Annotated in this window: 93 protein-coding genes, 5 pseudogenes and 1 riboswitch (2 of these 99 running past the window's edge); of the genes and pseudogenes, 55 read left to right on the top strand and 43 right to left on the bottom strand. The window is 71.8% G+C overall.

All coding sequences use genetic code 11. The features are described from left to right. From ACFV6X_RS11130 to ACFV6X_RS11115, 4 genes are all read left to right on the top strand, one after another. A protein-coding gene (locus tag ACFV6X_RS11130) for a serine/threonine-protein kinase (protein ID WP_385380834.1) crosses the window boundary here: on the top strand, positions 1-1145 show its 3' portion. The gene continues 601 nt to the left of window position 1, outside the view; only the last 1145 of its 1746 coding nucleotides appear in the window; the start codon falls outside the window, past its left edge; it ends in the stop codon at positions 1143-1145. A gap of 43 nt (positions 1146-1188) precedes the next feature. Beyond that, entirely contained in the window at positions 1189-2934 is a 1746-nt protein-coding gene (locus tag ACFV6X_RS11125) for a serine/threonine-protein kinase (protein ID WP_385380832.1), read from the top strand. A gap of 104 nt (positions 2935-3038) precedes the next feature. After that, positions 3039-4664, top strand: a complete 1626-nt coding sequence (locus tag ACFV6X_RS11120; protein ID WP_385380829.1) for a succinic semialdehyde dehydrogenase — start codon at positions 3039-3041, stop codon at positions 4662-4664. Positions 4665-4704: 40 nt separating this feature from the next. Continuing rightward, positions 4705-6483: a GMC oxidoreductase gene (locus tag ACFV6X_RS11115; protein ID WP_385380826.1), complete on the top strand. Its 1779-nt coding sequence runs from the start codon at positions 4705-4707 to the stop codon at positions 6481-6483. 111 nt (positions 6484-6594) lie between these two features. Here the strand turns inward: ACFV6X_RS11115 and ACFV6X_RS11110 are convergent, their stop codons facing one another. After that, entirely contained in the window at positions 6595-7620 is a 1026-nt protein-coding gene (locus ACFV6X_RS11110; protein ID WP_385380824.1) for an LAETG motif-containing sortase-dependent surface protein, read from the bottom strand. Positions 7621-8260: 640 nt separating this feature from the next. Continuing rightward, positions 8261-8560, bottom strand: a complete 300-nt coding sequence (locus ACFV6X_RS11105) for a chorismate mutase (RefSeq protein ID WP_385380821.1) — start codon at positions 8558-8560, stop codon at positions 8261-8263. A gap of 304 nt (positions 8561-8864) precedes the next feature. On the opposite strand from ACFV6X_RS11105, the gene guaA reads away from it, so the two are divergent. Beyond that, a complete protein-coding gene (gene guaA / locus ACFV6X_RS11100; RefSeq protein WP_385380818.1) occupies positions 8865-10439 on the top strand; it encodes a glutamine-hydrolyzing GMP synthase in 1575 nt (524 codons plus the stop codon). 6 nt (positions 10440-10445) lie between these two features. On the opposite strand, the gene ACFV6X_RS11095 is transcribed toward guaA, so the two are convergent. Then, on the bottom strand, positions 10446-10919 hold the full coding sequence (locus ACFV6X_RS11095; protein ID WP_385380815.1) for a pyridoxamine 5'-phosphate oxidase family protein: 474 nt from the start codon (positions 10917-10919) through the stop codon (positions 10446-10448). Between the two features lie 143 nt (positions 10920-11062). Here ACFV6X_RS11095 and ACFV6X_RS11090 point away from each other — a divergent pair, with 143 nt between their 5' ends. The 3 genes from ACFV6X_RS11090 (at position 11063) to ACFV6X_RS11080 (ending at position 14187) form a co-directional block, all read left to right on the top strand. Then, the gene (locus ACFV6X_RS11090) at positions 11063-11857 is read left to right on the top strand and encodes a class II aldolase/adducin family protein (RefSeq protein WP_365445811.1); all 795 of its coding nucleotides are present in this window, start codon (positions 11063-11065) and stop codon (positions 11855-11857) included. Positions 11858-12170: 313 nt separating this feature from the next. Then, positions 12171-13466: a hypothetical protein gene (locus tag ACFV6X_RS11085; protein ID WP_385380812.1), complete on the top strand. Its 1296-nt coding sequence runs from the start codon at positions 12171-12173 to the stop codon at positions 13464-13466. Between the two features lie 181 nt (positions 13467-13647). Continuing rightward, the gene (locus ACFV6X_RS11080; protein ID WP_385380809.1) at positions 13648-14187 is read left to right on the top strand and encodes a DoxX family protein; all 540 of its coding nucleotides are present in this window, start codon (positions 13648-13650) and stop codon (positions 14185-14187) included. A 149-nt stretch (positions 14188-14336) separates the two neighbouring features. Here the strand turns inward: ACFV6X_RS11080 and ACFV6X_RS11075 are convergent, their stop codons facing one another. Together ACFV6X_RS11075 and ACFV6X_RS11070 are read right to left on the bottom strand one after the other, a co-directional pair. Then, positions 14337-14576: a hypothetical protein gene (locus tag ACFV6X_RS11075; protein ID WP_385380807.1), complete on the bottom strand. Its 240-nt coding sequence runs from the start codon at positions 14574-14576 to the stop codon at positions 14337-14339. Beyond that, positions 14563-15966, bottom strand: coding sequence for a PspC domain-containing protein (locus tag ACFV6X_RS11070; protein ID WP_385380804.1), 1404 nt, complete (start codon positions 15964-15966; stop codon positions 14563-14565). Before ACFV6X_RS11070 ends, ACFV6X_RS11075 begins: the two co-directional genes overlap by 14 nt. Before the next feature lie 557 nt (positions 15967-16523). Between ACFV6X_RS11070 and ACFV6X_RS11065 the strand changes: the two genes are divergently transcribed. Both ACFV6X_RS11065 and ACFV6X_RS11060 read left to right on the top strand, forming a co-directional pair. After that, on the top strand, positions 16524-17822 hold the full coding sequence (locus ACFV6X_RS11065; RefSeq protein ID WP_385380801.1) for a PspC domain-containing protein: 1299 nt from the start codon (positions 16524-16526) through the stop codon (positions 17820-17822). Beyond that, positions 17819-18565 carry a LuxR C-terminal-related transcriptional regulator gene (locus ACFV6X_RS11060; protein ID WP_385380798.1) on the top strand — a complete coding sequence of 249 codons (747 nt, stop codon included), beginning with the start codon at positions 17819-17821 and terminating at the stop codon, positions 18563-18565. Before ACFV6X_RS11065 ends, ACFV6X_RS11060 begins: the two co-directional genes overlap by 4 nt. Before the next feature lie 10 nt (positions 18566-18575). Here ACFV6X_RS11060 and ACFV6X_RS11055 read toward each other — a convergent pair whose 3' ends face one another. Next, positions 18576-19643 carry an NlpC/P60 family protein gene (locus ACFV6X_RS11055; RefSeq protein WP_385380795.1) on the bottom strand — a complete coding sequence of 356 codons (1068 nt, stop codon included), beginning with the start codon at positions 19641-19643 and terminating at the stop codon, positions 18576-18578. A 462-nt stretch (positions 19644-20105) separates the two neighbouring features. On the opposite strand from ACFV6X_RS11055, the gene ACFV6X_RS11050 reads away from it, so the two are divergent. After that, positions 20106-20459 carry a hypothetical protein gene (locus ACFV6X_RS11050; RefSeq protein ID WP_365445847.1) on the top strand — a complete coding sequence of 118 codons (354 nt, stop codon included), beginning with the start codon at positions 20106-20108 and terminating at the stop codon, positions 20457-20459. A gap of 88 nt (positions 20460-20547) precedes the next feature. Here the strand turns inward: ACFV6X_RS11050 and ACFV6X_RS11045 are convergent, their stop codons facing one another. Next, positions 20548-21729 carry an NlpC/P60 family protein gene (locus tag ACFV6X_RS11045; protein WP_385380792.1) on the bottom strand — a complete coding sequence of 394 codons (1182 nt, stop codon included), beginning with the start codon at positions 21727-21729 and terminating at the stop codon, positions 20548-20550. 7 nt (positions 21730-21736) lie between these two features. After that, positions 21737-21891, bottom strand: a riboswitch (cyclic di-AMP (ydaO/yuaA leader). A gap of 366 nt (positions 21892-22257) precedes the next feature. Between ACFV6X_RS11045 and pcrA the strand changes: the two genes are divergently transcribed. Beyond that, positions 22258-24741: a DNA helicase PcrA gene (gene pcrA, locus ACFV6X_RS11040; RefSeq protein WP_385380790.1), complete on the top strand. Its 2484-nt coding sequence runs from the start codon at positions 22258-22260 to the stop codon at positions 24739-24741. Positions 24742-24801: 60 nt separating this feature from the next. Here pcrA and ACFV6X_RS11035 read toward each other — a convergent pair whose 3' ends face one another. After that, the gene (locus ACFV6X_RS11035) at positions 24802-26460 is read right to left on the bottom strand and encodes a M23 family metallopeptidase (protein ID WP_385380787.1); all 1659 of its coding nucleotides are present in this window, start codon (positions 26458-26460) and stop codon (positions 24802-24804) included. Positions 26461-26786: 326 nt separating this feature from the next. Beyond that, positions 26787-27680: an esterase/lipase family protein gene (locus ACFV6X_RS11030; RefSeq protein WP_385380784.1), complete on the bottom strand. Its 894-nt coding sequence runs from the start codon at positions 27678-27680 to the stop codon at positions 26787-26789. A gap of 655 nt (positions 27681-28335) precedes the next feature. Here ACFV6X_RS11030 and ACFV6X_RS11025 point away from each other — a divergent pair. Further along, positions 28336-28752: a cobalamin B12-binding domain-containing protein gene (locus tag ACFV6X_RS11025; RefSeq protein WP_385380781.1), complete on the top strand. Its 417-nt coding sequence runs from the start codon at positions 28336-28338 to the stop codon at positions 28750-28752. Positions 28753-29171: 419 nt separating this feature from the next. Here ACFV6X_RS11025 and ACFV6X_RS11020 read toward each other — a convergent pair. Both ACFV6X_RS11020 and ACFV6X_RS11015 read right to left on the bottom strand, forming a co-directional pair. Continuing rightward, positions 29172-30825, bottom strand: a pseudogene (locus ACFV6X_RS11020) (DUF5691 domain-containing protein). Between the two features lie 148 nt (positions 30826-30973). After that, positions 30974-32329, bottom strand: coding sequence for an SWIM zinc finger family protein (locus ACFV6X_RS11015; protein WP_385380778.1), 1356 nt, complete (start codon positions 32327-32329; stop codon positions 30974-30976). 133 nt (positions 32330-32462) lie between these two features. Here ACFV6X_RS11015 and ACFV6X_RS11010 point away from each other — a divergent pair, with 133 nt between their 5' ends. The 5 genes from ACFV6X_RS11010 to sucD all read left to right on the top strand — a co-directional run bounded on the left by ACFV6X_RS11010 (position 32463) and on the right by sucD (position 42064). Beyond that, positions 32463-33602, top strand: a complete 1140-nt coding sequence (locus tag ACFV6X_RS11010) for an AAA family ATPase (protein ID WP_385380775.1) — start codon at positions 32463-32465, stop codon at positions 33600-33602. A gap of 90 nt (positions 33603-33692) precedes the next feature. Continuing rightward, the gene (locus ACFV6X_RS11005) at positions 33693-36230 is read left to right on the top strand and encodes a DUF5682 family protein (protein WP_385380773.1); all 2538 of its coding nucleotides are present in this window, start codon (positions 33693-33695) and stop codon (positions 36228-36230) included. A gap of 37 nt (positions 36231-36267) precedes the next feature. After that, positions 36268-37449, top strand: coding sequence for a vWA domain-containing protein (locus ACFV6X_RS11000; protein WP_385380770.1), 1182 nt, complete (start codon positions 36268-36270; stop codon positions 37447-37449). Positions 37450-39972: 2523 nt separating this feature from the next. After that, positions 39973-41151, top strand: a complete 1179-nt coding sequence (gene sucC / locus ACFV6X_RS10995) for an ADP-forming succinate--CoA ligase subunit beta (RefSeq protein ID WP_365445880.1) — start codon at positions 39973-39975, stop codon at positions 41149-41151. A gap of 28 nt (positions 41152-41179) precedes the next feature. After that, positions 41180-42064 carry a succinate--CoA ligase subunit alpha gene (sucD, locus tag ACFV6X_RS10990; RefSeq protein ID WP_365445882.1) on the top strand — a complete coding sequence of 295 codons (885 nt, stop codon included), beginning with the start codon at positions 41180-41182 and terminating at the stop codon, positions 42062-42064. A 118-nt stretch (positions 42065-42182) separates the two neighbouring features. On the opposite strand, the gene ACFV6X_RS10985 is transcribed toward sucD, so the two are convergent. Further along, positions 42183-43346, bottom strand: a complete 1164-nt coding sequence (locus ACFV6X_RS10985; protein ID WP_385380767.1) for a helix-turn-helix domain-containing protein — start codon at positions 43344-43346, stop codon at positions 42183-42185. Between the two features lie 113 nt (positions 43347-43459). Here ACFV6X_RS10985 and ACFV6X_RS10980 point away from each other — a divergent pair, with 113 nt between their 5' ends. Continuing rightward, positions 43460-45535, top strand: coding sequence for a DUF6350 family protein (locus ACFV6X_RS10980; RefSeq protein ID WP_385380946.1), 2076 nt, complete (start codon positions 43460-43462; stop codon positions 45533-45535). Here ACFV6X_RS10980 and ACFV6X_RS10975 read toward each other — a convergent pair. Continuing rightward, the gene (locus ACFV6X_RS10975; RefSeq protein WP_385380764.1) at positions 45532-46323 is read right to left on the bottom strand and encodes a hypothetical protein; all 792 of its coding nucleotides are present in this window, start codon (positions 46321-46323) and stop codon (positions 45532-45534) included. The genes ACFV6X_RS10980 and ACFV6X_RS10975 overlap by 4 nt on opposite strands. A 329-nt stretch (positions 46324-46652) precedes the next feature. Here ACFV6X_RS10975 and purN point away from each other — a divergent pair, with 329 nt between their 5' ends. Both purN and purH read left to right on the top strand, forming a co-directional pair. After that, positions 46653-47291 carry a phosphoribosylglycinamide formyltransferase gene (gene purN / locus ACFV6X_RS10970; RefSeq protein WP_385380762.1) on the top strand — a complete coding sequence of 213 codons (639 nt, stop codon included), beginning with the start codon at positions 46653-46655 and terminating at the stop codon, positions 47289-47291. After that, on the top strand, positions 47288-48853 hold the full coding sequence (purH, locus tag ACFV6X_RS10965; RefSeq protein WP_385380759.1) for a bifunctional phosphoribosylaminoimidazolecarboxamide formyltransferase/IMP cyclohydrolase: 1566 nt from the start codon (positions 47288-47290) through the stop codon (positions 48851-48853). Before purN ends, purH begins: the two co-directional genes overlap by 4 nt. A 108-nt stretch (positions 48854-48961) precedes the next feature. Here purH and ACFV6X_RS10960 read toward each other — a convergent pair whose 3' ends face one another. Continuing rightward, positions 48962-49594, bottom strand: a complete 633-nt coding sequence (locus ACFV6X_RS10960; protein WP_385380756.1) for a hypothetical protein — start codon at positions 49592-49594, stop codon at positions 48962-48964. 262 nt (positions 49595-49856) lie between these two features. Between ACFV6X_RS10960 and ACFV6X_RS10955 the strand changes: the two genes are divergently transcribed. The 5 genes from ACFV6X_RS10955 (at position 49857) to ACFV6X_RS10935 (ending at position 54887) form a co-directional block, all read left to right on the top strand. Continuing rightward, complete coding sequence (locus tag ACFV6X_RS10955) at positions 49857-50711, top strand: bifunctional methylenetetrahydrofolate dehydrogenase/methenyltetrahydrofolate cyclohydrolase (RefSeq protein ID WP_385380753.1); 855 nt, start codon at positions 49857-49859, stop codon at positions 50709-50711. Between the two features lie 256 nt (positions 50712-50967). Next, positions 50968-51537 (top strand): DUF3017 domain-containing protein, encoded by a 570-nt coding sequence (locus ACFV6X_RS10950; protein ID WP_385380943.1) that lies wholly within the window; start codon positions 50968-50970, stop codon positions 51535-51537. Between the two features lie 367 nt (positions 51538-51904). Then, a complete protein-coding gene (locus tag ACFV6X_RS10945; protein WP_385380750.1) occupies positions 51905-53044 on the top strand; it encodes a DUF2690 domain-containing protein in 1140 nt (379 codons plus the stop codon). A 375-nt stretch (positions 53045-53419) separates the two neighbouring features. Further along, positions 53420-54409, top strand: coding sequence for a malate dehydrogenase (locus ACFV6X_RS10940; RefSeq protein WP_385380747.1), 990 nt, complete (start codon positions 53420-53422; stop codon positions 54407-54409). A 148-nt stretch (positions 54410-54557) separates the two neighbouring features. Further along, positions 54558-54887, top strand: coding sequence for a hypothetical protein (locus tag ACFV6X_RS10935; RefSeq protein WP_385380744.1), 330 nt, complete (start codon positions 54558-54560; stop codon positions 54885-54887). On the opposite strand, the gene ACFV6X_RS10930 is transcribed toward ACFV6X_RS10935, so the two are convergent. Next, positions 54832-55791 carry a GNAT family N-acetyltransferase gene (locus ACFV6X_RS10930; protein ID WP_385380742.1) on the bottom strand — a complete coding sequence of 320 codons (960 nt, stop codon included), beginning with the start codon at positions 55789-55791 and terminating at the stop codon, positions 54832-54834. The genes ACFV6X_RS10935 and ACFV6X_RS10930 overlap by 56 nt on opposite strands. A gap of 176 nt (positions 55792-55967) precedes the next feature. Between ACFV6X_RS10930 and ACFV6X_RS10925 the strand changes: the two genes are divergently transcribed. From ACFV6X_RS10925 to ACFV6X_RS10905, 5 genes are all read left to right on the top strand, one after another. Next, positions 55968-57503: an aldehyde dehydrogenase family protein gene (locus ACFV6X_RS10925; RefSeq protein ID WP_385380739.1), complete on the top strand. Its 1536-nt coding sequence runs from the start codon at positions 55968-55970 to the stop codon at positions 57501-57503. A gap of 81 nt (positions 57504-57584) precedes the next feature. Next, the gene (locus ACFV6X_RS10920) at positions 57585-59114 is read left to right on the top strand and encodes a GMC family oxidoreductase (protein WP_385380736.1); all 1530 of its coding nucleotides are present in this window, start codon (positions 57585-57587) and stop codon (positions 59112-59114) included. Next, a complete protein-coding gene (locus tag ACFV6X_RS10915; RefSeq protein WP_385380733.1) occupies positions 59114-60220 on the top strand; it encodes a glycine betaine/L-proline ABC transporter ATP-binding protein in 1107 nt (368 codons plus the stop codon). Before ACFV6X_RS10920 ends, ACFV6X_RS10915 begins: the two co-directional genes overlap by 1 nt. Next, positions 60220-62154, top strand: coding sequence for an ABC transporter permease (locus ACFV6X_RS10910; RefSeq protein ID WP_385380730.1), 1935 nt, complete (start codon positions 60220-60222; stop codon positions 62152-62154). Before ACFV6X_RS10915 ends, ACFV6X_RS10910 begins: the two co-directional genes overlap by 1 nt. A 1-nt stretch (position 62155) precedes the next feature. Further along, positions 62156-63109: an ABC transporter substrate-binding protein gene (locus tag ACFV6X_RS10905; protein WP_385380727.1), complete on the top strand. Its 954-nt coding sequence runs from the start codon at positions 62156-62158 to the stop codon at positions 63107-63109. A gap of 3 nt (positions 63110-63112) precedes the next feature. Here the strand turns inward: ACFV6X_RS10905 and ACFV6X_RS10900 are convergent. After that, positions 63113-63326 (bottom strand): annotated as a pseudogene (locus ACFV6X_RS10900) (isocitrate lyase/phosphoenolpyruvate mutase family protein); the annotation flags it as partial. A gap of 10 nt (positions 63327-63336) precedes the next feature. Here ACFV6X_RS10900 and ACFV6X_RS10895 point away from each other — a divergent pair. After that, positions 63337-63609 (top strand): annotated as a pseudogene (locus ACFV6X_RS10895) (hypothetical protein); the annotation flags it as partial. Between the two features lie 74 nt (positions 63610-63683). Here ACFV6X_RS10895 and rocD read toward each other — a convergent pair. Further along, on the bottom strand, positions 63684-64904 hold the full coding sequence (gene rocD, locus ACFV6X_RS10890) for an ornithine--oxo-acid transaminase (protein ID WP_385380724.1): 1221 nt from the start codon (positions 64902-64904) through the stop codon (positions 63684-63686). A gap of 225 nt (positions 64905-65129) precedes the next feature. Here rocD and ACFV6X_RS10885 point away from each other — a divergent pair, with 225 nt between their 5' ends. Then, positions 65130-66578 carry a glycine hydroxymethyltransferase gene (locus tag ACFV6X_RS10885; RefSeq protein ID WP_385380722.1) on the top strand — a complete coding sequence of 483 codons (1449 nt, stop codon included), beginning with the start codon at positions 65130-65132 and terminating at the stop codon, positions 66576-66578. 58 nt (positions 66579-66636) lie between these two features. Here the strand turns inward: ACFV6X_RS10885 and ACFV6X_RS10880 are convergent, their stop codons facing one another. The 4 genes from ACFV6X_RS10880 to ACFV6X_RS10865 all read right to left on the bottom strand — a co-directional run bounded on the left by ACFV6X_RS10880 (position 66637) and on the right by ACFV6X_RS10865 (position 69776). Beyond that, positions 66637-67347: a hypothetical protein gene (locus tag ACFV6X_RS10880; protein WP_385380719.1), complete on the bottom strand. Its 711-nt coding sequence runs from the start codon at positions 67345-67347 to the stop codon at positions 66637-66639. A gap of 38 nt (positions 67348-67385) precedes the next feature. After that, complete coding sequence (locus ACFV6X_RS10875) at positions 67386-68093, bottom strand: hypothetical protein (protein ID WP_385380716.1); 708 nt, start codon at positions 68091-68093, stop codon at positions 67386-67388. Between the two features lie 233 nt (positions 68094-68326). Continuing rightward, a complete protein-coding gene (locus ACFV6X_RS10870) occupies positions 68327-69223 on the bottom strand; it encodes a hypothetical protein (protein ID WP_385380713.1) in 897 nt (298 codons plus the stop codon). Beyond that, positions 69216-69776: an RNA polymerase sigma factor gene (locus ACFV6X_RS10865; protein ID WP_365454422.1), complete on the bottom strand. Its 561-nt coding sequence runs from the start codon at positions 69774-69776 to the stop codon at positions 69216-69218. Before ACFV6X_RS10865 ends, ACFV6X_RS10870 begins: the two co-directional genes overlap by 8 nt. A gap of 164 nt (positions 69777-69940) precedes the next feature. On the opposite strand from ACFV6X_RS10865, the gene trpS reads away from it, so the two are divergent. After that, on the top strand, positions 69941-70954 hold the full coding sequence (gene trpS, locus ACFV6X_RS10860) for a tryptophan--tRNA ligase (protein WP_385380710.1): 1014 nt from the start codon (positions 69941-69943) through the stop codon (positions 70952-70954). Between the two features lie 160 nt (positions 70955-71114). After that, positions 71115-71693: a 2'-5' RNA ligase family protein gene (locus tag ACFV6X_RS10855; RefSeq protein ID WP_385380707.1), complete on the top strand. Its 579-nt coding sequence runs from the start codon at positions 71115-71117 to the stop codon at positions 71691-71693. A gap of 40 nt (positions 71694-71733) precedes the next feature. On the opposite strand, the gene ACFV6X_RS10850 is transcribed toward ACFV6X_RS10855, so the two are convergent. Further along, entirely contained in the window at positions 71734-72489 is a 756-nt protein-coding gene (locus ACFV6X_RS10850) for a decaprenylphospho-beta-D-erythro-pentofuranosid-2-ulose 2-reductase (RefSeq protein WP_385380704.1), read from the bottom strand. 305 nt (positions 72490-72794) lie between these two features. After that, positions 72795-74195, bottom strand: coding sequence for an FAD-binding protein (locus ACFV6X_RS10845; protein ID WP_385380701.1), 1401 nt, complete (start codon positions 74193-74195; stop codon positions 72795-72797). A 245-nt stretch (positions 74196-74440) separates the two neighbouring features. Between ACFV6X_RS10845 and ACFV6X_RS10840 the strand changes: the two genes are divergently transcribed. Continuing rightward, the gene (locus ACFV6X_RS10840) at positions 74441-75370 is read left to right on the top strand and encodes a YihY/virulence factor BrkB family protein (protein WP_385380698.1); all 930 of its coding nucleotides are present in this window, start codon (positions 74441-74443) and stop codon (positions 75368-75370) included. 190 nt (positions 75371-75560) lie between these two features. Here ACFV6X_RS10840 and ACFV6X_RS10835 read toward each other — a convergent pair whose 3' ends face one another. Then, positions 75561-76850, bottom strand: a complete 1290-nt coding sequence (locus ACFV6X_RS10835; protein WP_385380940.1) for a D-alanyl-D-alanine carboxypeptidase family protein — start codon at positions 76848-76850, stop codon at positions 75561-75563. A gap of 103 nt (positions 76851-76953) precedes the next feature. Here ACFV6X_RS10835 and ACFV6X_RS10830 point away from each other — a divergent pair, with 103 nt between their 5' ends. The 3 genes from ACFV6X_RS10830 to ACFV6X_RS10820 all read left to right on the top strand — a co-directional run bounded on the left by ACFV6X_RS10830 (position 76954) and on the right by ACFV6X_RS10820 (position 79450). Next, positions 76954-77193, top strand: a complete 240-nt coding sequence (locus ACFV6X_RS10830) for an SCO4848 family membrane protein (RefSeq protein ID WP_385380695.1) — start codon at positions 76954-76956, stop codon at positions 77191-77193. 37 nt (positions 77194-77230) lie between these two features. After that, the gene (locus ACFV6X_RS10825; RefSeq protein WP_385380692.1) at positions 77231-78541 is read left to right on the top strand and encodes a metallophosphoesterase; all 1311 of its coding nucleotides are present in this window, start codon (positions 77231-77233) and stop codon (positions 78539-78541) included. Between the two features lie 507 nt (positions 78542-79048). Beyond that, entirely contained in the window at positions 79049-79450 is a 402-nt protein-coding gene (locus tag ACFV6X_RS10820) for an ATP-binding protein (protein WP_385380689.1), read from the top strand. A 42-nt stretch (positions 79451-79492) separates the two neighbouring features. Here ACFV6X_RS10820 and ACFV6X_RS10815 read toward each other — a convergent pair whose 3' ends face one another. Both ACFV6X_RS10815 and ACFV6X_RS10810 read right to left on the bottom strand, forming a co-directional pair. Next, a complete protein-coding gene (locus ACFV6X_RS10815; protein ID WP_385380686.1) occupies positions 79493-80959 on the bottom strand; it encodes a sensor histidine kinase in 1467 nt (488 codons plus the stop codon). Then, the gene (locus tag ACFV6X_RS10810; RefSeq protein WP_385380684.1) at positions 80956-81645 is read right to left on the bottom strand and encodes a response regulator transcription factor; all 690 of its coding nucleotides are present in this window, start codon (positions 81643-81645) and stop codon (positions 80956-80958) included. Before ACFV6X_RS10810 ends, ACFV6X_RS10815 begins: the two co-directional genes overlap by 4 nt. Positions 81646-81813: 168 nt before the next feature. Between ACFV6X_RS10810 and ACFV6X_RS10805 the strand changes: the two genes are divergently transcribed. Continuing rightward, positions 81814-84216 (top strand): MMPL family transporter, encoded by a 2403-nt coding sequence (locus tag ACFV6X_RS10805; protein ID WP_385380937.1) that lies wholly within the window; start codon positions 81814-81816, stop codon positions 84214-84216. Here the strand turns inward: ACFV6X_RS10805 and ACFV6X_RS10800 are convergent. The 10 genes from ACFV6X_RS10800 to ACFV6X_RS10755 all read right to left on the bottom strand — a co-directional run bounded on the left by ACFV6X_RS10800 (position 84209) and on the right by ACFV6X_RS10755 (position 91901). Beyond that, on the bottom strand, positions 84209-84826 hold the full coding sequence (locus ACFV6X_RS10800) for a Uma2 family endonuclease (RefSeq protein WP_385380681.1): 618 nt from the start codon (positions 84824-84826) through the stop codon (positions 84209-84211). The genes ACFV6X_RS10805 and ACFV6X_RS10800 overlap by 8 nt on opposite strands. 91 nt (positions 84827-84917) lie before the next feature. After that, entirely contained in the window at positions 84918-85688 is a 771-nt protein-coding gene (locus tag ACFV6X_RS10795) for a TetR/AcrR family transcriptional regulator (protein WP_385380678.1), read from the bottom strand. Between the two features lie 9 nt (positions 85689-85697). Continuing rightward, complete coding sequence (locus ACFV6X_RS10790; RefSeq protein ID WP_385380675.1) at positions 85698-86189, bottom strand: thiol-disulfide oxidoreductase DCC family protein; 492 nt, start codon at positions 86187-86189, stop codon at positions 85698-85700. 491 nt (positions 86190-86680) lie between these two features. Next, positions 86681-87088, bottom strand: coding sequence for a hypothetical protein (locus tag ACFV6X_RS10785; RefSeq protein WP_385380672.1), 408 nt, complete (start codon positions 87086-87088; stop codon positions 86681-86683). A 111-nt stretch (positions 87089-87199) separates the two neighbouring features. Then, on the bottom strand, positions 87200-87610 hold the full coding sequence (locus tag ACFV6X_RS10780) for a VOC family protein (protein ID WP_385380669.1): 411 nt from the start codon (positions 87608-87610) through the stop codon (positions 87200-87202). Between the two features lie 134 nt (positions 87611-87744). Further along, complete coding sequence (locus tag ACFV6X_RS10775) at positions 87745-88506, bottom strand: succinate dehydrogenase iron-sulfur subunit (protein WP_385380666.1); 762 nt, start codon at positions 88504-88506, stop codon at positions 87745-87747. Continuing rightward, positions 88506-90260, bottom strand: coding sequence for a succinate dehydrogenase flavoprotein subunit (gene sdhA / locus ACFV6X_RS10770; RefSeq protein ID WP_385380663.1), 1755 nt, complete (start codon positions 90258-90260; stop codon positions 88506-88508). Before sdhA ends, ACFV6X_RS10775 begins: the two co-directional genes overlap by 1 nt. Positions 90261-90282: 22 nt before the next feature. Then, the gene (locus ACFV6X_RS10765) at positions 90283-90765 is read right to left on the bottom strand and encodes a succinate dehydrogenase hydrophobic membrane anchor subunit (RefSeq protein ID WP_365449420.1); all 483 of its coding nucleotides are present in this window, start codon (positions 90763-90765) and stop codon (positions 90283-90285) included. A gap of 5 nt (positions 90766-90770) precedes the next feature. Further along, positions 90771-91151, bottom strand: coding sequence for a succinate dehydrogenase, cytochrome b556 subunit (sdhC, locus tag ACFV6X_RS10760; protein ID WP_365449418.1), 381 nt, complete (start codon positions 91149-91151; stop codon positions 90771-90773). 177 nt (positions 91152-91328) lie between these two features. Continuing rightward, positions 91329-91901 (bottom strand): 2-oxo-4-hydroxy-4-carboxy-5-ureidoimidazoline decarboxylase, encoded by a 573-nt coding sequence (locus ACFV6X_RS10755; RefSeq protein ID WP_385380934.1) that lies wholly within the window; start codon positions 91899-91901, stop codon positions 91329-91331. A 159-nt stretch (positions 91902-92060) separates the two neighbouring features. Between ACFV6X_RS10755 and ACFV6X_RS10750 the strand changes: the two genes are divergently transcribed. From ACFV6X_RS10750 to ACFV6X_RS10715, 8 genes and pseudogenes are all read left to right on the top strand, one after another. Continuing rightward, positions 92061-93692, top strand: coding sequence for a glycoside hydrolase family 20 protein (locus ACFV6X_RS10750; RefSeq protein WP_385380660.1), 1632 nt, complete (start codon positions 92061-92063; stop codon positions 93690-93692). A gap of 35 nt (positions 93693-93727) precedes the next feature. Then, positions 93728-94306 (top strand): annotated as a pseudogene (locus ACFV6X_RS10745) (hypothetical protein). 76 nt (positions 94307-94382) lie between these two features. After that, entirely contained in the window at positions 94383-94991 is a 609-nt protein-coding gene (locus tag ACFV6X_RS10740) for a hypothetical protein (RefSeq protein ID WP_385380658.1), read from the top strand. A gap of 730 nt (positions 94992-95721) precedes the next feature. Further along, on the top strand, positions 95722-96123 hold the full coding sequence (locus ACFV6X_RS10735) for a hypothetical protein (RefSeq protein WP_385380655.1): 402 nt from the start codon (positions 95722-95724) through the stop codon (positions 96121-96123). Positions 96124-96287: 164 nt separating this feature from the next. After that, positions 96288-96902 carry an RNA polymerase sigma factor gene (locus ACFV6X_RS10730; protein WP_385380652.1) on the top strand — a complete coding sequence of 205 codons (615 nt, stop codon included), beginning with the start codon at positions 96288-96290 and terminating at the stop codon, positions 96900-96902. Next, a complete protein-coding gene (locus ACFV6X_RS10725; protein WP_385380649.1) occupies positions 96902-97105 on the top strand; it encodes a hypothetical protein in 204 nt (67 codons plus the stop codon). Before ACFV6X_RS10730 ends, ACFV6X_RS10725 begins: the two co-directional genes overlap by 1 nt. Positions 97106-97459: 354 nt before the next feature. After that, positions 97460-98128 carry an RNA polymerase sigma factor gene (locus ACFV6X_RS10720; protein ID WP_385380646.1) on the top strand — a complete coding sequence of 223 codons (669 nt, stop codon included), beginning with the start codon at positions 97460-97462 and terminating at the stop codon, positions 98126-98128. After that, positions 98128-99222, top strand: a complete 1095-nt coding sequence (locus tag ACFV6X_RS10715; RefSeq protein WP_385380644.1) for a hypothetical protein — start codon at positions 98128-98130, stop codon at positions 99220-99222. The genes ACFV6X_RS10720 and ACFV6X_RS10715 overlap by 1 nt, the downstream gene beginning before the upstream one ends. A gap of 190 nt (positions 99223-99412) precedes the next feature. Here ACFV6X_RS10715 and ACFV6X_RS10710 read toward each other — a convergent pair whose 3' ends face one another. After that, positions 99413-100303, bottom strand: coding sequence for a L,D-transpeptidase family protein (locus ACFV6X_RS10710; RefSeq protein ID WP_385380641.1), 891 nt, complete (start codon positions 100301-100303; stop codon positions 99413-99415). Positions 100304-100448: 145 nt separating this feature from the next. On the opposite strand from ACFV6X_RS10710, the gene ACFV6X_RS10705 reads away from it, so the two are divergent. Continuing rightward, positions 100449-102029, top strand: coding sequence for a methylmalonyl-CoA mutase (locus ACFV6X_RS10705; RefSeq protein ID WP_385380638.1), 1581 nt, complete (start codon positions 100449-100451; stop codon positions 102027-102029). 39 nt (positions 102030-102068) lie between these two features. Further along, positions 102069-102716: a leucine efflux protein LeuE gene (leuE, locus tag ACFV6X_RS10700; protein ID WP_385380636.1), complete on the top strand. Its 648-nt coding sequence runs from the start codon at positions 102069-102071 to the stop codon at positions 102714-102716. A 49-nt stretch (positions 102717-102765) separates the two neighbouring features. On the opposite strand, the gene ACFV6X_RS10695 is transcribed toward leuE, so the two are convergent. Together ACFV6X_RS10695 and ACFV6X_RS10690 are read right to left on the bottom strand one after the other, a co-directional pair. Further along, the gene (locus ACFV6X_RS10695; RefSeq protein WP_385380633.1) at positions 102766-103713 is read right to left on the bottom strand and encodes a class I SAM-dependent methyltransferase; all 948 of its coding nucleotides are present in this window, start codon (positions 103711-103713) and stop codon (positions 102766-102768) included. Positions 103714-103928: 215 nt separating this feature from the next. After that, positions 103929-104066 carry a hypothetical protein gene (locus ACFV6X_RS10690; RefSeq protein WP_385380630.1) on the bottom strand — a complete coding sequence of 46 codons (138 nt, stop codon included), beginning with the start codon at positions 104064-104066 and terminating at the stop codon, positions 103929-103931. A 156-nt stretch (positions 104067-104222) separates the two neighbouring features. On the opposite strand from ACFV6X_RS10690, the pseudogene ACFV6X_RS10685 reads away from it, so the two are divergent. Beyond that, positions 104223-104907 (top strand): annotated as a pseudogene (locus tag ACFV6X_RS10685) (TetR/AcrR family transcriptional regulator C-terminal domain-containing protein). A 53-nt stretch (positions 104908-104960) separates the two neighbouring features. Here ACFV6X_RS10685 and ACFV6X_RS10680 read toward each other — a convergent pair. Then, entirely contained in the window at positions 104961-106130 is a 1170-nt protein-coding gene (locus ACFV6X_RS10680) for an acyltransferase family protein (RefSeq protein WP_385380627.1), read from the bottom strand. Positions 106131-106509: 379 nt separating this feature from the next. Here ACFV6X_RS10680 and ACFV6X_RS10675 point away from each other — a divergent pair, with 379 nt between their 5' ends. Together ACFV6X_RS10675 and ACFV6X_RS10670 are read left to right on the top strand one after the other, a co-directional pair. Then, positions 106510-107922 (top strand): glycosyltransferase family 29 protein, encoded by a 1413-nt coding sequence (locus ACFV6X_RS10675; RefSeq protein WP_385380624.1) that lies wholly within the window; start codon positions 106510-106512, stop codon positions 107920-107922. Continuing rightward, the gene (locus ACFV6X_RS10670; protein WP_385380621.1) at positions 107919-110255 is read left to right on the top strand and encodes a glycosyltransferase; all 2337 of its coding nucleotides are present in this window, start codon (positions 107919-107921) and stop codon (positions 110253-110255) included. The genes ACFV6X_RS10675 and ACFV6X_RS10670 overlap by 4 nt, the downstream gene beginning before the upstream one ends. A gap of 71 nt (positions 110256-110326) precedes the next feature. On the opposite strand, the gene ACFV6X_RS10665 is transcribed toward ACFV6X_RS10670, so the two are convergent. From ACFV6X_RS10665 to ACFV6X_RS10655, 3 genes are all read right to left on the bottom strand, one after another. Next, positions 110327-111169 (bottom strand): FkbM family methyltransferase, encoded by an 843-nt coding sequence (locus ACFV6X_RS10665; RefSeq protein WP_385380618.1) that lies wholly within the window; start codon positions 111167-111169, stop codon positions 110327-110329. A gap of 186 nt (positions 111170-111355) precedes the next feature. Then, the gene (locus ACFV6X_RS10660; RefSeq protein ID WP_385380615.1) at positions 111356-112687 is read right to left on the bottom strand and encodes an alpha-2,8-polysialyltransferase family protein; all 1332 of its coding nucleotides are present in this window, start codon (positions 112685-112687) and stop codon (positions 111356-111358) included. Continuing rightward, positions 112687-113673 carry a glycosyltransferase family 2 protein gene (locus tag ACFV6X_RS10655; RefSeq protein WP_385380612.1) on the bottom strand — a complete coding sequence of 329 codons (987 nt, stop codon included), beginning with the start codon at positions 113671-113673 and terminating at the stop codon, positions 112687-112689. Before ACFV6X_RS10655 ends, ACFV6X_RS10660 begins: the two co-directional genes overlap by 1 nt. A gap of 198 nt (positions 113674-113871) precedes the next feature. Between ACFV6X_RS10655 and ACFV6X_RS10650 the strand changes: the two genes are divergently transcribed. After that, entirely contained in the window at positions 113872-115239 is a 1368-nt protein-coding gene (locus ACFV6X_RS10650; protein WP_385380609.1) for a DUF6716 putative glycosyltransferase, read from the top strand. 32 nt (positions 115240-115271) lie between these two features. Beyond that, positions 115272-115343: the beginning of a cytidylyltransferase domain-containing protein gene (locus tag ACFV6X_RS10645; RefSeq protein ID WP_385380606.1), read on the top strand. It continues 1209 nt past the right edge of the window; 72 of the gene's 1281 nt are visible here — the first part of the coding sequence; the start codon lies at positions 115272-115274; its stop codon lies off the right edge, out of view.

The following is a 115343-nucleotide window of genomic DNA, read 5'->3' as shown; positions in this document are numbered from 1 at the left end:
TCGGCCTTGAGGTGCTCGGCGCGCTGGAGGCCGCGCACGCCGCCGGCATCCTGCACCGGGACGTCAAGCCGGACAACGTCCTGCTCGGCCGGTACGACCGCGTCGTCCTCACCGACTTCGGCATCGCGCAGATCGAGGGCGAGACGAACCTGACCGACACCGGCGGCTTCGTCGGCTCGCCCGAGTACATCGCGCCGGAGCGGGTGCTGGGCCAGCGCCCCGGTCCGGCCTCGGACCTCTGGTCGCTGGGCGTCGTGCTGTACGCGGCCACGGAGGGCGTGTCGCCGTTCCGCCGCAGCAACACGCCGGCCACCCTCCAGTCCGTCCTCAACGCCACACCCGCACCGCCCGCGTCGGCCTCCGGGCCGCTCGCCGAGGTCATCAACGGCCTGCTCCAGAAGGACCCGGCCCGCCGCCCGAACGCCGCCCAGGTCCGCTCCCTGCTGGAGGCGGCCGCCCATCCGCCGGCGCCGGTGGCCACACAGGTCGTGACGCTGGACGGCGGCGACCGAGGGCGCGGCGGAGGTGTCCGGATCGGCCGCAGGACGCTGCTCGCGCTGGGCGCGGCGGTCGTCGCGGCCGCGGTGGCGGCGTACCTGGTGCTCGCCGACCCGTTCGCGGGCCCGCTGCCCGAGGGTTGGAAGACCCGGGCGGAGAAGGACGTCGCCGCGACCCTCGCTTTCCCCGGTGGCTACGTGCGGACGGTGCCCGAGGACACCGACGACGGCCACTGGGTGACGTACACGGACCCGAGCGGCAGCATCTGGATCGGGCTGAGCCTCGACAAGAAGTCCGAGGACACAGGCGACTCCGTCCAGGCGTCCGCGGGCGACGAGATGTACGAGGACAACCGCGTCTTCGAGGAGAGCGGCAGCTACGACTTCAGCATGCCGGAGAACCCGGCCACCGAGCCGGACGAGGCGATCACGTACCAGGGCAAGGACGCCGCGAAGAACACCATCACCTACACGACGACCGACAGCCAGAGTCCGCGCCCCCGCGAAGTGCAGATCCTCTACTACCAGAACGCCGCCGACGACATGTACAAGCTCACCATCAGCTACCCCGGCAAGGGCGACTTCACGGAACGCGGCCGCGAGGTGGCCCGGGTGACGATCGCGAACCTGGACGTCGACAAGCTCTGAACCCACGTCGACAAACACGTGTCCCGCGGGGTAGGCATGGGGCATGAGTGACGGCGGCGAACACCAGCGCGACGGACGTCTGGTCGGCGGGCGCTACCGGTTGCTGGAACGCATCGGCTCCGGCGGCATGGGCACCGTCTGGCGTGCGCGCGACGAACTGGTGGAGCGTGAAGTCGCCGTCAAGCAGCCACGGTTGCCGGGCGATCCGGAGGACGAGGCCCACCGCCGGGCCGCCCACCGCCTGTACCGCGAGGCCCGCGCCGCCGCCCGCGTCGACCACCGGTCCGCCGTCACCATCCACGACGTGGTGGAGGAGGACGGCATCCCGTGGATCGTCATGGAGTTGATCCAGGGCGAGTCCCTCCACGAGACGCTCCGGCGCGGCCCGATACCGCCCGCCGAGGCCGCCCGCATCGGCCTCGCCGTCCTCGGCGCCCTGCGCGCCGCCCACGCGGTCGGCATCGTGCACCGGGACGTCAAACCCGCCAACGTCCTGCTCGGCAGGGACGGCCGTGTCGTCCTCACCGACTTCGGCATCGCCCATGTCCAGGGCGAGGAATCCCTCACCGTCAGCGGCGAGTTCGTCGGCTCCCTGGAGTTCATCGCCCCGGAACGGATGTCCGGCACCGGCGCGGGCCCGGCCTCCGACCTGTGGTCGCTCGGGGTTCTGCTGTTCGCCGCCGTCGAGGGCTGGTCTCCATTCCGCCGTACGACGCCGGAGTCGACGCTCGCCGCGATCCTCGCCGCGGATCCATCCGAGCCGCAGCAGGCCGGCCCGCTGGGTCCGCTGCTCGTACGGCTCCTGGCGAAGGACCCCGAGCTGCGCCCGGCGCCCGAGGAGGTCGCCGTAAGGCTGGGCGCGGTGGCGGAGGGCCGGCCGGGGGTGCCGGGCGACGCGGTGAGGGTTGCTCAGGGGGCCGCGGAGCCGGAGGGGTTCGCGGACGACGCCGGCACGGGACAGCTGCGGGGGAAGCCTGAGCCCGCGCCGGAGGATGAGGCGGACGTACCCGAAGGCGACGCTGCGCGACTGCCGCAGAGCGGCTCCACGCCTGCCTCGGGCTCCACCCCGGCGCCGGGTGCGGCGCCCGGGACCGCCGGACAGCCCCTCGGGCAGACCCGTCACCCGCTGCGCCGCCCCGCCCCCGCCGTCCTGCTCGGTGTCCTGGTCACCGGCGGCGTCTGGCTCGCCACGTCCTCCTTCCGTCCCGACCCCGACGACTCGGAGGCCGCGGAGCGGACCACCACCCACAGCTCGGCCCCGGCCGCTGCCGCACCCCGCAGCTCCGCCCCGGGCATCGCCGCGACCCGTGGCCCCGCCTGGACCGCGCACCGCGAGAAGGACCTGGCCGCCGTCCTCTCCCTGCCGGGCGACTACGAGGAAGCCGCCCGCGAGGGCGGCGCCGACGATCCGCCGCATCTGGTCGTCTACGACCTCGACAACACCATCCAGGTCCGCCTCACCCGCTGGGACGAGGCACCCGGTTCCCCGATGGCCCTGGCGCGCGCGGCGCACACCACCTGGGACAGCTACGACGGCGACGCCCGCACGCAGTACACCCGCACGACCTTCGACGGCCGGGAAGCCGTCCTCGCCGACACCACCTACAACATGGCCGAGGACCCCTCCCGCGTCATGCAGCTGATGATCCTCGCCGACGGCGGCCGCATGTACGAGTTGCGCGTCGACATGCCCAAGGGCACGCCCGACGAGAAGAAGGGCACGTCGGTCTTCAAGGGCGCTCGCGGCCGACTGGAGATCGAGGCAGGTCAGGGCTCACCAACGCCCTGATCAGGGCGTTTGTTGCCAGTGATCACTGGCGGCATGTGTGTACTCGGTGAATCCCTATTACCGACGGGTACACAAAGCCTTCGCCGCGGCATACCCTGCGGCTCATGACGGACTCGCAGGCCCTGGAGCAGGCCACGCACTCGACCGGCACCAACCCTCTCGCCCCCGCGCCCGAGGGCGCCCGCACCGCCGCGGACGTGGTCACCCCCGAGCTGATCGCCCAGCTCACCCGGGGCGTGGCAGGTTCCGGCCGGACCGCCAACCACTCGCCGTTCACCGGCGAGAAGCTGGCAGACCTGCCCGAGTCCACGCCGGAGGACGTACGACACGCGTTCGCCGCGGCCCGTGCCGCACAGGCCGTGTGGGCGCAGACGCCGGTACGGCGTCGTGCGGCCGTCCTGCTCCGCTTCCACGACCTGGTGCTGGAGCGCCAGGCCGAGGTCCTGGACCTGATCCAGCTGGAGACCGGCAAGGCCCGGCTGCACGCCCACGAGGAGGTGCAGGCCGTGGCCGTCGCGGCCCGGCACTACGGCCGCAAGGCCCCCGCCTATCTGAGGCCCAAGCGGCACACCGGCGCCATCCCGACCCTCACCAAGGTCACCGAACTGCGGCACCCGCGTGGCGTGGTCGGCCAGATCGCCCCCTGGAACTACCCGCTGGAGCTGTCCGTCGGCGACGCCCTGCCGGCCTTCGTCGCGGGCAACGCGGTGGTGATGAAGCCGGACACGGAGACCTGCCTCACCGCGCTATGGGCCCGCGACCTGCTCATCGAGGCCGGGCTGCCCGCCGAGGTCTTCCAGGTCGTCCTCGGCGAGGGCCCGGTCGTCGGCCCCGAGGTCGTCAAGCACGCCGACTACGTCTCCTTCACCGGCTCCACCCGCACCGGCCGCGAGGTCGCGCAGGGCGCCGCCGCCCGCCTGGTCGGCGTCTCCCTCGAACTGGGCGGCAAGAACGCCATGGTGGTGCTGGAGGACGCGGACGTGGAGAAGGCCGCGGCCGGCGCCGTGCGCGCGTGCTTCTCCTCCGCCGGGCAACTGTGCATCTCCATCGAGCGGTTGTACGTCCACGCCTCGGTGGCCGACGCCTTCCTGGAGCGCTTCGCCGCCCGCACGAAGGCCATGCGGCTCGGCAGGTCCCTCGCCTACGGCGCGGACATGGGCTCCCTGGTGGGCGAACGCCAGCTGGAGACCGTCAAGCGGCATGTGGAGGAGGCGGTGGCCAAGGGCGCGAAGCTCGTCGCGGGGGGCACCGCCCGCCCGGACATCGGCCCGTACTTCTACGAGCCGACCATCCTCGACGGCGTCGAGCCGCCGATGGCCGTCTGCACCGAGGAGACCTTCGGCCCGGTCGTCTCCCTCTACCGCTTCACGTCCGACGACGAGGCGGTCGAGCACGCCAACTCCACGCCGTACGGACTGAACTCCTCGGTCTGGACGAAGGACGCCCGCCGCGGCCGCGAGGTCGCCGCCCGGCTGCGCACGGGCACGGTCAACATCAACGAGGGCTACGCGCCGGCCTACGGCAGCGTCCAGTCCCCCATGGGCGGCATGAAGGACTCCGGCCTGGGCCGCCGCCACGGCTCCGAGGGCATCCTCAAGTACACCGAGGCCCAGACGATCGCCCACCAGCGCCTGCTGCCCATGGCCCCGTCGATGGGCATGGACGACGCGAAGTACGCGGCGTTCATGAGCCGCAGCCTGCGGGTGATGAAGTCGCTCAGGTTCCGCTGACGCCCCCAGGCCCCGCACGCACACTCAACGAGGAGAACACGTGCCACAGGACGCCTATGACTACGACGTCATCGTCGTGGGCTCCGGCTTCGGCGGTTCCGTCACCGCCCTGCGCCTCACGGAGAAGGGCTACCGGGTCGCCGTCCTGGAAGCCGGCCGCCGCTTCACCCGAGCCACCCTCCCCAAGAACTCCTGGGACCTGAAGAACTACCTCTGGGCCCCCAGGCTCGGCATGTACGGCCTCCAGCGCATCCATCTGCTCGGCAACGTCATGGTGCTGGCCGGCGCGGGCGTGGGCGGCGGCTCGCTCAACTACGCCAACACGCTCTACGTCCCGCCGAAGCCCTTCTTCGAGGACCCCCAGTGGGGCCACATCACCGACTGGCAGGAGGAGCTGGCGCCGTACTACGACCAGGCACAGCGCATGCTCGGCGTCCGGCTGAACCCGACGACGACCCCCTCCGACGTCCATCTGAAGGCCGCCGCGCAGCGGATGGGCGTCGGCGACTCCTTCCACATGGCACCGGTCGGCGTCTTCTTCGGGGACGGCAAGGACGCCGACGGCAAGGCCACGGCGCGCCCCGGCGAGGAGGCGGCCGACCCCTACTTCGGCGGCGCGGGACCGGCCCGCCGCGCCTGTGCCGAGTGCGGCGAGTGCATGACCGGCTGCCGCCACGGCGCGAAGAACACCCTCAACGAGAACTACCTCTACCTCGCCGAGAAGGCCGGCGCGGTCGTCCACCCCATGACCACGGTCGTCTCCGTCACCGACGACTCGCAGGGCGGGTACGCCGTCGCCACCCTGCCCACCGGCAACCGCGGGAAGGGCGGCGGCCGCACCTTCCGCGCCGAGCGTGTGGTCCTGGCCGCCGGCACCTACGGCACCCAGACCCTGCTGCACCGCATGAAGGCCGGCGGCCAGCTGCCGTACCTCTCCGACCGGCTCGGCGAACTGACCCGCACCAACTCCGAGGCCCTGGTCGGCGCCCAGACCACCAACCGCCGCTACCGCAAGGTCACCGGCGAGCCGAAGGTCGACTTCACCCGCGGCGTCGCCATCACGTCCTCCATCCACCCGGACGCCAACACCCATATCGAGCCGGTCCGTTACGGCAAGGGCTCCAACGCGATGGGCGGCATGGCGATCCTCCAGATCCCGTACGCGGAGGGCTCGTCCCGCGCCGTGGCGTTCCTGCGCAACGCCGCCCGCCACCCCCTCCAGATGCTCCGCTCCCTCAACAACCACCGCTGGTCGGAGCGGACCATCATCGGCCTGGTGATGCAGTCGCTGGACAACTCGCTGACGACGTACCTGAAACCGGACGGCGTCGGCAAGGGCCTGCTGACCGCCAAGCAGGGGCACGGCGCCCCCAACCCCAAGCAGATCAAGGCCGCTTCGCAGGGCGCGTCGGCGATCGCCGCGGAGATCAACGGCTTCGCCGGCAGCAACGTCGGTGAACTGATGGGCACCCCGCTCACCGCGCACTTCCTCGGCGGCTGCCCGATCGGCGACTCCCGCGAGACCGGCGTGATCGACCCCTACCACCGGCTGTACGGCCACCCCGGCATCTCCGTCGTCGACGGCGCGGCCGTCACCGCGAACCTGGGCGTCAACCCGTCCCTCACCATCACGGCGCAGGCCGAGCGCGCGATGTCGTACTGGCCCAACAAGGGCGAGGCCGACCCGCGCCCACGGCAGGGAGCGGCGTACGAGCGCCTGAAGCCGGTCGAGCCGCAGTCCCCGGCGGTCCCCGCGGAGGCGTTCGGCGCGCTGCGGCTGCCGTTCCTGGGGATGCCGACGGTGCCGCCCAAGAAGTAGTCCACAGGAAGGGCCGCAAGAAGGCACAGGCAGAGGGCGAAAGAAGAGAGAGGGACCTGCGCCCCCCTCCGAGCGCAGCTCCCTCTCTCTTTGTCTCTGCTTCAGGCGTGCTTACGCCTGCGCACCGGCCTTCTTGCGCCGGACGACGAACACCGCACCCGCACCGGCGACGACGGCGACCCCGCCGAGCAGGCCGATCATCGGCAGCGCGGAGCTGGAACCGGTGTCGGCGAGGCTGCCCGTGGCGTCCACGTCGTTGACCTCGTCCAGGTCGCTCATCCCGCCCTGCGGCTTGGCGTCCGGCGGGTCACCGGCGTCCGAGCCCGCGGCGAGGATGTCGAAGAAGTAGACCCAGCCGTTCGGGTCGTCGGCCATCCAGCAGCCCTCGGCGTCCGAGTACTGCGCGAAACCGCCGGTCAGACCGATGGCGTCGGGCACCTTGCCGCTGACGCTCAGGCGCAGCGGGTACGAGGTGGACTGGCCCGCGCCGAGGCTGAACGCGGGGAAGGTCCCGCCCTCGCCGGCCGTGTCCGCCAGCGTGTTCCAGCCGCCCTTGACCTTGTCGAAGACCTGGACGGTGATGTCGCCCGAGTAGTCCTCCTCGTCCCAGCCGAGCGCTGCGACGCCGATCAGCGGCTTGATGTTCTTGATCTGCTCGTCGCCGTCGTTGGAGACGTCGAAGGAGAACTCGGTCCAGCCGCTGCCGGCCACGATCCTCTCGGGCAGGCCGGACAGACCGCTGGTCAGGTCCTCGCTGAGGCCGACGGACTCCTCGTCCGCGTTCTCGCAGAGGTCCTGCTCCGGCGCGGAGCTGCTCGGGGAAGGGCTCACGGAGGTGGTGGCCGAGGGCGAGCCGGAGCCGGTCGGCTCGGTGGTGGCGGTAGCGGAGGCGCTTCCCGTCGCGGTCGGGTCCGTGGTGGCCGACTCGCTGGTGCCGCCGGAAGGCGTACCCGGGTCGCTCGCGATGGGCGACTGGGTGTCGGACGGGGACGGCGAGACGGACGCCGTCTCGGTGGCGGACTCCGAAACGCTGGGGCTCGGGGAGTCCGTGGCGTACGCCCCCGGCGCCGCGAGCAGAGCCATGGGGGCTATCGCGGCCGCCGCGGCGGCGACGGCCAGGGCACGGCGAAGCTTCATGAAGACCTACCTGCTGAGTCGGAAGGGCTCCACGTATGGGGGTACGGGTGTGGCCCTGGGTACTTGCAGGTTTGATCACTGGAGCCGGTGAATGGTTGTCCACGCTTCACACAGAATTTATGTGAGCTGGATCACTTGGTTTGGGTGGGGAGACCCGGGGCAGCCGGTGGGACGGGTGAGTGGGCATGAGAAGGGCCCCGCGGGGCGGAGCCGCGGGGCCCTTCCTGCGTCAGCACCGGCGTCAGGGCAGCGCCGGTGCCTGGGAAGCGGCGCCGGGGGGTTGCGCCGCCTGCCTCCGGATGGTCTCGACCTCTGGTACGTCTCACTTCGGGCAGTTCCGCCGGCCGGCCCCGGGCGTCCCCGGAGCCGACCGTTCTCTTGGGTGACCGGGCTGCTGTCCCCTGCTGTCCGGTCACTTTCTGGAGCGAGGTCCCACGACGCACGTCACGATCCGTACGTCTCATCGCCCCAGCGAGCCACGCGTGGTTCTTTCGGGCCCGCCCCTGGCTGGCACGGACATCGGGACCAACGAAGCCTGGCGGGCGGCGGTCACGCGCCGTACGGGTGAGAGGGGGCGCGAACTCAGATGCGAGCCCTGGACAGTTCGAACCTCGGGCGCGCCCTCTGGACAGTTCGAACCTCAGATGCGGCCACGGCAGAGCTCGAGCAGCGTCATGGCGAGGGCGGTGCCCGGCCTGCCGAGCTCCTGCCGGTAGCGGCCGAGCACCTCCATCTCGCGGGAGAGGTTCACGCGCCGGCCACCGGAGGTGATGCGGGCCTCCTGGATCACGGCCGAGACGGCCATCCGTTCCTGGATCAGCCCGATGATCCGGTCGTCGAGCGCGTCGATGCGTTCCCGCGCGCCGCTGATCACCTCGGCGGCCTCGTCGGTACGGGCGCCGGTCCTGTCACCTGCGGCGGCGGTGGTGGTGGAGGTCATGATCGGGGCTCCTGTCGCGTAAGGCCCCGGAACGGACAAGGCTCCTGGAACGCCGAACGCCCCGGACCTTGTCGGCCCGGGGCGCCTGGGAAGTCGCTTGTCAGTAGCTCAAGCAGCACGACCATGGCAGCCGGCGGGCCGGTTGCCATAGGTAAAGCGGAAGGTCGGGTGCGAGCGCATCCGGCCAGTATGCCGCGGCCTTCGGCGGCCGCCAATTCGGTTCGGATCCTGAGACGGCCGTCACGTGCGGCAGCCCCGTTAGAATCGGAGGTACAGCCCTTTTCGAGCCGCCGGAAGGCAACCCGTGTCATCAGCGACCCCCGCCGCCCCCGACACCGTCCTGGTCGTCGACTTCGGTGCGCAGTACGCCCAGCTCATCGCCCGACGCGTCCGCGAGGCCCGGGTCTACAGCGAGATCGTGCCGAGCACCATGCCGGTCAAGGACATGCTCGCCAAGAACCCGGCGGCGATCGTCCTGTCCGGCGGCCCCTCGTCGGTGTACGAGGAGGGCGCCCCGCGCCTGGACCGCGAGATCTTCGAGGCCGGCGTCCCGGTCTTCGGCATGTGCTACGGCTTCCAGCTGATGGCGCAGAGCCTCGGCGGCACCGTCGACAACACCGGCGCCCGTGAGTACGGCCGCACGGACCTGCACGTCTCCCGGTCGTCCTCCACCCTCTTCGAGGGCACCCCGGCCGAGCAGGCCGTGTGGATGTCGCACGGCGACGCCTGCTCCGCCGCCCCCGAGGGCTTCTCCGTCACTGCCTCCACGGACGTCGTCCCGGTCGCCGCGTTCGAGAACGACGAGAAGAAGCTCTACGGCGTCCAGTACCACCCGGAGGTCATGCACTCCACGCACGGCCAGCAGGTCCTGGAGCACTTCCTCTACCGCGGCGCCGGCCTCAGCCCGTCCTGGACCACCGGCAACGTGATCGAGGAGCAGGTCGAGGCGATCCGCGCGCAGGTCGGCGACAAGCGCGCCATCTGCGGCCTGTCCGGTGGTGTGGACTCCGCGGTCGCCGCCGCCCTCGTCCAGAAGGCCATCGGCTCCCAGCTGACCTGCGTGTACGTCGACCACGGCCTGATGCGCAAGGGCGAGACCGAGCAGGTCGAGAAGGACTTCGTCGCGGCCACCGGCGTGCAACTGAAGGTCGTCGACGCCGAGGAGCGCTTCCTGAACGCCCTCAAGGGTGTCTCCGACCCGGAGGAGAAGCGGAAGATCATCGGCCGTGAGTTCATCCGCGTCTTCGAGCAGGCGCAGGCCGAGATCATCGCCGACGCGGGCCCCGCGGTGGAGTTCCTGGTCCAGGGCACGCTCTACCCCGACGTGGTCGAGTCCGGCGGCGGCACCGGCACCGCCAACATCAAGTCCCACCACAACGTCGGCGGCCTCCCCGAGGACCTCGAGTTCCAGCTGATCGAGCCGCTGCGCAAGCTGTTCAAGGACGAGGTCCGGATGGTCGGCCAGGAGCTGGGCCTGCCGGAGGAGATCGTCCAGCGCCAGCCCTTCCCGGGACCGGGACTGGGTATCCGTATCGTCGGCGAGGTGACGAAGGAGCGGCTCGACCTGCTCCGCGACGCCGACGCCATCGCCCGCGAGGAGCTGACGGCGGCCGGCCTCGACCGTCACATCTGGCAGTGCCCGGTGGTGCTGCTCGCGGACGTCCGCTCGGTCGGCGTCCAGGGCGACGGCCGGACGTACGGCCACCCGATCGTGCTCCGCCCGGTCTCCTCCGAGGACGCCATGACGGCCGACTGGTCGCGCCTGCCGTACGACGTCCTCGGCCGGATCTCCACCCGGATCACCAACGAGGTGCGGGACGTCAACCGGGTCGTGCTCGACGTGACGTCGAAGCCGCCGGGGACGATCGAGTGGGAGTAGTGAGCCCTACGTGCGCTTGATCGTGCGCAGGGGAGCGCCGGGCTTCCAGACCTGGACGACCAGGTACTTGTCGTCCTCGACGTAGGTCCGTACGACCTCCGTCAGCTCGGTGCGGAAGAGGTGGAACGGCTCCGGCGGTTCCACCTCTTCGTGGTACCGGGCCTTCGTCGCGTCGTCCTCGACCTCGACGGCCCGCCCGGCGATCCGTACGTCACCGCCGCCCATGGACGTGCCCTCCCCGGGGTTCGCCTGGAGCGCGAAGCGCGGGTCGCGGCGCAGGTCGAGGGCCTTGAGCGAGTCCGGCATCATGCCGAGCCACAGCTCACCGCCGAGAAACCGGACCTCGATCCCCGTGGTGCGCGGCGAGCCGTCCTTGCGCAGGGTCGCGAGGACGTGGTGGGTGTAGGAGCCGAAGCGTTCCTCGACGGTCTTCGCGAGATCGGGTTCGGCGGTGCTGAAGGATGCCCAGTTCGCTGCCATACGAGGAGTCTGGCGCCGATACCCGACATCTTCTGTCGGGTATGCGCCGCGCCGGAGTGTCGCTGATCCCACCGAAGCCCTGTTCTCCTGCGCTGACCGCGGGTAACTTCCGCTCCGTACCGGAACCCAGCGCCGGAGGACCCATGTCCGCGCCCACCCCGCCCCAGCCCCTGCCCACCGACCGGCTGCAGTTCGCGATGCCGCCGAGGTACGAATCGGTCGACGACGAGCGCCGGCACCGCAAGGAACGGCTCGCGGGGGCGCTGCGCATCTTCGGGCGGTACGGCTTGGAGGACGGCGTCTCCGGGCACATCACCGCCCGCGACCCCGAGTACTCGAACTGCTTCTGGGTCAATCCGTTCGGCATGCCCTTCCGCCACGTCACCGTCAGCGACCTCGTGCTGGCCAACCAGGACGGGCAGGTCGTGGAGGGCCGTTACCACGTCAACCAGGCCGCCTTCACCGTGCACGCCCAGGTGCACGACGCCCGCCCCGACGTCGTCGCCGTCGCCCACTGCCACTCCGTGCACGGCCGCGCCCTGTCCGCGCTCGGCGACCTGCTCGACCCGATCACCCAGGAGAGCTGCGCCTTCTACGAGGACCACGCGCTCTACGACGCCTACAGCGGCGTCTCCGTCGACGCGGAGGAGGGCCGCCGGATCGCCGCCGCGCTCGGCTCCCGCAAGGCCCTCGTCCTGCGCAACCACGGCCTGCTGACCGTCGGCGACTCGGTGGACGCGGCGGCCTGGTGGTTCGTTTCCATGGAGCGCTCCTGCCAGGTGCAGCTGACCGCGAAGGCCGCGGGCCGCCCGATCCTGATCGACCACAAACAGGCGGTGGCGACCCGGGAGCAGCTCGGCGGCGACCTGGTCGCGTGGATCAACTACCAGCCGCTGTGGCAGGACATCACGCGCAGGGAACCCGACCTGCTGTCCTAGAAGGAGCCGCTGTCCTGGAGGGAGCCGCTGTCCTGGAGGGTGCTCAGAACCCCCGGAGCACCGCCGCCTTGGTCATCGCGAACTCCTCGACGTCTGTCAGTGCCCATTCTCGCAGCCGGGTCAACACGGCGACCGTCCGTTCACCCGGACCGACCAGAGCCGACCCGACCTGCCGGACGCGAACCGGGTGTCGTAGGGCACAATTCGCTGACACGGCGGGGGAGTTGCACGGGCCGCCGGGAGGGGCCCCGACTCACCGAGGAGCGGGGCGGACGAGTGTGGCACGGGGATTCGCGGAAGGCGGGCGTCGGGCGTGGCGGTGCAGGAGGCGAGGCAGGGCGCACAGGCGCGCACGGGCGCGTTGGGTAGCGCTCACGACGGTGGCTGCACCTGCGGGGACTGTCCGCACGGGGCACGTGCCGGACATCGGCGGGCGGTGGCCGCGTTCCTGCTGAAGCGCGACGAGTTCGCGGCCGGGCAGAATCTGCCCGCGGCCGTGGCCCACTCGGCGTCGGCCTCCCGACAGTGGGTCTCCGACGAACTGACCCAGTCCGCGGCCGCGGTCGCCGAACGCGCCCGCGCCGAGGGCGAGGCCTGGCTGTCCCGCCTGTGGCGCCGCACGACGGGCGTGGTCTGGGCGCTCGTCCTGCTCTTGCTGCTCGCGCAGTCGCTGACGGCGATCGGCGCGGGCTGGACGACGGCCCGCACGGCCGGACTGCTCGCGGCGGTACTGGTCGCGGTGGCCCTGACGGCGGCGTCCTTCTTCCACCGGGCCCGGGGCGGCGTCCTGGCCCCCGTCGTGGGTGAGGACAACCGTCTGTCGACCTCCCGTGCCGTTGCCGCGATGTGGGTGCTGTTCGTCGCTTACGCCGTGCTCGTGCTGGCGGGGCAGCTCGCCGCCGCCTCCTCGTCCGGCGCACGCGACCAGCTGATCGGCGGCCTCGAACTCGCCCGGGGCGCCGGGGTGGTGACGGTCCTCGCCGTGGCCTGCGGGATCGCCGTACTGGTCCGGCGGGTGGTCGGGCTGCGCGTCTTCGGACAACGGCTCCAGAAGGTCCGCGCGGACCGGCCGAGGGCTGCCGACCTGCTGACGGACGACTCGGGTCGGGGCACCTTCGCCGACATCCAGTACGTCGTCATCAGCGCCGTCGCCCTGGTGTTCGCGGCGGTACGGCTGGCCCGCCGCCCCGACCAGCTGCCCGACCTGCCGTGGGGGCTGGCGGTGGTGGTCCTGGTGTCGGCCGCCACCTACCTCGCCGGCAAGTACGCCGAGGGCGGACGCCCCGTCGTTCTCTCCGTCGTCCGCGCCCGGGAGGCCGGTGACCTGGACGCGCCCATCCGCACCGGCGAGGACATCGAGATCCGCGGCGCGGGCTTCGTCCCTCCGGGCGCCGGCACCGCCGACCGTCTCTCCCGCATGGTCGTCCGTATCGGCCCCGTCCACGTCCACGTCCCGCTGGTCCCGATCACCGGCGGCTTCAGCAACCCGACGGACGCCCTCCTGACCGTGCCGGTACCGGCCGAGGTGGAACCGGGCCGGGTGGAGGTGCGGGTGGTCACGGCGGCCGGCGTGGAGACGAACGCGTACGTCATCGACGTGACGGAGTAGTGGGAGCGCGGGAGCAGCGGGGACGCGGGAGCAGCGGGTGGCGGGGTTGCGGGCGCCGCGACTCGAACGAAGCGCCGAGCGTTACGAAATCGGGCCTGTTCGTAGGTGAGCGGGTTCTTCCTTTCATACGTATGGTCTGTTGAGGGCCACGGCACGGCGTGCGAGAGGCGGCTACGCATCGATGACTCACAGTATTCGTACCGATACCCGAAGTGCCCCCTACGACGGCGGTCGCGGCGACTGGCGCGACACGGCCACTCGCTACGCTCTCCTCCCCCTTCGCGTCTTCCTCGGCATCACCTTCATCTACGCCGGGCTCGACAAACTCACCGACAGCGCGTTCCTCCAGGCAGCCGGCTCGGGCTCGATCGGCGACACGATGCGCACCGTCCGGGACTCCTCGGCCATCCCGGCCCTGGTCGACCTTGCCCTGGAGAACCCCGTCGCCTTCGGCTACGCCATCGCGGCCGGCGAACTCGCCGTCGGCATCGGCACCCTCCTTGGTCTGCTCTCCCGCCTCGCCGCCCTCGGGGGCGCGCTGATCTCCCTCAGCCTCTGGCTCACCGTGAGCTGGGCCTCCGATCCGTACTACTACGGCAACGATCTCCCGTACATGTTTTGCTGGGTGCCGCTGGTGCTGGCCGGGGCGCCCTACTGGTCACTGGATGCCGTGATCAGGGGACGACGGCGGGGACGGGGCCAGGCGGGGGCTTGGCGGTAAGTCAGAGCTGCTCCTGGTCGGACAGGTGTCGGTACAGCGTCGCCCTGGACACTCCCAGAGCCTTGGTCGTTCGCCCCGCCCCGGCCGGCACCCCCCGGCCGGCCCCGTGCCGGTCGGCATCCTTCGGCCGGCACCCTCGGCGGGGCGTCTCAGCGTGACGTGCTCGCCCATGTCTCTCCGCGGTTCGCGCCGCCGCCGGCGCGGCGGCGTATGCCCCGGCCCACCATCCCCGCCACGGCGGCCAGGCACAGGCCGCCCACCATCAGGGGGATCACCACGAACCACGGCGTCTCCCAGGTGCCCCCCGCGTCACCGGCATACAGGGCACCTGCCGCGGTGACGACCACTCCCGCCACCAACCTGCCCGGCTGGAACTCATGACGCGGCACGACTCACCTCCACCTGACCGACGCCCACCTTGAGGTCGAGATCGACCGTGCCGGCGTTCCTGGTGCCCGCCGCCGGAGCGAGCGTCACCTCCCGGTACTTGCCCGGCTCCACGTCCACGTCCTTCTTCTGCTCGCCCGGCAACTGGATGTCACCCACCCCCACGTCGATGTTCGCCTTCACCGTCACGTCCGGCGGCACGATCACCCGCAGCCGGCCCACACCCACCTCGGCGTCCAGGGACACCGTCTGACCCTTGGCCGGGTTCAGCCGAGTCAGGTCCAGGGTGCCGACGCCGGTGCCCAGGTCGTATCTCGGCGCGACGTCGGCCACCGCTGCCGGCCGCCAGGTCGTGCGCATCCACTCCGTCCCGATGTCCTTGGGCAGCGCCGCCGCCGCGGCCAGCAGCCCCGCCGTGAGGATGGCCAGGAAGATCGACCCGGCTCCCGTACGGCCCAGGAACGAACTGACGGCGATGCCCAGCCCGATGACGGCGAGGGCGCAGGCCAGGCCTGTCTGCAGACTCGTCCCCAACGGCTGCTCCTGCCAGGTCACGCGCGTACCGATGGCTCCCGCCACCAGCGCGAACAGGAAGACCCAGCCGCCTATCCAGCGCGGGCCGCGCTGCCTGGACGGTGCGGTGCGCGGGGTGAGGGAGGTCTGGGGGCCGGTGTCCGGACCGAAGCTGATGTTGACCGCCGCCGCGATGTCGCGGTCGGCGGACTCGCTGGGCCCCCACAGATAGCCGGTGCCGCCGACGTGCGTACCGTCCTTGACGATCGGGTCCCGCCACCAGGAGGGGTAGGCGGTGGGGGCCGGCGGTGCCATCGCCTCCGGCGGGGCGTCCGCGACGGCCTGCGCCGCCAGCGGGTCGGGATCGGGGGCGCCCCGACGCTGCGACCAGTAACCGGCGCCCGCGAGGAGGAGGGAGAGGATGACGGCGAAGGTCAGCACGCCGCCGTTCTTCAGCATCGCCAGGAAGACCCCGCAGCCGACCAGCGCGAACAGCACGGCGGCGAGGGCCTGTCCGTCGACCCGGCCGGTCAGGAGCTTGCGGACCTCGTTCTCGTCCTTGTCGTCGTACGGGACGAAGAGCCAGGCGAAGCCGTAGAAGAGGAGACCGATACCGCCGGTCGCGGAAAGCACGGCGAGGGTGATCCGGAAGATCACCGGGTCCATGTCGCACTGCCGCCCCAGTCCGGCGCACACCCCGGCGATCATCTTGTGCCGCCGGTCCCGCCGGAACTTGTGCGGGGGCTCCAACGGCCGGCGACCGCCGGGCCCGCCGGAGTCCCCGAGCGCGCCGGGCCCGCCGGAGTCCCCGAGCGCGCCGGGCCCGCCGGGCCTTCCGGGATCGCCGGGATCGCCGGAATCGCCGGGACCGCCGAGCACGCCAGGCCCGCCGGAACCTCCGGGTACGCCAGGCCCGCCGGAACCTCCGGCTACGCCAGGCCCGCGGGGCACTCCGGGACCTCCGGGACCGCCGGGCGCGCCAGGCCCGCCGGAATCCCCAGGTACGCCGGGACCACCGGGTACGCCTGAGTCTCCGGGCACTCCGGGCACTCCGGGATCGCCGGGCCCGCCGGAATCGCCGAGCACTCCGGGGCCTCGGGGCGTGCCGGTCTCGCCGCCCGCGTTCGTGTCGCCCTTCCCGGTCGCGCCCGCACCCCCGTGCGCGCGCGGATCCGCACCCGCGGCCGTCGCGGCCGCGGCGTCGGACGCGGTGGCCGCGCCGGGCACGGCATTCGCGGCGTGCTGGTGATCAGTCATGGGTCCATGGTGACGGGCGAGCCGTCGCCGCGGGAGTCGGTACGACCCTGGCCGGACCCTGATATCACCCCTGAGTCGAGGCGGGGGAGGCGTTCGACCGGCCCGCGGTTCGAAGATCAGGGGAGTCTCGGGGGTCGACCCTGATGCTCCGGCCCGCCGGTCATGTGACCATCAATGGCATGCCGGAAGCCGCAACCGCAGCAGCGCCTGTCGACGAACCGCGGCCGCCGCGCAAGCTCTACCGCAGCAGTGACGGACGCTGGCTCGGTGGCGTGGCGCGGGGGCTCGCCGGGCATCTCGGCCTGCCCGTCATCTGGGTGCGCCTGGTGTTCGTCGGCCTGTTCACGGCCGACGGCCTCGGTGCGCTGCTGTACGCCGCCTTCTGGTTCTTCGTGCCGCTGGGCGTCGGCGGCGTCGAGGCGCAGAAGCCGCCGTCGCTGGTCGCCGCCGAGACCTCTCCCGACGGCCGCAAGAAACTCGTGGCCCGTAGACCGGACAAGGGCCAGATCGTCGCCCTGCTCCTCATGGTCGTCGTGGCCATGGTCTTCGTCGGCAATGTGAACCTGGGCGGCGGCGCACAGGCCTACCTCCTGCCCGCCGTGCTGGTCGGCGCCGGTGTCGCCCTGGTCTGGCGCCAGGCGGACAACGCCCGCCGGGCCCGCTGGGTCGAGGTCGGCCGCCGCAAGCGCACCCTCAGCCTGCTGCGCGCGGTCGCCGGCGTCCTGCTGGTCACGGCCGGTGTCACGGGCGTCTTCGTGCTCCAGGGCTCCGCGGCCCACCTCGGCTCGGTGCTCCAGGCGGCCCTCGCGGTGCTCGTCGGGATAACGCTCCTCGCCGGTCCGTACCTGGTCCGTATGACCCAGGACCTCTCCGAGGAGCGCCTGATGCGCATCCGCGCCCAGGAACGCGCGGAGGTCGCCGCCCACGTCCACGACTCGGTGCTGCACACCCTGACGCTGATACAGCGCAACGCGGAGAACCCCGGCGAGGTGCGCCGCCTGGCCCGAGCCCAGGAGCGCGACCTGCGCACCTGGCTCTACAAACCGGAGGGCACCGGCAAGGACGAGGCCGACGAGCCGACCACCCTCGCCGACGCGGTGCGGCGCAACGCCGCGGAGATCGAGGACAAGCACGGCGTCCCCATAGAGGTCGTCGTGGTCGGCGACTGCCCGCTCGACGAGAGGATCGGCGCACAAATGCAGGCCGCGCGCGAAGCCATGGTGAACGCCGCCAAGTACGGTGGCGACGGCGGCGCCGTGCAGGTCTACGCCGAGGTCGAGGGAAAGACGGTCTTCGTGTCCGTCCGGGACCGCGGTCCAGGCTTCGACCTCGACTCGATACCCGCCGACCGCATGGGCGTCAGAGAGTCGATCATCGGCCGCATGGAGCGCAACGGCGGTACGGCCCGGCTGCGGGCGGTGCCGGACGGCGGCACGGAGGTCGAGCTGGAGATGGAGAGGGCGGAGAAGACGTCATGAGCGACCCGACCGAGGCGAACGGAACGGCGGGAGCGGAGGAGTCGGCCGAGCCCGCACAGACGCCGGGCGGCGGCGTGGGAGGGCGGCGCGTGCGCGTGGTGCTCGTCGACGACCACCGGATGTTCCGCACGGGCGTGCAGGCCGAGATCGGCCGGACCGACGAGACCGGCGTCGAGGTCGTCGGCGAGGCCGCGGACGTCGACCAGGCGGTCACGGTCATCACCGCGACCCGCCCCGAGGTCGTCCTCCTCGACGTGCACCTGCCGGGCGGCGGCGGCGTCGAAGTGCTGCGCCGCTGCGCTCCGTTGATGGCCGACCCCGAGCAGCCGGTCCGTTTCCTGGCCTTGTCGGTCTCGGACGCGGCCGAGGACGTGATCGGCGTGATCCGCGGCGGCGCACGGGGATACGTCACGAAGACGATCACCGGCACGGACCTGGTCGACTCGGTCTTCCGGGTCCAGGAGGGCGACGCGGTCTTCTCACCGCGTCTCGCCGGCTTCGTCCTGGATGCCTTCGCCTCCACGGACGCCCCGCCTGTCGACGAGGACCTGGACCGACTCACCCAGCGTGAGCGGGAGGTCCTGCGGCTCATCGCCCGCGGCTACGCCTACAAGGAGATCGCCAAGCAGCTGTACATCTCGGTGAAGACCGTCGAGTCCCACGTCTCGGCGGTGCTGCGCAAGCTCCAGCTCTCCAACCGGCACGAGCTGACCCGCTGGGCGACGGCCCGACGGCTGGTGTGACGAGCGCGCGTCACACGACCCTGGTCGCCCCGGCGAACGGCATCTGGTCGATCGGCGCCAGCCGCACCGGAGCCGAGGGGTTGGGCGCGTGGATCATCTGGCCGTTGCCGACGTAGAGGCCGACGTGGCTGATACCGGAGTAGAAGAACACCAGGTCACCGGGGGCAAGTTCGGAGCGGGAGACGCGGCGGCCGGCGTCGATCTGGGCGTAGGTGGTGCGGGGCAGGGCCACCCCGGCGGAGCGGTACGCGGCCTGCATGAGGCCCGAGCAGTCGAAGGCGTCGGGGCCGGTGGCGCCCCAGACGTAGGGGCTGCCGAGCTTCTGGTAGGCGTACGAGACGGCAGCGGCGGCACGGGAGTTGGGCGCCGCCGTGGTGGCGGAGCCCGGGGCCTGGAGGGCGTCCCGGCCGGCCGTCGAGGCGCGCGAGGCGCGGTCCGTGCCGTCGCCCTGCGCGAATCGCGCCCGCTCCTCGGCCGTCAGCCGGGACAGCAACTGCCGTGCCTCGTCCAGCTTGCCGGTGACGGTCTTCTTGTGCCGGTTCAGCTCGGCCTGCCGGGACTGGAGCGAGGCCAGTTCGACGCGGGCGGCGCCGCGCAGTTGCTCGATCTCCCGCAGCTGCCGGCGGACGCGTGTGACGGCGGCCGCCTGCCGGTCGCCGGCGCGTTCGGCGAAGGCGGCGCCGTCGAGATACCGGTCGGGGTCGTCGGAGAGGGCCAGTTGCAGCGCGGGGTCCAGGCCGCCGTCCCGGTACTGGGCGGCCGCGTACGAACCGAGTGCGTCACGGGCGGAGTTGAGCCGGTCCTCCTTGCGGGCCGCCTCGTCCTGGAGGCTGCCCAGCCGCTTCTGTGCCGCCCGGGTCTCCTCCCGCACGCCGTTGTACTTCTCGGTGGCGACCTCCGCCTCCTGGTACAGCTTGTCCACCTTGGCCTTGACCTGCGCGGGCGTCAGCTGCGGCTCGGCGTGGCCGGTCCCGTCGAGGCCCGTGGCGGTCGCCGCGCCCGCGAGGGCGATCGTCGCCGCCGTGCGGGCCCTGGTGCCGTGGGCCGAGCGTGGTCGGGGCTTGCGGTGCGCTGCCACGTGGACTGCACGTCCTTTCGTACGACTCGGGCGACCGCCGGTCCGTACGGCCACCGGGTGGACGTACGACCGCTCCGGGGCGGCTGACGCGTCCGGCGGCGCCCCGCACAGGGGATGCGGGGCGCCGCCGGACCTCCTCGGCGGTGGTGCCCGGCTGCCGCCTCTGGCCAAGGGCGGCGGTGGGGAGCCGGTCACCTGGTGGAGGACGCTAAACCCGGGCGTGTCGGCACCGTGACGTCTTGTGCGGAAGTGACGTCGGGGGACCAGCGGGTGACCGTATGTGATCGGGCGCGCGATTCGCGGTCGTCGCCTTCACGCGGTGCGATGACCGATGCGGCGATTCCGGGGCGGGAGGGGGCGCGGTGGTGCTATGAGGCGCATATATGCAGTCGCCGTGGGCGGCCCGGCGTCGGCAGGCCCGGTGTCGGGCGGCCCGGGACCTCCTGATTAGGCTCCGGCCCCATGGACGTACTCATCCACCTCTTCGTCGGCCTGCACATCATCGGCATCGCCTCCCTCCTCGGTGGTTTCCTCACCCAGATGAAGGCGATGGGCCAGGGCACCGCACGATTCGTCCCGGCGATGCTGCACGGCGCCCTGACCATGCTGGTCACCGGCGTGATCCTGGTCGGCCTGAACCAGGCGGACGACCAGCCCGTCAACAACATCAAGATCGGCGTGAAACTGGCGCTGCTGATCGTGATCCTCGGCCTCGTCTACGTGAAACGGGACGACGAGAAGGTGGACAAGGGCATGTTCGCGCTGGTGGGGCTGCTGACCACGGCGAACGTCTTCATCGCCGTGCTCTGGACCTGACGCACCGCCCCACGCGCGCGTGCCACGGAAACCGCCGCACGCGCGCGTGCCCTTCGATCGCCTCTCCGACCGCCTCGCGGCGCCGGTGTCAGGCCGGGCGGACGACGCTGTGGATGGAGGACTCGCCGTCGTAGTAGACGGACTCCTCGCGGACGTACGCGCCGGGCTTCGGGGCGTGGATCATCATGCCGTTGCCGATGTACAGGCCGACGTGGGTGATGTCGTCGTAGAAGAAGATCAGGTCGCCCGGCCGGGCGGCGGCGACGGAGACCGTCGTCCCGGAGTCGACCTGGTCGTAGGTGGTGCGCGGGAGGGTGACGCCGGCGGCCTTCCAGGCGGCCTGGGTGAGGCCGGAGCAGTCGTAGGACTCGGGGCCGGTCGCGCCCCAGACGTACGGCTTGCCGATCTGGGCGCGGGCGAAGGCGAGCGCCTTCTCCGCCTTGGTGCCGTACCCGGAGTCCGACGCGGACTCACCGGAGCCGGACTCGTTGCCCGTGCCGGCCGAGGAGTCGGCGTTCGAGGACTCCTGCTCCCGCTGCGCCGCCTCCTGGCGCCGCTGCTCCTGCTCCTGCTGCCGGGCGAGCTCGGCGGCCTTGCGCTCGGCCTCCTCCTGCTTCTTCTTCTCGATCGCCGCGAGGCGGGCCTTCTCCTCGGCGGTCAGATCCGACAGCAGTGCCCGCGCGTCGGCGAGCTTCTTCTGGACGGTGGCCTTGGCCGACTGCAGATCGCTCTGCGACTCGGTGAGCGTCTCCAGACTCTGAGCGGCCTCCTGGCGCTTCTTCATCGTCGCCGACTGCTCGGTGAAGTACTCGTCGACCGCGCCCTTCTGGCGGCTGGTCAGACGGCCCGTCAGCTGGTTCTGGTCGAAGTAGTCCTGCGGGGAGTCGGCGAGCAGGAAGGTGGCGGTGTCGGGGACGGAGGCCCCGGAGCGGTACTGGGCGGCGGCGTACGTCCCCAGCTCCTCACGCGCCTCGTTCAGCTTCTGTGCGCGCTGGGCCACGTCGTCCAGGAGAGCGTCGACGCGCTTGCGCTGCTTCGAGGTCTTCTCCTTGGCCGCGTTGTACTTCTCGGTCGCCGACTCCGCCTGGCGGTAGAGATCGCCGACCTTCTTCTCGACCTCCTCGAGGCTCGGCTTGTCGTCGGCCGAGGGCTCGGCGTTGGCGGTCTGGGAGAGCAGGGCCACGGAGGTCAGGGCAGCGGTGGCGAGGGCCGGTGTGCGTATGCCTGCCACCCGTGCGCCGGAGGGGCGCGACTTGCGGTGCGACGCCAAAGGAGGCGACTCCTTCCATCTGCCGCCTACCGGGTTAGCTGTCGGGTTCGGGCGGGTGGTTCGGAAGGGTTGCCCTACGGCCCGCTCCCTGAAGGGATTTGGGCCGATTCACCCCAAGTTCGGTGGGTCCCCGGCTCCGGCTGCCTTGGGCGCATCGGACTCGGCGGAGGCCGCGCGGCCCGGCGACGTTCGCCGGTAAGAGTCGTGCGGCCTGTCCGGCACGGTAGCCAACTCGTGTGGCCCGTGTGAAGGTTGATGGGCGATATGCCCGATACATTTTCGTGACCTTCGGTCAGTGGTCACGCCCCGCGTGAGAGCGTGTTCGGACGGTGAGCGCCTGGTCAGCGCCGGGGCCGGGCGATGACGGGCCGGGACCCGCAAGATCGTCCGCTTGCGTCTCCCGCCTTCCCCGGGCGCCTGCCCGGGCCGTGATCGCGGGCTCCTCCGCAAGATCGCCGGCCTTTCGTGGCCGGTATGTTCTCGGGGCGGGAGCGGGTTGTCAGTGGGGCGCCCTAGACTCGGAGAGCGATGAGCAGCCTCTTTGATGACAGCTTCCTGGCGGACCTCCAGGCCCCACGGGCCCACGAGGAGCCTCCGCCGCCGCCCGAGGACGATCACGCTCCGGATGCGCTTCCGGACGATCTGTTCGGCGGGAAGTTCGACGTGCCCCCGGACCGGGACGCCTACTACCGCGACGGCGCCCCGCGCCCCGCCCTGGACGCCGCCGTGCTCCTGGAGGGGCTGAACGACAACCAGCGCGCCGCCGTCGTCCACTCCGGCTCCCCGCTGCTCATCGTCGCCGGCGCCGGCTCCGGCAAGACACGTGTCCTCACCCACCGCATCGCCCACCTCCTCGCCGAGCGCGGGGTGCACCCGGGCCAGATCCTCGCGATCACCTTCACCAACAAGGCCGCGGGCGAGATGAAGGAGCGCGTCGAGCACCTGGTCGGCCCCCGGGCGAACGCGATGTGGGTGATGACCTTCCACAGCGCCTGCGTGCGCATCCTGCGCCGGGAGTCCAAGAAGCTCGGCTTCACCTCGTCCTTCTCGATCTACGACGCCGCCGACAGCAAGCGCCTGATGTCCCTGGTCTGCCGCGACCTGGACCTCGACCCCAAGCGCTTCCCGCCCAAGTCCTTCAGCGCCAAGATCAGCAACCTCAAGAACGAGCTGATCGACGAGGAGGACTTCGCCGCCCAGGCCACCGACGGCTTCGAGAAGACCCTCGCCCAGGCGTACGCGCTGTACCAGTCGCGCCTGCGCGAGGCGAACGCCCTCGACTTCGACGACCTGATCATGACGACGGTCAACCTGCTCCGCGCCTTCCCGGACGTCGCCGAGCACTACCGCCGCCGCTTCCGGCATGTCCTGGTCGACGAGTACCAGGACACCAACCACGCCCAGTACGCCCTCGTGCGCGAACTCGTCGGCACCGGCGAGCGTGCCGCTGAGGACGTCGACGTACCGCCCGGCCAGGACGACCTGCCGCCCGCCGAGCTGTGCGTGGTGGGCGACGCCGACCAGTCGATCTACGCCTTCCGCGGCGCGACCATCCGCAACATCCTCCAGTTCGAGGAGGACTACCCGAACGCGACGACGATCCTGCTGGAGCAGAACTACCGCTCCACCCAGACGATCCTCACCGCCGCCAACGCCGTCATCGAGCGCAACGAGTCCCGCCGCCCCAAGAACCTGTGGACCAACGCGGGCGCGGGCGCGCGCATCACCGGCTACGTCGCCGACACCGAGCACGACGAGGCACAGTTCGTCGCCGACGAGATAGACCGACTCACGGACGCCGGCGACGCGAAGGCGGGCGACGTCGCGGTCTTCTACCGTACGAACGCCCAGTCCCGTGTCTTCGAAGAGATCTTCATCCGCGTTGGTCTGCCCTACAAGGTCGTCGGCGGCGTCCGCTTCTACGAGCGCAAGGAGGTCAGGGACGTCCTGGCCTACCTGCGGGTGCTGGCCAACCCGGAGGACTCGGTCCCGCTGCGCCGGATCCTCAACGTCCCCAAGCGGGGCATCGGCGACCGCGCGGAAGCCATGATCGACGCGCTCTCCCAGCGCGAGAAGATCAGCTTCCCCCAGGCGCTCAAGCGGGTCGATGAGGCGTACGGCATGGCCGCACGCTCCACGAACGCCGTCAAGCGCTTCAACACGCTGATGGAGGACCTTCGCACGATCGTGGACTCCGGCGCCGGCCCGGCGACGATCCTGGAGGCCGTACTCGAACGCACGGGCTACCTCTCCGAGTTGCAGACCTCCACCGACCCCCAGGACGAGACCCGGATCGAGAACCTCCAGGAACTCGCCGCCGTCGCCCTGGAGTTCGAGCAGGAGCGCTCGGAGGGTGAGGCGGGGACCCTGGCCGACTTCCTGGAGCAGGTCGCGCTGGTCGCCGACTCCGACCAGATCCCCGACGAGGAGGACGGTGACGGCGTCATCACGCTGATGACCCTGCACACCGCCAAGGGCCTGGAGTTCCCGGTCGTCTTCCTCACCGGCATGGAGGACGGCGTCTTCCCGCACATGCGCGCCCTCGGCCAGACCAAGGAGCTGGAGGAGGAGCGGCGGCTCGCGTACGTCGGCATCACCCGCGCGCGGGAGCGGCTGTACCTCACGCGGTCCGTGATGCGCAGCGCCTGGGGCCAGCCGCAGTACAACCCGCCGTCCCGCTTCCTGGAGGAGATCCCCGGGGCGCACCTGGACTGGAAGCGCACGGGTGCCCCGGCCGCCCCCGCGGGCCCGGTCTCGGGCGTGGCGGCCTCCCTGTCCTCGTCCCGCTCGCGCTCCTCGGCGTCGGGTGCGTCGGGATTCGCCACCCGGCGGACGGCCGAACAGCCGGTGGTCGCGCTGGCGGTGGGGGACCGGGTCACGCACGACCAGTTCGGGCTCGGCACCGTCGTCGCGGTGAAGGGCACGGGTGGGAACGCCGAGGCGACGATCGACTTCGGAGACACGAAGCCGAAGCGGTTGCTGCTGCGGTACGCGCCCGTGGAGAAGCTGTAGCCGTACGGACCGGGCCCGGGGGTTCCGTCACGGAACACCCGCCCGTCCGCGCGGGGCGCGTTACGAGGGGTCGATCCCGTGGCTGCGCAGCCAGGACAGCGGGTCGATCGCCGCGCCGCCCCCGGGGCGCACCTCGAAGTGCAGGTGCGGGCCGGTCGAGTTGCCGGAGTTGCCGGAGTACGCGATCGCGTCGCCGGCCTTGACGGTCGTACCGGAGGCGACCTGGTAGCTGGAGAGGTGGCAGTACCACGTCTCCGTGCCGTCCATCGCCGTCACGATCATCATGTTGCCGTACGCGCTGTTGTACTCCGTACGGACCGTGCCGTCCGTCGCGGCCATCACCGTCGTGCCGTACGCGACGGGGAAGTCGATGCCGGTGTGCACGGACATCCAGTTGATGCCGGACTGGCCGTAGTAGGCGCTGAGCCCGTGCTGCGCGACCGGCAGTGCGAACTTCGGGCGCAGCCGCTCCTTGCGGGCCGCCTCCTCCGCCGCCCGCTTCTTCTCGGCCGCCTGCTGCGCCTTGAGGTCGATGCGCTCCTGCGTGCGGCTGACGCGGTCGCCGAAGTCGTCCGCCTCGGCGGTGAGGCTCGTGAGCTGGGTGTCCAGCTGGTTGTTGGCGGCGGATGGTTTCACCGCCTGGGCGTCCGCTGCCGTCGTCGTGGTGGCGTCCTGCTCGTCCCCGGTGAAGGTACCGACCGAGGCGGCGGCGATACCCGCCACGCCCATCACACACGCCGAGGGCACGGCGACGGTCAGCAGCGCGGACCGCTTGGCGGGCGTGCGGCGACGGGAGCGGGACCCGCTGCGGCCGGCCGCCCGGCCGGCCGGGACGGGGGTGACCTCCTCCTGGTCGTCGAGGAGGACGGGGGCCGCGGACTTCTCGCCGCTGCTGTCGGGGTCGCCGTGGCCGGCTTCACCGAGGTCGACCTGCTCGAACGTCGCGGTCGCCAGCTGGTCGAAGGGCACGGCGTTCTGGTCGAAGTCGTTGTTCTGCTGGGTGAACTCGCCGGTGTGCTGGTCGAATTCGCCGGTGTGCTGGTCGAACGATCCGGCCTGCCGGGGGAAGGGCTCGGACTGCTGGGGGAACGACTCGGCCTGGTGGTGGAAGGCCTCGGCGTGCTGCTCGAAGTTCTCAGGGGTCTGACCGGTGTTGCCCTGGCCGCCGTCGGAGTTCCACTGCGTGGCGTCGTAGGCGCCGGTGTCGAAGACCTGCGTGCCCCATTCCCATTGCTGGGTCCGGTCGGCCGGGCCGCCCTGCTCGGGCTGGAGCCACGCGCTCGCGTCCCACTGACCGCTGGCGTCTACCGCGCCGGCCTGCGGCGGGATGAGGGGGAGCTGATGGTGGTCGCCGCCGGCCCAGGTGGTCGCGTCGTAGGCACCGGTGTCGTAGGCGGCCTGGTGCTGTGCCGCGTACGTGTCGTAGGTGACCGTGTGATGGCCGCCGGTGGACCACTGGGAGGCGTCGTACGTGCCGGTGCCGTGACCGCTTCCCGCGAGGTCGCCGAAGAGCGGGTCGGCCTCGAAGGTCGTGGTGGCGGTCGGGGCGTTCGGAGCGGGGTGGCCGCCGGTGTCGAATCCGTTGGCGGGATAGGCGGCATATGTGGTGAAGTCGCCGTACTGGGCTTCCTGGGTGCCGTACGGCGCGTAGTGCGCCGAGGCGGCTTCGGAAGCCGGGGCCGGGGTGGTCATGGACCCCGACGGGGGACGGTCGTTCACCAACTTCTCTTTCGCCTCGACAACAGGGGCTGGCAGAGCAGTGCGGCGACTGTACCCGGCGGTACGCGGGCACGACAATCTTCTGCAGGTTTCGCGCGCGCAGGAAACGGGCATTCGGCCGTGTTTCGGGGGACTGCGGGCACGGCTTTGGGGCTGTGTTCGAAGATTGTTCGATGCCGACGGCTGTGCCGAGGCCATGAGTTGGCTGTGTTCGCCCGTGGCGGTCAGGTGGCCGGGGGATGGCCGGCCGGGGCCGCTGGGTGGCGCGCGGGTAACTGGACGGAGACTGGCGCGCGGGTAACTGGGCGGAACACCGGCGTGGATGGTCAGGCCACGGTGAGACCGCCGTCGTGGGCGGTGGGCTGGGCGTCCTCCGAGGTGCCGGGGTACGTGCCGTCGAGGGCCTGGCGTATGCCGGACGCGACGGCGGGGTGCACGGGGAGCGCGAGGTGGCCGATGCCGGTGACCCGGACGTTCTGCGAGAGCAGGTCGGGATGCTCCAGGCAGGCCGCTTCCAGCGGGTCCATCAGATGGTCGAGGTCGCTCCAGAAGCTCACGAACCGCGTACGGCAGCCGGGTGTCGGCAGCGCCAGCTCGTCGAGGACGGCGGAGCCGGGACGCATCTGGCGCACTATGGGGTGCGCGTTCGCAAGCGGCGCGACCCGCGTGCCGGAGTGCGGCGTACCGAGCGTGACAAGGGTGCGGACGCGGGTGTCACCGGCGAGTCGCTGCACGTAGTAGCGCGCGATCAGTCCGCCGAGGCTGTGGCCCACGATGTCCACCTGGCCGCTGTCCGTGCGTTCGCAGATTTCCTCTATGTGCCGGCCGAGCAGCTTGGCGGCCGTGCGGATGTCGCAGGTCAATGGGGAGTAGTTCAGGGAGACGACCTGCTGCCTGCCGTGCTGGGCCAGGGAGCGGCGCAGGAGCAGGAAGACCGAACGGTTGTCGATGAAGCCGTGCAGCAGGACGACCGGGGGCTTGCTCTCCGTGGGGAGCTGCGCGGCGCCCTCGTGGAGCGGGAGCCGGATGGCCGGCGCGCGGCGCTCCTGGATGATGCCGGAGGGGTAGAGGATCAGATGCCCGGCCAGGATCGCGATCTCCAGGGCGGTGGCTTTCAGAAGGGCCATTGACAGTCCCGCGAGGCTGCCCGGGATCGGGAGCAGCTGGCGGTAGAGCGGTTCAAAGGGCTGCAGAGCCCTGGTGACCTGCGTGACCTTCATGGCCGACCTCCCGTCGGCACACGGGGGACGTCTCTGTCCGTCGTGTGCGTCCGTGGGAGTCGCGGTGGAGGATCGACGGGGCGCGAAGGGTTGCGCGCGGCGCTGGGTGGTTCGGGATGTGCGCTGGGTACGGGCTGGTGCGGGTGGTCCGGGGTGTGCAGGTTCCGATGTGCGTGGTCCGGCGGCGGGTCGCACTGTGTGCGGTCGCTGCCGCCTGTCTGCTGTTGTTCTGAGCTGTGCCCTTGAGTGAGGCCTCATGTGTGCTGTGAGGCTGATGGGATGTCGGTGATGGATTGTGTGGCCTGCGCTACGTGCCGTTGATGCCCTTCGTACCTGCGTCGATGTGCCTCACTGTCCGCGGCGCGCGGCTCGCGGCGCGGGGGTGGGGCGCCTCGTTGCGGCTCCCGTTGCGCGGGGTCCCTGGAACTCCGCGCGTGCGAATGTGTCCCACTATGTGATTTCCCCCTCGGTCCACATCGTAAAACTGCCGGTGATGGGCTGCTAGCGATAACGTTCGTTCACTTCCTCGGTGGAGGTGCGGCCCGGCGAGCGTGCCGGGGCCGTGGGCGCGGGTGGCGCGCCACGCGTACGGGCATGAGGGATCTGTGCGGTACTTGTCGGTACGGATGGATGTATTCGCTTCATGGAGGCAGTGATGGGTGTGGCAGCCGGTCCGATCCGAGTGGTGGTGGCCAAGCCGGGGCTCGACGGCCACGATCGCGGGGCGAAGGTGATCGCGCGGGCGCTGCGGGACGCCGGTATGGAGGTCATCTACACCGGTCTCCACCAGACGCCCGAGCAGATCGTCGACACCGCGATCCAGGAGGACGCCGACGCCATCGGGCTGTCGATCCTGTCCGGGGCGCACAACACGCTCTTCGCCGCCGTCATCGCCCTTCTCAAGGAGCGTGAGGCGGAGGACATCCTGGTCTTCGGCGGCGGGATCATTCCCGAGGGGGACATCGCCCCGCTGAAGGAGAAGGGTGTCGCCGAGATCTTCACGCCGGGGGCGACGACCACGTCGATCGTGGAGTGGGTCCGGGCGAACGTGCGCCAGCCCGCGGAGGCGTGAGGTCTGCGCTGGTGAGGCGGGGGTGGCGGGCTTGCGCGCTGTGCTCCGCCGGCCCGCTGGGGCGACTGAGTTCCGGGGCGGCTGAGGTGAGGTCCTGGCCCGTTGCTCCATTCGGGTGATGGGGGTGGCCTACGGCCCGGTGTGTGGTCCGTTCCTGTGGCGGGCGTAGGGACCGGGGGCAGGCGAGGCCCTCGTGCGTGGTCCGTTCGGGTGGTGGGGCAGGCGGGGCCTGGCGCCTTGAGTTCGCCTCTGGGCGAGGTTCTGTTTCGGGGCGGCGTCCTTGATCTGTTTGCGTCCAGGGTCCAGCCCCTGGGCCGGTGTCTTGATCCGCTTCCCTTCGGGGTTCAGCCCCCGGGCTCGGGCCGTGCCCCACTTTCGTCAGGCGGCGGCCCCGTTGCCCATTCCTTGATCCGTGTCCGTCAGGGATTCAGCTCCTCGGCCAGCGTCGCCCGGAGGCGCAGGGTCGTGACCAGACGCTGGAAGGCCTCGGCCCAGTAGCCGCCCGCTCCCGGCGACGCGTTCTCCGGTTCCTCGGGTATCGCCAGGAGGCGGTCGAGGCGGTTGGCCTCGGACGGGTCGAGGCAGCGTTCCGCCAGGCCCATCACCCCGCTGAAGCTCCACGGGTAACTTCCCGCGTCCCGCGCGATGTCGAGGGCGTCGACGACCGCACGTCCCAGGGACGCGGACCACGGCACCGCACAGACGCCCAGCAGTTGGAACGCCTCGGACAGGCCGTGCGTGGCGATGAATCCCGCGACCCAGTCGGCCCGCTCCCCGGCCTCCAGCGTGTCCAGCAGCTTGGCCCGCTCGGCCAGCGAGACCGCGCCGGGGCCGCCGGCCTCCGGTGCCGAGGGCGTGCCGAGCAAGGCGCGCGACCAGTCGGCATCGCGTTGTCTGACCGCCGCCCGGCACCACGCGGCGTGCAGTTCGGACTGCCAGTCGTCGGCCACCGTGAGTCCGACGATCTCTTCGGGCGTACGACCGCCCAGCCGGTCCTGCCAGGTCGCGAGCGGTGCCGCCTCCACCAACTGGCCGAACCACCAGGAGCGTTCACCGCGGCCCGTCGGCGCCTTGGCGATCACGCCGTCCCGCTCCATGCTCGCGTCGCATTCGTGCGGCGCCTCGACGGTGAGAGTCGGCGTGTCCCCGGCCTGGTCCATGGCTGTGTGATCCACGGCCACGCACGCGCCGGCCCGGACCGCCATCCGCGCGGCGAGCGCCGAGCCGGGCAGCGCGGAGAGCAGCTCCGCCGCGGTGGCCCGTACGTTGCGGCTGCGGTCGGCCAGGGCCTGCTCCAGGAACGGCTCGTCCTCGGCGGTGAGGTTCCTGCGGAGGGAGTCGAGGAACATCAGGCGGTCCTCGGCCCGCTCCGTCGCCCAGGTCGACGCGAGCAGTTCCCTTGCGGTGGCGGGTGCCTGGGCGCGCAGTGCGCCCAGGAGCGAGACCCGTTCCGCGAACAGCCCCTCCTGCCAGAGCTGTCGCACCTTCTCCGCGTCTTCCAGGTGCGGCAGTGTCGTGCCTCCGCCCGGGGTCGCTCGCAGGGCGAAGCGCCACTCCTGGTTGAGGCGGGCCAGCCACAGGGCGCGCGGGCCCGCGAAGGTCAGGGCGGCGGGACGCAGGTCCGTACGGCCGCGGGCCGCGTCCAGCAGGGCGGGCAGCGCTTCCGGAGGTGCCGCGTAGTGGTGGGCGTTGGCCAGTGCGAGCCACTGGGGCAACAGCTCCATGAGATCAGGAGCCGTGCCTCTGCGGCCTCCGCCGGACACGCCAGGACGGTCGGCCAGCAGCAGAGCGAGTCTGCGGGCGGCGGCGGGGGGGGAGCGGCCGGCGCGGGTCCTCCGGGGCCGGTTCCGGCCGGGCCGCCGGCCGTGCGGCACGCAGGCCCGCCCGGCGCCGTACGGTCTCGGCGGCAGCGGCGTCCAGCAGGGCCACCGGTGCTTCCCGGTCCGGCGCGGAGGCCGAGGGCGGGGGTGTGCGGCGGTCCGTGCCGAGCAGGGCGGTGGTGACCAGGTCCTCCCAGACGGGGGCGCTCACGTGCCCGTTGCCGGCGGTGGCGTCCGGGGCGGGCGGGTCCACAGGAGTTGCGGTCCTGTTCACGAGAGTCCTTTCGGTTCCGGTCCCATGGGTGTCACGCGAGTCCACTCCGGGGACTCTGGCCTCTTCGGTTTCGCGGGACTGCCTTCGGCTCGCCGGTCGGCGGACTCGTGGTCGCGGAGGGGAGAAGTCAGCACAGCGACACCGCCGCTCCCACGCCCTGCGGCCAGGCCGTCAGCGGGGTGAAGCCCTGGTGTCCGCACTCGCCGAAGACCGTGACGGGCGCGCCGCCCGAGAGGGCGACGAGGCGCCAGAGGCCGGAACGGGAGCGGGCGACCGGGGTGAGGGGCAGCGCCGCGTCCTCGTCGGCGTCCGCCAGTTGCCAGGAGTCGCCGTCCGGGGTCGGTATCACCTGCTCCAGGGTCACCGGAACCGAGTCGAGCCAGGGGTCGGCGCGGAGAGCCTCGCCGTAGCGGGCGGCGGCTTGGGCGGTCGTCATGCCCCGGGGGCGTATCGCCGCCGGTGCCGGTGGTGCGAACTGTTCGCCGAGGGCCGCCCGCGCCTGGCCCGCCCCCGGGTAGGCGGACACCTCCGCCTCCAGGGCCAGGCCGACCGGCAGGGCGAGCTCCGGAGCCCGGCCGGCCGCGCCATAAGAAAGGAGAAGAGCGGTGCGGTCGGAGTCAGCGCCGTACAACCAGATCCGGCGCGTCGTCAGTCGTGTGTCCGCCGTGTCGTACTGGGCGAGGACCAGCCAGCGGTCGCGCACCGGTGGGCCGTCCGCCGACGCGGGCAGGCCGATCCGGGATCGCACCGTCGCCGCCAGGGTCTGCGGCAGCCGGTCGCGACGCAGCCAGCCCTGGTCGAGGAGGTGGAGGAGCGCGCACTCCTCCAGCAACCGCACCGGCCAGCCCGGTCCCGACGCCGGGATCGCCCCCAACTCCCGCACTCGAGCTGCCAGTCCCGGTGCCTGGGCGTCGACCATGCGGGCCGCCGTCTCCTCCCACAGCCCGTACCCCGCCTGCTCGGCAGCGGCCAGGCCGCCGCGCAGCAGGTCCGACAGCCGCTGCTCCAGCTCGGTCGCGCCGGCCGTGATCCGCTCGGCGCGGCGTTCGGCCCGGCGCCGCGCGGCCTCCGGATCAGCGGCGGCGGCCGGCGAACCCGCAGGGCCCGTCGGCCGCTTCTCCGCGGCGCGCTGCCGTCTGCCCGCGATCCACTGCTCCGCCCAGTCCGGCGCCTGGCCGGGCGGCACCGCGCCGTCGTCGCCCGACCAGAGCAGCAGCAGTCCGAGCGCGTGCTTGCACGGGAACTTGCGGCTCGGACAACTGCACTTGTACGCGGGGCCGGACGCGTCCGCGATGTCGATGATCGTCTGGTACGGCTTGCTGCCACTGCCCTTGCACAGTCCCCATACCGTCCCCTCGTCGGAGCTCCCCGTCTCGGACCACGGCCCGGCCGCCCCGAGTTTGCTTCCCGCCTTGCGTGACGTGGCGTCAGGCGCCAGTGCCAGCACCTGATCCGCAGTCCAGCGCACCCCCTGCTGAGTCATGTCATCGAAGGTAGATCCCACCACTGACAATCGGCCCTGCGAGCGCGTTTGCGCAGGTCAGAACGGATTGTCAGTGGCGTGGTGCAACGTGGATGCCAGATCCGAACCGGCCGAGCTGGAGGGGGACTCAGCCATGCCTGTGTCCGTGGAAACGACATCCGTCGAGCTGACCGAGACCACGCCCGAGCAAGAGGCGGAGGCGCTGCGGCCGCATGCCGAGGACGCCTTCGCGGAGGAACTCGCGGCGCTGGCCGCGCAGGACGACCGGCCGCGCCCGGCCCGCTGGAGGCTGTCACCGTGGGCCGTCGCCACGTACCTGCTGGGCGGCACCCTGCCCGACGGCACAGTGATCACACCGAAGTACGTGGGACCGCGTCGCATCGTCGAGGTCGCCGTCACCACGCTCGCCACCGACCGTGCCCTGCTTCTGCTCGGCGTGCCCGGCACCGCGAAGACCTGGGTCTCCGAGCACCTGGCCGCGGCGGTCAGCGGCGACTCGACCCTGCTGGTGCAGGGCACCGCCGGCACACCGGAGGAGGCGATCCGGTACGGCTGGAACTACGCGCAGCTGCTCGCCCACGGCCCGAGCCGGGACGCCCTGGTGCCCAGCCCCGTCATGCGGGCCATGGCCGAGGGGATGACCGCCCGGGTCGAGGAGCTGACCCGGATCCCGGCCGATGTGCAGGACACGCTGATCACGATCCTGTCGGAGAAGACGCTGCCGATACCGGAGCTGGGGCAGGAGGTGCAGGCCGTCCGCGGCTTCAACCTGATCGCCACGGCCAACGACCGTGACCGCGGGGTCAACGAACTGTCCAGCGCGCTGCGCCGCCGCTTCAACACCGTGGTGCTGCCACTGCCGGACAGCGTCGAGGCCGAGGTCGACATCGTCTCGCGCCGCGTCGACCAGCTCGGCCGGTCCCTCGACCTGCCGGCCGTGCCGGACGGCGTCGACGAGATCCGGCGTGTGGTGACGGTCTTCCGTGAGCTGCGGGACGGCATCACGGCCGACGGCCGTACGAAGGTGAAGTCACCCAGCGGCACCTTGTCCACCGCAGAGGCGATCTCCGTCGTCACCAACGGCCTCGCGCTCGCCGCCCACTTCGGGGACGGAGTGCTGCGGCCGAGCGATGTCGCCGCGGGCATTCTCGGCGCGGTCGTGCGGGATCCGGCGGCGGACCGGGTGGTCTGGCAGGAGTACCTGGAGGCGGTCGTGCGCGAGCGGGACGGCTGGAAGGACTTCTACCGGGCCTGCCGTGAGGTGAGCGCATGAGCGTCAAGGGGTGGGGCGCGGCGGTCGTGAAGAGGGCCGGCGCCGTGGGCGACGACGACTTGGGGTGGCCTCGGAGGCGAGGGGGACGGCGTGACGGGCGTTGAGGACGCCGCAAGCAGCGGACGGAGGGGCACTGAGCCGCTGCTGCTCGGCGTACGGCATCACGGGCCGGGGTCGGCTCGGGCGGTGCGGGCGGCGCTGGACGCGGGCCGGCCGCGGGTGGTGCTGATCGAGGGCCCGCCCGAGGCCGACGCGCTGGTCGAGCTGGCCGGTGACGAGGACATGCGGCCGCCGGTCGCCCTGCTCGCCCATGCCGTGGACGAGCCCGGCCGTTCGGCGTTCTGGCCGTTGGCCGAGTTCTCCCCGGAGTGGGTCGCGATCCGGTGGGCCCTGGATCACGACGTTCCGGCCCGCTTCATCGATCTGCCGGCCACGCACACGCTGGTGTGGGGGAGCGGGCCGGAGGGGGAGCCGGCCGGGGGCGGGGGCGGGGGCGGTGGGGGCGGTGATGCCGGAGCTGCCACCGACACCGAGGCTGCCACCGACACCGATCCCGATGACGCCGGGACAGCCGCTGAGGCCGGCGCCCTTGCCGAGCCCGGTACCGACGGTGACGACGGCATCGATGCGGACGCCGACACCGATGCTCAGGCAGCCGATCCCGACGCCGATGCTCAGGCGGGTGTGCGGATCGACCCGCTCGGTGTGCTCGCCGAGGCCGCCGGTTATGACGACGCCGAGCGTTGGTGGGAGGACGTCGTCGAGCACCGGGGGCTGGGGGCGGGGGACGCGTTGGCTCCGTTCGCCGTGGTCGAGGAGGCGATGGGGGCGCTGCGGGAGGTGTACGGGAGCGGGGGACACGACCGGGACCTCGTGCGCGAGGCGTACATGCGGCTCCAGATGAGGGCGGCACAGCGGGAGTTCGAGGGCGGTGTCGCTGTCGTGTGCGGGGCGTGGCACGTCCCCGCGCTGCGCCAGAAGGTCACGGTCGCGGCCGACCGCGCGCTGGTGAAGGGGCTGCCCAAGGTCAAGGTCGACATGACGTGGGTGCCGTGGACGAATCGCCGGCTCGCCAGGGCGAGCGGGTACGGCGCGGGGATCGATTCGCCGGGGTGGTACGGGCACCTGTTCTCGGCGCCGGACCGGCCCGTCGAGCGGTGGATGACCAAGGTCGCGGGGCTGCTGCGGGCCGAGGACCGGAGTGTCTCCTCGGCGCATGTCATCGAGGCGGTGCGGCTGGCCGGGACACTCGCCGCGATGCGCGGGCGCCCGCTGGCCGGGCTCGGTGAGACCACGGACGCCGTGCGGGCGGTGATGTGCGAGGGGTCGGACGTGCCGCTGGCGCTGGTGCACGACCGCCTGGTGGTGGGGGATGTCCTGGGGGAGGTGCCGGAGGCGGCGCCGGCGGTGCCGTTGCAGCGGGACCTTGCCCGGCTGCAACGGCGGTTGCGGCTGAAGCCGGAGGCGCTGGAGCGGGAGCTGGAGCTCGATCTGCGCAAGGAGACCGATGCCGGGCGCAGCAGGCTGCTGCATCGGCTGCGGCTGCTGGGCGTGGCGTGGGGCGAGCCGGCGATGTCGCGGGGCAGTACGGGGACGTTCCGGGAGACCTGGCGGCTGCGCTGGGAGCCGGTGCTGTCGGTGCGGGTGGCCGAGGCGGGGGTGTGGGGGACGACCGTGTCGGCCGCCGCGACCGCCAAGGCGGAGTCCGACGCCACGACGGCACAGGGCCTCGCCGAGGTCACCGGTCTCGCCGAGCGCTGTCTGCTGGCCGAACTGCCGCAGGCGCTCCCGGTGGTGATGCGGATCCTCGCCGACCGGGCGGCGCTGGACACCGACGTCGGCCATCTCGCGCAGGCGCTGCCGGCGCTGGTTCGCTCACTGCGCTACGGCGATGTGCGGGGCACGGACACCGGTGCGCTCGCCGAGGTCGCCGCGGGCCTCGCCGAGCGGATCTTCGTCGGGCTGCCGCCGGCCTGTGCCGCGCTCGACACGGAAGCGGCCGAGGAGATGCGGCGTCATGTGGACGCGGTGCACACGGCGGTGGGGTTGCTCGACGAGGCTCCGGCAGCGGGACACGGTGACCTGCGGGGCCGTTGGCACGTGGTGCTGCGGGTGCTCTCCGCGCGGGACACCGTGCCGGGCGTGATCCGGGGGCGCGCGGTGCGGCTGTCGCTGGACGACGGGGAGCTGGCGCAGGACGAGGCGGCGCGGCTGATGGGGCTGGTGCTGTCTCCGGGGACGCCGCCGGGGGACGCGGCCGCGTGGATCGAGGGGTTCGTCGGCGGGGGCGGCGGCGGGATGCTGCTGGTGCACGACGAGCGGTTGCTGGGGCTGGTCGACGGCTGGCTGACCGGGGTGCCGGCGGAGGCGTTCACGGACGTACTGCCGCTGCTGCGGCGCACCTTCTCGGCGTACGAGCCGGGGGTCCGCAGAACCCTGGGCGAGTTGGTGCGGCGAGGCCCGGGGCAGCGCGGGAGCACGAAGGCGGCGGGGCCGGGGACACCGGGCTTCGGCACGGGCCTCGACACCGAGCGGGCCAATGCCGTGCTGCCGGTGGTGCGGTTGCTGCTGGGGCTGGACGAAGGGGCGGGAGACGAGGACGGCGCGGCGTTGGTGGGGGTGGCGTGATGAGGGGGAGCCGTGGAGCGCGTGGGGAGGAGGCCGGATGACTGCGGAGGCCCTGGCGGGGGCGGAGTTGGACGACGCCGGGCGGGCGCGGTTGCGGCGGTGGCGGCTGGTGCTGGGCGGTGACGCGGCGGACGGCACCGGGTGTGCGCTCGGTGCGCGGGACGCCGCGATGGACGGGGCGCTGAGCTCGCTCTACGGAAAGGCGGACAAGCCGCAGACGGGCAAGGAGCGTTCAGCGGGGCTGGGCGCGTCCGCGCCGTCCGTGGCGCGCTGGCTCGGGGACGTCCGGACGTACTTCCCGTCGTCCGTCGTGCAGGTCATGCAGCGGGACGCCATCGACCGGCTCGGGCTGTCCGCGCTGTTGCTGGAGCCGGAGATGCTGGAGGCCGTGGAGGCCGACGTGCATCTCGTCGGCACGCTGCTGTCGCTGAACAAGGCGATGCCGGAGACGACTAAGGAGACGGCACGGGCCGTCGTACGCAAGGTCGTCCAGGACCTGGAGAAGCGGCTCGCCACCCGTACGCGGGCCACCCTCAGCGGGGCGCTCGACCGCAGCGCGCGGATCAGCCGGCCGCGCCACCACGACATCGACTGGAACCGCACGATCGCGGCCAACCTCAAGCACTACCTGCCCGAGTACGGAACGGTCGTCCCGGAGCGACTGATCGGTTACGGGCGGGCGTCCCAGTCAGCCAAGAAGGAGGTCATCCTCTGTATCGATCAGTCGGGATCCATGGCGGCTTCGGTGGTGTACGCGTCGGTGTTCGGGGCGGTGCTCGGCTCCATGCGGACGATCAACACGCGACTCGTGGTGTTCGACACGGCGGTCGTCGACCTCACCGACCAGCTTGACGACCCTGTGGACGTGCTCTTCGGCACGCAGCTCGGCGGCGGCACCGACATCAACCGGGCGCTCGCGTACTGCCAGTCTCAGATCACCCGGCCCACGGAGACGGTGGTCGTGCTGATCAGCGACCTCTACGAAGGGGGGATCCGGAACGAGATGCTGAAGCGGGTGGCGGCGATGAAGGGGGCCGGGGTGCAGTTCGTGACGCTGCTCGCGCTGTCCGACGAGGGGGCGCCCGCGTACGACCGGGAGCACGCGACCGCGCTGGCGGCGCTCGGGGCGCCGGCCTTCGCCTGTACGCCGGATCTGTTCCCGGAGGTGATGGCGGCGGCGATCGAGAGGCGTCCGCTGCCGATACCGGACAACGCGTGACGACCGGGGGGAGGAACCGGTGGGGAACGGGTGAGGCATGTCCGAAAGGGGATATGACTACCCATCGGTAACGCGGGGCTTGCGCAACCTCGGGAGTCACGTGCAAGTATCGACGTCTCATCAGCGGTGCGGTGGCTCCGCTTGCCCGTACCGCGTAGTCGTTGATGCGTAGCCGTCGACGCGTGACTTGTTCCGCCGCACGGGAGGATCCTCCCCCTCTTGATCTGGTCAGCCGCACTGTCCGGCGCCGTCCCGCGTGTGGTGCGCGGGGCGGCGCGGCGGCGTGCGTTGCCCCTGGTCCTGCTGGTGGGTGGGCTGTTCGTGCTGGCGGTGCTGTGCGGGGAGCGGGCGGACGCGGCTGAAGGGGCGCCGCATTCAGGGGCCTTGGCGCGGGTGGCCGCGCCGGTGGCTGTGGAGTCGGGTGGGCGGGCCGGTGGTGAGGGCCGGTCAGGTGGTTCGCAGGGCGGGGTGGTCGGTTCGGTCGGCCGTGCCGTTGTCCAGCCTGTGGTTGAGGGTGTTGCGCGATCCGGGGTCGAGGGTGTCGCGCGTCCTGGGGTCGAGGGTGTCGGGCGGTCCGTGGGGGAGCGGGTCGTGGGGCCGGTCGGGGAAGCCGTCGAGGCGAGGACCGGTCGGTCTGTGGGGGCCGAGGGTGGGGGGTCGGCGTCGTCCGGGGGGCCTTCGCGGCCGGAGTCGCCGTCGCGGCCCGGGGCGGGTGGCTTGCCGACGCGGCCTCATGTGCCTCGATTGCCTCACGAGCCTCTTCTGCCCGAGCAGCTGCCTCGACTGCCTCACGGGCCTGCTCGGCCCGACGGGCCTCGTCTGCCTCATGTGCCTCGATTGCCTCACGAGCCTCTTCTGCCCGAGCTGCCTCGACTGCCTCACGGGCCTGCTCGGCCCGACGCGCCTCGTCTGCCTCACGGGCCTCGATTGCCTCACGAGCCTCTTCTGCCCGAGCTGCCTCGACTGCCTCACGGGCCTGCTCGGCCCGACGCGCCTCGTCTGCCTCACGGGCCTGCTCTGCCGGAACCCCATTTTCCTGGCGTGCCCGACGCGGCTGATGTGCCTGGCCCGCCTCGCCTGCCGGGGCTTCCCGGCGATTCCGGGCTGCCCAGCCTCCCCGGAGGTCCCAGCCTCCCCAGCCACCCCGGGCTTTCCAGCCTGCCTGGGCTGTCCAACCTCCCTGGGCTTCCCGGCCTCCCCTTCCTCCCCAGCCACCCTGAAGCCCCGATGTTTCCCGGTGGCCCTGCGGTTCCTGGGCTGCCGGGGTTGCCTGAGCTTCCCGGGATCCGTGAGCTGCCCGTGGCGTTCGAGCCGCCGGGCGTCTCCGTGTTTCCGGGGCGGACCTTGCCTGTCCCCGACACGGGAGCCGCGCGGCCCGGTGGCCGAGGGGGCTCGGCCGCTCATGACGTGGGTCCGGAGGGGCAGGCACCTGTGGCGGGAGCCGTGGGTGGTCACGGGCCGGATCTTGGCGTGCCCTCCGATGGTGGTCCCGCGGCGGACCGGGGCGGGGTCCGGCAGCGTGCGGACGGCGGGGCGCGGTACGCGCCCGTGCGTCCGGCGCCGGCCGGTGGTGGTCATGGGGTGCTGGGCAGTCGGTCGTCGGCGGACAGCGGTTCGCCCCGGCATGGTGACGCGCCCGCGGTGACGGTGAGCCGGCGGATGCCGTTGTTGCTCGTGCCGCATGCGGTCGAGCGCGTCGAGGCGGACGGGACGCGGGACCGGCACCGGGACATCCTCGTCCTCCCCGGCTAGGGAAAGCCCCGGGCCCCTCGCGGTGGCGTGGCCAACGAGGTCGCCGCCCCCGTCGTGCGTGGCACGACGCCGGCACGGGCGCCGGGGCGGCCGTCATCGGGCCCGTTCGTGCCGGGCCACGCGGAGAGCGACGCCAGAGCCACGTCCAGGGGCATCCAGGGCATCCAGGGCATCCGAGACATCCAGGGCATGGCCCTCAGAGGGCCTGTCAGGCGGCGCACGCCGTGCCCGACCCCCAAGGCGCGTCTCGCGCGCACCCAGAACGTGCACGCCCCCAGGCGTGCGAACCGACCCCGCAGGCACCCGGCGCGGGCGGCCGAAACCGTCGGCTCGCCCGGACGGAAGGCCTGCGGACGGGTCCGGCGGTCCCCATTGGGGTGGGGATCGCCGGACCGAAGCCCCCGCGAGGGACCGTCGGGTCCCTCATCGGGGCGGCTCAAGGGGCCTCACCGGGTCAACCCCAGCCCGGTGAGGCCCTGGGCGGCTCCAGGGCGTTCACCCCACCACCCCACCCGCTCCCCCCAGGGCACCCCACGGCATTCCGCGGCACCCCGTGCCAGCAATTCCGGCATCATGTGACAGGTATCACCGCTCACATGTGACCCGCGATTTAGAGGCCCCCCGCAAGCAGAGATAACCTGCGAGACGGACATGCCGCGCGCTCGGACACCGTGTGCGCTTCCCTTGTGACACATGCGGTCGTCACGTTGCCCTTCGCGGCACGCCCACGCATCCAACGAACCGCGAGATCACTGATAGGGACGGAAGCGCGTGGACCTGTTCGAGTACCAGGCGAGGGACCTCTTCGCCAAGCACGATGTACCGGTGCTGGCCGGTGAAGTCATCGACACGCCTGAGGCGGCGCGCGAGATCACCGAGCGGCTCGGCGGCAAGTCCGTCGTCAAGGCGCAGGTGAAGGTCGGTGGCCGCGGCAAGGCCGGTGGTGTGAAGCTGGCCGCCACCCCGGACGAGGCCGTCGCCCGCGCGACGGACATTCTCGGCATGGACATCAAGGGCCACACGGTCCACAAGGTCATGATCGCCGAGACCGCTCCGGAGATTCTCGAGGAGTACTACGTCTCCTTCCTCCTCGACCGCGCCAACCGCACCTTCCTCTCCATCGCGTCCGTCGAGGGCGGCATGGAGATCGAGGAGGTGGCAGCCACCCGTCCGGAGGCCGTCGCCAAGATCGCGATCGACGCCATCGACGGTGTGGACGAGGCCAAGGCCCGCGAGATCGTCGAGGCCGCCAAGTTCCCGGCCGAGGTCGCCGACAAGGTCGTGAACGTCCTCGTCACGCTGTGGGACACCTTCATCAAGTCGGATGCCCTCCTCGTCGAGGTGAACCCGCTGGCCAAGGTGGCCTCCGGTGACGTCATCGCCCTCGACGGCAAGGTGTCGCTGGACGACAACGCCGAGTTCCGCCACGACTGGGACGAGCTCCACGACAAGGCCGCGGCCAACCCGCTCGAGGCCGCTGCCAAGGAGAAGAACCTCAACTACGTCAAGCTCGACGGCGAGGTCGGCATCATCGGCAACGGCGCGGGTCTCGTGATGAGCACCCTGGACGTCGTCGCGTACGCCGGTGAGAAGCACGGCAACGTCAAGCCGGCCAACTTCCTGGACATCGGCGGTGGCGCCTCCGCCCAGGTCATGGCCAACGGTCTGGAGATCATCCTCGGCGACCCGGACGTCAAGTCCGTCTTCGTCAACGTCTTCGGTGGCATCACCGCCTGTGACGAGGTCGCCAACGGCATCGTCCAGGCCCTGAAGCTCCTCGAGGACCGTGGCGAGCAGGTCACCAAGCCGCTCGTCGTCCGCCTCGACGGCAACAACGCCGAGCTGGGCCGGAAGATCCTCACCGACGCCAACCACCCGCTGGTCCAGCGCGTCGACACCATGGACGGGGCGGCCGACAAGGCCGCCGAGCTGGCCCACGCCGCCAAGTAAGCACTCAGGACGAGGACACCAACACACCATGGCTATCTGGCTCAACAAGGACAGCAAGGTCATCGTCCAGGGCATGACCGGCGCCACCGGCATGAAGCACACCAAGCTCATGCTCGGCGACGGCACCCACGTCGTGGGCGGCGTGAACCCGCGCAAGGCGGGTCAGTCCGTGGACTTCGACGGCACCGAGGTACCCGTCTTCGGGACCGTCAAGGAGGCCATCGAGAAGACCGGCGCGAACGTCTCCGTCATCTTCGTGCCGGAGAAGTTCACCAAGGACGCGGTCGTCGAGGCGATCGACGCCGAGATCCCGCTGGCCGTCGTGATCACCGAGGGCATCGCCGTGCACGACTCGGCGTCGTTCTGGGCGTACGCCGGCAAGAAGGGCAACAAGACCCGCATCATCGGCCCGAACTGCCCCGGCATCATCACCCCGGGCCAGTCCAACGTCGGCATCATCCCGGGCGACATCACGAAGCCGGGCCGTATCGGCCTGGTCTCGAAGTCCGGCACGCTGACGTACCAGATGATGTACGAGCTCCGGGACATCGGCTTCTCCACCGCCGTCGGCATCGGTGGTGACCCGATCATCGGCACCACGCACATCGACGCGCTGGCCGCCTTCCAGGACGACCCCGACACCGACCTGATCGTGATGATCGGTGAGATCGGCGGCGACGCCGAGGAGCGGGCCGCGGCCTTCATCAAGGAGAACGTGACCAAGCCGGTCGTCGGCTACGTCGCGGGCTTCACCGCCCCCGAGGGCAAGACCATGGGCCACGCGGGCGCCATCGTCTCCGGTTCGTCGGGCACCGCCCAGGCGAAGAAGGAGGCCCTGGAGGCCGCGGGCGTCAAGGTCGGCAAGACCCCGACCGAGACCGCGAAGCTGGCCCGCGAGATCCTCGCCGGCTGACCCGCCGCCCAGCAGGAACACGGCGCGCGCGAAGCACCCCGCCGCGGCGCGCAGCAGTAGGGCCCGCACCCCGGCCGTCCGGCCGCGGGAGCGGGCCCCTCCGCATGCGCTCACCTGTTCATCTCGCCTCCGGGATCAGCCGCTCCGGCCCGCTTGCCGACGCCTGCCGCAGCTTCTGCCGCAGTTCCAGCTGCGCGTACGACAGCGGACCCGGCGCCGCCCGTGGGGGCACGCCCCGTACGGTCTCACCGGGGGCCACCGGCGGCTCGTACTGCGTCGGAGCCGTCCGCAGGGTCAGGGCCGTCGCGCCGATCAGGGTGACCGTGAAGGCGATGGCGGCCCGTGTCCAGAACTGCGCCCGGCGCTCCCCGCCGGCGCGGACCGCGAGGGGTCTGGCCGCGCGCAACCGCTCCGTGGTGGCCAGTTCGCCGAGCCGCCGCTGCAGGTGGCTGGGGTCGGCGAGGTCGGGCAGCCGGGAGGCGACGGCCTGGCGCGCGTAGAGCAGACGGTTGGCCGTCGCCGGGGTGGTCGCCTCCGTCTCCGCCGCGGTCTCCGGCAGATCGAGGCCCACACCGTCGTAGAGGAGGAGGGTACGGCGGTAGGGCGGGGGGAGTTGCAGGATGACGTTCATCAGGGTGCGGTCGCGCAGGTCGGCCGGTGGTGGTTCCGGATGGCGGTAGCGGCGGCGGTAGCGGTGCCACGGGGAGAGCGCGTACTCGTACGCCGCCGCCCGCACCCAGCCCGCCGGGTCGCGGTCGACGGCCACCTCGGGCCAGCGTTGCCAGGCGAGTTGGAAGGCCCGCTCGACCGACTCGCGCGCCAGTTCGCGCCGCCCGGTGAGCACATACGTCTGCCGGACGAGGCCGGGCGCGCAGAACGCGTAGAGCGCGTCGAAAGCCTGAGCGGGCGTCAGGGGTTCGGCGGCCGGTTCGGGTTTGGGTGAGGGGTGGGGGTCGGGGCCGGTGTCGGGAAGGGGCAGGCGCTCGGTGTCGGCCGTGGGCCCGGCGGTCCGTACGGCGGTGGCGGCGGCCGCGGTCGCGACGGCCGGCCTGTCGTCCTGGCGTACCTGCTGTGCCGGCTCGTCCTTGAGGGAGGCGAGCAGTTGCGCGTACGCCTCCGCCTTCTGGCCGTCGGGCGTCGTGCGACCGGACTCCCACGCACGCACCGTCGACTTGGAGACGCCCACCCGGGCCGCCAGCTGAGCCTGCGTCAGGGAGGCACCCTCCCGGAGGCGTCGGCGCTCCTCGGGCGGGGGAAGCGGAGTTGCAGGGCTTTGTGTCACAGTTCGCCCTTTCGTACGAAAAAACACATAAGCACATATTGAGCGACACATCGGTGGTTCGCCTGTTACGCCGGGAAAGCGCGTGTCGTTGGGAGCATGGCCGCGTGATCCTGATGACCGACCGCCGAACGCCGCTCCCTCCCCGGCTCACCCGGATGCGCCGCCGGTCCCCCGGACTCGCCGCCTGCCTCCTCGGTGGTGTGGTGGCGGCCGGGCTGGGGCTGGGCTCGTTCGCCGTACTGGTGATGGCGCTGTGGATCAGTTCGCCGTATCCCGACAGCGGTCCGGGAGGCGCGCTGCACGTGGCGGCGGCGCTGTGGCTGCTGGCGCACGGCGCGGAACTCGTCCGCACCGACACCCTCACCGGCGTCCCCGCCCCCGTGGGGCTGACCCCGATGCTGCTGCTCGCCCTGCCGGTGTGGCTGGTGCACCGGGCGGCCCGGGACGCGGTGGACGGGGCCTTCGCGGGGGACGGCCCGGCCCCCCTGGTCGCCGGGCGTACGGCCTGGGCCGGGGTGGTGCTCGGCTACCTCACCGTCGGGGCCGCGGCCGCGGCGTACTCGGCGGGGGGAGTGCTGCGGCCGGACTGGGAGTGGACGGCGGTGTGCGTGCCGCTCGTCGCCGTGGGTGCGGCGGGGGCGGGGGTCTGGACGGCGTACGGGCAGCCGCGCCGGCCGGTGGACCGTCTGCTGAACCTGCTGGGTCCGCTGCGCCGGGCCCTTGTCGGGACGCGGAACCGGGAGCGGCTCGGCGTGGCGGCGCGGGCGGCGACGGCCGGGACGGCGGTGCTGGTCGGGGGCGGCGCCCTGTTGGTGGCGGTGTCACTGGTGTGGCACGGCCCGGCCGCCCGGGTGGCCTTCGCGCAGCTGACGGAAGGGTGGTCCGGGCGGTTCGCGGTACTGCTGCTGTGCCTCGCGCTGGTGCCGAACGCGGCGGTGTGGGGCGCGTCCTACGCCCTCGGACCCGGGTTCGCACTGGGCGCCGGGCACATGGCGGGCCCGCTGTCCACCGCCCCCGTGCCGCTCCTGCCGCAGTTCCCGCTGCTGGCGGCGGTGCCGGGTGCGGGCGCCATGACGCCGCTGCACTGGGCGGCTGCCGCGGTGCCGGTGGCGGCCGGGGTGACGGTGGGGTGGTTCACGGGCCGGGCGGCCGTGGGGGCGGGGGCAGAGGTGGGAACCGGCGCCGGGCCCTGGTCGCGGGGGCGGACGGCGGGGTGCACCGGCGTGGCGGCGGTGCTGTGCGGGGCCTGGTCGGCGTTGCTGGCCGGGCTGGCGGGCGGGCCGCTGGGGGTGGACGCGCTGACCCGGTTCGGGCCGGTGTGGTGGCAGGTGGGCCTGGCGGCCCTGGTCTGGGTGACGGTGGTGGCGGCACCGGTCGCGCTGGTGGTGCGGTGGTGGGGGTGCCGGGGGAGGGCCGACGCGGATCGGGCGGAGGCGCCGGCCACCAAGGGCGGGAAGCGGCTCACGGCGGGCGTGCTGCTCGCGGCGAAGGCGGCAACGGACCCGGAGGACGCGCAGGCGGACCGGGACAGGAAGACGGCAGTCGCAGCCGGCACGGGCCTGGACGACACCGAGCCCGAGCTGATCCAGTTGCCCGCGTCACGCACGCCGTTCCCCGGCCGGGAAGCCCTTGCCCCGGAATTCCTCGCCCCCGGATCCCCTGCTCCGCAACCCCCTGCCCGCGAAGCCCTCGCCTCCGAAGAGCTTGCCCCCGAAGGCCGCGAAGCCCTGGCTCCGGAGACCCCCGCCGTCGCGGACGACACGCACGACACGAGCACGACGGGCTACGCGGACGAGGCGGACGACGCTGACGCGGCGGATCACACGAAAGAGGCGGACTACACGGAAGGGTCGGACGACACCTACGAGGCGTACGAACCCTTCACCTTCGGCCCCCCGCCTCCCTGGCCCCACGACGACGCCGCCCGCGAGGCCCGCTGGGCGGCGTTGCGCGAGATCTCGGCGAAGACGGAGGCGCTGGAGCAGGCCGAGCTGCCCGACTTCCCGGAGGCCCCCGCCCCCGCGACGGCCCTCGGAGTCCCCGGACTCCCCGGGGTCCCCGAAGCCCCCGGAGTCCCCGAAGTACCCGGGCTCCCCGACGTCCCCGGAATCACAGCAGCACCCGCCGACCTCAAGAAGCCGCACTCCAGGAAACCGGACGACGACCCCTCAGCCCCAGGAACCGCCTAGGCGTTGGCCCCCAGGACATTCCGCAGCTGCTCCGGCAGCAGCGTGCTGCACGCCTGCCGTGCCTCGTTCGTGAGGGCGTCGCTGGTGCACGTGTAGTAGTCGCGGTACACCAGCTGCGCCGTGAAGGCGGCGCCGACGAGCGCGATCGCCAGCGACGCCGTGACCAGGCCGCTCACCGCCGCCGCGGTCTGCGGGCGGGCCGGCGTCGCGGCGGCCGGGGTGTCCGGCGACGGTGTCCGCGGCTTGGCGCGCAGGGCGCTGATGCCCCAGTACAGCGCCAGCGCACCCAGCAGCAGCGCCACGTACGTCCAGCTGAACAGCGCGAAGAAGAAGGCCCACATGCCCCCGAGCAGCGCGTAGCGCGCCCGGCGCTGTGCGGGGTCCGTGGGGTCCCAGCGCATGCCCGGGGCCGGGCCGCCGGAGCCCTCGGGGTTGCGGCCGGGCCGGTCGCCGAAGCCTCCGCCGGGGGTGCGGCCGGGCTGCCGGTCGCTCCACTGGCTGCCCCACGACGGACGGCCGCCGTTCTCCCGCGAGCCGTCCTGGCCCGAGGAGTCGCCGTTGTCGCCCGACGGCCGCCGCGGCTGCCACGGCCGGTCCGGGGTGCCCTCGGGCGGCGGCGCGAACGGGTTGTCGTCCTGGCCCGTACCGCCCTGCCGGCCGCCACCGGCGTCGCCCGACGTCGCGTCGGGCGACGAGCTGGGGCGCTCCCGCAGCAGCACACCGGCGCGCGCCCCGCGCTGCGCCGACTGCTGGGGGAGCGTGAGGAGTCGCAGGCTGCGGTCCGACATCAAGTGAGCGTCTTCCCCTTGTGGAAACGGAAACATCTGGCAACAACTGGCAACGAGTGGATCTGGTGGAACTGGACGCGACCGGATCCGGCTGTGGATCTGTCCGGATCGCGACGGGAGCCGTCCTCCCATGAACGCGTCGCACACCTCCCGCGTTCCCGGGACCGCCCTCGCAGACGCTACCTCCCGGCCACGCCCCCGTCCCGTGGGGGCTGTCCGGTGTGCCGGTATCGTTGCTGACGGTCGACCGCTTCGTAGGCTTCCCCGTATCCGGGTGCCCGAAGCATTCGTACGATCGTACAAACGCTTCCCCGAGAAAGGGCTCCACCGTGGCCGCCAAGCCCGTGGCCAGGAGCGCCAGGCGCCTCGTCGTGCTGGTCTCCGGATCCGGCACCAATCTGCAGGCGCTGCTGGACGCCATCGCGACGGAGGGCGCCGAGGCGTACGGTGCCGAGGTCGTGGCCGTCGGGGCGGACCGCGACGGCATCGAGGGGCTGGCGCGCGCCGAGCGGGCCGGGCTGCCCACGTTCGTGTGCCGGGTCAAGGACTTCGCCACCCGCGAGGAGTGGGACGCCGCCCTCACCGATGCCGTCGCCGCCTACGAGCCCGATCTCGTCGTCTCCGCGGGGTTCATGAAGGTCGTGGGCAAGGCGTTCCTGGCCCGGTACGGCGGGCGCTGCGTCAACACCCATCCCGCCCTGCTCCCCAGTTTTCCCGGTGCCCACGGCGTCCGTGACGCGCTCGCCTACGGCGCCAAGGTCACCGGCTGCACCGTCCACTTCGTCGACGACGGCGTCGACACCGGGCCGATCATCGCTCAGGGCGTGGTGGAGGTCCGGGACGAGGACGACGAGAGCGCGCTGCACGAGCGCATCAAGGAAGTCGAGCGAAGGCTGCTCGTCGAGGTCGTGGGGCGGCTCGCCCGCAACGGCCATCGCATTGAGGGACGAAAGGTAGTTATCCAGTGACCGCCGAGAGCAACAAGCGGCCCCTTCGCCGGGCGCTCGTCAGCGTCTACGACAAGACGGGCCTCGAAGACCTCGCGCGCGGCCTGCACGAGGCGGGTGTCGCCCTCGTCTCGACCGGGTCCACCGCCGCCCGTATCGCCGCCGCCGGCGTTCCCGTCACCAAGGTCGAGGAGCTCACCGGCTTCCCGGAGTGCCTGGACGGCCGGGTCAAGACGCTGCACCCGAGGGTGCACGCGGGCATCCTGGCCGACCTGCGCCTCGAGGACCACCGGCGGCAGCTCCAGGAGCTCGGTGTCGAGCCGTTCGACCTGGTCGTGGTCAACCTCTACCCGTTCCGCGAGACCGTCGCCTCCGGCGCGAGCCCCGACGAGTGCGTCGAGCAGATCGACATCGGCGGCCCCTCCATGGTGCGCGCCGCCGCGAAGAACCACCCGTCCGTCGCCGTCGTCACCAGCCCCGCCCGCTACGGCGACGTCCTGGCCGCGGTGCAGGACGGCGGCTTCGACCTCGCCACCCGCAAGCGGCTCGCCGCGGAGGCCTTCCAGCACACGGCCGCGTACGACGTGGCGGTGGCCTCCTGGTTCGCGAGCGAGTACGCGCCCGTCGACGAGTCGCAGTTCCCGGACTTCCTCGGCGCCACCTGGGAGCGCAAGAACACCCTCCGCTACGGCGAGAACCCGCACCAGCCCGCAGCGCTCTACGTGGACGGCACGGGCGGCGGCCTGGCCGAGGCGGAGCAGCTGCACGGCAAGGAGATGTCGTACAACAACTACACGGACACGGATGCCGCCCGCCGTGCCGCGTACGACCACGCCGAGCCGTGCGTCGCGATCATCAAGCACGCCAACCCGTGCGGCATCGCGATCGGCTCCGACGTCGCCGAGGCGCACCGCAAGGCGCACGCCTGCGACCCGCTGTCGGCGTTCGGCGGCGTCATCGCGGTGAACCGTCCGGTCAGCAAGGAGATGGCCGAGCAGGTCGCGGAGATCTTCACAGAGGTCATCGTGGCGCCCGGCTACGAGGAGGGCGCGCTCGAAGCCCTCACCAAGAAGAAGAACATCCGGGTGCTGCGCTGCCCCGAGGGCCCGTCGAACCCGGTCGAGGTCAAGGCCGTCGACGGTGGCGCCCTGCTCCAGGTCACCGACCGCCTCCAGGCCGAGGGCGACGACCCCGCGGGCTGGACGCTGGCGACCGGTGACGCGCTGAGCGCCGAGGAGCTGCGGGAGCTGGCGTTCGCCTGGCGGGCCTGCCGGGCGGTGAAGTCCAACGCGATCCTGCTGGCCAAGGACGGCGCCTCGGTCGGCGTCGGGATGGGGCAGGTGAATCGGGTCGACTCCGCGAAGCTGGCGGTGGAGCGGGCCGGCGTCGAGCGGGCGCAGGGTTCCTATGCGGTCTCCGACGCCTTCTTCCCGTTCCCGGACGGGCTGGAGATCCTCACCGAGGCGGGCGTCAAGGCCGTGGTGCAGCCCGGCGGTTCGGTCCGTGACGAGCAGGTCGTGGAGGCCGCGCGGAAGGCGGGCGTGACGATGTACTTCACGGGGACGCGCCACTTCTTCCACTGAGCCCCGAGCCGCGCCCATTCCAAGCTGAAGGAGGCGGGGCGGGCACCTCTCGCTGTGTGGGGAGGTCTCGCCCCGGTCTCCTAAAGCGCACCCGTGGGCAGGGGCGCGTCAGTAGCGTGGGCGGGCGAACCAGGCGGTGCCGCTGGGTACGACCGGTGCGGCGGCGATGATCCCGCCGAAGACCAGCCACAGCAGCGGGCCGATGATCGACGAGGCGAGACCGGTGTCGAGACCGATGAGCAGCCCGACGAGGCCCACGATCGCGCCGAGCGCGCCGTAGATCACCGTGGTGATGCGGATGCCCTGTCCGCCCTTGCCGAACTTGACGCCCAGGGTGATCGAGAGCGCGGCAAGCCCGGCCGCGATCAGGGTGGCGATACCAAACACCGCGGCCGCTCCGCCACTGCCGTCGCTGACCGAGCCGAAGCCGAGTTCGTCCGCGCCGTTGGACACGTCGCTGGTGAAGGCGGCGAAGTAGAGGAGGACCAGCGCGGCCAGGATCTGCACGGCCGAGATGATGAAGAGGAAGACGCGGGCTGTGACCAGCAGGCCCGGCATGGACTGCGGAGCCGTCATGCCGGCGCCGGGGTAGCCGGGGTAGGCGGGCGGCTGAGGGTAGCCGTAGCCCTGCTGGGGAGGTGCGCCGGGTGGGCCCTGCTGCGGGTATCCGTATCCGGGAGGAGCGGACGGGGGCTGCTGGGGCGGCTGCCCGTACGGGTTGTTCGGCTCGCCGAAACTCATGGCGGTTCTTCCTCCGTTATGCCGAGTGCGGGGACGACGCGCGGCGGATTCGGAGGAAGTTTGCTACAGATGCGGTGCGTCCCCCCGGTACTGCCCGCGGCACTGTGGCCACAATCGTTCTTCAGCCATGGGTTGCTTGTCCAGCCGCATTCCCTATGAGTTGTGCAAGTGCAACATCACCGATCATGGGTGGATACGCCGGGACCGGGCCCCTCGCGACCCGGATTGGAACCGGGAGGCGGTCATCCGGGAGGATGGGTCCATGACCGCCCAGATTCTCGATGGCAAGGCCACCGCAGCCGCGATCAAGTCCGATCTGACCGCCCGCGTGGCGGCGCTGAAGGAGAAGGGCGTCACGCCCGGCCTCGGCACGATCCTGGTCGGGGACGACCCCGGCAGCCAGAAGTACGTCGCCGGCAAGCACCGTGACTGCGCGCAGGTCGGCATCGCCTCCATCCAGCGCGAGCTGCCGGCCACGGCGACGCAGGAGGAGATCGAGGCGGTCGTACGGGAACTCAACGAGGACCCGGCGTGCACCGGTTACATCGTGCAGCTGCCGCTCCCCAAGGGCATCGACGAGAACCGCATCCTCGAGCTCATGGACCCGGACAAGGACGCGGACGGGCTGCACCCCATGAACCTGGGCCGGCTGGTCCTGAACGAGCCCGCGCCGCTGCCCTGCACCCCCAACGGCGTGCTGACGCTGCTGCGCCGCTACGGCGTGGAGATCAAGGGCGCGGAGGTCGTGGTCGTCGGCCGGGGCGTGACCATCGGCCGGCCGATGCCGCTGCTGCTCACCCGGCGCAGCGAGAACGCGACGGTGACGCAGTGCCACACCGGCACGCGTGATCTGTCCGCCCACCTGAAGCGCGCCGACATCATCGTCGCCGCCGCCGGGTCCGCTCACCTCGTCCGGCCCGAGGACGTCAAGCCGGGCGCGGCCGTCCTCGACGTCGGCGTCTCGCGCAGCGCCGAGGGCAAGATCGTCGGCGATGTCCACCCCGGCGTCGCGGAGGTCGCCGGCTGGATCTCCCCGAACCCCGGCGGCGTCGGTCCCATGACCCGGGCCCAGCTGCTCGTCAACGTGGTCGAGGCGGCGGAGCGCAGTGCCGGCTGAGCCGCCCGAGGAGAACGGGACCACCGAGAAGCAAGAGACCGCGGCGCCAGACGGTGCCGCGTCCTCCAACGGTGCCGTAGCGCCTGACGGTGCCGCAGCGCCCAAGGGTGCCGCAGCGCGTAACGGTGCCGCGGCGCACAGCGGTGCCGCGTCCTCCAACGGTGCCGTGACGCCTGACGGTGCGGCCGCGCCCGACGGTCTCGCGGCGCAGGAGGCCGTCGCCGCCACCCGGAGCGCCGGCCCGGCGCGGAGCGGCATGTCGCAGGGCGGCGTGCCGCACGGCGGTGTGGCGCTGGAGGACGGATCGCCGAACGGCGTGTCCCGGAACGGCTCCGCGCCGGGCCCGGACGGTGCGGGCGCCGACGGGGTCGTCGAGGACGCCGAGCTCGTCGTCCGGGACGCGATCAGCGTCGTGGACGAGGACGGGAAGCCCCGGCGGGCCACCCGCCGCTTCCCCCTGTTCACGAAGGACACCGCGCGGCCCGAGGGCGGCGGCCGGGCGGCGGGCGGGGACGCGCCCGCGCCGGCCCGGCAGTGGCCGATGCTCGCCGTGCTGGGGCTCGTCGGCCTCGGCCTGCTGCTGACGGCGTTCGACGCGTTCCGGATCGGCACCATGCTGGTCGGCGTCGCGCTGGTCGGCGGTGCCGTGATGCGCTGGGTGCTGCCCGGCGTCGGCATGCTCGCCGTGCGCTCCCGGTTCACGGACATCGCCACCTACGGCGTCCTCGGCCTGGCGATCGTCCTGCTGGCGCTGATGGCCCAGCCGAACCCCTGGCTGGAGGTCCCGTTCCTCAAGGACACCCTCCACTTCACCGTGCGCAGCTAGCCGCGCCCGGTCGCCCGTACGGAACGGCGGCCCATCCCCTCCCCCGAGGCAGGACGGGCCGCCGCCGCACCCAAACTCCCGCACGACGAACGGCCTGTTCAACGGCTGTCCGCGCGCTGTGGCACGGAAGTGACCGTTCCGCTACGGTGTCCGCGCTCCGCGACAACCGAGGGCCGGTGGCGTCTGGGTGCGTTGCGTACCGCTGAGACATCGGAGGTCACCGGTGTGTGCCCGTTGTGTCGATGTATTGACAGCTTCGGGGAAGCCGGTCCAAGGCACTGCACAGCGGGGCTAATCTGCCCAATCGGGGATGTCCGGGACGTCCCGCGCGTGCAGCGGCACACTCTGGGGGAAGCAGGGGGAAGCGATGCCTCGTTGGAAGGCCTTGCCGGAGGAACTCGATCCGCAGATCAGGGAATTCGCCGGGCAGTTGCGGCGGCTCGTGGACCGCAGCGGCCTGAGCGTCTCCGCGCTGTCCGACCGCACCGGATACAGCAAGACGTCCTGGGAGCGCTATCTCAACGGCCGGCTGCTCGCCCCCAAGGGCGCGATCGTCGCGCTGGCCGAGGTCACCGGCACCGACCCGATCCATCTGACCACCATGTGGGAGCTCGCCGAACGAGCCTGGAGCCGTTCGGAGATGCGCCACGACATGACCATGGAGGCGATCCGGATCTCGCAGGCGCGCGCGGCGCTCGGCGAGTTCGGCGCGCCCCCGGGCGCCGCCCGGGGCAGGACGGCCCGCAGGGGCGCCGGCGCGACGGCGACACCGGGCATCGCGGGCCCGGCGGGCGTCGCCCCGACGGTGCCCGCCCAGCCGACGGCGCCCGACGCCGACGCCCGCGACGCCGGGTCCCGGCCGGGCGTCAACTCCTGGGGGATCGCGGGATCCAGCGGACCACCCCGCGCGGGCGGCCGGGCCGGCGCCGGTACGGGGGTCGCCCCGGCGTCGGCCGGGCGGGCACCGGGCTCCGGCGCGCCGACGCCGGCCCCGCGGGACGCCCCCTCGGGCGGTGCGGGCAGGCGGCGGCTCGCGATGTTCCTCGCCGGTGCCGCCGTCGTGGTCGTCGCCGCCGGTGCCGTGTACTACGTCACCGGTGACGGCGCCGACAGGACGGACACCACGGGCGCCTCGCCGTCCCCGTCCGTCAGCGCCGATGTCGACCTGCCTCCCGGCGTGAAGTGCGGCGGCGACAGCTGCACCGGCAAGGACGCGGAGACCATGGGGTGCAGTGGCGACCTGGTCACCACCGCCCGCTCGGCGAGGGTCGGCGCCACCGTCGTCGAGGTCCGCTACAGCGAGACCTGCGGTGCGGCGTGGGGCCGTGTCACGCAGGCCGTGCGGGGCGACGAGGTCCAGGTGACCGTGGGCAGCACCCGGCAGAACGGCTCCATCACGGCCGTCGGCGACACCGTCGCGTACACCCCGATGATCGCGGTGAAGGACGCGGGGGAGGCCACGGCGTGCGCGACGCTCGCGTCGGGGGAGCGGGGCTGCACGCCGTAGCAGGAGCGGCAGCATCGGCAGGAACGGCGTGAAAGTGCCGTGGAAGATGCCGTGAAGGGTGCCGTGAAAAAGAACGCCGGCCGCACGCATGCCGTCCCCGATCCCGGGCACGCGCACTAATACCCCCACGGGAGTCCGGCAACGGTACCCCCACCCGGCGGTCGCCCCGTCTCTCCTCTCCCGGACGGGCGGCCGCCGTTCTTCCGTCGGACCGCGGGTCTTTCGCGGGCTCTGTGGGCCGGGCCACACCGACCCGGACGTCCGGGGTACCGGAGGCGCGATAGCCTGACCGCTGGATCTCTCTTGACGCCAAGAGATCGATCAAAAAAGCCGGGGCAGGGACGCCCCACCGCCAGCTGTCATACGGAGAACGCCATGACCCGCACTCCCGTGAACGTCACCGTCACCGGCGCGGCCGGCCAGATCGGTTACGCCCTGCTCTTCCGCATCGCCTCCGGCCAGCTGCTCGGCGCGGACGTGCCGGTCAAGCTCCGCCTCCTCGAGATCACCCCGGCGCTCAAGGCCGCCGAGGGCACCGCGATGGAGCTGGACGACTGCGCGTTCCCGCTCCTTCAGGGCATCGAGATCAGCGACGACCCGAACGTGGCGTTCGACGGCGCCAACGTCGCCCTCCTCGTGGGCGCCCGCCCGCGCACCAAGGGCATGGAGCGCGGCGACCTCCTGGAGGCCAACGGCGGCATCTTCAAGCCGCAGGGCCAGGCCATCAACGCGCACGCCGCCGACGACATCAAGGTCCTGGTCGTGGGCAACCCGGCCAACACCAACGCCCTCATCGCGCAGGCCGCCGCCCCGGACGTACCGGCGGAGCGCTTCACCGCGATGACCCGCCTGGACCACAACCGCGCGCTGACCCAGCTGGCGAAGAAGACGGGCACGCCGGTCTCCGAGATCAAGAAGCTGACGATCTGGGGCAACCACTCCGCCACGCAGTACCCCGACATCTTCCACGCCACGGTCGCCGGCAAGAACGCCGCCGAGGTCGTGAACGACGAGAAGTGGCTGACCGAGGACTTCATCCCGACCGTCGCCAAGCGCGGGGCCGCCATCATCGAGGCCCGTGGCGCCTCCTCGGCCGCGTCCGCCGCCAACGCCGCCATCGACCACGTCCACTCGTGGGTCAACGGCACGCCCGAGGGCGACTGGGTCTCCATGGGCATCCCGTCGGACGGCTCCTACGGCGTCCCCGAGGGCCTGATCTCCTCCTTCCCGGTCACCTGCAAGGACGGCAAGTACGAGATCGTCCAGGGCCTGGACGTCAACGAGTTCTCGCGCGCCCGCATCGACGCCTCCGTCAAGGAGCTGGAGGAGGAGCGCGCGGCGGTCCGCGGCCTCGGCCTCATCTGACCTGCGGCGTCACCAGCCGTACGACCCCCGGTCCGCCGCCACGGACCGGGGGTCCTCGCTTTCCCGCCGCGCCCGGCGTCGTGGTGCACGAGGCTCAGAAGCTGCTCAACTGCCTGGGGGCAGGCGGATCAGCGGCAAGGATGGCCGGATGTTCGGACGTGGCAGGCACCCGGAAGCCGAGATCCTCTTCGTGCGCGACGCCGAGGTCGCCGTGGCGGCACTGCGCCGCGCCCTGGCCGAGGCGGGGCCGGAGGAACGGCCGGGCCTGGAACGGGCGGTGGCGCTGGCCGAGCAGGCGGCCGCGGCCACCGACACCGACGTACGCGCCCGCTGGGTGCGCGAGCGGCTGGCCGCCGTCGGGTACGAGGGCCCCGCCGACTCGATCGCGGCCATCAAGCACCTGCGTGCGGCGGCCCCCGGTCTCAGCCTCCTGAGCGCCGTGCAGCTGGCCAAGTCGGCGGTGGCGAAGGGCGCGTAGGCCCCGCCGGGGGCCGGCCGGTCCGGCGCAGCCGTCTCTCGAACCAGTGACCGGCGTAGACATGCTCGGCGTACGCGGGGATCTCCGTGTAGCCGGCCGCCCGGTACATCGCCTGTGCCTCGGTGAGCACCGAGTGCGTGTCCAGCCGTACCGCGTCGAAGCCGCGCGCGACCGCCTCGCGCTCCAGCTCCGCCAGGATCCGGCGGGCCAGCCCGAGGCGCCGGGCGTCCCGGTGCACCCACACGTGCTTGATCTCGCCCACGCCGGGCGCCAGCCGGCGCAGCCCGCCGCAGCCGACCGGGCGGCCGTCCTCGTACGCCACGAAGAAGGCCCCCGCGTCGCCGGACACCTCCTGCGGGCGTACGAGATCGGTGGCGTCGAAGCCCTCGGGGAACCGTTCGTCCAGTTCGGCGGCGTAGGCGGCGAGGGTGGCGCGGGCGTCCGGGCCCGCGCCGTCGACGCGTTCGACGGTGATGCCGGCCAGGCGCAGCAGCCGTTCCGTGCTGGTCATCGCCTCCGTCAGGCGGGCGCGCTGGGCGGGGGTGAGGCCGTCGAGCATGCCGCGGACCAGGGCGTCGGCCCGGCGGTTCTGCTCCTCGACCTCGACGCGGCCGGCCGGGGTGAGCTCGATCATGCGCAGCCGGTTGTCGCCGGGGTGGACGCTCAGCCGGACCATGCCCTGTGCCTGCAGCGCCTTCGCCATCCGGCTCAGATAGCCGGCGTCCAGGCCGAGCCGGGCGCGCAGCTCGCGCAGCGGGACGCCGTCGCCGATCTCGAAGAGCAGGCGGGCCTCGCCCAGGGGACGGTTCTGGCCCAGGTAGTGGTCGTCGAGGGCGCCGATGCGGCGGGTGAAGTAGCGGTTGAAGCGGCGGAAGGCCGCGACGTGCTCTGACACTGCCTCCATTCGTTTGACTTTAGTCAAAGGTCGCGGACAGGTCCATGGATTCGGCGTATTGGTTTCTTGCCTTATGTCTGGATTGCCAGTGACGCAGCACACTTTCGGCCGTCGATTGCGCATGCCTGAAAGGGGTACGGGCAGGCGCTCACACTCCTGAACAGGAACGGAAGGCAAGACCGAGCATGTCGGACAGAGCGGAAAACCAGGTGCCTCAGGCGCGCGACACGATCCACGTGGCAGGACAGTGGCGGCCCGCCGCCTCCGGTGCCACGCGCGAGATCCTCGACCCCGTGGACGCCCTGCCGTTCGCCGTGGTCGCCGAGGGGGACGAGAAGGACACGGACCTGGCCGTCGCGGCCGCGCGGGACGCCTTCGAAGGCGGTCGGGGCGAGTGGCCGCGCACCCCCGTCGCCGCGCGCGCCGCCGTGCTGCGCCGCGTCGCCGACCTGCTGGTCCGCGACCGTGAGGAGCTCGGCCTGCTGGAGAGCCGGGACGCCGGCAAGACCGCCGAGGAGGGCCGGGTCGACATCGACTGCGTGGCCGACGCCTTCCGCTACTTCGCCGACCTGGTGGCCGGCGAAGGGGCCGGCCGGGTCGTCGACGCGGGCTCGTCCGACATCCACAGCGTCGTCGTGCACGAACCGGTCGGCGTCTGCGCGCTGATCACGCCCTGGAACTACCCGCTGCTCCAGGCCAGCTGGAAGATCGCGCCCGCGCTCGCGGCCGGCAACACCTTCGTGGTCAAGCCGAGCGAGATCACGCCGATGACGACCATCGCCCTGATCGACCTGCTCGCGGAGGCCGGGCTGCCCGCCGGAGTCGCGAACATCGTCACCGGCCCCGGTCACACCGTCGGCGCCCGCCTCGCCGAGCACCCCGACGTCGACCTGGTCTCCTTCACCGGCGGCCTGGTCAGCGGCACGAAGGTCGCCGCGGCCGCCGCGCCCACCGTCAAGAAGGTCGCCCTCGAGCTCGGCGGCAAGAACCCCAACGTCGTCTTCGCCGACGCCTGCGCCACCGACGAGGCCTTCGACACCGCCGTCGACCAGGCCCTCAACGCCGCCTTCATCCACAGCGGCCAGGTCTGCTCCGCGGGCGCGCGCCTGATCATCGAGGAGTCGGTCAGGGAGCGCTTCGTCGCCGAACTCGCCCACCGCGCCACGAAGATCCGGCTCGGCCGCGGCACCGGCTCCGGCGTCGAGTGCGGCCCCCTCGTCTCCGAGCAGCAGCGCGCCAAGGTGGAGTCGTACGTCGCCTCCGCGCTGGCGGAGGGCGCGGTGCTGCGCTACGGCGGCAAGCGTCCGGAGCCCACCGCGTCCCGGCCCGCCACCGGCTACTTCTACGAGCCGACCGTGCTCGACCAGTGCCACCGCGAGATGAAGGTCGTCCGCGAGGAGGTCTTCGGCCCCGTCCTGACGGTGGAGACCTTCCGCACCGAGGACGAGGCCGTCGCGCTCGCCAACGACACCGAGTACGGGCTGGCCGGCGCAGTCTGGACCGCCGACGCGGGGCGGGCCCGCCGGGTCGCGGGGCGGCTGCGGCACGGCACCGTCTGGATCAACGACTTCCACCCCTACCTCCCGCAGGCGGAGTGGGGCGGCTTCGGCAAGAGCGGCGTCGGCCGCGAACTCGGGCCCGCCGGGCTCGCCGAGTACCGCGAGACCAAGCACATCTACCAGAACCTCGCGCCGAAGCCGGTGCGCTGGTTCGCGGGCTGAGTCCGCGCAAGGCCCCACCGGTTCGCGGGCCCGGCCCGCCCCCCGTCCCCACCCCCCACTGGAACACCGGAGTAGGACCCCATGCCCGAGAACACCCAGATATACGACTACGTCGTCATCGGCGGCGGGACCGCCGGCTCCGTCATCGCCTCCCGCCTCACCGAGAACCCTGACGTCACCGTCGCCGTCATCGAAGGCGGCCCGAGCGACGTCGACCGCGAGGACGTCCTCACCCTCCGCCGCTGGATGGGCCTGCTCGGCGGCGAACTCGACTACGACTACCCCACCACCGAGCAGCCACGCGGCAACTCCCACATCCGGCACAGCCGCGCCCGCGTCCTCGGCGGCTGCTCCTCCCACAACACCCTCATCGCCTTCAAGCCGCTGCCGTCCGACTGGGACGAGTGGGAGGCGGCCGGCGCCGAGGGCTGGGGCGCCGTGCAGATGGAGGCGTACTACGCCCGGCTCCGGAACAACATCGTCCCGGTCGACGAGAAGGACCGGAACGCCATCGCCCGCGACTTCGTCGACGCCGCGCGGACCACGCTGGGCGTGCCCCGCGTCGAGGGCTTCAACAAGAAGCCGTTCACCGACGGCGTCGGCTTCTTCGACCTCGCCTACCACCCCGAGAACAACAAGCGGTCCTCGGCTTCCGTGGCGTACCTCCACCCGGTGATGGACGAGCGGCCCAACCTGACGATCCTGCTGGAGACCTGGGCGTACAAGCTGGAGCTGGACGGCACCCGCGCCGAGGGCGTCCATGTCCGTACCAAGGACGGCGAGGAGATCCTCGTACGCGCCCGCAACGAGGTCGTGCTGTGCGCGGGCGCGGTCGACTCGCCCCGGCTGCTGCTGCACTCCGGCATCGGCCCGAAGGCCGACCTGGAGGCGCTCGGCATACCCGTGGCGCTCGATCTGCCCGGCGTCGGCGAGAACCTCCTCGACCACCCCGAGTCGGTGATCGTCTGGGAGACCGACGGACCGATCCCGGAGAACTCCGCGATGGACTCCGACGCGGGCCTGTTCGTGCGCCGGGACCCCGAACACGCGGGCCCCGACCTGATGTTCCACTTCTACCAGATCCCCTTCACGGACAACCCGGAGCGCCTGGGCTACGAACGCCCGCGGCACGGCGTCTCGATGACCCCGAACATCCCCAAGCCGAAGAGCCGGGGGCGGCTGTACCTGAAGAGCGCCGATCCCTCCGAGAAGCCCGCGCTCGACTTCCGCTACTTCACCGACGAGGACGACTACGACGGCCGTACCCTCGTCGACGGCATCCGCATAGCCCGCGAGATCGCGAGGACGGAGCCGCTGGCGGGCTGGCTGAAGCGTGAGGTGTGCCCCGGCCCGGACATCACGAGCGACGAGGAGCTCGGCGAGTACGCCCGCAAGGTCGCGCACACCGTGTACCACCCGGCGGGGACCTGCCGGATGGGCGCCGCCACCGACGAACTGGCCGTGGTGGACCCGGAGCTGCGGATCCGGGGACTGGACGGCGTCCGGATCGCCGACGCTTCCGTGTTCCCGACGATGACCGCCGTGAATCCGATGATCGGGGTGCTGATGGTCGGGGAACGGGCCGTCGAGCTGATCGGTGGGGGTGCGTGATGAGTGACGCCACTGTGCGCGACGCCGCCGTCGGCACCGCTGAGGGCAGCGCCCCCGTGTTCTCCGTCGACGGGCTGTGGAAGGTCTTCGGACCGAAGGCCGACCGGGTGCCCGCCGACCCCGAGCTGACCGCCCTGCCCGCCGACGAGCTGCGCGCCCGCACCGGCTGCACGACCGCCGTCCGGGACGTCTCCTTCGACGTGCGCAAGGGCGAGGTCTTCGTCGTCATGGGCCTGTCCGGCTCGGGCAAGTCCACCCTGGTGCGCTGTCTGACCCGGCTGATCGAACCGACGGCCGGGACCATCGCCATCGATGGCGAGGACGTCCGCGCCATGGACAAGGCCAGGCTGCGCGAACTGCGCCGGCACCGCGCCGCGATGGTCTTCCAGCACTTCGGCCTGCTCCCGCACCGCACCGTCCTCGACAACGTGGCCTACGGCCTGGAGATCCAGGGCATGGGCAAGGCGGAGCGGCGCGAGAAGGCGGCCGAGGTCGTCGCCAAGGTGGGCCTCGCCGGCATGGAGCAGCGCAGGCCCGGCCAGCTGTCGGGCGGCCAGCAGCAGCGGGTCGGCCTCGCGCGTGCGCTGGCCGTCGACCCGGAGGTGCTGCTCTTCGACGAGCCGTTCAGCGCCCTCGACCCGCTCATCCGGCGGGAGATGCAGGAGGAGGTCGTCCGGCTGCATCGCGACGAGGGCCGCACGATGGTCTTCATCACCCACGACCTGAGCGAGGCGCTCAAGCTCGGCGACCGGATCGCGTTGATGCGCGACGGCCGGATCGTCCAGCTCGGCACCCCCGAGGAGATCGTCGGCTCGCCTGCGGACGACTACGTCCGCGAGTTCGTCCGCGACGTGCCCCGCGAACAGGTCATGACCGTCCGCACCGCCATGCGGCCCGCGTCCGCGGAGGAGGCGGGGGCCGGACCGGCGGTGGCTCCGGCGGCGACAGTGTCCGAGGCCATCGAGGCGGTCGTGCGCAGCGGCGGACCGGTCCGCGTGGTGGACCAGGGCCGTTGCCTGGGGGTCGTCGACCACGAGCGGCTGCTGGGCGTGGTGGCCGGCACGGAGCCGCGTACGGTCCCGGGGCCGAGCAAGGAGGTGGCTTGATGGCCACCGTCACCGCCTCGGCCCCCCGTGCCGTACCCGCCCTGCTGAAGAACCGCGTCATCGTCAAGCTCGCCCTGCTGGCCCTGGCCGCCGCGATCCTCGTACCGCTGGCCGACGCCCGCTGGGCGAGCGGGAGCTGGCCGGACGCGCTCACCGTCGACCTGACCCAGCCGCTGACGGGCGTCAGTGACTGGATCATCGACAACCGCGACAGCCACCCCCTGTTCCTCTACTTCTTCGGCCACATCAGCAACGCGGTCGTCCTGTCCGTGCGCGCCGTCTACCTCGGCCTGCTCGCCATCGGCTGGGTGGGCGTCACCGCGCTCGGTGCCTTCCTGGCCTGGCGCGTCGCGGGTGTGCGGCTCGCGCTCGGAACCGCCGCCGCGTTCCTGGCCTGCGGCCTGCTCGGCATGTGGGTGCCGACCATGCAGACGCTGGCCCTGATGGTCGTCGCGGTGCTGGCGTCCGTCCTCGTCGGCGCCCTGCTCGGCCTCGCCGCCGGACTGTCCGACCGTATGGACCGCGCGCTGCGCCCGCTGCTGGACACCATGCAGGTGCTCCCGGCGTTCGCCTACCTGCTCCCCGTCGTCCTGGTCTTCGGCATCGGTGTCCCCGCCGCCGTCCTGGCCACCGTCGTCTACGCCGCCCCGCCCATGGCCCGCCTCACCGCCCTCGGCCTGCGCGGCGCCGACAAGGGCGTCCTGGAGGCGGTCGAGTCGCTCGGCGCCACCTCGCGCCAGCGCCTGCTGACCGCCCGTATCCCGCTCGCCCGCAAGGAACTTCTGCTCGGCCTCAACCAGACGATCATGATGGCGCTGTCCATGGCGGTCATCGCCTCCGTGATCGGCGCCGGCGGCCTCGGCGACCGCGTCTACCAGGCGCTGGCCTCGGTCGACGTCGGCGCGGCCCTCGCCGCGGGCATCCCGATCGTGCTCCTGGCCGTCGTGCTGGACCGCGTCACCGCGGCCGCGGGCAGCGGCACCGGCGAACGCCCGCGCGCCGGATGGCCGTACGTGCTGGCCGCCGCCGTGGCCGTCGTGGTCGCCGCACGCCTGCTGGGCCGTGCCGACTGGCCCGAGGCCTGGACCCTGAACGTCGCCGAGCCGGTCAACCGCGCCGTCGACTGGATGACCGCCCATCTGTACTCGGGTGTCCCGGTCATCGGGGGCACCGCCGACTGGGCCGGCCACTTCACCACCTGGGTGCTGGACCCGCTGCGCGACGGCCTGCAATGGCTGCCGTGGTGGTCGGTGCTGCTCGTCGTGGCCGCCCTGGCCTGGCTGATCGGCACCTGGCGCACCGCGCTGACCGCCGTCCTCGCCATGGCCGCGATCGGCGTGCTCGGTGTCTGGGAGCCGTCCCTGGACACCCTCTCCCAGGTCCTCGCCGCCGTCGCCGTCACCCTCGTCCTGGGCTTCGCGACCGGTGTCGCGGCCGCCCGCAGCGAACGCTTCGAGCGCGCCCTGCGGCCCGTCCTGGACGTCTTCCAGACGATGCCGCAGTTCGTGTACCTGATCCCGGTCGTCGCCCTGTTCGGCGTCGGCCGTGCCCCGGCGGTGGCCGCGGCCGTCGTCTACGCGCTGCCCGCCGTCGTGCGCATCACCGCCCAGGGCCTGCGGCAGGTCGACCCCGCCGCGCTGGAATCGGCCCGCTCGCTCGGCGCGACCAGCGGACAGCAGCTCCGCCAGGTCCAGCTCCCGCTCGCCCGCCCGGCGCTGCTGCTGGCGCTCAACCAGGGCGTCGTGCTCGTCCTCGCCGTCGTCATCATCGGCGGCCTGGTCGGCGGCGGCGCCCTCGGCTACGACGTCGTCTTCGGCCTCGCACAGGGCGACCTCGCGACCGGTCTGGTGGCCGGCGGCGCGATCGTCTGCCTCGGCCTGATGCTCGACCGGGTGACACAGCCGACCGAACGCCGTGCGAAGAAGGGAGCCTGAGATGCGTACGCGTACGAGCGTCGTCGCGGTGGCGGGGCTGCTCGCCCTGACCACCGGCTGCGGTGCCGCCGACATGACCCAGCAGGCCTCGCCGTTCGCGGGCGCGCAGGGGACCAAGAGCCTGACCCTGTCCGTGCAGTCGTGGGTGGGCGCGCAGTCGAACGTCGCCGTCGCCCAGTACCTGCTCGAACACGAACTCGGCTACCGCGTCGACACCGTCCAGATCGACGAGGTCCCCGCCTGGGACGCCCTCAGCCAGGGCCGCGTCGACGCGCTCCTGGAGGACTGGGGACACCCCGAGGAGGAGCAGCGGTACGTCAAGGACAAGAAGACGATCGTGGGCGCCGGCGACCTCGGGGTGACCGGGCACATCGGCTGGTACGTCCCGACCTACTTCGCGAAGCAGCACCCCGACGTCACCGACTGGAAGAACCTGAACAAGTACGCCGACCAGCTCCGCACCCCGGAGAGCGGCGGCAAGGGCCAGCTGATGGACGGCTCGCCGTCCTACGTCACCAACGACAAGGCCCTGGTGCAGAACCTGGACCTGGACTACCAGGTGGTGTTCGCCGGTTCCGAGGCCGCGCAGATCACGCAGATCAAGCAGTTCGCCAAGGAGAAGAAGCCCTTCCTGACCTACTGGTACTCACCGCAGTGGCTCTTCGAGAAGGTCCCGATGACCGAGGTGACGCTGCCCGCCTACAAGGAGGGCTGCGACGCGGACCCGGCGAAGGTCGCCTGCGCCTATCCGCACACACCGCTGCAGAAGTACCTGAACGCCGACTTCGCGAAGGACGGCGGGGCGGCGGCTCGGTTCCTGAAGAAGTTCAACTGGACGACCGAGGACCAGAACGAGGTCTCCCTGATGATCGCCGAGCAGAAGCTCAGCCCCGAGGAGGCGGCCAAGAAGTGGGTGGACAGCCACGAGTCCACCTGGAAGAAGTGGCTGTCCTGACGGTCACGGCCGTTCGACGAGCCCGGCCGAGATTCTTCGCAGCGCCTCGGTGGCCCGGCGCCGGAGACCCGGCCCGAAGGTGATCCGGGTGCCCCCTCGCTTCGCCCAGCTCGGCGAGCGAGGGGCCCGCCGCGTCGTCCACCGGGGCGAACGCGTCGATCGGTCCCTCGATCCCGGCCCGCAGCAGCGGCAGTACCTCGGGCGGCGCACCGATCGGATCCATTTCCATGGCGAAAACTCAGGCCACTCTCGGCATCCTCGTGTGCGCCGGCTTCGCCCAGGGCCTGCGCCTCCTCGCCGAGGTCCTCCACACCCGCGGCCTGCCCGCCCTCGCCGTGGAGTCCTACGGCCTCGACGCGCACTGGAGGCTCGTGGAACGCGCCGGCCTGCGCACCATCCCTCTCCCGTTCGACCTGGGCGTCTGGGTCGTCGAGAACGAGTCGGCGGACGTCGGCATCCGCGAGTCCTTCGGCCTGATCACGGACGAGTACGCCCGCTTCCTGCCGCACGTGACTCTCCAGCCGGAGCCCCGCAGGCCGGAACACTCCGCATCGGAGCGCCGCACGTCGCCGGCCTACGCGTCAGGCCCCTCCACACCGAGCACGGCACGCAGTTGGGCCAGCCCCCAGTCCAGGTCCTCCTTGCTGATGACCAGGGGCGGCGCGAGCCGGATCGTCGAACCGTGCGTGTCCTTCACCAGCACACCCCGGTCCATCAGCTTCTCGGACACCTCCCGCCCCGTGCCGAACTCCGGATGGATGTCCACACCGGCCCAGAGCCCGCGCCCCCGCACCCGCGACACCCGCCCGGTGCCGGTCAGCGCCGTCAGTTCGCGGTGCAGATGCTCGCCGAGATCCGCAGCCCGCGCCTGGTACTCGCCCGACCGCAGCATCGCGATCACCTCCAGCGCCACCGCGCAGGCCAGCGGATTCCCGCCGAACGTCGACCCGTGCTCCCCGGGCCGGAACACCCCGAGCACCTCCGCCGACGACACCACCGCCGACACCGGCACGATCCCCCCGCCCAGCGCCTTCCCCAGCACATACATGTCCGGCACGACACCTTCGTGCTCGCACGCGAACGTCCGCCCCGTCCGCCCTAGCCCCGACTGGATCTCGTCGGCGACGAACAGCGTGTTCCGCTCCCGGGCCAGCTCCCGCACCGCCGGCAGATAGCCGGCCGGCGGCACGATCACCCCCGACTCGCCCTGGATCGGCTCCAGCAGCACGGCGACCGTGTTCTCCGTCATCGCCGCCCGCATCGCCGTCAGGTCCCCGTACGGCACGATCTCGAAGCCCGGCGTGTACGGCCCGAAGTCCGTGCGCGCCTCCACGTCGGTGGAGAAGCTGATGATCGTCGTCGTACGGCCGTGGAAGTTGCCCGACGCGACCACGATCTTCGCCATCTCCGCGGGCACGCCCTTGACCCGGTACCCCCACTTCCGGGCGGTCTTCACCGCGGCCTCCACCGCCTCCGCGCCCGTGTTCATCGGCAGCACCATCTCCATCCCGCACAGGGACGCGAGCTCCGTGCAGAAGGCCGCGAACCGGTCGTGGTGGAAGGCGCGGGACGTCAACGTCACCCGTTCCAGCTGCGCCTTCGCCGCCACGATCAACCGCCGGTTGCCATGCCCGAAGTTGAGCGCCGAGTAACCGGCCAGCAGATCCAGATAGCGCCGGCCCTCCACATCCGTCATCCACGCCCCGTCGGCCGTGGCCACGACCACGGGCAGCGGGTGGTAGGTGTGCGCGCTGTGCGCTTCGGACCCGGCGATGTGGCTTTCCGTAGCGTTCACGGCGACTCCCGAACATGAGGCTGAACCCCCTTCTTATCGTCGCTCGCATGGTGGACTGGGGAACTGGCCCTTCCGGCGCGCCCGGTAGGCTGGCCGCGGGCCGTGACTGGCGCGCTGGGATGGGACGGACCATCGGGGAGCGGCCTGGAGCAGTGAGCGAGTGCCGTGCGCCTGGGCCGAACCGTGAACCGTGACCGCTGTAAGCCACGCCGCCCGGAGGCCGAGATGTCAGAGCAGCCCCTCTCCACCGAGTCCACCGCGTTCCGTTCCGCCCTTGATGTGATCCGCGCCGTCGAGCCACGCGTCGCCGACGCGATCGGCCAGGAGGTGGCCGACCAGCGCGAGATGCTCAAGCTGATCGCCTCCGAGAACTACGCGTCGCCGGCCACGCTCCTGGCCATGGGCAACTGGTTCAGCGACAAGTACGCCGAGGGCACCGTCGGCCGCCGCTTCTACGCCGGCTGCCGCAACGTCGACACCGTCGAGTCGCTGGCGGCCGAGCACGCCCGCGAACTCTTCGGCGCCCGCCACGCCTACGTCCAGCCGCACTCCGGCATCGACGCCAACCTCGTCGCCTTCTGGGCCGTCCTCGCCGACCGCGTCGAGGCCCCCTTCCTGGAGAAGACCGGCGTCCGCCAGGTCAACGACCTCTCCGAGGCCGACTGGGCAGAGCTCCGCCGCGCCTTCGGCAACCAGCGCATGCTCGGCATGTCCCTGGACGCCGGCGGCCACCTCACCCACGGCTTCCGCCCGAACATCTCCGGCAAGATGTTCGACCAGCGCTCCTACGGCACCGACCCGGCCACGGGCCTGATCGACTACGACGCCCTGCGCGCCCAGGCCCGTGAGTTCAAGCCGCTGATCATCGTCGCGGGCTACTCCGCCTACCCCCGTCTCGTGAACTTCCGGATCATGCGCGAGATCGCCGACGAGGTCGGCGCCACGCTCATGGTCGACATGGCCCACTTCGCCGGTCTCGTCGCCGGCAAGGTCCTCACCGGCGACTTCGACCCGGTTCCGCACGCCCAGATCGTCACCACCACCACCCACAAGTCGCTGCGCGGCCCGCGCGGCGGCATGGTCCTGTGCGACGACTCCCTCAAGGAACAGGTCGACCGTGGTTGCCCGATGGTCCTCGGCGGCCCGCTCCCGCACGTCATGGCCGCCAAGGCAGTCGCCCTCGCCGAGGCCCGTCAGCCCTCCTTCCGTGACTACGCCCAGCGCATCGTCGACAACTCCCGCGCCCTCGCCGAGGGCCTGATGCGGCGCGGCGCCACCCTGGTCACCGGCGGCACCGACAACCACCTCAACCTGATCGACGTCGCCTCGTCCTACGGCCTCACCGGCCGCCAGGCCGAGTCCGCCCTCCTCGAGTCCGGCATCGTCACCAACCGCAACTCCATCCCGGCCGACCCCAACGGCGCCTGGTACACCTCCGGCATCCGCATCGGCACCCCCGCCCTGACCACTCGTGGCCTGGGCACCGCGGAGATGGACGAGGTCGCCGCCCTCATCGACCGGGTGCTGACCACCACCGAGGCCGGCACCACCAGCAAGGGCGCGCCCTCCAAGGCCCAGCACATCCTGGACCCGAAGGTCGCGGAGGAGATCTCCCACCGCGCCACCGACCTCGTGGCCGGCTTCCCGCTGTACCCGGAGATCGACCACGGCTGATGCCTCCGGCGGTCTGGGGCGGCGGTCACTGCGGGCCCTGCCGGTGCCCCGCCGCTGCTCAGAGGTCGATCAGCTCCTGACGTGGTTCCGCTAGCGGCGGTCCGGCTCCCGGCTGGGCCGCCGCGCGGCGTATCAGGCGCGTGCCGCCCACGCCGAGGGCCAGGCCCGCCGCGAGGCCGGGTAGCGCCCACCAGGTGCCCGGTAGCGTGCCCGCCGTCGCCCGGGGCGAGTCCCCGGCCCGGTTCGTGGCCGCGCCCAGCAGGCCCGCCTCGTCCAGCCCCTCGAACACCGGTCGCGGTGCCCGGTGCCAGCGGATGTCGTCGTCCACCACGTCCGGTGCCGGGTCCGTGCGCACCCATGGCGTGCCGTCCTCGGCGAGGAACAGCTGGTCCTGGCGCTCGATGGCCACATCGCCGCCCGGAGGACTGCTCGTCTGCGGATAGCCTCCGACGCCCGTCAGGCCCCACATCACGGTGATCCGCACCGGCGGATGCCTGCCCTCCGTCCATTCCGCCGACACCCGTTCCGTACCCATGTACAGCGGCTGCAGCAACTGCCATAAGCGGCCGAAGTGCGGCTCGCCCGAGCGCAGCACCGTCGTCCGGCCCGAGACGCTCGCCGTGATCAGCGCCAGGTCGGGCACGTCCCGGGATCCCGGCGTGCGCGCCTCCGCGTCCGTGGCGGACAGACCGCCGAGCGTGACCGCCAGCGCGGCGGTCGCCACGAGCGTGAGCCACGTCGTCGTGCGCCGTCTTGTGCGGTGAACCATCGGTCCGCCTCGCCCCCCTCGCTCATGTCGCCTTCTTCTCATAGATCACGCAGCTCCTGCCTCGGTCCGGGCTCCCGGCGCAGCCGGGCCGACGGAATCCGGGCGGCGAGTGGACGCAGGCCCAGCGCGAGCACCGCTCCGGCCGCCACGCCCGGTATCGCCCACCACCAGCCGGTGGTCCGGTCCGAGTCCAGCTCCGCGGCGGTGGTTGGGGACTCGACGGCTGCGTCGTCGGCAGATCCCGCACCGGTGCCCGCTGCCGCGCCCGCCTGGGGTACCTCCGCCAGCTCGTCCTCCGGGGCGACGCCGGCATAGCCGTGGTTCGACGCCGGGCCCATGACGCCCAGCTCCTTGAGCAGGGCGAGCAGCTGGGTGGGATTCTTGGCGCGGTGCCAGTGGCCCTTCATCGACTCGGGCACGTTGGTCGCCGTGTGTATCCAGATGTCCCGCGCCTGCGAGGAGGCGTAGAGCTGGTCGTGCCGCCAGGGTGTGACGTCGTGCAGCAGCCAGGTGACGTTGATCAACCGCCCGCCGGCCAGGTCGGCCTCGGGCGGCTTGACCGCCGAGCCGGTGCGGTGCTCCTCCAGCAGTCGCTGGAGCTCTCCGTACTGCTCCTCCGAGTAGTACAGCCCCTCCACCTGCGCACTCTCCGGAGAGGCGACGAGCACACTCGTCGGCCCGCCCGCCGACGCCGGCGGAGCGACCCCTGTCAGCAGGACGAGCGTCGCCGTCAACGTCCCTGCCACTACCGCCAGTTCACGACACCTGGCCTTCCACCACATCACGCGACTGCGCATTCCAACCCCCAACCGGGCGATCCCCGTGCGGCCCGCCCGCGGGCCGCATGACACTTCTGGTACACCGCCCGACCCCTGCCGGTTCCCACCCCGCGCCACCGATTCGCAAGATTCTTCGGAGACCGGAAAGAGGGCCGTCCCATGGCTCCTCTCCCCTGACCCTCCGCCCTGGCCCTCCCTATCTAGCCCCCCGAGCCCGAGCCCTGGTCCAGCGACCGAGCCACCTCCAGTGCCCGCTCCCTGGCCGCCACCCCCTCCAGCCGGAGGGTCACATCGCCGTCCGGGGTCTGCTCGGCCCACAGCAGGGTCGGACCCGCCGTGCGCTCCTCGCGGGTGTGGCGGGCGCCGTCCGCGTCCACCAGCCAGAAGCTCAGCAGATGGCGGCGGGGGAACCACAGCGCCGTGTCGGGCAGGTCCCCGGCCGGGGTGCCGGCGTTGAGAGACAGCCACTGCGGCTGTTCACGCACCGTCTTCGCGAAGGTCATGTCGAGGCTCGCCGCGTACTGGTCCAGCCGTATCGTGCGCCCCCGCTCGGTCCAGCACAGGCTCACCAGGAAACGCCCCTGCGGGATGGGGGCCACCGACACCGCGTCGGGAGCGCCCAGCGCGTCCGGCACCAGCGGCTCGAAGCCCGCCCGCCGGGCGGCCTGCGCGAGGGAGACCGACCGGCCGCAGCCGGGCACCTCGGCGCCGGGGGAGGGCTCCGCGGACGGGTCGTAGCGCACCTCGACCCCGCCGAAGCCGAACCAGTCGAAGACCGCGGCGCGCACCGGGGGCGTGAGCACGAGCACGGTGAGCAGACCGCACAGCCCGGCCGTCAGGGTTCGCCGACGCGCCCACAGCCGACGCCGCACCGTGCCCAGCCGCTCGGCGAAGCCCGGGGGCTCGGGAACGGGGACCGGCACACGCTCGGCCAGTATCTGCCCCAGCACCCGCTCGACCATCGTCTCGGCGCCGGCCCCAGGTGGGCCCAGGGACCGCCCGAGCGCCCGCAGCTCCTCCGGCAGCCGGTCGGTACCGTCGCGGCCCCCGCGCCTGCTCCCGGCGCCGCTGTCACCGTCGTACGACGTGTCACCCACGCTCGTCACCCCCTTCCCGGGGCTGCAGGTCCGGCAGCAACCGGCCCATCTTCCGCAGTGCTCGATTCAGCCGGGATTTCACCGTCCCCCGGGGCCAGCCCAGGGCCTGGGCGGTCTCGGACTCGTCCATCTCCAGCAGATAGCGGTACGTGACGACCAGGCGGTGCTCCTCGCTCAGCTTGTCCAGGGCCGCGACGAGGGCCGCGCGGCGCTCCGTCTCGAGCGTCGCGACCGCGGGGTCGGCCGCATCCGGTATCAGCGGCTCGGCCCCGGCGAACGCCGCCTCGCGACCGGCGAGCGTGCGCTGGCGCGCCGCCGTCCGTACGGTGTTCCTCGTCTCATTGGCGACGATCGACAGCAGCCATGGCCGGAACGCCGAGCCGCCCTTGAAGCGGCCCAGCGCGCAGTACGCCTTGACGAAGGCCTGCTGCACCACATCCTCCGCGTCCGCACCGGCCCCGAGCGCCGCGGCCGCCCGCAGGGCGATGCCCGTATGGGCACGCACCAGCTCCGCGTACGCCTCCGGGTCTCCGGCGCGTACGCGTGCGATCACCGCGGCCTCATCGACGATGCGGCCCCCCTCCCGCGTCCTCACGCTTTTGTTACACCGCACAGGGCGAATCGGTTCCCACTCGCGCAGGACCAGTTCCGGATCAGTCGCGGATCAGTTGCGGAGCGGTCCCCGAGCGGTCCCCCAGCTCTGAGAGAATGGTGGGCATGGCCTCTGATCGACCCCGTGTGCTCTCCGGAATCCAGCCCACCGCAGGCTCGTTCCACCTCGGCAACTACCTGGGCGCCGTCCGCCAGTGGGTGGCTCTGCAGGAGACCCACGACGCGTTCTACATGGTCGTCGACCTGCACGCGATCACGATGCCGCAGGACCCCGCGGACCTGCGCGCGAACACCCGGCTCGCCGCCGCCCAGCTGCTCGCGGCCGGACTCGACCCCGAGCGCTGCACGCTGTTCGTCCAGAGCCACGTCCCCGAGCACGCCCAGCTCGCCTGGGTCATGAACTGCCTCACCGGCTTCGGCGAGGCCTCCCGCATGACCCAGTTCAAGGACAAGTCCGCCAAGCAGGGCGCGGACCGGGCCTCCGTCGGCCTGTTCACGTACCCGATCCTGCAGGTCGCGGACATCCTCCTCTACCAGGCCAACGAGGTCCCGGTCGGTGAGGACCAGCGCCAGCACATCGAGCTCACCCGCGACCTCGCCGAGCGCTTCAACGGCCGATTCGGCCAGACGTTCACGGTCCCGAAGCCGTACATCCTCAAGGAGACGGCCAAGATCTACGACCTTCAGGACCCGACGATCAAGATGAGCAAGTCGGCGTCCACGCCGAAGGGCCTGATCAACCTGCTCGACGAGCCCAAGGCGACGGCGAAGAAGGTCAAGAGCGCGGTCACCGACACGGACACCGTGGTCCGCTTCGACCCCGTGGCCAAGCCGGGCGTCAGCAACCTCCTCTCGATCTACTCGACCCTCACCGGGGCGGGAATCGCGGAACTGGAGGAGAAGTACGTGGGCAAGGGCTACGGTGCGCTCAAGACGGACCTCGCCGAGGTCATGGTCGAGTTCGTGACGCCCTTCCGGGAGCGGACCAACCAGTACCTCGACGACCCGGAGACGCTGGACTCGATCCTGGCCAAGGGCGCGGAGAAGGCGCGCGCCGTCGCCGCGGAGACCCTGTCACAGGCCTACGGCAGGGTGGGCTTCCTGCCGGCCAAGCACTGAGCCGGGCCGTACCTCCGTACCCCCGCCCAGCGCTGCACATCACTTCGGCTGCGCCTGCCCAGGGCACGGCCGGAGCCGTACAGTCGATAGCCGGACGGCCGCGACGACGGCCACCCGTGTCCGCCCGAGATCCGTACCCGACACGACGACAGGAGACGACGTGGGGACCGTAACGATCGGTGTGTCGATCGCGGTCCCGGAGCCGCACGGCAGCCTGCTCCAGCAGCGGCGCGTGGGCTTCGGCGACGCCGCGGCTCACGGTATCCCCACGCATGTCACCCTGCTGCCACCGACGGAGGTCGACGACGCGGAACTGCCCGCCGTCGAGGCGCACCTCGCCGATGTCGCCACCGCCGGGCGCGCTTTCGTGATGCGGCTGTCCGGCACCGGGACCTTCCGGCCCGTGTCACCGGTCGTGTACGTCCGGGTCGTCGACGGCGCCGAGGCCTGCACGTGGCTGCAGCGGCAGGTCCGGGACGTCTCCGGCCCCGTGGCACGCGAACTGCAGTTCCCCTACCACCCGCACGTCACCGTCGCCCACGGCATCGACGAGGCGGCCATGGACCGCGCCTTCGAGGAACTGGCCGACTACCAGGCCGAATGGGCCTGCACCGGCTTCGGCCTCTACGAACAGGGCGCCGACGGCGTGTGGCGCAAGCTGCGGGACTTCACGTTCGGTGGGGCGGTCGTGCCTCCGCAGGCGGGGCGCGTGGAACGGGGCACCATCCCCAGCCGCTAGGCCCTCGGGCGGCCTCCATGGGTGTGGTCACGCCCGGTCGCTACATCGGCAGCCGCCGGAACACCCGACGCGGGACGTGCCGCAGCGCCGCCATCACCAGGCGGAGCGCACCCGGTACCCACACCGTCTCCGAGCGGCGGCGCAGGCCCAGTTCGACGGCCGTCGCGACCGCTTCCGGGCTGGTGGCGAACGGGGTTTCGGCCAGGCCGGTGGTCATCTTCGAGCGGACGAATCCGGGGCGTACGACCATGACGTCCACCCCTGTTCCGTGCAGCGCGTCGCCCAGGCCCTGGGCGAACGCGTCGAGGCCGGCCTTGCTGGAGCCGTAGATGAAGTTCGCCCGGCGGGCGCGTTCGGCGGCGACCGAGGACAGGACGACCAGGGAGCCGTGGCCCTGGGCCTGCAACGCGCGGGCGCTGACCAGGCCCGCCGAGATCGCTCCCGTGTAGTTGGTCTGCGCCACACGCACCGCGCCCGCCGGCTCGCGCTCGTCCTGCGCCTGGTCGCCGAGGATGCCGAACGCGAGCAGCACCATGTCGATGTCGCCCTCCGCGAAGACCTTGCCGAGCGCCGTCTCGTGGGACTCGGGGTCGAGCGCGTCGAAGGCGACGGTGTGCACCTCCGCGCCGCGGGCGCGCAGGCCCTCAGCGGCCTCCTCAAGGGCGGGCGAGGGGCGTCCGGCCAGCCACACCGTGCGGGTCCGGCGCATGATCAGACGGCGCGCGGTGGCCAGCGCGATCTCGGACGTGCCGCCGAGGACGAGGAGGGACTGGGGGAGACCGAAAGCGTCCTTCATGACAGCTCCTGTGGAGGTACGGGCTACGGGCTGGGCAGCGGGTCGGCATGGGGCCTGCCACGGGGCGGACGGGCCACGGGGCGGACGAGCCGAGGGCCGGGTCGGCCACGCGGCAGGCGGCCTGGAGGCGGGCTACGGGACGGGGCGGGTGGTCTGGGGAGGGGGGCGACGGGGCGGGCGGCCTGGAGGGGGGCGACGGGACGGGGCGGGTGGTCTGGAGGGGGGCGACGGGACGGGGCGGGTGGTCTGGAGGGGGGCGACGGGACGGGGCGGGCGGTCCGGGGGCCGACCGTGGCGCGGGCGGGCTACAGCCCGAGTCGGCGCGAGAGGTCCGAGGTGAAGACCCCGCGCGGATCCAGTTCCGCGCGCAGGGCGCGGAAGTCGGCGAGCTTCGGGTACATCCCGGCGAGCAGGTCGGGGCGGAGCCGGGAGTCCCTGGCGAGGCAGACCCGGCCGCCCGCGGCCGCCACCTCCTCGTCCAGTTCGTCGAGGAAGGCGGCGAGGCCCGGCAGGGCGGCCGGGATGTCCAGGGCCAGGGTCCAGCCGGGCACGGGGAAGGCGAGCCAGCCCGGGGCGGCGTCCCCGAAGCGCTTGAGGACGGCCACGAAGGACGGGCAACGGCGCGCGGCGATGCGCCGCACGATCCGGGACAGCGCGTCCTCCTGGCCGTATCCGACGACGAACCGGTACTGCACGACGCCACCGCGGCCGTAGAGCCGGTTCCAGTGCGGAACGCCGTCCAGGGGGTGGAAGAAGCCAGAGAGACGCTGGAGTTGGCCGGTACGCGCGCGTGGTGCCTTCCGGAACCAGAGTTCGTTGAACAATCCGACGGTGCGGCGGCTCAGGAGACCCTCCGGGACGAGCTCGGAGGCGACGAGAGCGGGGACGTCGGGCAACTGGGCGGGGCGGAAGGCCAGCGGGTCCCTACGCGCACGCGTGCCCACGCGCAGCGCCTCGAACGGCGCGTGGTCGCCGTGGGTCAGCACCCCGCGCCCCGTCGCCGCGCCGCGGGCCAGCAGGTCGATCCAGGCGGCCGAGTACGGACGGCGGTGGTCCGTGGCCGTCAGGCGGGCCAGCAGGTCGTCGAGATCGTCGGCGCGCTCGGTGTCGACGGTCATCCACGCCGTCTCGACCGGCTGGAGTCGGAGGGTCGCCGTGAGGATGACCCCGGTGAGTCCCATGCCGCCCGCCGTCGCGTCGAAGAGGGGGGTGCCCTGGCCGACGGTGCTGATCTCGCCGTCGGCGGTGAGGAGTTCGAGGGACGGCACATGGCGGGTGAAGGAGCCCGCGGCGTGGTGGTTCCTGCCGTGGACGTCCGCGGCGATCGCCCCGCCGACCGTGACGTGGCGCGTGCCGGGCGTCACCGGGACGAACCAGCCGAGCGGCAGCAGCACTTGTGCCAGACGGTGCAGGCTGACGCCCGCGTCGCACAGGACGGTACCGCCGGCGACGTCGATGGCGTGGATGCGGTCCAGGCCCGTCATGTCGAGCACCGCCCCGCCGGCGTTCTGTGCCGCGTCCCCGTACGCCCGCCCCAGGCCCCTCGGGATGCCGCCGCGAGCCCCGCAGTCCTGGACGGCGGCCACGGCCTCCTGGTAGGTCCGGGGGCGGATCAGACGGGCCGTGGTGGCAGCGGTGCGGCCCCACCCCGTGACGGAGGAGAGGGTGGCGTGGGGCGCGGTGTCGGGGGCGGTGTCGGCAGGCATGGTGGTGACCGTAACGCCCTATGTGTCGTATTCATTCTGAAACATACAGCATCTCCCTGGAATGGGTGATTAATGGGATGTCGCCCAATATTCCCGTATTTCCGGGGGGTTGACGGGAACAGTGGGTCGGTGTCGGTCACGATGGCGTGGTTCCGGGGCACTAGGACAGTGGTGCTCGGGATCGACCGTGAGGCCGGCGGCCGCGTCGGCCGTATCGGCGGTGAAGCGGAGGGCAGGCTCGGATCATGGACTGGCTGAAAAGGCTCCCCGTCATCGGCCCCCTGGCCACCCGGCTGATGCTCACGCACGCGTGGCGGTCGTACGAGCGGCTGGACCGTGTGAAGTGGACACGGCTGGCCGCCGCGATGACGTTCACCAGCTTCGTCGCGCTGTTCCCACTGCTCACCGTGGGCGCCGCGATCGCCGCCGCGACGCTCAGCACGGAGCAGCAGAAGGAGATCCAGGACAAGATCGCCGAGCAGATCCCCGGCATCTCCGACCAGCTGAACATCGGCGCCCTGGTCGACAACGCCGGCACCGTCGGGGTCATCGCGGGTGCGCTGCTGCTGTTCACCGGCATCGGCTGGGTCGGCTCGATGCGCGACTGCCTGCGCGCGGTGTGGGAGCTGCCGGACGAGGAGGAGAACCCCCTCCTGCGCAAGGCGAAGGACACGGGCGTCCTGCTCGGACTCGGCGGCGCGCTGCTGCTCACGCTCGCCGCGTCCACCGTCGCGTCGGCCACGGTCGGTTGGAGCGCCCGCCGGCTGGGCCTGGAGGAACACGGCTGGGGGAGCCTGCTGCTGCGCACGGCAGCGTTCGTCGTCGCCGTGCTCGCCGCCTTCCTGCTCCTGCTGTACGTCCTCACGCTGCTGCCCGGCGTGGAGCCGTCCCGGCGGCGGCTGATCGTGGGCGCGCTGGTCGGCGCGGTCGGCTTCGAGCTGCTGAAGCTGCTGCTGAGCAGCTACATCCAGGGCGTCGCCGCGAAGAGCATGTACGGCGCGTTCGGCGTCCCCGTCGCCCTGCTGCTGTGGATCAACTTCACCTCGAAGCTGGTCCTGTTCTGCGCGGCCTGGACGGCGACGCCGAGCAAGGAGGCCGAGCGCGCGGAGGCCGACGGGGCCGACGGCATCGACGGAAACGGCGTGGCGGACGCGGCCACACCGACCGGGGGCTGACAACAGCCCCTGATCCCGCCTCAGGCGACGCCCCGCTCGGGCCTCACCGCGCCCTCGGTCTCAAGCCGCGCCCTTGGCCACGCCCCAGAGCGCGCCCCGGTCATCCCTCAGGTCACGCCCTGGGTCGCGCCGTGCCCGGGGCATCCCTCAGGTCACGCCCTGGGTCGCGCCGTGCCCGGGCACCCGCACCTCACCGTCGGCGCAGTGGCCACCGGCGGTTCACCAGGACTGCCCCGGCCGCGATCAGTGCCAGCAGGCCTGCCGTGACGGCGAGGGCGATTCCGATGCCGGTGGAGCCGTTCCCGGCCGTAGAGCTCGCCACGGGCTTGCTCGACTCCCCGCCGGTCCCGGAGCCGCCCGCCTCGCCGGAGTTCGCCTCGCCGGAGGCGGTGGCGCCGGGCTGGGTACCGGCCGCGCCCTTGGGCGGCACCAGCTCACCGACCGGCTCCACCTTCCCGGCCGCCCTGAAGCCCCAGTCGAACAGTCGCGCGGTCTCCTTGTAGACCGCGTTGTGGCCGCCCTTCTCCGGGTTCATCACGGTGACGAGCAGCACCTTGCCGCCCCGCTCCGCGACCCCGGTGAAAGTGGCGCCCGCGTTGGTGGTGTTGCCGTTCTTGACGCCCGCGATGCCCTGGTACTGGGAGATGTCCGAGTCACCGGTCAGCAGCCGGTTGGTGTTCTGGATCTCGAAGGTCTCGCGGACCGGCCTGCCCTTCTTGTTCTTCGTGGTCCGGCCCGGGAACTTCGCGCTCACGGTCGAGCAGTACTCGCGGAAGTCCTTCTTCTGCAGCCCCGAACGGGCGATCAGCGTCAGGTCGTACGCGGAGGAGACCTGGCCGGCGGCGTCATAGCCGTCGGGGCTCATGACATGCGTGTCGAGGGCCTGGAGCTCCTCGGCGTGCTCGTTCATCTCCGCGACCGTGTTGCCGACGCCCTTGTTCATGGCGGACAGCACGTGCACGGCGTCGTTGCCGGAGCGCAGGAAGACACCGAGCCACAGGTCGTGGACGGTGTACGTCTCGTTCTCCTTTATCCCCACCATGCTGGATCCCGAGCCGATGCCCGCCAGGTCGGAGGCGGCCACCTTGCGGGTCATCGTCTTGGGGAACTTCGGCAGCAGCGTGTCCGCGAACAGCATCTTCAGGGTGCTCGCGGGGGCCAGCCGCCAGTGCGAGTTGTGCGAGGCGAGCACCTCGCCGGACTCGGCGTCGGCGATGATCCAGGATCGTGCCGAGACGTCCTTCGGCAGCACCGGGACCCCGCTCGCCAGGTTCACCTGCGTCCCCGGACGGCCCAGCCGCGCGCCGCCCATGGTCGACATGTTCGCCGGCGGAGTGGCCGACGGGCTGGTCGAGGAACTCGGCGACGGCCGGGGCGCCGCGAGGGCGGCGGGTGCGGTCAGCGAAACGGTCAACAGGGTCGCGGAAGCGAGCAGCAGGGAGCGCCGGGCGGTCGTTTTCGGTGCGCGGGCGGTCTTCATCGGTGCGGGCACGAGCGAGAACGTACATGTACGGCCCCCGGAAGTCCCGTTGCCCTCCCCACCCCGGCGCACGAACCGGACACCCGGCGGTGATACTGAACGCATGAAACTCAGCCGCCCGATCTCCTGGTTCCTGCTCGCCTTCGGGGTGTGGAGCTGGGTCATCTGGGTCACTTTCGTCAACAACCTGATCAAGGACAGCAGCGGGCTGGCTTTCGAGGACGGTCGACCGACGGCGTACTTCTGGGTGCATCTGCTGCTCGCCGTCGTCTCCTTCGTATTGGGGACGATCGTCGGGGTCATCGGGTTGCGCGGAGTGCGCGCACTGCGCCGCAAGTCATAGCAATCCGCAGCACCCCGGCCAAGGAGAGAACAACGGCATGGTGATCGTCTTCCTGCTCGTCGTGGTGAGCGTCCTCGTCGTGGCGAACTGGTATCTGTGGCGCCGCCTGTTCCGCGACACCACCCGGCGCCCGGGCCCGTCGCGCCGGGTGGGCGCGGTACTGATCGCGGGCGGCTGGGTGCTCGCGATCGGCGCACTGGTGGCCGAACGCGCCGGCGCGCCCTTCTGGCTCCAGCGCACCCTCGCGTGGCCGGGCTTCCTGTGGCTCGCGCTGTCGATCTACCTGCTGCTCGCCGTGGTCGCGGGTGAGGTCGTACGACCGCTGCTCCGGCGTTTCCTGGAGCGCCGGGACGCGCGGCAGCGGGGGCCGGCCGACGCCGGAGTGACGCGGCCCGCGCCGCGGCCGGAGCCGATACCGGCAGGGGCACCGCCCAAGGAGGCCGCCTCCGACGAGCCGCCCACGGAGGCCGCCGCCACGGAGACCGGGACACCCGCCCCCGGCGAGGGACCGCGGCACCCCGCCCCCTCCCGCCGCCTGTTCGTCTCCCGTGTCGTCGCGGGTGCCGCCGCCGCGGCGGCCGTCGGCACGGTCGGTGCCGGCACCTACGGCGTTCTCAACGGCCCCGGCGTGCAGCGCGTCACCGTCCCGCTGGCCAAGCTCCCGCGCGCGGCACACGGCTTCCGGATCGCCGTGGTCAGTGACGTCCACCTGGGCCCGGTCCTCGGCCGGGGCTTCGCCCAGAAGGTCGTGGACACCATCAACGGCACGCAGCCCGACCTGATCGCGGTCGTCGGCGACCTGGTCGACGGCAGCGTGAAGGACCTGGGTCCTGCTGCCGCGCCCCTGGCCCAGCTTCGCGCCCGGCACGGGGCGTACTTCGTCACCGGCAACCACGAGTACTTCTCCGGCGCCGGGCAGTGGGTCCAGCAGGTACGGCGGCTGGGCATGCGCCCGCTGGAGAACGCGCGGACGGAACTGCCCTGGTTCGACCTGGCGGGCGTCAACGACGTCGCGGGCGAGAGCGAGGGACAGGGTCCCGACTTCGCCCGGGCGCTCGGCGACCGCGACACCACGCGCGCGTGCGTGCTCCTCGCCCATCAGCCGGTCCAGATCCACGAGGCCGTCGAGCACCATGTGGACCTCCAGCTCTCCGGCCACACCCACGGCGGTCAGCTGTGGCCCGGCAACCTCGTCGCGGCGGCCGCGAACCCGACCCTCGCGGGCCTGGAGCGCTACGGCGACACCCAGTTGTACGTCAGCCGCGGCGCCGGCGCCTGGGGGCCGCCCATGCGCGTGGGTGCTCCCTCCGACATCACGGTGATCGAGCTGGCGTCGACCCAGGCGTAGGCATCCGCGGCGACGAACGGGGCTCCTCTTCTGCGCGGGAATGCGCCGACCGTGCGTTCCCGCGCAGCCGCTTCCTCGTGAACAGCGTGTGAAACCCCCCGGAAGCGAACACCCGACAAGTTCGCCCCCCTCTCGGCAAAGGCGCCTTCCTCGCGGGCAGCACTCCGTGATGGGGTGAGCCGTGCCATGGGGACTGGCACATGGGGCCTCGGGGAGGGCACCGATGCGATCGGTTCGCTTGCGGATTTCCGCGGCATCGCCGGTGCTCGCGGCGGCTTCGGCCACCGGCTCCCCGCCGCACGGCATCCGCGGCCGGCCGCATCTCACCGAGGGCGCCTGGGTGCCGCGCCTGAGGCGGCTCACCTGGGATCCGACGCCCGGCCGCCCGCGGCGGCGAACAGCCGTGATCCCATGGCTGCGATACCCACCGGATCCGCCCAAGTGATGCCGGACAGCCCTCGGACACAGCACCATGTGTCGCAGGTGTGTGCGGGGTGAGGAGTGAACGTGGTGAGACGCTACGCCTTCCGGCTGCCCCGGCACCCGGCCTCCGTCGGTCTCGCCCGGCGCAGGGTGCGGGACCATCTGACCGACTGGGGGCTCGCTCCCGACGCCCCGGCGCTCGCGGACGCCGTGCTGCTGGTGTCCGAGCTCGCCACCAACGTCGTACGCCACGGGCCGCGGACGGAGGCCGAGTTCGAGATCGCGGTGACCGCGCTCGCCGACGGCTCCTGCCTCATCGAGGTCTCCGACGAGGGCAGCCGCATGCCTCGCCTGCGGTCGGTCGACGACGACCAGGAGGCCGGCCGGGGCCTGCATCTCGTGGAGCACATGGCCACCGCCTGGGGCGTCTGGAGCAGGGGCACCCACGGCAAGACGGTGTGGGCGCTGGTGCACGCCGAGACGTAGACCCGGCCCACCAACGCCGCAGCCGCCCTGCCCCGCCCCGCGCTAGGCAGGCACCGGCGCCCGCACCGGCAGCGTCACCGTCACCGCGAGCCCCTCACCCGGCGCCGTACGCACTCCCACCGCGCCCCCGTGGGCGTGGACCACGCCCTGCACGATCGCCATCCCCAGCCCGCTGCCCGCGCCGCCTCCCGTGCGGAAGAAGCGGTCGAAGATGCGGGCCGCGTCGTCCGCGTCCAGCCCGGGCCCGTCGTCGTCGACGCACAGCCGCACCGCCCCGTCGTCCGCCCGCTCCACCGCGAGCCGCACCGGCACGTCGGCGGGCGTGTGGATGCGGACGTTGGCCAGCAGGTTGCCGAGGACCTGCCGCAGCCCCGACTCGTCGGCGTGCACCAGCACCGAGCCGTCGGCGCGGACGGATATGGGCCGCTCCGGCTGCTGCACGCGCAGGTCCTCGGCCGCGTCGCGTACCAGGCGGCTCACGTCGACGTTGCGGAAGCGCAGTTGGGGCTCCTGGTCGAGGCGGGCGAGGGTGAGCAGCTCGTCGACGAGCCGGCCCATGCGGTCGGCCTCCGCGAGCACCCGCTCCCAGGCGCGCTTGCGGTCGGCCGGGTCGCGCAGCATGCCCTTGTCGTAGAGCTGGAGGTAGCCGCGTATCGCGGACAGCGGGGTGCGCAGTTCGTGCGAGGCGTCGGCGACGAAGCGGCGCAGCTGGGCGGCGCTGTGCTCGCGGGTGCGGTACGCCGATTCCACCTGCTGGAGCATGGAGTTGAGGGCGAGCCGCAGCTGCTCGACCTCCAGGGTGGGCTCGCGGCTTGACGGGACGCGCCGGGTCAGGTCGCCCTCGGCGATGGCCGTGGACGTCTCGACCATGTCCTCCAGCGGCTGGGTGCGGCGCCGCACGCTGAACATCGTCAGCCAGGCCAGCATGGCCGTCAGCAGGATGCCGGCCGCGATGTCGAGCTTGAGGGCCCGGGCGACGACCTCCCTCAGGGACTCGGTCGAGGCCGCGAGCAGTACGGTCGTGCCGTCGGCGAGCTGCCCGGCGGTGACGCGGTAGTGGTCGCCTCGCATCTCCAGGTCGTGGGGCTCCGTGTCGGCGGCGAGGGCCGCCGGGTCGTCCACGGCGGCGGCCAGGGCGCGCTGGGTGCCGGTCGGGGCGAGGCCGCCGATGGTCCGGGCCTGCCCGTCGCGGTCCACGGCCACGAAGAGCGAGCCCTGCACCAGGGAGTCGGTGTCGTCGCCGGAGGCGCCGGGCCCCATCTTTTCGCTCAGGGCGAACAGCGCGGTCAGCGAGTCGACCTGCTCGAAGGTCAGCGGGGTCTCACCGATCGAGTCCCGGGACATCATCAGCTCCTGGTCGACGGCGTCGAGCAGATACAGCCGCATGCCCATCACACTGACGCACGTCGCCACGACGACGCCGAGGGCCAGCAGCAGCACGTTCGCCATCGTCAGTTTGCCGCGCAGGGAACGCGGACCGCGCCCGCGGTGCCCGTGGGGCCACCTCATGCCAGGCCGTACCCGACGCCGCGCCGGGTGGTGATCACCGGCGGTCCCAGGGTGTCCAGCTTGCGCCGCAGATAGCTGATGTAGGTCTCCACGACGGTCGACTCGGACGGCGCGTGCTCGTACTGCCAGACGTGCCGCAGCAGTTGCTCCTTGGGGACGATCCGACCGCCGTTGCGCACCAGGAAGCGCAGCAGCGCGTACTCGGTGGGGGTCAACTCGACCGACTTGCCCGCGCGGTGCACGCGGTACGTCGTCTCGTCCAGCTCCAGGTCGCCGTACCGAAGGGGCGGGCGCTGCGGCAGGACGTCGGCGGATCGGGTGCGGCGCAGCACCGCGGTGACCCGGGCGACCACCTCGTCGATGTTGAACGGCTTGGTGATGTAGTCGTCGCCGAAGCCGAGGGCGCCGACGATCTCCGCGGGCGAGTCGCGCGCGGTGAGGAAGACCAGCGCCAGGTCGGGGCGCCGCGCGCGCAGTTCACGGCCGAGTGCCCGGCCGTCGCCGTCCGGGAGCATGACGTCGAGCAGCGCCGCGTCGGGCCGGGTGCGCTCGGCCAGGGTGAGCGCCTCGCGGACGGTGCCCGCGGTCATGACCTCGAAACGGTGGTAGCGCAGGGCGATCGCGAGGACGTCGGCGATGCTCACCTCGTCCTCCACGACCAGCACGGTGCCGGGAGCCGTCGTCATGCCCCCAGTATCGGCGCGGCCACCGACAACGGGGCCCGGGATTCGCTTTGGAGTTCCTTGAGAGTCATGGCCGCGTCGTGTCCACGCCCGGCCGGGGCCGCCAATCCTGTTGCGCAGGACCTGGGGGACCGACCGACTTGCGACGAAGGAGCGTAGAGCGTGGCGACATTGGCACGCTGGTGCTATCGGCACCGGCTGGTGGTCCTGGTGCTGTGGGCGGGGGCGTTGTTCGGCCTGGGCTTCACGGCGACGACGGCGGGTACGGACTACGCGAACGTCTTCTCCCTGCCGGACACCGACTCGAAGCGCGCGTACGACCTGATGGAGAAGGCCTTCCCGGAGAGCTCCGGCGACACCGACACGGTGGTGTGGAAGGTCGACGAGGGCACGGTACGGGACGAGGAGGTACGGTCCCGGATCGAGCCCGCGCTGGCGAGGATCGGCGCGCTGGACGGCGTCGGCGAGGTCACCGGACCCTACGCCGGTGAACGGGGCGCGGCGCAGATCAGCCGGGACGGGCGGATCGCCTACGCCCAGGTCACCTTCACCGAGCAGGCGAACGCCGTCCCCATGGAGCTGATCGAGGACGTCGTGGACACCGCGCAGGCGGCGCAGCGGGACGGACTCCAGGTCGAGCTGGGCGGGCAGGCGATCGCGCGCACGCAGGAGCCGCCCACCGGCACGGCCGAACTGGTCGGCATCGCGGCGGCGGCGGTCGTACTGTTCCTCGCGTTCGGCGCGCTGTTCGCGATGCTGTTGCCGATCGTCGTGGCGGTCTTCGGCGTGGGCACCGGCATGCTTTCGACGATGCTGCTCAGCCATGCCACGAACGTGCCGGACGTGGCACCGCTGCTGGGCTCGCTGATCGGCCTCGGCGTCGGCATCGACTACGCGCTGTTCATCGTCACCCGGCACCGGCGCGGCATCCTGCGCGGTACGAAGCCGGAGGAGGCGGCCGTCACCGCCCTCAACACCTCCGGCCGCGCGGTGCTGTTCGCCGGTGGCACGGTCTGCATCGCGCTGGCCGGCATGCTGGTCATGAACCTGCGCTTCCTGGACGGTGTGGTCATCGCGACCTCCCTCACCGTCGTGTTCAGCGTCCTCGCGGCCGTCACGCTGCTGCCCGCGCTGCTGGGCCTGCTCGGCATGCGGGTGCTCAGCCGCCGGCAGCGGCACCGGCTGGCCCACGCGGGGCCGGAGCCGGAGGAGGCGAACGGCCTGGCGGCGCGCTGGTCGGCGTACGTCCAGCGGCGTCCGCGCACGATCGCGGCGCTCGCGCTCGCGGTCATGGTGGTGCTGTCCCTGCCCGTGCTGTCCATCCGGCTGGGCGCCACCGACCAGGGCAACCACCAGGAGACGCAGACCACCCGGCAGGCCTACGACCTGCTCGCCGAGGGCTTCGGCCCCGGCTTCAACGGCCCGCTCCAGGTCGTGGTCGACGGTGCGGCCCCCGACACGCTGGTCTCGCGCATCGAGTCGGCCGAGGGCGTCGCCCAGGTGGCCGCGCTGCCGCCCGCGAACGACGTCACGGTGATCCAGGTGGTGCCGACGACCTCACCGCAGTCCGAGGAGACGGACCGGCTGATCGACGTGCTGCGCGACGGGGTGATCCCGGCGTCCGGCGCGAACGCCCATGTGGGCGGCGTGACGGCGGTCTTCAAGGACTTCGCGTCGGTGACGGGCGACCGGTTGCCGTACTTCGTCACGACGATCATCGCGCTCGGTTTCCTGCTGTTGCTGGTGGCCTTCCGCTCGCTGGTGGTCCCGTTGACGGCGGCGCTGATGAACCTGATCGCGGCGGCCGCGTCGTTCGGCGTGCTGGTGGCGATCTTCCAGTGGGGCTGGGGCACGGAACTCCTGGGCATCGGCAAGGAGGGCCCGATCACGGCGTTCCTGCCGGTCATCATGCTGTCCCTGCTCTTCGGACTGTCGATGGACTATCAGGTGTTCCTGGTGAGCCGCATGCACGAGGAGTGGGTGCACACGAAGGACAACGCCCGCGCGGTGCGCGTCGGCCTGGCGGAGACCAGCCGGGTCATCAACTGCGCCGCCCTGATCATGATCTGCGTGTTCTCGGCGTTCGTCCTCAGCGGCGACATGGAGGGCGCGATGGCCGGCATCGGCCTCGCGGCGGCGGTCGCGCTGGACGCGTTCATCCTGCGTACGGCGCTGGTGCCGGCCGCGATGCACCTGCTGGGCAAGGCCAACTGGTGGCTGCCGGCGGGGCTGGAGAAGCGGTTGCCGCATCTGGCGGTGGAACCGCGGGAGGAGGAGCCCGCCGAGGAGCCGGACGGCCCCGCATCGGTGGTCCACGGCTTCATCCGCGCGGCGGACGGCGAGCCCGTGCCGGAAGCGGCGGTGACATTGCTCTCGCGCGGCGGACGTCAGCTGGACCGCGTGACGTCGCTGGCGGACGGCTCGTACATCGTGGCGGTACCGGGGCCGGGGACGTATCTGCTGGCGGTGACGGCGGCGACGCACCCCTCACGCGCGGGTCACGTGGCGGTCGGTGAGGGGCCGTTGGTGCACGACGTGGAGCTGGCGGAGGGTGAGGTGGACGCCGTCAGTTAGCTTTCCGCTGCCCGGCCTTGATGATCTGCTCCACGTCGAGGACGACCTTGGCGCCGATCGTCTCGGGCAGCGTGATCGTCTCGCCGGGAGCGTGAACGCGGTGGTTCGCGTACTCGCTCCCGGTCGGCTCCGTGAGGACGTGGAGCCGCTGATGCTTGCGGTCGACGACGAGGTAGACGGGGATCTTGGCCTGGGCGTAGGCGCCGGGCTTGGTCCTCAGGTCGTCCTTCCAGTTGCTGGACGTGACCTCCAGGACGAGGCGGAAGCAGACCGGGTCGTACGCGTTGTTCTCGACGAAGTGATCATCGATGTCGGAATCCACCACCACGAGATCGGGGATGGCGTAGTCCTCGGTCCCGGTGGGCAGCCAGAGACCGACGTTCTGGAGAACCTCGGTCTCGCCGTCGTCCAGCCCTGCGGCGATGAAGGGCCGCATCAGCTTGGTCAGAGCACGGGCGTGCGGGGCATCCGGTGATGGGGTCACGAGGAGGTGGCCTCCGATGATCTCGACGCGGTAGCCCGGATGGCGCTCCATGATCTCGTCGGCGATGGCCGTGAGCGAGAACGGCTCGTCGTCGTCGAAGGGCTGCTCGACGGATGCAGCGGACATCGCGTGCCTCCTAGGGGCTGGTGTCGAGAGCATCATCGTAGGCCGGTGAGGATCCGAACGTCCCGATCACGAGGCTTCACCCGATCGTGGATCACCCTGCCCGGCCCTTGCCCCCCGGATCCGGCAGCACCTTGGTCATCCCGGGCAGGAAGTCCGTGAACAGCTCGTGCACCTCCAGCACCAGCGGCCGGAGCACCCGGAAGCGGGCCAGGGAGACGCCCCGTGCGGTGAGGCGGGCGCCGCGTTCCGCCAGGCGGTAGCTGCGCTCCCGCCCCTCCGTGCGGTCGAAGATCCAGTACAGGACGAGGCCCATCTGGGACAGCCACATCAGCTCCGGAAGGATGTCGCGGAGTTCCGGCGCCACCTTGGTCTTCGAACCCGAGAGCACCTCCCTGTGGACGCTGATGGCCTCCTCGCGCGCGTGCTCCGACTCCGGGGAGAACGGGCTGAGCGGGCTGTCCGGGTCGGCGGCGTTCTTGAAGAACTGCACCGCGAACTCGTGGTACGGCATCGCCACGTCCAGCCAGGCCTTCAGGACGCCCGCGAGCCGTGACTCCAGGTCGGTCTTCTGGTCCAGCACGCCCCGGACCGCCGCCTGGTGCTCGGCGGCGACCCGGTCGTAGAAGCCCTGGATCAGGTGCTCCTTGCCGGCGAAGTAGTAGTACGCGTTGCCGACGGAGACCCCCGCCTCCTGCGCGATGGCCCGCATGGTCGTCTTGTCGTACCCGCGCTCCCGGAACAGCCGCATCGCGGTCTCCAGGATCAGCGCACGGGTCTGCTCGGACTTGGTCTGCTCGGCCTTGGCCGGCGTACCGCCGCCCGCACCGGGGCGTTCGTTCGCGCTGTCGTTGTTCGCGGGCACGAAGAAAGCCTAGTCAGTGGGACAGGCGCCGTCCGCGCACCCCTTGGGGAGGTACACCCAGCCAAGGGACGGTTCGTACGTCCACCCTTCCGCGCGCTGGTAGGCCTGTCCGCCCCACTGGCCGCCACGCCACTTCGCGGCGGCCAGCGCGGCCCCCTTGGCGAGCCGCGTCCCCGCCGGGGTGCTGAGACGGTGGGCGAGCGGGCGGTGCTCGCGCAGCGCCCACAGGGTGACGATCCAGGCGGCGGCGCCCTGGTAGACCTGTCCGCCGTCGCCGATGACGGTGATGTCGTCGAGGGTCGTGCGGTGGTCGAGCCCGGGAAAGCGCCGCCGGGCCTCGGCGGAGCCGGCGGGCACCAGGTCAAGCGGCACCAGCTGCCGCTGCCGTGCGAGCCAGTCCCGCAGGAAGGTGCACAGGGAGCATTCGGCGTCGTACAGCACGGTCAGCCGGCGAACCGGGACGCGCACCGCGCCCCGGCCCCCCGCCGCGACCGCAGCCACGCCACTTCCGCCTCGACCCCCGTCCGAGGCGAAAGCACCCCCACGACCGCGCCTCGCCCGCGCTCCGACGACGCCGGCCCTGTCCCGATCCCCTTGCGGCCCGGCGACGCCGACCCCGTCCCGGCCGCTTTGTGGTCCGGAGGCGTCGGCCCCGTCCCGACCCCTTTGCGGGAGGGAGGCGCCGCCTTCATCCCGGCCGACCGGCGCCGTGGAGCCGCCCCGGTCCCGGCCCCCTTGTGGTCCGGAGGAGCCGCCCCCGTCCCGACCGGCCGGGCCCGTGGAGCCGCCCCCATCCCGGCCGGCCGGCGCCGAGATGCCGCCCCCACCCCGACCGACCGGTCCCGAAGAGCCGCCCCCGTCCCGACCGACCGGCGCCGAAGCGTCGCCCCCGTCCCGACCGACCGGAGCCGAAGCGCCGCCCCCGTCCCGGCCCCCCGCCGGGACCGAAGCGGCGTTTGCGCCCCGGCCCCCCTCCGCCGTCCCCACGGTGCTCACGCCCCGGTCGCCGGGGCGACCCACTCCTGGGGCGTGACCGGCGGCAGCTGCTCCCGCTCCATCACGCCACGCCGCCGGATCCGGTTGAGCACGTACACGTTGCCCAGGTGCATCACCCCGAGCACCAGCAGCACCACGCCGAGCTTGGTCGACAGTGCCTCGAAGACGCCGCGCGTGTCGGTGATGGTCTCCTCACCGCTCAGGTACAGCGCGACAAAGCCGAGGTTGACCAGGTAGAAGCCGACCACCAGGAGGTGGTTGACGGCGTCGGCGAGCTTCTCGTTGCCGTGCAGCACGTCGGCCAGGAAGACCCGCCCGTTCCGGCTGAGCGTACGGGCCACCCATATGGTCAGGGAGATGCTGACGACCAGGTAGATGACGTAGGCGACGACCGTGCGGTCCATGTCCCCCACCCTTTCTTGAACGCGTTCAAAACGCTGACAGGGATGACTGTAGCCCTGTTTTTGAACGCGTTCAAGGTGAGGGTGGCACCGCTCGGCCGACGGGTGCCCGGGTCACGAAACGCGGCCCAGCTCCGGCCGTTTGCTGTAGTCCGTGAACCCGACGACGTTTCCCCACGGATCGGCGATCTCGACCGTCCAGCCGGTGACCACCGGGTAGGGGGCGTCGAGCAGCGGGATGCCCGCAGCGGTCAGGGACTCGGCCGCCACCCGTGCGTCCGGCACCTCCAGCCACACCCGCGGGGACGGCCAAGGCGGCGGCCGGTGCCCGAACTCCTCCTCCTCGCGCAGCAGGAGTCCGGGCGTCTCGCCCCCGACCTTCAACAACGCGATCCCGGCCTCGTCGATCCGGAACCCCGTCGTGAACCCGGCCCGCTCGTAGAAACCCACGGCCTCGCCGAGGTCCCCGACGGGCAACAGCACGTTGTCGAAACCGAGCAGCTCGTACGACTCGTCATCTGACATGCCGTCAGCGTAGGTCGGCGAGCGCCCGAACCCCGGCATTTACCGGACGTCCTCAGCCGGCCGCGGACGCACAAGGGCCCCGCCTGCGGTGCGTCACCGCGGGCGGGGCCCTCACACACAGGGCGGGACGGAGATCAGAAGCGGCGCGTGATGAGCGCCCGCTTCACCTCCTGGATCGCCTTGGTGACCTCGATACCGCGCGGGCAGGCGTCCGTGCAGTTGAACGTCGTACGGCAGCGCCACACGCCGTCACGGTCGTTGAGGATCTCCAGGCGCTGCTCACCGGCCTCGTCACGCGAGTCGAAGATGAACCGGTGGGCGTTCACGATCGCCGCGGGGCCGAAGTACTGGCCGTCGTTCCAGAACACCGGGCACGAGGAGGTGCACGCGGCGCACAGGATGCACTTCGTCGTGTCGTCGAAGCGCTCCCGGTCCTCGGCGGACTGCAGACGCTCACGCGTCGGCTCGTTGGTGTCCTTCGTGATCAGGAAGGGCATCACGTCCCGGTACGCCTGGAAGAACGGGTCCATGTCCACGATCAGGTCCTTCAGGACCGTGAGGCCCTTTATGGGCTCGACCGTGATCGGCTTCTCGGGGTTGATGTCCTTGATCAGCGTCTTGCAGGCAAGGCGGTTCTTGCCGTTGATCCGCATGGCGTCCGAGCCGCAGATGCCGTGCGCGCAGGAGCGACGGAACGTCAGGGTGCCGTCCAGATCCCACTTGATCTTGTGCAGACCGTCGAGGACACGCTCCTTGGGATCGATCTCCAGCTGGAAGTCTTCCCAGGTCGCGTCCGCCGAGACCTCCGGGTTGAAGCGGCGGATCCGGAAGGTGACGGTGATGTACGGGGAGGCCGCGGACTGCGCCTCGGCCTTGTCCAGAACGGGTGTAGCCATCAGTACTTACGCTCCATCGGCTGGTAGCGGGTCTGGACGACCGGCTTGTAGTCGAGACGGACGGTTTCGGACCCGTCGGCGCCGACCTCGCGGTACGCCATGGTGTGGCGCATGAAGTTGACGTCGTCGCGGTTGGGGTAGTCCTCGCGGTAGTGACCGCCGCGGGACTCCTTGCGGGCCAGCGCGGAGACCGCCATGACCTCGGCCAGGTCGAGCAGGTTGCCCAGCTCGATGGCCTCCAGCAGGTCCGTGTTGAACCGCTTGCCCTTGTCCTGGATCGCCACGTTCTTGTACCGCTCGCGCAGCTCGGCGATCTTCTCGACGGCCGTCTTGATCGTCTGCTCGGTGCGGAACACCATGACGTTCGCGTCCATGGTCTCCTGCAGCTCGCGCCGCAGGACCGCCACCCGCTCGTTGCCCGTCGACGTCCGCAGCCGCTCGATCTGCTCCAGAACGAGGGACTCGGGGGTCTCCGGCAGCTCGACGAAGGACGCCTTCTGCGCGTACTCCGCCGCCGAGATGCCGGCCCGCTTGCCGAACACGTTGATGTCCAGCAACGAGTTGGTGCCGAGGCGGTTGGCGCCGTGCACGGAGACACAGGCGACCTCGCCGGCGGCGTACAGACCCGGGACGACGGTGGTGTTGTCCGCCAGGACCTCACCCTCGACGTTGGTCGGGATGCCGCCCATCGCGTAGTGCGCCGTCGGCTGGATCGGGATCGGGTCCGTGTACGGCTCGATGCCCAGGTAGGTGCGCGCGAACTCGGTGATGTCCGGGAGCTTGGCGTCCAGCTGCTCCGGCGGCAGGTGGGTGAGGTCCAGGTAGACGTGGTCACCCTCGGGGCCGCAGCCGCGACCCTCACGGATCTCGGTGTAGATCGAGCGGGACACGACGTCGCGGGACGCCAGGTCCTTCATCACCGGCGCGTACTTCTCCATGAAGCGCTCGCCGTCCTTGTTGCGGAGGATGCCGCCCTCACCGCGGGCGCCCTCCGTCAGCAGGATGCCCATGCGCCAGATGCCGGTCGGGTGGAACTGGAAGAACTCCATGTCCTCCAGCGGCAGACCCCGGCGGTAGACCGCGGCCTGGCCGTCACCGGTCAGCGTGTGGGCGTTCGACGTCACCTTGAAGAACTTGCCGGTGCCGCCGGAGGCGTAGATCACGGCCTTCGCCTGGAAGATGTGGATCTCGCCGGTCGCCAGCTCGTACGCCACGACACCGGCCGAGCGCTTCACGCCGTCGACCTCGGTGATCAGCTGGTCCAGGACGTAGAACTCGTTGAAGAACTCCACGCCCTCCTTGACGCAGTTCTGGTACAGCGTCTGGAGGATCATGTGGCCGGTGCGGTCGGCCGCGTAGCAGGAGCGGCGGACCGGGGCCTCGCCGTGGTTCCTGGAGTGGCCGCCGAAGCGGCGCTGGTCGATCGTGCCGTTCGGGGTCCGGTTGAACGGCAGGCCCATCTTCTCCAGGTCGAGGACCGAGTCGATGGCCTCCTTCGCCAGGATCTCGGCGGCGTCCTGGTCGACCAGGTAGTCACCGCCCTTGACCGTGTCGAAGGTGTGCCACTCCCAGTTGTCCTCCTCCACGTTGGCCAGCGCGGCGGCCATGCCGCCCTGCGCGGCGCCCGTGTGGGAGCGGGTGGGGTAGAGCTTGGTCAGCACGGCGGTGCGGCTGCGCTTGGTCGCCTCGATCGCGGCGCGCATACCGGCGCCACCGGCGCCGACGATGACGGTGTCGTACTTGTGGATCTTCATCAGTAGTACCTCAGCCCCGTGCCTAGCGGATGTTCGGGTCGAAGGTGAAGATCACCAGCGTGCCCAGCAGGATCGTGAACACCGTCGCGGTGTACAGCAGGCCCTTCAGCCACAGGCGCGTGTTCGCGCGCTCCGCGTAGTCGTTGATGATCGTGCGCAGGCCGTTGGCGCCGTGCAGCATCGCGAGCCACAGCATCAGCAGGTCCCAGACCTGCCAGAACGGGGACGCCCAGCGGCCGGCCACGAAGGCGAAGCCGATCTTGGAGACGCCGCCGTCCAGCACGAGCTGGATCAGCAGGTGGCCGATGACCAGGACGACCAGCACGATGCCGGAAAGCCGCATGAAGAGCCAGGCGGCCATCTCGAAGTTGCCGCGCGTGGTCCGCGGGGTCTTCTTGGTGCGCTGGCGCGGCGGCTCGATGAGCGGCGCGGGGTTGTCGACCGTGTACACGGAGGCGCCCTCGACGGGGCCGATTCCGGAAGCGGTCTTCTCAGTGGTGGACATGCGCGTCAGCTCCCGAAGACTTCACGAGCGGCGTGGCCGAGGACGGGGTAGATCGCCCCGAGCATCAGCACGAGCCAGACGCCCACGACGGACCAGAACATCTGCTTCTGGTAGCGCGGGCCCTTCGACCAGAAGTCGACGGCGATGACACGCAGGCCGTTGAGCGCGTGGAAGAGGATGGCGGCGACGAGGCCGTACTCCAGCACGGCGACGAGTGGCGTCTTGTATGTGGCCACGACCTCGTCGTATGCCTCGGGGGAGACACGGACGAGAGCGGTGTCCAGCACGTGTACGAACAGGAAGAAGAAAATGAGGACGCCGGTGACTCGATGAGCCACCCAGGACCACATTCCTTCCCGGCCGCGGTACAGCGTTCCAGCCGGCACGGAAGAACCCTCCGGGAGCGGGGATTGGGGCCTGCCGGCTTCGGTGTCGGACGGGCCCGGCCGGGTACGGTCCACCGGCCCCCAGCATCGTAGCGACGCGCTGGCGCTCGGCTGAGCCCGGGTCTGGCGATGTGATCAAACTGGCAGTCGAACGGGCTATTCAGGTGGGCTGTGCCGTTATGTGCCGGGTGCGGGCGCGTTGTGGCTGGTGGCGCGGTTCCTCGCGGCCCTGAGCAGCTCCAGCAGCCGTCCCCTCGCCAGGTGGCGGAGTTCTTCCGCCGCCACGACCCGCTCCTCCTCGGGATCGTTCGTCAATCGTGACCGGATGGCGGCCAGCAGTCGGTCGGGGAACTCGCCCGGGGGTGTGTCGTCGAGACAGATGGCGAACACGTGACCGAATCGGGCCTCGTAGGCCGCGTGCGCCGCGCTCAGTGCCGTCTGAGCCGCCGAGTACGCGCCCTCCGGGAGGGCCGGCAGGGACTCGGCCGAGAGCGCTTCGGCCAGGTCACCGGCCGTGAGGTCGTACGCGGCCTCGTCCGAGGCGGCGAGGAGGGCGGCCACGTCGGGGTAGGGGCGGTGGGCCGTGACGCGGTGGGCCCAGCGGATGCTGTTCAGGCAGCTGAGGAGGGCCCGCTGGAGCTCGGCGGCGGGGGCGGCGTTGAAATGTGCCAAGGCGGACGGCAGGCCGGTCTGCACCGGTATGGCGACTCGGCCGGGGAGGTCAGGGAGACGGTGCGCGGGCAGCGTGATTCCTCGTGGGCGTCGCGTGTGTCGACAGGGGGATGCTGTGGGAGACGTGCCGTCACGTTATCGAGAGTGTCCACGGCGTGTCCGAGGGGCGCCTGACGTTCACCCGGACGGGAGAGTTTGAGGGCGCGCGGTGGACGCTCGAGGTCGTACGTTGGTGGAGTGAGCCAGCACAGACGCAGGGCGCAGGCGCGGAGCGTGACGCGAAGACGGTTGCTGATCGCGGTGGTCGCCGCCGCGGTGGTGCTCGCCGGTCTGGCCCTCGGTCTGTGGGCCGGCGGTGCCGGTACGGCGGCCCGGGCACCGGACGGTCCGTCGGGCCGGGCGGCGGCCGCGCCGACCCCCACTCCGACGCCCACCCGCTCCTACCCGCTGTCCACGGCTCCGCGCACCATCCCCGCCGTCCGTGAACACTCCCCGGCGCGCGGTCCCGGCTGGCGGCCCGCGCAGGGCGGGCGGGTCGTGGTGGGCGACGCCGGGCTGGCCGACGAAGGCCGGCTGGTGGCCGGTGAGCTGGGGCTGACGTACGCCGGGGAGAAGAACGACTCCCGGGCCGGGGACGTCCGGCTGGCGCTGAGCGGTGCCGCCGGGGCGAACCAGGAGTCGTACACCATGACCGTCCGCGACGGGCGGGTCAGCATCAGCGGCGCCGGTGAGGCGGGGGTCTTCTACGGGACCCGCACGCTGAAGCAGACCGTGAACGACGGCGCCACGGCGCCGGAGGGCGTCGTGCGGGACGAGCCGGCCAAGGAGCGGCGCGGACTGATGGTGGACATCGCCCGCAAGCACTTCACGGCCGACTGGATCGAGGACCGGATAAGGGAGCTGGGCGACCTCAAGTTCAACGAACTGGGGCTGCACTTCTCCGACGACCAGGGATTCCGTATCGAATCCGCCTCGCATCCCGAGATCGTCTCGGAGCAGCATCTGACCAAGGCGGAGGTCCGGCGGATCGTCCAGCTGGCCGAGAGCCGGCACATCAGCATCGTGCCGGAGATCGACTCACCGGGGCACCTGGGCGCGGTGATCGCCGCGCATCCGGATCTGCAGTTGCGCAACGCGCAAGGCGTCGCTGCGACCGGCGCCGTGGACATCGCCGACCCCGAGGCCGGGAAGATCGTCGACGAGTTGTTCAAGGAGTACGCCGGTCTCTTCCCCGGTACCCAGTGGCACCTCGGCGGCGACGAGTACCGGGCGCTCACCGTGTCCGACCCCCAGGCCTCCTACCCCCAGCTCGCGGCCGCCGCGCGCGAGGCGTACGGCCCCGGCGGCACCGTCGCCGACCTCGCCACCGGCTGGCTCAACGATCGCGCCGCCGCGGTCCGGGCGCTCGACCGCACCCCGCGTGCCTGGAACGACGGTTTCTACACCGACGCCTCCGTGCAGCCCGACAAGGACATCGAGGTCGCGTACTGGACGGGCAAGGAGATCGGCGCGCGACAGCCGGCGGAGTACCTGAGCGCGGGTCGCAAGGTCATCAACTACAACGACGAGTTCCTCTACTACGTCCTCGGTCAGCCGCAGACCTTCGTCTATCCCACGGGGCAGCGGATATACGAGCAGTGGACGCCGCGGGTGCTGCGCGGGACGCAGCCGGTCGCGGCGCGCTACGACGGGCAGATCCTCGGCGGTTCCTTCGCGGTGTGGTGCGATCTCGCGAACTCCCAGACGCAGGACCAGGTGGCGGCGGGGATCCGGATGCCGCTGCGGGCGACCGTCCAGAAGCTGTGGGACGAGGGTGAGCCGGAGCTCTCCTGGGCGGAGTTCAGCGAACTGGCGGACCAGCTCGGCTGAGGGCCCGCAGGGCCGTGTGGCCGCGGGTGCGGGGTATGCCGGGAAGAGGGGCACTTCGCGGCGGGGCGGGTCGCTGGGGGGAGCCGTGGGCTGCCGGGGGTTCTTCGTCGTCGGACGGGCCGAGGGCCGCTCGCCTCGTCGGCGGACGGGCCGAGCGGCCGCTCGCCGAGGTGGGCGCGCCGGCGGACGTGCCCGGGGTGGTGCTGGGGGGCTCGGCGCCGGGTGGCCGGCAGGTGTGGGAGTAGCCGGTGGTGACGGTGACGCCGGCAGCATGAACGCGCTCGCCCTGGAGGCCAGGCGCCGCCCCGTTCGGATATGTGATGGACAGCGCTTGCGCGGTGGTGGGGGCGGCGGCCCCGCGGAACGGGGCGTGGACGACCTGCCTGGCGCGGGCGGCGATGGCCGGCCACCTCGGTGCCGGCAGGCAGGGGCCGCGCTGGACAACTACGTCCTCGGACCCCGCGACGCCGCCGAACGGGCCGGCCTGGGCGGCGGAAGCCGGACACGCCGTGCCCGCAGGACCATTGCTCCACGTCCTGAACGCCGATGCCGACCCGTTGGCCGAAAAGCTGTTCTTCCTGTTCCTTCACCGACTTGCTGTCGTGCCGGTGTGACAGTACGGCAGTATGGCGCGCAGTTAGGGGAAGTGCGGGCTCCGTAACGGATGGCGCCCCGGAACGGGAGGCGTGGATGAGCCTGGTGGAACTGATCGCGCAGGCCGACGAACGCGGGCTGGCCGTGAGCGCGCTGGCTTGTTTGGATCGGTGCGTGCCTCTTCTCGGAGGCGACGACGAGGTGCTGCGCCCGTTGTGGGCGAACCTCGCGGACAACGGCGACACCGTCGAGTGGGGTGCGCTGCTGGACAAGGCGCGCGCGCAGCTGGGCGTCGCGGATGTCATGGACGCGGCGGACGTCGAGGACGAGGCCGCGCTGCTGGTCCGGCGGATGCTGGCCGCCGCCCCGGCCGTGCGGTCGGCCGACGAGGCGCGGGTGTGGGCCGACGGCTGCTCGGTGGCGGCGTTGCAGATCCACCGTCTGCTCGACCCGGCGGAGGACGGCGCGGCATCTGCCGAAACGTTCCCGCAGGTTCTCGAATCCGTCCGGGCGGGGACGGCCCCCGTCGCGGGTCGCACGGACGCCGTCTCGCCGCTCGTCGCCGCCGAACTGCGCCGCCAGACCACGGTCCTGGAACTCCTCACCGAACACGGCTCGGCCGGCCTGCGCCGCGCCCTGGAGGTGTCGACGGAGGGCCGCAGGGTCCTGCGCGCGGTGGTCTCCCGCCGGGCGAGGAACGCCTGAGCGCGGCGCGGCGGGGAGCAGGCGACGGGACCTCCGCGCTGGGGCCGGTGCGGTGGGGAGCATGTCACGGGACCCCCGCGACGAGTCCGGCGCGGCGGGGAGCATGCCTTGGGACTCCGTTCCTGGGTCCGGCGCGGTGGGGGTCATGCGCCGGGTCCCGGCGCCTGAGCGCGGCGCGGTGGGGAGCATGTCACGGGACCCCCGCGACGAGTCCGGCGCGGCGGGGAGCACGCCTTGGGACTCCGTTCCTGGGTCCGGCGCGGCGGGGAGCAGGCGACGGGACCTCCGCGCTGGGGCCGGTGCGGCGGGGAGCATGTCACGGGACCCCCGCGACGAGTCCGGCGCGGCGGGGAGCACGCCTTGGGACTCCGTTCCTGGGTCCGGCGCGGTGGGGGTCATGCCCCGGGACCCGGCGCCTGAGCGCGGCGCGGCGGGGAGCATGCCACGGGACCTCCGACCTGACTCCGGCGCGGCGGTGACCAAGCCCCGGGACCCGGCGCCTGAGCGCGGCGCCGCCGGGGCCGTGGCCCGGCAGCCCGCACACCACCGTCTCAGTTCCGCACCGGGACCTGAGCCCCCGATCCGGCAGCGTAAACCCGGGCTGGCGCAAGGATTCTGTGACCGTCCTCGGGGCGCCGTGGGGCGGTCCTGCGCCGGTTGCGGGCAGCCGCCGAACAGGTGTGACGAATCGTTGCTGCAGTGCGCTTTCCCGAATGTGACGACCCAGACTGTGACGACGACCCAAGCGGGGACGACCCCGGAGAACAGGCCCTCGGCCGCGACGAAGCCGGTGCGCTGGGCCGCGGACGCGGTGGCGACCCTGCGTGAGGGGGCGCGGCTGCGGCTCGACTACTCCGCGCAGTCCCTGTGGCGTGCCGACCGGTTGATCGACGAACTGCGCCTGGAGGGGACGCCGTACGCCGCCGCGGAACCCGTCCTGCGCGGTCTCGGCGCCTACGCCGGAGAGGTGATCGCCCGTCAGGCGGGCGCCGAGTGGTGGTCGAGCGGCGGCGACCACTGGGTCCGCACACCGGACGGCCGCCTCTGGGACCCCATCGACGAGGCCCGCCGCTGTTTCACCGGCGACGGTTCGCTGCGGCTGCTGTGCCGGGACGCGAGCGCCGGCCGGTGACGGGACACCTCCCGGAGCCCGTGTGACGCGGGGGAGGCGGGGGCGTCTGACGAGCTGTGACACTTCTCTGAGGCCTGACGCTGATGACCTCGGGGGCGTCGACACGGCCGGATCGTGTCGCACGGTGCCGACTTCCTACGAACGCGGTGCGAACGAGGACGGTTGTGGGCCAGGGAGGGCAGCCCCGTCGCGTACAGGCGCACGACGGGGAATTGGGTGCTGCGGTCGCGCGGGCGCAGGACGGCGACGAGGCCGCTTTCGCGGTCGCGTACCGGCTGGTGCAGCCGGGGCTGCTCGGCTATCTGCGCGGGCTGGTCGGCGACGACGCCGAGGACGTGGCGTCCGACGCCTGGCTGGAAATCGCCAGGGACCTTGGCCGGTTCAAGGGCGACGGGGCCGGTTTCCGCGGCTGGAGCGCGACCATCGCCCGGCACCGGGCGCTGGACCATCTCCGCCGCACCCGGGCACGGCCACGCCCGACCGCGCTCGAACCCGACGTCCTGGATCTGCCCGGCCCGCACAGCACGCACGACCAGGCCCTGGAGTCCATCACCACCGAGCGGGCCCTGGCCCTGGTGCGCGAACTGCCGCGCGACCAGGCGGAGGCCGTCCTGCTGCGGGTGGTCGTCGGTCTGGACGGCCCCACCGCCGCCAGGGTGCTGGGCAAGCGGCCCGGCGCGGTGCGGACGGCCGCGCACCGTGGGCTCAGGCAACTCGCCCGCCGACTGGGCGCCGAGGGCGGGCCGCAGGACGGTTCCCGCGGGCCGGGGGAGTCGTGATGCAGGGACAACAGCGGTCCGGGGACGGACGGCGCGGCAGCCGGTTCGTGGCACTGCTGGGTGCCGTCATGCGGGACGGCGAGCTGGACGCGGAGGCCGAGCGGCAGGCTCTGGCCGCGTTCCGCGCGGCCCGGGACGCGGGCGCCCACCGGGCCCGTACGCGCGGCCGGGACGTCTGGCGGGCGCGGAGTGCCGAGCGGTGAGGCCGGGGTGGGTGAGGCGGAGGCCAAGGCAACGGCCGGGGCCGCCACCCCCCACAGGAGAGGCCCCGGCCGTCGCGCGGCACGGGCCGCGCGGCGGCCCGTACTTCCTTCAGCGTCATGACGGCGTTTTCTGTCACACCCCACTGCGTCACGAGTTAGTTGCATCGACGACTACCTGCATGGACGGGAGGCGGTTTCAAGACGTAACGTGCCTTTCGCGCCGGAGTGCGGAGGCGGGACGACCACCGCGACCGCAGCGGTCCTCGAACGGCGACCATCGACCGAGGAACCACGACGGCGAGAACCCGGTCCGTGAGAGCGGCACCGGCTTGGGCGCAAAGAAGGGCGCGCGCGGTGGGGGACGACGCGGAGCTGACGGCCGCGGTGCTCGCGGCACAGAGCGGGGACGAAAGCGCGTTCCGGACGGTCTATCGCGCGGTGCACCCACGCCTGCTCGGATACGTACGGACGCTGGTCGGCGACCCCGACGCCGAGGACGTGGCGTCCGAGGCCTGGTTGCAGATAGCCCGGGACCTGGAGCGGTTCAGCGGCGACGCGGACCGGTTCCGCGGCTGGGCCGCCCGGATAGCGCGCAACCGGGCCCTGGACCACATACGGATGCGCGGCCGGCGGCCCGCGATCGGCGGTGACGAGAGCGAGTTGACGGGTCGGCCCGCGGAGTCCGACACCGCGGGCGAGGCCATCGAGGCCCTGACCACCGACCACGCCCTCTCCCTGATCGCCCGGTTGCCGCAGGACCAGGCCGAGGCCGTGGTGCTGCGGGTGGTGGTGGGACTCGACGCGAACACCGCCGCCGAGGCGCTCGGCAAACGGGCGGGCGCCGTGCGCACCGCGGCGCACCGGGGGCTGAAACGGCTCGCCGAACTGCTCGGCGACCTCGGCGACGATCCGGAATCGGCCGGTGTGCTCGACGCCCTGCCGCCCCAGCGAGAACCGCGCGATCGCGCGGTGACGTCCGCGAGTGTGACGCCTACGCGCACGCGGACGCAGAAGGACATGTGATGGCCGACGAGCAGCACAGGTGGCTGGACCGGGAGACGGCGGAGCGTTTGCTGAGCGGAGAGCCACTGGACGCTGCCGACGACGCCACCCGCGAACAGGCCGACCGGCTCGCCCGCACCCTCGGCGCGCTCTCCGCGAAACCCCCGCTGACCAGCGATGAACTCCCCGGCGAGGCCGCCGCGCTGGCTGCCTTCCGCAAGGTGCGCGCGGACCGCGACAGCGAGCTCGCCGCCCTCGACGCGCCCGGCGCCGTGCGGACGTCCGACGCCGGTCTGGTGTGCATCGGTGGCCGCGCGGGTGGCCGTACGCGCGCTGCCCACCGCCCGCGCCGGGGCCGGCCCGTGCGGCTGGGGCTGGCCGCGGCGCTGGCCGTCGCCATGGTCGGCGGAGTGGCCGTCGCGGCCGGAACCGGAGTCCTGGACGCGCCGTTCCACGACGACGAGCCGCGCCCCGCCGCCTCCGTCTCGGCCGCCGAGCCGCCCGAGCAGCCGTCGGTCCCGTCCCCGCCGACGCGGCGCGAACAGCCCGGCTCGGCCGCGCCGGACGGCACCACGGGCGGCCCCTTCGCCGGCAGCCGCGGCGCGCCCGGCGACGAGACCCCCTCGGCCGACGAGGGCGCCGAGGAGCGGACGCGCGACGCCGACAGCTGGTGGAGGGCGCTCACCTCGGCCTGCCGCGACCTGCGCGAGGACCGGCGCCTGGACCACGACCGCAAGCGCGCCCTGAGGGAGGCGGCGGGCGGCCCCTCGCGCGTGCGCGCGTACTGCGACGCCGTGCTCGGCGACGCCGACGGCCGACGGGACAAGGGCTGGGGCAGGGACGGCAGCGGCGACGACGGCCACGCGGGCGGCAGGGGCGACGACGACCACTCGAACGGCGACGGCATGGGCGACGGCAGGGGCGACGACGACGGTCGCGGAGGTCGCGGCGACGGCGGCGAGGGCAGCGGCGACGACGGGGACGACGACTCGGCACCCGGCCGCACCGGCTTCGGCCCCCGCACCTCCGCGTGGTCCACGGCCCTCCTCCCCGACATGCGCAGGCGGGCGGCCTCGCTGCTGCCGACGCCGAACGCCTCGCACTCGCCGCTCTGACCTGCAGCTTCGCGGGACCGTAGATATTTCTGTCCGAGGGGTGTGACGCTTTGGGCCGCGCCGGCGCAGTACTGAGTGAGCCGACTGGTCATCGGCTGTCGCACTGAGCCGGGGTTCCCCCCGTACCTACGGCTCGTGCACCTGAGCGCGGGCGGGACACGTTCCCCCGGTCCCGCCCGCGCCCCGAACCTCACCAGTGGACGACGACCTTGTCGCCCTTCTTCGCCTCGCCGAACAGTTGTGCGATCGCCGCCTCGTCCCGGACGTTGACGCAGCCGTGCGAGGACCCGGCGTAGCCGCGGGCGGCGAAGTCCGGCGAGTAGTGCACGGCCTGACCGCCACTGAAGAACAGGGCGTACGGCATGGGCGAGTCGTACAGCGTGGAGTGGTGGTGGCGGGATTTCCAGTACACCTGGAACTTGCCCTCCCGGGTGGGTGTGTGACCCGAGCCGAAACGCACCGGCAGGGTCGTCACCGTGCGGCCGTCCACCATCCAGCGCAGCGTGCGGCTCGACTTGCTGATGCACAGCACCCGCCCGGTCAGACAGCGCGCGTCGGGCGCGTCGGCGGGCTGACCGCCCATCAGGTACAGGTCCCAGCGGCCGGGCTCACGGGTCATCCTCAGCAGCCGCTGCCAGGTGACGGTGTCCACGGCGCCGGTCCTCGGCAGCCCGCGCTTGCCCTGGAAGCCCCGCACCGCCTGCTGGGTCAGGCCGTCGTACGTCCCCGTCGGCCCGACGAACAACCACGCGACCTGCCGCAGCCGGGCCTGGAGTTCGCGCACGTCCCGGCCGTGGTCGCCGGGGGACCAGAGCACCCGGGCAGGCGTCGGGGCCGGAGCCGGCGCCGGGGCGGCCGGCCGTGTGGGGGCCTTGGAGGTGGCGGGCGGCGGCGCGGGTGCGGCCGGCCGTGCGGGGGCCTTGGAGGTGGCGGGCGGCGGCGCGGGCGCGGTGCGGGTGATGTCGATGTGGATCGGCCCGCGCGGGTTGCCGTCCGCGTCCACGCCCTGCACGGTGCAGCCGCACACCGTCACCAGCGCCGCCAGCGCGGCGGCCGCCCTCCTCGAACCAGGCTTGCGCATGCCAGTCCCCGCCTTCTCACCGAGTGCACTGGGTCTCACCCGAGATGCTTCCCGCGCATGACGGCTCGCGAACGGCGCGGCATCGTGGTGGGCAAGGGGTGAGCCACCGCAAGGAGTGGCCACCGCTCGGCGGAAGGCACTCACCATGGCGCACGAGTCGGAGTCCGGACTGCCCATCGAACCGGTCTACGGGCCGCAGGCCCTGGACGGCTGGGACCCGGCCGTGCGGCTGGGCGAGCCCGGCGCCTACCCCTTCACGCGCGGCGTGTACCCGTCGATGTACACGGGCCGCCCCTGGACCATGCGCCAGTACGCGGGCTTCGGTACGGCGGCGGAGTCCAACGCCCGCTACCGGCAGCTCATCGAGCACGGCACCACCGGCCTGTCGGTCGCCTTCGACCTGCCCACCCAGATGGGCCACGACTCCGACGCGCCCCTCGCGCACGGCGAGGTCGGCAAGGTCGGCGTCGCCGTCGACTCGATCGACGACATGCGGGTGCTGTTCGGCGGGATCCCGCTGGACAAGGTGTCGACGTCGATGACGATCAACGCCCCGGCCGCGCTGCTCCTGCTGCTGTACCAGCTGGTCGCGGAGGAACAGGGGGTCCGGGCCGACCAGCTGACGGGCACGATCCAGAACGACGTCCTGAAGGAGTACATCGCGCGCGGGACGTACATCTTCCCGCCGAAGCCGTCCCTGCGGCTGATCGCCGACATCTTCCGGTACTGCCGGGCCGAGATGCCCAGGTGGAACACCATCTCGATCTCCGGTTACCACATGGCCGAGGCGGGCGCGTCCCCCGTGCAGGAGATCGCCTTCACCCTCGCCAACGGCATCGAGTACGTCCGCACGGCCGTCGCCGCCGGCATGGACGTCGACGACTTCGCCCCGCGCCTGTCCTTCTTCTTCGTCGCCCGTACGACGATCCTGGAGGAGGTCGCGAAGTTCCGCGCCGCCCGCCGGATCTGGGCACGGGTGATGCGCGACGAGTTCGGCGCGAGGAACCCCAAGTCGACGATGCTGCGCTTCCACACGCAGACGGCCGGGGTGCAGCTGACCGCCCAGCAGCCCGAGGTGAACCTGGTCCGCGTCGCCGTCCAGGGCCTGGCCGCGGTGCTCGGCGGCACCCAGTCCCTGCACACCAACTCCTTCGACGAGGCGCTCGCCCTGCCCACAGACAAGAGCGCGCGGCTGGCCCTGCGCACCCAGCAGGTGCTCGCCTACGAGACCGATGTGACCGCGACCGTCGACCCCTTCGCCGGTTCCTACGCCGTCGAGCGGATGACGGACGACGTCGAGGCGGCCACCGTCGAGCTGATGGGGAAGGTCGAGGAGCTGGGCGGCTCGGTCGCCGCGATCGAGCACGGTTTCCAGAAGGGCGAGATCGAGCGCAACGCCTATCGGATCGCCCAGGAGACGGAGGCGGGCGAGCGGGTCGTCGTGGGGGTGAACCGCTTCACGATCGACGAGGACGAGCCCTACGAGCCGCTGCGCGTCGACCCCGCCATCGAGGCCCGGCAGTCGGAACGCCTGGCCGCGCTGCGTGCCGAACGCGACGGTCGGTCGGTGGACGCGGCCCTGGCGGCGCTGCGCAAGGCGGCCGAGGGCGACGACAACGTGCTGCCCCCGATGAAGGAGGCGCTGCGCGCGCGGGCCACCGTGGGTGAGGTGTGCAACGCCCTGCGGGATGTATGGGGGCGTTACGTACCGAGTGACGCCTTCTGACCTGACCGGTTGTCGTACCGGCGTGCGACACTCCTGGACATGTTCGGCGTCATCGATCTCCCGACCTATCTGGCAGGGCTCGCCCTGATCGTCCTGCTGCCCGGCCCCAACTCGCTCTACGTGCTGTCCGTGGCCGCCCGGCGCGGGGTGCGCCCCGGGTACACGGCCGCGGCCGGGGTGTGGTGCGGCGACACCGTGCTGATGACGTTGTCGGCGGCCGGTGTGGCCTCGCTGTTGCAGGCGAACGCCCTGCTGTTCGGGATGGTGAAGTACGCCGGTGCCGGCTATCTGACGTGGCTCGCGATCGGCATGATGCGCGCCGCCTGGGGGATGTGGCGGACCCGGCGCGAGAGCGCGGCGGCTCCTGCCGCGCCGGAACCGGGTGACGAGCGGCCGTTCCGGCGCGCGCTGGTCATCAGCCTCTTCAACCCCAAGGCGATCCTGTTCTTCGTCGCCTTCTTCGTGCAGTTCGTCGACCCGGGGTACGCCTACCCCGCGCTGTCCTTCGTCGTGCTCGGGGCCTTCGCGCAGCTCGCCAGCTTCCTGTACCTGAGCGCGCTGATCTTCGGCGGTACGAAGCTGGCGGCCGCCTTCCGCCGTCGCAGGCGCCTCACGGCGGGGGTCACCTCGGCGGCGGGGGCGCTGTTCCTCGGTTTCGCGGTGAAGCTGTCGCTGGCCGGCTCCTAGCCGACCAGCTCCTGGGCAAGCGGAGCGGCGGGGCCGCCGCTCCGCGGCGTCAGCGTGCGGCCGTCGCCCGCTTGGTCGCGCGTGCCTTGCGGATGGCGCGGGTGAGCAGCGGCGGCAGCAGGTCGACCGCCAGGCGGCGGGCGCGGCTGCCGGGGGTCCGGGACGTGACGGTGCGCGCCGCCCCGGGGACCGCGGGCGTCGCGGCGGGCTTGGGCACGGCCGGCTCGGGCGAGTCCTGCGCGTGCCGGGACGGCGGGAAGTCGGGGGCCCGCATCCCCTTCGACTTCAGCCGGACGAGGCGGTGCCCGGCGGCCTGCTGCACGCTGAGCCCGCAGTCACCACGCCCGCGCACCATCGCCATCAGCTCCCGCTGCACCGGCTCCGGGTCGCCCCAGGTGCCGTAGAGCTTCTGCGTGGTCAGGCAGATGGGGCGCAGGCCCCGGCTGAGCACGGCCTCCCAGACGGCGACGGAGACGCCGGGGGTGTGCTCCGAGCGGAAGTCGTCCAGGACGACGACCCCGTCCGGCAGCAGGACGTCACGCGCGGCGGCGATGTCGTCGTAGACGTGCTCGTACAGATGCGAGCCGTCGATGTGCACGAAACGGCACGAGTCCCGCTCGACCTCCCCGGGCACGAGCGAGCTGGGACCCTGTACGACGCGCGGGAGTTCGTCGTGGAAGGAGAGGTAGTTGGTCTCGAAGACCTGGCGGGTGAGCGCGCTGTACGACTTCGTCGACTCGGCCCGGTTGGCGTCGTCCGGGGCGTCGCCCTCGAAGAGGTCGCACACGGTGTAGCGCTCGCCCTCCCGGAGATGGCGACCCAGGAAGATCGCGCTCTTGCCCATGTAGACCCCGACCTCCAGCAGGTCGCCGCGGACACCCGCGGCCTCCTGCCGGCTCAGAAGCCAGTCGAAGAGCACCTGGTCGAGTACGGGGAACCAGCCTGGGACGTCGTCGAGCCGGCGGGGCCGCGGGGGCGCCTCATGTGCAGTGGTCATGAAAGGCGAGCACTTCCTCGTTGCGGTGTGCGGTCAGGAGCTGCCCGGCGCCTGCCCGGGAGAAGAACCCATCAAAACCCCCGAGAAGGTGAATACCGGGTCAATTCCCTACGTACCGTACGCGGTCCTGGCCGTGCCCGTGGCGCGAACGACGCCACGCCCGGTGAACGATTACCAGGATGCTTCGGCTACCCCCGTCCGGGTCGCGTATTCCGTCAGTCCGGCAGCCGATGTGCCGCCCAGCCGACGTAACCGTCGGGCCGGATCAGGAAGACGCCGGTGCCGTAGGGCCCGTACGCCGGAATCCGCAGCGTGGGGACGGGCAGCGCCGGGAGTTCGGCCTCGGTGCCCACGGCGAGCAGCGTCCGGTGCGGCCCCCCGGAACGCGTCGAACAGCCGTACCCCCTGCCCGCGGTCCCGTCCGGTGCGCGGTCGCCCGCCCGCAGCCCCGCGCCGACGCCGGTGCGGGTCTCCTCGGTGAGCGAGGAGTCGCGGTAGCCGAGCCCGAGCTGACGGGTCGCCGCAACACGGAAGGACGAGCACCGCTGGACCGGCGGCGCGTGGCGGACACCGCCCTGCCGCTGCGGAACGAGGTGGGTCTGGAGGTACTGACCCTGCGCGCCATCGCCAAGGAGCTGGGCGTCAAGGCGCCGGCCCTCTACTGGCACTTCAGGGACAAACAGGCCCTGCTCGACGAGGTGGCCACGGAGATGATGCGGCGCATGACCGCCGAGCCCGCGGCCGAGCCGGGCGCGGACGAGGACTGGCGGGGGAGACGTTCTTCCTGCGGATGAGCGGCCTGCGCGCGCAACTGCCGCGCTACCGCGACGGCGCCGAGGTCTACGCCGGCACCCGCTTCACGGACATGTCGTACGCCGAGCCGATGGAGGCGCACCTGGGCCCAGCTCACGCGCGCCGGGTTCACACCGGGGGCCGCGGCGCGCGCCTGGTTCACTGCGTACAGCTACACCATCGGGCACGTCATCGAGGAGCAGGCGATGGGCCCCGACCCGGCCACCGGGGAGGGGGCCACGACCTCGACGCGCGGGCGGTGCGCCTCGCCGGCTTCCGCTGGCGGCCGCGGCCGGCCACGAGATGTTCCAGGACCGCGACCGCGGCTTCGAGACGGGCCTGAGAGCGGTCATCGAGGGCATCGCGACGACGCTGAGGACGGCACCCGCGACGTCCGGATGAGTCGAGCGGGCGTCAGGCCGTCGCTCGGAGCCGGCCCGCCGCCCGCCCCGGCGTCACGCCTTGGACGATTCCCGCACCTGCGTCAGCGACCGCCGCAGCAACGGCGTCGACCACTTCTCCACATACCGGTTGAACAGCCACGCCAGTACCAGCATCGTCGTCAGCGTCCCGGTGATCGTCATCCACGAGGCGAGCCCGAAGTCCTGGTGCAGCACCTCGATGACGGGCCACCCCAGGTGCTCGTGGACCAGGTAGAAGGGGTACGTCAGCGCCCCCGCGACCGTCAGCCAGCGCCAGTCGGCCCAGTTCAGCCAGCCCAGCGCCACCGCGAGCACCGCGACGAAGCCGAACGTGACGATCAGGATGATCACCGAGGCGGAGCGGTAGGAGAACTGGTCCGGCTGGGGGCTGTGCCACAGGTGGGACACCGCCTGGTGCTGCCCGGTCAGCCAGCTCACCGCCACGACGCCCCACGCGGTGACGTCCCGCCGGTTGCGGTGCAGCAGGTAGATGCCCATGCCGCCGATGAAGAACGGCGCGTACTCCGGCATCACGATCAGGTCGAGGAACGGCTGCTCGGCGGCCTGCGTGATCGCCGCGAGCAGCGTCCACGCGGCGCACAGCATGACCACCCGCTGCCGGTTGGCCCCCGGCAGCACGATGCACACGGCGAACAGCGCGTAGAAGCGGATCTCCACCCACAGCGTCCAGCACACGCCGAGCACCCGGTCCGCGCCGAGTGGCTGCTGAAGCAAGGTCAGGTTCACCAGCGCCTCGCTGGGTGACACCGCCGCGTAGGCCACGCCCGGCAGCGCGAACACGGCCGTCACCAGGACGACGGCCACCCAGTAGGAGGGCATCAGGCGGGCGACCCGGGAGGCGAAGAAGGAGCGCAGGGGCCGGCCCCAGCCGCTCATGCAGATGACGAAGCCACTGATCACGAAGAAGATCTGGACGCCGAGACAGCCGTAGGCGAACCAGGAGTGGAGCGTGGGGAACTGCACTTTCGGTGACGAACCCCACGCCTGGGTGATCTCACCGCCCCGGCCGCCGTAGTGGTACAGCGCCACCATCAGCGCGGCCAGCAGTCGCAGCCCGTCCAGGGCGCGCAGCCGGCCCCCCGTGCTTCTGGGCCGCGGCCGGACGCCGCCGACCTCGAGCGGCTGCGCGGGCGCGGCGGTGGCGGTGGGGGGCTTGGCTGTACTGACGACCGTCTCGGTCACGCTGGAATACCTCGGCTACCTCGTCTGTCCGTGGGCCTGCATGCGCGCCATCCTGCCCAAAGCGCCCGCAACCGTCATAACCCCGGAGATGTGTGTCAACGTCCTGCGACGCCGCCCGCCACCCTAGGACGTCGGTTGACGGAATTCCGTTCGACGGAAACACGATTTGCCCACCGGCCCCTATCGGTTCACCTTTTCGTCGTATTGGTTTCTTAGTGTTCTCCAACCCACCACGTTTACCGAGGCAGATCCTTGCCTGCTTCGTCACATCCAGAGCAGGAGCACCATGACGGTTCGCAGCAGATGGTCACGTTCCCGAACAGGGGACACGGCATCGGCGAGCACTGACGCCGGTCCGCCGACGGCCCAGGTCACTCCGGTGGAGCTGGAGGACTGCCTGCGCGCCTGCGCGGTGCACAGTGGCAAGCTCGTGGGCAGCCTCGACTCCCGGCGGATCGCGCTGGCCGAGAAGCTGCGTGAGCTGCTCGCCCTGTGGGCCGCCCAGGAGCAGCCCCAGTCGGCGTCCGCGGGTGCGGGCAACCTGATCCGGCGTGGCGCGAAGGCCGTCGGGGGCACCAACCTGAGCAACGAACTGCTCGACGCGCTCCTCGCCGTCGGTAACAAGGCGCTCGACTGCGGCTACGACGACGAGCTGAACCTGTCCCTGCTCATCACCGACACGGTGCTGTCGCAGCGCAAGAACTCCCGCGCCGGCTGGCGGCTGCGCGGCCGGCTGCTGGAGGCCATGGGCCGCCCGTCCGCCGCCGTCGACGCCTTCGAGCGCTACCTGAGCCTCACCCAGGAGGACGGCTTCGGCGTCCGGGCCAAGGTCGCCGGCCTGCGTACCGCGCAGGAGAAGCGTGGTGAGCTGCTCACCCTGCTCAAGCGCACCGTCCCGGACGCCACCGCGTACGCCGCGGGCCCGGCGACCGACGTGTGGGCCGAGGGGCTCGCGGCGCACCACGCCGGGGACTGGGAGCGGGCCCAGGCACAGCTGGTGGGCGCGCTGGTCGCGCTCGACCGTACGGAAGCGCCGGAACAGGAGTTCCAGGAGGCGCTCAGCCACTACCTGGACCTGAGCACCGGCGTCCAGCACCGCCCCAGCCCTGAGCTGATCGAGGCGATCGGCCTCTTCGCCGAGCAGCGGCGCAACCGCATGCGCGGCCCGCTGGACGACCCGACCTTCGGCAACCTGCAGTGGATCAGCCTCGGTGAGTTCCGCAACCGGATCGCCGGCAAGTCCATCGCCCTGATCGCCAACTCCGGCAAGGTCGGCGAGAGCGGCAAGGGCACCGAGATCGACGCCTACGACCTGGTCGTGCGCTTCAACTCGTACAAGATCGACGCGGCGAACACCGGCAAGCGGACCGACATCCACGTCACGATCCACAAGCACGGCTTCAACTGGGACCAGCAGGTCGACACCCGGCTGGTCTTCGGCGGGATCTCCGGCGACTGGAAGTACTCGCTGCGCAACCGCCTCGTGCCGGGAGCGCAGAAGTACCTCGGCGACGAGTCGCTGCGCTGGCCCGTGCGCAACATCGGCAAGTGGGGCACGGACCAGTGGTCGTCGATCCCGACGTCCGGCTTCAACATGCTGTGGCTGCTCGACTTCCTCGACGTCAGCCCGACCATCGACCTGATCGGCTTCGACTTCTACGAGAGCGGTGCGTACCGCATCGACGCGGCGATGAAGATGCCCATCACGTCCGTTCACGAATACACCAGCGAGAAGGCGTGGGTCATGGAACGGGCCCAGAGCGTCTCCGGCATGAGGATCTCCCTGCGATGACCGCGACCCACATAGCCCCCGCCGAGCCTCGCACCGCGGCCCCGGCCACCGACGCCAGCGCGCTGACCGGCAAGCGCCGGATCGCCTTCGCCAGCTTCGTCGACGAGAACTACCTGCCCGGCTTCCTGGCCCTGCTGCGCTCGCTCGCGCTGTCCAACCCGGGTGTGTGCGAGGACTTCATCGTCCTGCACGACGACCTGAAGCCGTCCTCCGTCGCCAGCATCCGCGCCCTGCACCCGCGGGTCAGCTTCCGTCGGGTCGACGCCGAGCACTACGACTCCTACGCCAAGGGCGACCAGGACAACTACCTGGTCCGCAAGGCGTACTTCATCCTCGACGTCTTCAAGATCCGCGACTACGACACCGTCATCACCCTGGACACCGACATGGTGGTCCTCGGGTCGCTCTCGGAGCTGCTGTCGCTGCGCGAGGGCCTCGCCGCCGTACCTCAGTTCTTCTACGGCCAGCACAAGCTCAACAGCGGTCTGCTCGTCATTCAGAAGGAGTACCTGAGCGACGAGTTCTACGCGAGGATCGACCACGTCGGCCGCACCGGTGCCTACGAGCTCGACAAGCACGACCAGGGCATCCTCAACGCGGTGCTGGACGGCGGCTTCGTCCGCCTCGACCCGAAGTACAACTTCGTCAAGCGGCGGCTCTCCGGTGACCTCGCGGTCCCCGAGGACACCGCGATCCTGCACTTCACCGGCCGGCACAAGCCGTGGCAGGGCGGCGAGTCGGGCTACGACAAGGCGCAGGAGCGCTGGCGCGAGTTCGACATGACGGACGCCGAGCTGCACGCGGCGTACGTGGCCGCGGGCGGCACCACGCACCGCGACCTGCTGGTGCACTTCGGCACCCCGTACGTCGAGCGCACCGGTGACGTCGACACCGCCCGCCGGGTCGCCCTCGCCCACATCGGCGCCGGCGACTACCAGGCCGCCGTCGACATCATGGAGCGGGTCCACATCCCCGTCGACGAGGCCTGGCCGCACGAGGTCTACGGGCACGCCCTGCTGGCCGTCTCCCGCTACGACGAGGCCAAGGCCCAGCTGCTGCTGGCCACCGCCGCACCCAACCGCGCCGCCACCGCCTTCGCCCGGCTCGCCCTGATCTCCTGGGTGCACGGCGAGGACGCCGCCGCGCACAAGCACGCCGTCCAGGGTCTGACCGTCGACCCGACGCACCGGGCCAGCCGCATCTGGCACCAGCGCACCATCGGCATGCCCGCCCAGCAGTCCGGCAGCGCCGCCGAGCAGCTCGCGCACGTCGCGTTCTACATGGACCGGCAGGGCAACGCGGGCGACAAGCTGCTCCCGGAGAGCGTGCGCCTCGCCTTCGACGCGGACACCACCAACCGCCGCTGGCACTCCGTGCACGCCCACCGCCTGTTCGACGAGGCGGCCCTGGAGCGCGTCAACGCCCGCCGCGGCATGGTCATCGGCGGCGGCGGCCTGTTCATCCCGGACACCATGCCGAACGGCAACAGCGCCTGGCAGTGGAACGTCCCCGACGAGCTGCTGGAGCGCATCGACGTCCCCATCGCGGTGTACGCCGTCGGCTTCAACGCCTTCGACGGGCAGAGCTACCGCGCCCAGCGCTTCCGTGAGTCGCTGCGGCTGCTCGTGGAGAAGTCCGCCTTCTTCGGACTGCGCAACCACGGCTCGATCGAGAAGGTCCGGGCCATGCTCCCGGCGCACCTGCACGACAAGGTGCGCTTCCAGCCCTGCCCGACCACGGTCACGCGCCAGCTCGTCGCGGACTGGCAGGACCCGGTGAAGCGCGACGACACCATCCTCATCAACGCCGCCTACGACCGTGCCGCGCTGCGCTTCGGCCACGACTACGGCTACTTCCTCGCGCAGATGGCCAAGGCCGTGCGCGAGCTGGGCGACCTCGGTGAGGTGCAGTGCGTGGCGCACTCGCTCGACGACGAGCGGATCGCCTTCGACCTGCGCCGTGAGCACGGCGTGTCGCTGCCCGTCATCCCGATGTACGACTTCGAGAACGACGAGATCCGCGAGCTGTACGCGCGCACCCGGCTGGTCATCGGCATGCGCGGCCACGCGGGCATGATCCCGTTCGGCTGCGGCACGCCCATCATCAGCCTGATCTCGCACCCGAAGATGGCGTACTTCCTGCGCGACATCGAGCGCCCCGAGTGGGGTGTCTCCGTGCACGACCGCAACCTCGCCGAGGTGCTCGTCGAGCGCTCCCGCGACCTGCTCGCCGACCACGCCAAGACGGTGGCCGACGTGCACGGCCGTCAGCAGGAGCTGTGGAAGATCACCCAGGCCAACGCGGCGGATCTGCGGACCATCCTGGGCGGCTGATCCACCGGCCCCCACGACCGAAGACGCTCCCGGAGCCACCAGGCTGCGGGAGCGTCTTTCGTGTTCTCGTCCTAACGGCGGGGCGTGAGCAGCAGGTTGCGTGTGCCGCTCGGCCGGGCGCGGTCCGCCGGGATGAGGGTGTCCTCCTCCTCGGCCACCCAGTGCGCGTCGTAGCCCAGGGGACCGAACTCGGCGAGCAGCGGGTCCAGCGGGGCGCCCACCAGCGCCTCCAGCATCACGGTGGGCCGGTCCCGCTTCAGGACCTGGCGGGCACCTTCCAGCACCGACATCTCATGGCCCTCGACGTCGATCTTGATCAGGTCGAGCTTGGTGTCGGCGAACACCTCGTCCAGCGTGACCAGCCGGATTCGCTTCATCTCGGCGTCACCGGCCGCGTGCTCCAGGGACGAGCCCGTCGACAGCAGGTTCCCGGAGAAGCGGACGCTGATGTCGGCCCAGCCCGGCTCGCTGGAGACGCCCGCCTGGTAACGGCGCACGTTCTGGACGTTGTTGAGCCGGATGTTCACCGCGAGCCGCGCGTGCACCTGGTCCACCGGCTCGAAGGCGTGCACCTTCGCCTTGGGGTTGGTGAGTGCGGCGATCATCGAGAAGTAGCCGACGTGCGCGCCGACGTCGGCTATCGTCGCGCTCTTCGCGGCCAGCCGTGCCCAGGTGGAGAGGCTGCCGGGCTCGTAGCCGAATCTGCCGTTCCACAAGGTGTCCAGGGCGACCGCGTCGTCGTTCACGCAGAACATCACGAACGGCGGACAGTACGGCGATTCGATCTCCGCAAGGCCCCGGTACGGGTGCTTCTTGCGGTGCGTGCGGATGATGTCGCTGGTGGCGACGGGCCGGACGGACGGGGCGTGGGCCAGCATCCGGGCGTTGGCGGCTTCGACCTGGGAGATACGCATGGGCGCGATCGTAGGCCTGAGATCATTGCTATTTGAAGGTTGGGGAAGTATTAAGTAGGGAAATCCGACCAACCGCTGGTCAACGGCGGCGGCGGCTTCCTTGATCGGGGATCGAGGAAAGCCGCCGCACCGGATATTCGCTTTTCGGTTCCCGCGGATTTCGTGCCCTGTTCACGCCCTCTTCATTTACCGCTTCACGGCCTTCTTCAACGCCCGCGCCCGGCGCACCACCCGGCGTGCCGCGGAGTTGCGGGGCAGGAAGGACAGCCGCTCGGGGATGCCGCCGGGCAGGCCCTGCGAGGTGAGCCGGCGCTTCTTGAAGTAGCGCTGGGTGCGCGGGCCGAGGTGCTGGGAGAGGAACCGCTCCGTCGCGGGCCGCAGGCTCGACTGGATCTGCGGCTGCATGGTGAAGCCGACCGCGGTGACCAGCCCGGTGAGCAGTTCGTCCGCGACCGGCTCCTCGCTCTTGCGGTTCTCCAGGTCGGGCAGCAGCGCGTCCGCCAGGGTGACCGGCAGCCGGTTGCTGTTCTGGTACGGCGTCAGCCGGTCCAGCAGCGGCTCGGTGCCGATACGGGCGACCGGCAGGTCGTAGAACGCGGACGCGGTGAACAGCGCGGTCGAGAAGCAGCCGACGACCAGCGCGGGCCGGGCCTTGGCGAACAGCACCTCGGCGAGGACGGGGGTGTCCAGCACCGTGAGCTCGACGCCGAGCTTCCCGGCCTCCGCCTCCAGGGCGCGGCTGTAGCGGGCCGGCGCGGTGGGGTGCGGCTTGAACACGACGGCGCGGTGCCCGCGCTGCACCGCCCCGCGCAGCATCCGCACATGGAGGTTCTCCTCCTCGGCGGGGGAGAGGATGTTCAGCGCGGACAGGTACTGGCCGAGCAGCAGCGCGGCGTTGTCCGGCAGGTCGGGCAGATCCCCGGCGACGCCGGTGAGGCCGCTCATGACCTTGAGGAACGCGTCTGTCGGCACCAGTTGCGCCGGCACGTCGAACTCGGTCAGCAGCAGCGGGGTGAGACCGGGTACGAGATCCAGGTGCAGCAGGCGCCGGACGCGCGTGCCGACCAGCGGGTCGAGCTTGTTGCGGGTGGGGCCGTAACTCATCAGGCCGTCGGCGTAGACATGGACCGGGGCGCCGGTGAAGATCTGCGCCAGCGCGAGCGCCGGGTTGACCTGGATGGACTCCACGACCAGCTCGACCCGGTCGTCGCCCAGCCCCCACAGCAGCCGCAGATAGCGCTCGAACAGCGGCATGTCGTCGGGGCGCGGCTGCCAGGCGCCGGGGTGGAAGGGGTGGATCGCCTCGTTGAACGACAGGACGTCGTCGAAGTGGTCGCGCAGCGTGCTGAAGCCCGGCATCTCGTCGACGGCCGGTGTGGTCTCCGGGGTCGCCGAGTTGTTGAAGACCAGCAGCACGCGCCGGTCGGGTTCCTCGAAGCAGTCGGAGTCGATCGCGGCGGCGAGCGTCGCCGCGCCGTACAGCGTGGAGACGCAGAAGATCTGGGTGGTACGGGACATCAGGCAGCCGCCTTCGCTGTGGTGATCCGGCGCCGCAGCCGCCGCAGCTTGGAGGCGCGCCGCAGGTCCATGGTGTCGAGTACGTCGCCGAGGGCGTCCTGCGGCATGCGCTTTATGGCCGCCGCGCTCATGACCCGCAACTGCTTGGCCACGGACGGTTCGAACTTGTCGATCTCCGACAGGTGGTGGGCGATGATCGCGCAGTAGGTGCGCACGGCCTTGGGCAGCAGCCGCTCGGCGTCGCGGTCGGCCGCCGTCTCCTCGATCACCTGGTCGAAGGCGCGGATGAAGTCGAGCTGACGGACGTCACCGATCTGCGTGAGGGAGCCGGCGACACCGCGCCGGTAGAACACGCCGAGCAGGCTCACCACGGCGAAGGACTCCGCCTCGCGGTGCAGCTTCCAGATCCACGGCCGGTCCTCGGCCGTGCGCAGTCCGTCGGTGAAGTGCAGGACACCCTTGTCCAGCAGCCGGCGGTGGAAGGCACCGGCCCAGGCGTAGGCGTAGTCGACCGAGGTCGTGCGGTCGGCGGGCAGGATGGCGTCACGGGGGTTCATGACCTCGTCCCGGAGCCCTACGGGGACGCGGTGCACGGTGCGGGCGCGGTGGGTGGCCTGGACGTGGTCGGTGCGGACGAAGTCGCAGCCCAGCCGCTCGATGGCCGCGACCAGCTCGCTGTAGTAGCCGGGGGCGAGCCAGTCGTCACCGTCCAGGAAGGTGATGTATTCGCCGGTCGCGACCTCGAGGCCGGAGTTCCGGGCGGTGGCCAGCCCTCCGTTTTCCTCTCTGCGGATATAGCGCACCTGGGCGACCGCGGAGAGCTCTTCGGCCGCACGTTCGAGAATGGCCGGCGTCTCGTCCTTCGATTTGTCGTCGACCAAGATGAACTCGAAGTCCTGCCGGGCGTTCGCGCGAAGGCTTCTCAGGTTGTCCGGGGCGTATTGCTGCACGTTGTAGAACGGCACGATCACGGAAAGCTTTGGCACCTGCGAAAGCCTAGGAGGCGGCCCCGCTGCGGAACTTTCCGGTGAGGGTACGGAGGGTGAACTCGATGTGTCGGAACGGTGCATCCCGTGTACTTCCTGGGCTTCGGCGAGCCAGTTCGGCTCTCGGTGGGTTGCTGTTAACTTTTCGTTGAGGCGTGGTTGGCCAGTAACTCGAAATTGCTTCCTAGCGTCTAGGGCGTGCCACCAAGTACAACGAAGCCCACGCGGATCGCAGTACTCGCCGACTCGGACACCCGCTGGAAATGGGGTGCGCTGACGGCGAGCCGTATCGCTCCGGGCCCATCCATGGAAGCCGGATCGCAAGGCGGGACGCAAGTCGCCCCCGCCCTGGACGGATTTCTGCTGCGCGGCCGGGCCACCCCCACGCCCCGCCAGCTCGAGGAAGTGGGCGTGCGCGCCGATTCCCTCACAGAGGTGACGGCCGTCGAGTTTCTGCGCACCATGGCGCGGGAGTCGTACGACGTGCTGGTCCTCTCCCTGGTCGGCGGCGGTGTCCAGGCGATGCTGCACGGCCTGCGGCGTGTCTGGGAGGACCGCGAGAAGCGGCCCGTCGTCGTCACCGGCTACGTCGGCGTCGTCTACGAGAAGCTCGCCGACGGTCTGCTGCTGCGGCACGGCGCGGATCTCGTCCTCGCCAACTCCCGCCAGGACGCCGAGCGCTTCCGCGAGGTGTACGACGGGGTCGGCGCCGACTCCACCGCGGTCACCGAGGTCGCACTGCCGTTCCTGGGTGGCGCCAAGTACACGGGCGAACACGACCCGTACACGGTCGTCTTCGCCGCCCAGCCTTCGGTCCCCGAGAACCGCAGGGACCGCACCTACCTGCTGAACCGCCTGGTCCAGCACGCGCGGCTGCACCCCGAGCGCGAGGTGCTGCTCAAGCTGCGCTCCAGGCCCGGCGAGCACACCACGCACATCGAGGAACTGCCGTACCAGAAGCTCGCGCAGAAGCTCGGCGAACTGCCGCCCAACTTCAAGCTCGTCTACGGCAACATGGGCGAGGTCCTGGACCGCACGGACCTGCTCGTCACGGTCAGCTCGACGGCCGCGCTGGAGTCGCTGCACCGCCGGATCCCCACCGTCGTCCTCTCCGACCTCGGTGTCCGTGAGGTGCTGGGCAACCACCACTTCGTCGGCTCCGGCTGCCTCGCCTCCTGGGACCAGCTCGACGCCGGGCACCGGCCCACGCCGGACACCGAGTGGGTCGCCCGGCAGGGCGTCGCCGCTGGGGGTCCCCCCTTTGGGGGAGGCTCGTACGAGACCGCCTTCGACGCGGCCCGGGAGCGGATCGCCAAGCTGCTCCGGCAGCCCGGCGGCTTGGCGCCCCTGACGCCGTACTACACGCCGGTGACCGCCCCCGGCTATCTGCCCGGCATCCTCGCCCGGCACCACCTCGGTCCCGACGGCACCCCGCTGCCCGGCGCCCCCGCGCACGACAAGGAGCCCGGTCCGGTGCGCCAGATAGTGCGTCGCGCCGCACGAGGTGCCTACCGGCACGGCGTCCAGCGGGTCGCGCCCGTCATCCGGCGGATGGGGGAGCTGTGAGCCGCATCAACCCTGGTCAAGGAGTAGTTCCCATGTCCAACCCGGAAGCGGGCCAAGGCGCGACGGTGCGCCGTGTGCTCGCGGTGATCCCCGCGCGCGGCGGC

The sequence above is a fragment of the Streptomyces sp. NPDC059861 genome (genome assembly GCF_042731435.1).
Lineage (GTDB): Bacteria > Actinomycetota > Actinomycetes > Streptomycetales > Streptomycetaceae > Streptomyces.
Note: the sequence above shows the minus strand (reverse complement) of the source record. Positions and strands in the feature narration are given on the sequence as shown.

Bases quoted from the DNA above. Each gene is read 5' to 3' on its own strand.
- leuE (WP_385380636.1), top strand. From the start codon at position 102,069: ATGTTCGGCGTCATCGATCTCCCGACCTATCTGGCAGGGCTCGCCCTG.
- ACFV6X_RS10660 (WP_385380615.1), bottom strand. From the start codon at position 112,687: ATGTCCCGTACCACCCAGATCTTCTGCGTCTCCACGCTGTACGGCGCG.
- ACFV6X_RS10830 (WP_385380695.1), top strand. From the start codon at position 76,954: ATGAAACTCAGCCGCCCGATCTCCTGGTTCCTGCTCGCCTTCGGGGTG.
- ACFV6X_RS10835 (WP_385380940.1), bottom strand. From the start codon at position 76,850: ATGAAGACCGCCCGCGCACCGAAAACGACCGCCCGGCGCTCCCTGCTG.
- ACFV6X_RS11000 (WP_385380770.1), top strand. From the start codon at position 36,268: ATGACTGCGGAGGCCCTGGCGGGGGCGGAGTTGGACGACGCCGGGCGG.
- ACFV6X_RS10925 (WP_385380739.1), top strand. From the start codon at position 55,968: ATGTCGGACAGAGCGGAAAACCAGGTGCCTCAGGCGCGCGACACGATC.
- ACFV6X_RS10935 (WP_385380744.1), top strand. From the start codon at position 54,558: ATGTTCGGACGTGGCAGGCACCCGGAAGCCGAGATCCTCTTCGTGCGC.
- ACFV6X_RS10975 (WP_385380764.1), bottom strand. From the start codon at position 46,323: ATGTCGGACCGCAGCCTGCGACTCCTCACGCTCCCCCAGCAGTCGGCG.
- ACFV6X_RS10725 (WP_385380649.1), top strand. From the start codon at position 96,902: ATGCAGGGACAACAGCGGTCCGGGGACGGACGGCGCGGCAGCCGGTTC.
- ACFV6X_RS10850 (WP_385380704.1), bottom strand. From the start codon at position 72,489: ATGAAGGACGCTTTCGGTCTCCCCCAGTCCCTCCTCGTCCTCGGCGGC.
- ACFV6X_RS10740 (WP_385380658.1), top strand. From the start codon at position 94,383: ATGAGCCTGGTGGAACTGATCGCGCAGGCCGACGAACGCGGGCTGGCC.
- ACFV6X_RS10915 (WP_385380733.1), top strand. From the start codon at position 59,114: ATGAGTGACGCCACTGTGCGCGACGCCGCCGTCGGCACCGCTGAGGGC.
- ACFV6X_RS10840 (WP_385380698.1), top strand. From the start codon at position 74,441: ATGGACTGGCTGAAAAGGCTCCCCGTCATCGGCCCCCTGGCCACCCGG.
- ACFV6X_RS10715 (WP_385380644.1), top strand. From the start codon at position 98,128: ATGGCCGACGAGCAGCACAGGTGGCTGGACCGGGAGACGGCGGAGCGT.
- ACFV6X_RS11120 (WP_385380829.1), top strand. From the start codon at position 3,039: ATGACGGACTCGCAGGCCCTGGAGCAGGCCACGCACTCGACCGGCACC.
- ACFV6X_RS10705 (WP_385380638.1), top strand. From the start codon at position 100,449: ATGGCGCACGAGTCGGAGTCCGGACTGCCCATCGAACCGGTCTACGGG.
- ACFV6X_RS10960 (WP_385380756.1), bottom strand. From the start codon at position 49,594: ATGAGTTTCGGCGAGCCGAACAACCCGTACGGGCAGCCGCCCCAGCAG.
- ACFV6X_RS11110 (WP_385380824.1), bottom strand. From the start codon at position 7,620: ATGAAGCTTCGCCGTGCCCTGGCCGTCGCCGCCGCGGCGGCCGCGATA.
- ACFV6X_RS11010 (WP_385380775.1), top strand. From the start codon at position 32,463: ATGCCTGTGTCCGTGGAAACGACATCCGTCGAGCTGACCGAGACCACG.
- ACFV6X_RS10885 (WP_385380722.1), top strand. From the start codon at position 65,130: ATGTCAGAGCAGCCCCTCTCCACCGAGTCCACCGCGTTCCGTTCCGCC.
- pcrA (WP_385380790.1), top strand. From the start codon at position 22,258: ATGAGCAGCCTCTTTGATGACAGCTTCCTGGCGGACCTCCAGGCCCCA.
- ACFV6X_RS10665 (WP_385380618.1), bottom strand. From the start codon at position 111,169: ATGCGTATCTCCCAGGTCGAAGCCGCCAACGCCCGGATGCTGGCCCAC.
- ACFV6X_RS11095 (WP_385380815.1), bottom strand. From the start codon at position 10,919: ATGGCAGCGAACTGGGCATCCTTCAGCACCGCCGAACCCGATCTCGCG.
- ACFV6X_RS10785 (WP_385380672.1), bottom strand. From the start codon at position 87,088: ATGGACCGCACGGTCGTCGCCTACGTCATCTACCTGGTCGTCAGCATC.
- ACFV6X_RS10845 (WP_385380701.1), bottom strand. From the start codon at position 74,195: ATGCCTGCCGACACCGCCCCCGACACCGCGCCCCACGCCACCCTCTCC.
- ACFV6X_RS11125 (WP_385380832.1), top strand. From the start codon at position 1,189: ATGAGTGACGGCGGCGAACACCAGCGCGACGGACGTCTGGTCGGCGGG.
- ACFV6X_RS10815 (WP_385380686.1), bottom strand. From the start codon at position 80,959: ATGAGGTGGCCCCACGGGCACCGCGGGCGCGGTCCGCGTTCCCTGCGC.
- trpS (WP_385380710.1), top strand. From the start codon at position 69,941: ATGGCCTCTGATCGACCCCGTGTGCTCTCCGGAATCCAGCCCACCGCA.
- ACFV6X_RS11065 (WP_385380801.1), top strand. From the start codon at position 16,524: ATGCCGGAAGCCGCAACCGCAGCAGCGCCTGTCGACGAACCGCGGCCG.
- ACFV6X_RS11105 (WP_385380821.1), bottom strand. From the start codon at position 8,560: ATGACCTCCACCACCACCGCCGCCGCAGGTGACAGGACCGGCGCCCGT.
- ACFV6X_RS10800 (WP_385380681.1), bottom strand. From the start codon at position 84,826: ATGTCCGCTGCATCCGTCGAGCAGCCCTTCGACGACGACGAGCCGTTC.
- ACFV6X_RS10670 (WP_385380621.1), top strand. From the start codon at position 107,919: ATGACCGCGACCCACATAGCCCCCGCCGAGCCTCGCACCGCGGCCCCG.
- ACFV6X_RS11050 (WP_365445847.1), top strand. From the start codon at position 20,106: ATGGACGTACTCATCCACCTCTTCGTCGGCCTGCACATCATCGGCATC.
- ACFV6X_RS10905 (WP_385380727.1), top strand. From the start codon at position 62,156: ATGCGTACGCGTACGAGCGTCGTCGCGGTGGCGGGGCTGCTCGCCCTG.
- ACFV6X_RS10910 (WP_385380730.1), top strand. From the start codon at position 60,220: ATGGCCACCGTCACCGCCTCGGCCCCCCGTGCCGTACCCGCCCTGCTG.
- ACFV6X_RS10710 (WP_385380641.1), bottom strand. From the start codon at position 100,303: ATGCGCAAGCCTGGTTCGAGGAGGGCGGCCGCCGCGCTGGCGGCGCTG.
- ACFV6X_RS10940 (WP_385380747.1), top strand. From the start codon at position 53,420: ATGACCCGCACTCCCGTGAACGTCACCGTCACCGGCGCGGCCGGCCAG.
- ACFV6X_RS10695 (WP_385380633.1), bottom strand. From the start codon at position 103,713: ATGACCACTGCACATGAGGCGCCCCCGCGGCCCCGCCGGCTCGACGAC.
- ACFV6X_RS10765 (WP_365449420.1), bottom strand. From the start codon at position 90,765: ATGTCCACCACTGAGAAGACCGCTTCCGGAATCGGCCCCGTCGAGGGC.
- ACFV6X_RS11015 (WP_385380778.1), bottom strand. From the start codon at position 32,329: ATGACTCAGCAGGGGGTGCGCTGGACTGCGGATCAGGTGCTGGCACTG.
- ACFV6X_RS11080 (WP_385380809.1), top strand. From the start codon at position 13,648: ATGACTCACAGTATTCGTACCGATACCCGAAGTGCCCCCTACGACGGC.
- ACFV6X_RS10825 (WP_385380692.1), top strand. From the start codon at position 77,231: ATGGTGATCGTCTTCCTGCTCGTCGTGGTGAGCGTCCTCGTCGTGGCG.
- ACFV6X_RS10775 (WP_385380666.1), bottom strand. From the start codon at position 88,506: ATGGCTACACCCGTTCTGGACAAGGCCGAGGCGCAGTCCGCGGCCTCC.
- ACFV6X_RS10945 (WP_385380750.1), top strand. From the start codon at position 51,905: ATGCCTCGTTGGAAGGCCTTGCCGGAGGAACTCGATCCGCAGATCAGG.
- ACFV6X_RS10930 (WP_385380742.1), bottom strand. From the start codon at position 55,791: ATGGAGGCAGTGTCAGAGCACGTCGCGGCCTTCCGCCGCTTCAACCGC.
- ACFV6X_RS10810 (WP_385380684.1), bottom strand. From the start codon at position 81,645: ATGACGACGGCTCCCGGCACCGTGCTGGTCGTGGAGGACGAGGTGAGC.
- ACFV6X_RS11090 (WP_365445811.1), top strand. From the start codon at position 11,063: ATGTCCGCGCCCACCCCGCCCCAGCCCCTGCCCACCGACCGGCTGCAG.
- ACFV6X_RS10780 (WP_385380669.1), bottom strand. From the start codon at position 87,610: ATGTCAGATGACGAGTCGTACGAGCTGCTCGGTTTCGACAACGTGCTG.
- ACFV6X_RS10880 (WP_385380719.1), bottom strand. From the start codon at position 67,347: ATGGTTCACCGCACAAGACGGCGCACGACGACGTGGCTCACGCTCGTG.
- ACFV6X_RS11030 (WP_385380784.1), bottom strand. From the start codon at position 27,680: ATGAAGGTCACGCAGGTCACCAGGGCTCTGCAGCCCTTTGAACCGCTC.
- ACFV6X_RS11060 (WP_385380798.1), top strand. From the start codon at position 17,819: ATGAGCGACCCGACCGAGGCGAACGGAACGGCGGGAGCGGAGGAGTCG.
- ACFV6X_RS10955 (WP_385380753.1), top strand. From the start codon at position 49,857: ATGACCGCCCAGATTCTCGATGGCAAGGCCACCGCAGCCGCGATCAAG.
- ACFV6X_RS10920 (WP_385380736.1), top strand. From the start codon at position 57,585: ATGCCCGAGAACACCCAGATATACGACTACGTCGTCATCGGCGGCGGG.
- sucD (WP_365445882.1), top strand. From the start codon at position 41,180: ATGGCTATCTGGCTCAACAAGGACAGCAAGGTCATCGTCCAGGGCATG.
- ACFV6X_RS10950 (WP_385380943.1), top strand. From the start codon at position 50,968: ATGTCGCAGGGCGGCGTGCCGCACGGCGGTGTGGCGCTGGAGGACGGA.
- sdhA (WP_385380663.1), bottom strand. From the start codon at position 90,260: ATGAAGATCCACAAGTACGACACCGTCATCGTCGGCGCCGGTGGCGCC.
- ACFV6X_RS10980 (WP_385380946.1), top strand. From the start codon at position 43,460: ATGACCGACCGCCGAACGCCGCTCCCTCCCCGGCTCACCCGGATGCGC.
- ACFV6X_RS11025 (WP_385380781.1), top strand. From the start codon at position 28,336: ATGGGTGTGGCAGCCGGTCCGATCCGAGTGGTGGTGGCCAAGCCGGGG.